This window comes from Streptomyces lothianensis (assembly GCF_047779955.1).
In the GTDB taxonomy this organism is placed as follows: domain Bacteria; phylum Actinomycetota; class Actinomycetes; order Streptomycetales; family Streptomycetaceae; genus Streptomyces.
This window is the reverse complement of sequence record NZ_JBLMKT010000018.1, coordinates 1-89,165: the sequence shown is the minus strand read 5'-3', so window position 1 is coordinate 89,165 and position 89,165 is coordinate 1. Positions and strand designations below refer to the sequence as shown.

The 89,165-nt window shown below is 72.0% G+C and carries 84 protein-coding genes and 2 pseudogenes; 39 read left to right on the top strand and 47 right to left on the bottom strand.

Going from position 1 to position 89,165, the window contains the following annotated elements:
• The 4 genes and pseudogenes from ACLF6P_RS03750 to ACLF6P_RS03735 form a co-directional block, all read left to right on the top strand.
• Positions 1-403: pseudogene (locus tag ACLF6P_RS03750) on the top strand (hypothetical protein); the annotation flags it as partial.
• Positions 404-428: 25 nt separating this feature from the next.
• Positions 429-509: a hypothetical protein gene (locus ACLF6P_RS03745; RefSeq protein ID WP_415948051.1), complete on the top strand. Its 81-nt coding sequence runs from the start codon at positions 429-431 to the stop codon at positions 507-509.
• Complete coding sequence (locus ACLF6P_RS03740; protein WP_415948043.1) at positions 506-2,185, top strand: carbohydrate-binding protein; 1,680 nt, start codon at positions 506-508, stop codon at positions 2,183-2,185. Before ACLF6P_RS03745 ends, ACLF6P_RS03740 begins: the two co-directional genes overlap by 4 nt.
• Before the next feature lie 128 nt (positions 2,186-2,313).
• A complete protein-coding gene (locus ACLF6P_RS03735) occupies positions 2,314-2,589 on the top strand; it encodes a chaplin (RefSeq protein ID WP_415948042.1) in 276 nt (91 codons plus the stop codon).
• Positions 2,590-2,685: 96 nt separating this feature from the next.
• Here the strand turns inward: ACLF6P_RS03735 and ACLF6P_RS03730 are convergent, their stop codons facing one another.
• The 5 genes from ACLF6P_RS03730 to ACLF6P_RS03710 all read right to left on the bottom strand — a co-directional run bounded on the left by ACLF6P_RS03730 (position 2,686) and on the right by ACLF6P_RS03710 (position 5,610).
• Entirely contained in the window at positions 2,686-3,537 is an 852-nt protein-coding gene (locus ACLF6P_RS03730; RefSeq protein WP_415948041.1) for a tyrosinase family protein, read from the bottom strand.
• 61 nt (positions 3,538-3,598) lie between these two features.
• Positions 3,599-4,147 carry a tyrosinase family oxidase copper chaperone gene (locus ACLF6P_RS03725; RefSeq protein ID WP_415948040.1) on the bottom strand — a complete coding sequence of 183 codons (549 nt, stop codon included), beginning with the start codon at positions 4,145-4,147 and terminating at the stop codon, positions 3,599-3,601.
• Positions 4,148-4,278: 131 nt separating this feature from the next.
• Positions 4,279-4,782 (bottom strand): hypothetical protein, encoded by a 504-nt coding sequence (locus ACLF6P_RS03720; protein ID WP_415948038.1) that lies wholly within the window; start codon positions 4,780-4,782, stop codon positions 4,279-4,281.
• Between the two features lie 62 nt (positions 4,783-4,844).
• Positions 4,845-5,330 (bottom strand): DUF5949 family protein, encoded by a 486-nt coding sequence (locus ACLF6P_RS03715; protein WP_415948036.1) that lies wholly within the window; start codon positions 5,328-5,330, stop codon positions 4,845-4,847.
• 124 nt (positions 5,331-5,454) lie between these two features.
• Positions 5,455-5,610 carry a hypothetical protein gene (locus tag ACLF6P_RS03710; protein ID WP_415948034.1) on the bottom strand — a complete coding sequence of 52 codons (156 nt, stop codon included), beginning with the start codon at positions 5,608-5,610 and terminating at the stop codon, positions 5,455-5,457.
• Between the two features lie 363 nt (positions 5,611-5,973).
• Here ACLF6P_RS03710 and ACLF6P_RS03705 point away from each other — a divergent pair, with 363 nt between their 5' ends.
• The gene (locus ACLF6P_RS03705) at positions 5,974-7,566 is read left to right on the top strand and encodes a glycoside hydrolase family 26 protein (protein ID WP_415948033.1); all 1,593 of its coding nucleotides are present in this window, start codon (positions 5,974-5,976) and stop codon (positions 7,564-7,566) included.
• 67 nt (positions 7,567-7,633) lie between these two features.
• Here the strand turns inward: ACLF6P_RS03705 and ACLF6P_RS03700 are convergent, their stop codons facing one another.
• The 8 genes from ACLF6P_RS03700 to ACLF6P_RS03665 all read right to left on the bottom strand — a co-directional run bounded on the left by ACLF6P_RS03700 (position 7,634) and on the right by ACLF6P_RS03665 (position 17,563).
• Positions 7,634-8,842, bottom strand: a complete 1,209-nt coding sequence (locus ACLF6P_RS03700) for a GNAT family N-acetyltransferase (RefSeq protein ID WP_415948032.1) — start codon at positions 8,840-8,842, stop codon at positions 7,634-7,636.
• Positions 8,839-9,546 (bottom strand): YveK family protein, encoded by a 708-nt coding sequence (locus ACLF6P_RS03695; protein WP_415948031.1) that lies wholly within the window; start codon positions 9,544-9,546, stop codon positions 8,839-8,841. Before ACLF6P_RS03695 ends, ACLF6P_RS03700 begins: the two co-directional genes overlap by 4 nt.
• Before the next feature lie 68 nt (positions 9,547-9,614).
• The gene (locus tag ACLF6P_RS03690) at positions 9,615-10,880 is read right to left on the bottom strand and encodes a glycosyltransferase (protein ID WP_415948030.1); all 1,266 of its coding nucleotides are present in this window, start codon (positions 10,878-10,880) and stop codon (positions 9,615-9,617) included.
• Entirely contained in the window at positions 10,877-11,683 is an 807-nt protein-coding gene (locus ACLF6P_RS03685; protein ID WP_415948028.1) for a polysaccharide deacetylase family protein, read from the bottom strand. The genes ACLF6P_RS03690 and ACLF6P_RS03685 overlap by 4 nt, the downstream gene beginning before the upstream one ends.
• The gene (gene murJ, locus ACLF6P_RS03680) at positions 11,673-13,433 is read right to left on the bottom strand and encodes a murein biosynthesis integral membrane protein MurJ (protein ID WP_415948026.1); all 1,761 of its coding nucleotides are present in this window, start codon (positions 13,431-13,433) and stop codon (positions 11,673-11,675) included. Before murJ ends, ACLF6P_RS03685 begins: the two co-directional genes overlap by 11 nt.
• A complete protein-coding gene (locus ACLF6P_RS03675) occupies positions 13,426-14,778 on the bottom strand; it encodes an O-antigen ligase family protein (RefSeq protein WP_415948025.1) in 1,353 nt (450 codons plus the stop codon). The genes murJ and ACLF6P_RS03675 overlap by 8 nt, the downstream gene beginning before the upstream one ends.
• A gap of 2 nt (positions 14,779-14,780) precedes the next feature.
• Positions 14,781-16,274, bottom strand: coding sequence for a sugar transferase (locus tag ACLF6P_RS03670; RefSeq protein ID WP_415948024.1), 1,494 nt, complete (start codon positions 16,272-16,274; stop codon positions 14,781-14,783).
• Positions 16,271-17,563 (bottom strand): glycosyltransferase family 4 protein, encoded by a 1,293-nt coding sequence (locus ACLF6P_RS03665; protein ID WP_415948023.1) that lies wholly within the window; start codon positions 17,561-17,563, stop codon positions 16,271-16,273. The genes ACLF6P_RS03670 and ACLF6P_RS03665 overlap by 4 nt, the downstream gene beginning before the upstream one ends.
• A gap of 323 nt (positions 17,564-17,886) precedes the next feature.
• Here ACLF6P_RS03665 and ACLF6P_RS03660 point away from each other — a divergent pair, with 323 nt between their 5' ends.
• The 4 genes from ACLF6P_RS03660 (at position 17,887) to ACLF6P_RS03645 (ending at position 20,055) form a co-directional block, all read left to right on the top strand.
• Positions 17,887-18,282, top strand: coding sequence for a rodlin (locus tag ACLF6P_RS03660; RefSeq protein ID WP_415948022.1), 396 nt, complete (start codon positions 17,887-17,889; stop codon positions 18,280-18,282).
• A 249-nt stretch (positions 18,283-18,531) separates the two neighbouring features.
• Positions 18,532-18,765: a chaplin gene (locus ACLF6P_RS03655; protein WP_415948020.1), complete on the top strand. Its 234-nt coding sequence runs from the start codon at positions 18,532-18,534 to the stop codon at positions 18,763-18,765.
• 124 nt (positions 18,766-18,889) lie between these two features.
• Positions 18,890-19,645 (top strand): chaplin, encoded by a 756-nt coding sequence (locus ACLF6P_RS03650; RefSeq protein ID WP_415948018.1) that lies wholly within the window; start codon positions 18,890-18,892, stop codon positions 19,643-19,645.
• A gap of 131 nt (positions 19,646-19,776) precedes the next feature.
• A complete protein-coding gene (locus ACLF6P_RS03645; RefSeq protein ID WP_415948016.1) occupies positions 19,777-20,055 on the top strand; it encodes a hypothetical protein in 279 nt (92 codons plus the stop codon).
• Positions 20,056-20,313: 258 nt separating this feature from the next.
• Here ACLF6P_RS03645 and ACLF6P_RS03640 read toward each other — a convergent pair whose 3' ends face one another.
• Positions 20,314-20,553, bottom strand: coding sequence for a chaplin (locus tag ACLF6P_RS03640; protein WP_415948015.1), 240 nt, complete (start codon positions 20,551-20,553; stop codon positions 20,314-20,316).
• A gap of 256 nt (positions 20,554-20,809) precedes the next feature.
• On the opposite strand from ACLF6P_RS03640, the gene ACLF6P_RS03635 reads away from it, so the two are divergent.
• Positions 20,810-21,208, top strand: coding sequence for a rodlin (locus ACLF6P_RS03635; RefSeq protein ID WP_415948013.1), 399 nt, complete (start codon positions 20,810-20,812; stop codon positions 21,206-21,208).
• Positions 21,209-21,432: 224 nt separating this feature from the next.
• On the opposite strand, the gene ACLF6P_RS03630 is transcribed toward ACLF6P_RS03635, so the two are convergent.
• The 3 genes from ACLF6P_RS03630 to ACLF6P_RS03620 form a co-directional block, all read right to left on the bottom strand.
• Positions 21,433-21,690, bottom strand: a complete 258-nt coding sequence (locus ACLF6P_RS03630) for a hypothetical protein (protein ID WP_415948011.1) — start codon at positions 21,688-21,690, stop codon at positions 21,433-21,435.
• A gap of 83 nt (positions 21,691-21,773) precedes the next feature.
• A complete protein-coding gene (gene msrA / locus ACLF6P_RS03625) occupies positions 21,774-22,436 on the bottom strand; it encodes a peptide-methionine (S)-S-oxide reductase MsrA (RefSeq protein WP_415948009.1) in 663 nt (220 codons plus the stop codon).
• A gap of 230 nt (positions 22,437-22,666) precedes the next feature.
• The gene (locus ACLF6P_RS03620; protein ID WP_415948007.1) at positions 22,667-23,785 is read right to left on the bottom strand and encodes a hypothetical protein; all 1,119 of its coding nucleotides are present in this window, start codon (positions 23,783-23,785) and stop codon (positions 22,667-22,669) included.
• A 131-nt stretch (positions 23,786-23,916) separates the two neighbouring features.
• On the opposite strand from ACLF6P_RS03620, the gene ACLF6P_RS03615 reads away from it, so the two are divergent.
• Positions 23,917-25,086, top strand: a complete 1,170-nt coding sequence (locus tag ACLF6P_RS03615) for a cystathionine gamma-synthase (RefSeq protein ID WP_415948006.1) — start codon at positions 23,917-23,919, stop codon at positions 25,084-25,086.
• A 33-nt stretch (positions 25,087-25,119) separates the two neighbouring features.
• Here the strand turns inward: ACLF6P_RS03615 and ACLF6P_RS03610 are convergent, their stop codons facing one another.
• The 3 genes from ACLF6P_RS03610 to ACLF6P_RS03600 all read right to left on the bottom strand — a co-directional run bounded on the left by ACLF6P_RS03610 (position 25,120) and on the right by ACLF6P_RS03600 (position 26,590).
• Positions 25,120-25,368, bottom strand: coding sequence for a hypothetical protein (locus ACLF6P_RS03610; RefSeq protein ID WP_415948005.1), 249 nt, complete (start codon positions 25,366-25,368; stop codon positions 25,120-25,122).
• Positions 25,355-25,852: a sigma factor-like helix-turn-helix DNA-binding protein gene (locus ACLF6P_RS03605; RefSeq protein ID WP_415948004.1), complete on the bottom strand. Its 498-nt coding sequence runs from the start codon at positions 25,850-25,852 to the stop codon at positions 25,355-25,357. Before ACLF6P_RS03605 ends, ACLF6P_RS03610 begins: the two co-directional genes overlap by 14 nt.
• A 147-nt stretch (positions 25,853-25,999) precedes the next feature.
• Complete coding sequence (locus ACLF6P_RS03600; RefSeq protein WP_415948003.1) at positions 26,000-26,590, bottom strand: MarR family winged helix-turn-helix transcriptional regulator; 591 nt, start codon at positions 26,588-26,590, stop codon at positions 26,000-26,002.
• A gap of 145 nt (positions 26,591-26,735) precedes the next feature.
• On the opposite strand from ACLF6P_RS03600, the gene ilvA reads away from it, so the two are divergent.
• The 3 genes from ilvA to ACLF6P_RS03585 all read left to right on the top strand — a co-directional run bounded on the left by ilvA (position 26,736) and on the right by ACLF6P_RS03585 (position 29,992).
• Complete coding sequence (gene ilvA / locus ACLF6P_RS03595) at positions 26,736-27,980, top strand: threonine ammonia-lyase (RefSeq protein ID WP_415948002.1); 1,245 nt, start codon at positions 26,736-26,738, stop codon at positions 27,978-27,980.
• Between the two features lie 135 nt (positions 27,981-28,115).
• Positions 28,116-29,138, top strand: coding sequence for an ATP-binding cassette domain-containing protein (locus tag ACLF6P_RS03590; protein ID WP_415948001.1), 1,023 nt, complete (start codon positions 28,116-28,118; stop codon positions 29,136-29,138).
• Positions 29,135-29,992, top strand: coding sequence for an ABC transporter permease (locus ACLF6P_RS03585; RefSeq protein WP_415947999.1), 858 nt, complete (start codon positions 29,135-29,137; stop codon positions 29,990-29,992). The genes ACLF6P_RS03590 and ACLF6P_RS03585 overlap by 4 nt, the downstream gene beginning before the upstream one ends.
• Before the next feature lie 89 nt (positions 29,993-30,081).
• Here ACLF6P_RS03585 and ACLF6P_RS03580 read toward each other — a convergent pair whose 3' ends face one another.
• Both ACLF6P_RS03580 and mca read right to left on the bottom strand, forming a co-directional pair.
• Entirely contained in the window at positions 30,082-30,318 is a 237-nt protein-coding gene (locus tag ACLF6P_RS03580) for a hypothetical protein (RefSeq protein ID WP_415947998.1), read from the bottom strand.
• Positions 30,311-31,192 carry a mycothiol conjugate amidase Mca gene (mca, locus tag ACLF6P_RS03575; protein WP_415947997.1) on the bottom strand — a complete coding sequence of 294 codons (882 nt, stop codon included), beginning with the start codon at positions 31,190-31,192 and terminating at the stop codon, positions 30,311-30,313. The genes ACLF6P_RS03580 and mca overlap by 8 nt, the downstream gene beginning before the upstream one ends.
• A gap of 162 nt (positions 31,193-31,354) precedes the next feature.
• On the opposite strand from mca, the gene ACLF6P_RS03570 reads away from it, so the two are divergent.
• Together ACLF6P_RS03570 and greA are read left to right on the top strand one after the other, a co-directional pair.
• Positions 31,355-31,759 (top strand): DUF4307 domain-containing protein, encoded by a 405-nt coding sequence (locus ACLF6P_RS03570; RefSeq protein ID WP_415947995.1) that lies wholly within the window; start codon positions 31,355-31,357, stop codon positions 31,757-31,759.
• A 219-nt stretch (positions 31,760-31,978) separates the two neighbouring features.
• A complete protein-coding gene (gene greA / locus ACLF6P_RS03565) occupies positions 31,979-32,476 on the top strand; it encodes a transcription elongation factor GreA (protein ID WP_415947994.1) in 498 nt (165 codons plus the stop codon).
• A 93-nt stretch (positions 32,477-32,569) separates the two neighbouring features.
• On the opposite strand, the gene ACLF6P_RS03560 is transcribed toward greA, so the two are convergent.
• The 3 genes from ACLF6P_RS03560 to ACLF6P_RS03550 all read right to left on the bottom strand — a co-directional run bounded on the left by ACLF6P_RS03560 (position 32,570) and on the right by ACLF6P_RS03550 (position 38,583).
• Positions 32,570-35,809 carry a tetratricopeptide repeat protein gene (locus tag ACLF6P_RS03560; protein ID WP_415947992.1) on the bottom strand — a complete coding sequence of 1,080 codons (3,240 nt, stop codon included), beginning with the start codon at positions 35,807-35,809 and terminating at the stop codon, positions 32,570-32,572.
• 200 nt (positions 35,810-36,009) lie between these two features.
• Positions 36,010-37,059 (bottom strand): L,D-transpeptidase family protein, encoded by a 1,050-nt coding sequence (locus ACLF6P_RS03555; RefSeq protein ID WP_415947991.1) that lies wholly within the window; start codon positions 37,057-37,059, stop codon positions 36,010-36,012.
• 294 nt (positions 37,060-37,353) lie between these two features.
• On the bottom strand, positions 37,354-38,583 hold the full coding sequence (locus ACLF6P_RS03550; RefSeq protein ID WP_415947989.1) for an NAD(P)/FAD-dependent oxidoreductase: 1,230 nt from the start codon (positions 38,581-38,583) through the stop codon (positions 37,354-37,356).
• Between the two features lie 338 nt (positions 38,584-38,921).
• Between ACLF6P_RS03550 and ACLF6P_RS03545 the strand changes: the two genes are divergently transcribed.
• From ACLF6P_RS03545 to ACLF6P_RS03535, 3 genes are all read left to right on the top strand, one after another.
• Positions 38,922-40,262, top strand: a complete 1,341-nt coding sequence (locus ACLF6P_RS03545; RefSeq protein WP_415947988.1) for a TrkH family potassium uptake protein — start codon at positions 38,922-38,924, stop codon at positions 40,260-40,262.
• Positions 40,255-40,944: a potassium channel family protein gene (locus ACLF6P_RS03540; RefSeq protein WP_415947986.1), complete on the top strand. Its 690-nt coding sequence runs from the start codon at positions 40,255-40,257 to the stop codon at positions 40,942-40,944. Before ACLF6P_RS03545 ends, ACLF6P_RS03540 begins: the two co-directional genes overlap by 8 nt.
• Positions 40,945-41,353: 409 nt before the next feature.
• Positions 41,354-41,818, top strand: a complete 465-nt coding sequence (locus ACLF6P_RS03535) for a hypothetical protein (RefSeq protein ID WP_415947985.1) — start codon at positions 41,354-41,356, stop codon at positions 41,816-41,818.
• A 135-nt stretch (positions 41,819-41,953) separates the two neighbouring features.
• On the opposite strand, the gene ACLF6P_RS03530 is transcribed toward ACLF6P_RS03535, so the two are convergent.
• Positions 41,954-42,400 (bottom strand): Lrp/AsnC family transcriptional regulator, encoded by a 447-nt coding sequence (locus ACLF6P_RS03530; RefSeq protein ID WP_415947983.1) that lies wholly within the window; start codon positions 42,398-42,400, stop codon positions 41,954-41,956.
• 94 nt (positions 42,401-42,494) lie between these two features.
• Here ACLF6P_RS03530 and ACLF6P_RS03525 point away from each other — a divergent pair, with 94 nt between their 5' ends.
• A complete protein-coding gene (locus ACLF6P_RS03525) occupies positions 42,495-43,451 on the top strand; it encodes an SMP-30/gluconolactonase/LRE family protein (RefSeq protein WP_415947982.1) in 957 nt (318 codons plus the stop codon).
• 22 nt (positions 43,452-43,473) lie between these two features.
• On the opposite strand, the gene ACLF6P_RS03520 is transcribed toward ACLF6P_RS03525, so the two are convergent.
• The gene (locus ACLF6P_RS03520) at positions 43,474-44,169 is read right to left on the bottom strand and encodes a hypothetical protein (RefSeq protein ID WP_415947980.1); all 696 of its coding nucleotides are present in this window, start codon (positions 44,167-44,169) and stop codon (positions 43,474-43,476) included.
• Between the two features lie 233 nt (positions 44,170-44,402).
• On the opposite strand from ACLF6P_RS03520, the gene ACLF6P_RS03515 reads away from it, so the two are divergent.
• Together ACLF6P_RS03515 and ACLF6P_RS03510 are read left to right on the top strand one after the other, a co-directional pair.
• Positions 44,403-44,537 (top strand): hypothetical protein, encoded by a 135-nt coding sequence (locus ACLF6P_RS03515; protein WP_415947979.1) that lies wholly within the window; start codon positions 44,403-44,405, stop codon positions 44,535-44,537.
• A gap of 43 nt (positions 44,538-44,580) precedes the next feature.
• Entirely contained in the window at positions 44,581-44,835 is a 255-nt protein-coding gene (locus ACLF6P_RS03510; RefSeq protein WP_415947977.1) for an NAD(P)-binding domain-containing protein, read from the top strand.
• Between the two features lie 217 nt (positions 44,836-45,052).
• Here the strand turns inward: ACLF6P_RS03510 and ACLF6P_RS03505 are convergent, their stop codons facing one another.
• A complete protein-coding gene (locus ACLF6P_RS03505) occupies positions 45,053-45,379 on the bottom strand; it encodes a rhodanese-like domain-containing protein (protein WP_415947975.1) in 327 nt (108 codons plus the stop codon).
• A 37-nt stretch (positions 45,380-45,416) separates the two neighbouring features.
• Here ACLF6P_RS03505 and ACLF6P_RS03500 point away from each other — a divergent pair, with 37 nt between their 5' ends.
• Positions 45,417-46,043 carry a TetR/AcrR family transcriptional regulator gene (locus ACLF6P_RS03500; protein WP_415947973.1) on the top strand — a complete coding sequence of 209 codons (627 nt, stop codon included), beginning with the start codon at positions 45,417-45,419 and terminating at the stop codon, positions 46,041-46,043.
• Positions 46,044-46,092: 49 nt separating this feature from the next.
• Here the strand turns inward: ACLF6P_RS03500 and ACLF6P_RS03495 are convergent, their stop codons facing one another.
• Complete coding sequence (locus tag ACLF6P_RS03495; RefSeq protein WP_415947972.1) at positions 46,093-46,989, bottom strand: LysR family transcriptional regulator; 897 nt, start codon at positions 46,987-46,989, stop codon at positions 46,093-46,095.
• A gap of 106 nt (positions 46,990-47,095) precedes the next feature.
• Here ACLF6P_RS03495 and ACLF6P_RS03490 point away from each other — a divergent pair, with 106 nt between their 5' ends.
• The 3 genes and pseudogenes from ACLF6P_RS03490 to ACLF6P_RS03480 all read left to right on the top strand — a co-directional run bounded on the left by ACLF6P_RS03490 (position 47,096) and on the right by ACLF6P_RS03480 (position 48,969).
• Complete coding sequence (locus ACLF6P_RS03490) at positions 47,096-47,965, top strand: alpha/beta fold hydrolase (protein WP_415947971.1); 870 nt, start codon at positions 47,096-47,098, stop codon at positions 47,963-47,965.
• Position 47,966: 1 nt separating this feature from the next.
• Positions 47,967-48,188 (top strand): annotated as a pseudogene (locus ACLF6P_RS03485) (LLM class flavin-dependent oxidoreductase); the annotation flags it as partial.
• 184 nt (positions 48,189-48,372) lie between these two features.
• Positions 48,373-48,969 (top strand): LLM class flavin-dependent oxidoreductase, encoded by a 597-nt coding sequence (locus ACLF6P_RS03480; protein ID WP_415948049.1) that lies wholly within the window; start codon positions 48,373-48,375, stop codon positions 48,967-48,969.
• 28 nt (positions 48,970-48,997) lie between these two features.
• Here ACLF6P_RS03480 and ACLF6P_RS03475 read toward each other — a convergent pair whose 3' ends face one another.
• The gene (locus ACLF6P_RS03475; protein ID WP_415947970.1) at positions 48,998-50,485 is read right to left on the bottom strand and encodes a GNAT family N-acetyltransferase; all 1,488 of its coding nucleotides are present in this window, start codon (positions 50,483-50,485) and stop codon (positions 48,998-49,000) included.
• A 194-nt stretch (positions 50,486-50,679) separates the two neighbouring features.
• Here ACLF6P_RS03475 and ACLF6P_RS03470 point away from each other — a divergent pair, with 194 nt between their 5' ends.
• Entirely contained in the window at positions 50,680-53,595 is a 2,916-nt protein-coding gene (locus ACLF6P_RS03470) for a helix-turn-helix transcriptional regulator (protein ID WP_415947968.1), read from the top strand.
• 135 nt (positions 53,596-53,730) lie between these two features.
• On the opposite strand, the gene ACLF6P_RS03465 is transcribed toward ACLF6P_RS03470, so the two are convergent.
• Positions 53,731-54,849: an Lrp/AsnC family transcriptional regulator gene (locus tag ACLF6P_RS03465; RefSeq protein ID WP_415947966.1), complete on the bottom strand. Its 1,119-nt coding sequence runs from the start codon at positions 54,847-54,849 to the stop codon at positions 53,731-53,733.
• 64 nt (positions 54,850-54,913) lie between these two features.
• On the opposite strand from ACLF6P_RS03465, the gene ACLF6P_RS03460 reads away from it, so the two are divergent.
• Together ACLF6P_RS03460 and ACLF6P_RS03455 are read left to right on the top strand one after the other, a co-directional pair.
• Positions 54,914-56,212: an MFS transporter gene (locus ACLF6P_RS03460; RefSeq protein WP_415947964.1), complete on the top strand. Its 1,299-nt coding sequence runs from the start codon at positions 54,914-54,916 to the stop codon at positions 56,210-56,212.
• A complete protein-coding gene (locus ACLF6P_RS03455) occupies positions 56,209-57,480 on the top strand; it encodes an amidohydrolase (protein WP_415947963.1) in 1,272 nt (423 codons plus the stop codon). Before ACLF6P_RS03460 ends, ACLF6P_RS03455 begins: the two co-directional genes overlap by 4 nt.
• Positions 57,481-57,577: 97 nt before the next feature.
• Here ACLF6P_RS03455 and ACLF6P_RS03450 read toward each other — a convergent pair whose 3' ends face one another.
• Positions 57,578-59,353, bottom strand: a complete 1,776-nt coding sequence (locus ACLF6P_RS03450) for a M14 family zinc carboxypeptidase (RefSeq protein ID WP_415947961.1) — start codon at positions 59,351-59,353, stop codon at positions 57,578-57,580.
• 533 nt (positions 59,354-59,886) lie between these two features.
• Here ACLF6P_RS03450 and ACLF6P_RS03445 point away from each other — a divergent pair.
• Together ACLF6P_RS03445 and ACLF6P_RS03440 are read left to right on the top strand one after the other, a co-directional pair.
• Positions 59,887-60,471, top strand: a complete 585-nt coding sequence (locus tag ACLF6P_RS03445) for a sigma-70 family RNA polymerase sigma factor (protein WP_415947959.1) — start codon at positions 59,887-59,889, stop codon at positions 60,469-60,471.
• Positions 60,468-61,223 carry an anti-sigma factor gene (locus ACLF6P_RS03440; RefSeq protein WP_415947958.1) on the top strand — a complete coding sequence of 252 codons (756 nt, stop codon included), beginning with the start codon at positions 60,468-60,470 and terminating at the stop codon, positions 61,221-61,223. Before ACLF6P_RS03445 ends, ACLF6P_RS03440 begins: the two co-directional genes overlap by 4 nt.
• 281 nt (positions 61,224-61,504) lie before the next feature.
• On the opposite strand, the gene ACLF6P_RS03435 is transcribed toward ACLF6P_RS03440, so the two are convergent.
• The 6 genes from ACLF6P_RS03435 to ACLF6P_RS03410 all read right to left on the bottom strand — a co-directional run bounded on the left by ACLF6P_RS03435 (position 61,505) and on the right by ACLF6P_RS03410 (position 67,044).
• Positions 61,505-62,317, bottom strand: a complete 813-nt coding sequence (locus ACLF6P_RS03435; protein WP_415947957.1) for a DUF1295 domain-containing protein — start codon at positions 62,315-62,317, stop codon at positions 61,505-61,507.
• A 23-nt stretch (positions 62,318-62,340) separates the two neighbouring features.
• A complete protein-coding gene (locus ACLF6P_RS03430; protein ID WP_415947956.1) occupies positions 62,341-62,556 on the bottom strand; it encodes a hypothetical protein in 216 nt (71 codons plus the stop codon).
• Positions 62,553-64,004 (bottom strand): class I SAM-dependent methyltransferase, encoded by a 1,452-nt coding sequence (locus ACLF6P_RS03425; protein ID WP_415947954.1) that lies wholly within the window; start codon positions 64,002-64,004, stop codon positions 62,553-62,555. The genes ACLF6P_RS03430 and ACLF6P_RS03425 overlap by 4 nt, the downstream gene beginning before the upstream one ends.
• On the bottom strand, positions 64,001-64,735 hold the full coding sequence (locus ACLF6P_RS03420; RefSeq protein ID WP_415948047.1) for a DUF1365 domain-containing protein: 735 nt from the start codon (positions 64,733-64,735) through the stop codon (positions 64,001-64,003). The genes ACLF6P_RS03425 and ACLF6P_RS03420 overlap by 4 nt, the downstream gene beginning before the upstream one ends.
• Before the next feature lie 62 nt (positions 64,736-64,797).
• Complete coding sequence (locus tag ACLF6P_RS03415) at positions 64,798-66,114, bottom strand: NAD(P)/FAD-dependent oxidoreductase (protein ID WP_415948045.1); 1,317 nt, start codon at positions 66,112-66,114, stop codon at positions 64,798-64,800.
• A gap of 279 nt (positions 66,115-66,393) precedes the next feature.
• A complete protein-coding gene (locus ACLF6P_RS03410; protein WP_415947952.1) occupies positions 66,394-67,044 on the bottom strand; it encodes a fasciclin domain-containing protein in 651 nt (216 codons plus the stop codon).
• Positions 67,045-67,206: 162 nt separating this feature from the next.
• Between ACLF6P_RS03410 and ACLF6P_RS03405 the strand changes: the two genes are divergently transcribed.
• The gene (locus ACLF6P_RS03405) at positions 67,207-68,928 is read left to right on the top strand and encodes a sulfite oxidase (protein ID WP_415947950.1); all 1,722 of its coding nucleotides are present in this window, start codon (positions 67,207-67,209) and stop codon (positions 68,926-68,928) included.
• A 164-nt stretch (positions 68,929-69,092) separates the two neighbouring features.
• Here the strand turns inward: ACLF6P_RS03405 and ACLF6P_RS03400 are convergent, their stop codons facing one another.
• Complete coding sequence (locus ACLF6P_RS03400) at positions 69,093-70,130, bottom strand: MerR family transcriptional regulator (RefSeq protein WP_415947949.1); 1,038 nt, start codon at positions 70,128-70,130, stop codon at positions 69,093-69,095.
• A 325-nt stretch (positions 70,131-70,455) separates the two neighbouring features.
• On the opposite strand from ACLF6P_RS03400, the gene ACLF6P_RS03395 reads away from it, so the two are divergent.
• Complete coding sequence (locus ACLF6P_RS03395; protein ID WP_415947948.1) at positions 70,456-71,100, top strand: RNA polymerase sigma factor; 645 nt, start codon at positions 70,456-70,458, stop codon at positions 71,098-71,100.
• 40 nt (positions 71,101-71,140) lie between these two features.
• On the opposite strand, the gene ACLF6P_RS03390 is transcribed toward ACLF6P_RS03395, so the two are convergent.
• The 3 genes from ACLF6P_RS03390 to ACLF6P_RS03380 form a co-directional block, all read right to left on the bottom strand.
• Entirely contained in the window at positions 71,141-72,529 is a 1,389-nt protein-coding gene (locus tag ACLF6P_RS03390) for a cryptochrome/photolyase family protein (RefSeq protein ID WP_415947947.1), read from the bottom strand.
• A 90-nt stretch (positions 72,530-72,619) separates the two neighbouring features.
• Positions 72,620-74,305 (bottom strand): SDR family oxidoreductase, encoded by a 1,686-nt coding sequence (locus ACLF6P_RS03385; RefSeq protein WP_415947945.1) that lies wholly within the window; start codon positions 74,303-74,305, stop codon positions 72,620-72,622.
• Between the two features lie 228 nt (positions 74,306-74,533).
• Entirely contained in the window at positions 74,534-76,618 is a 2,085-nt protein-coding gene (locus ACLF6P_RS03380; protein WP_415947944.1) for an MMPL family transporter, read from the bottom strand.
• A 104-nt stretch (positions 76,619-76,722) separates the two neighbouring features.
• On the opposite strand from ACLF6P_RS03380, the gene ACLF6P_RS03375 reads away from it, so the two are divergent.
• From ACLF6P_RS03375 to ACLF6P_RS03360, 4 genes are all read left to right on the top strand, one after another.
• Positions 76,723-77,214 carry a MarR family winged helix-turn-helix transcriptional regulator gene (locus ACLF6P_RS03375; RefSeq protein ID WP_415947943.1) on the top strand — a complete coding sequence of 164 codons (492 nt, stop codon included), beginning with the start codon at positions 76,723-76,725 and terminating at the stop codon, positions 77,212-77,214.
• Between the two features lie 99 nt (positions 77,215-77,313).
• Positions 77,314-77,613: a hypothetical protein gene (locus ACLF6P_RS03370; RefSeq protein ID WP_415947942.1), complete on the top strand. Its 300-nt coding sequence runs from the start codon at positions 77,314-77,316 to the stop codon at positions 77,611-77,613.
• Positions 77,614-78,037: 424 nt separating this feature from the next.
• Positions 78,038-78,265 (top strand): DUF7848 domain-containing protein, encoded by a 228-nt coding sequence (locus ACLF6P_RS03365; RefSeq protein WP_415947941.1) that lies wholly within the window; start codon positions 78,038-78,040, stop codon positions 78,263-78,265.
• A 116-nt stretch (positions 78,266-78,381) separates the two neighbouring features.
• Positions 78,382-80,409: a thioredoxin domain-containing protein gene (locus ACLF6P_RS03360; protein ID WP_415947940.1), complete on the top strand. Its 2,028-nt coding sequence runs from the start codon at positions 78,382-78,384 to the stop codon at positions 80,407-80,409.
• Positions 80,410-80,524: 115 nt separating this feature from the next.
• On the opposite strand, the gene ACLF6P_RS03355 is transcribed toward ACLF6P_RS03360, so the two are convergent.
• Together ACLF6P_RS03355 and trhA are read right to left on the bottom strand one after the other, a co-directional pair.
• Positions 80,525-81,253: a Mut7-C RNAse domain-containing protein gene (locus ACLF6P_RS03355; protein ID WP_415947939.1), complete on the bottom strand. Its 729-nt coding sequence runs from the start codon at positions 81,251-81,253 to the stop codon at positions 80,525-80,527.
• Between the two features lie 169 nt (positions 81,254-81,422).
• Entirely contained in the window at positions 81,423-82,082 is a 660-nt protein-coding gene (gene trhA / locus ACLF6P_RS03350) for a PAQR family membrane homeostasis protein TrhA (RefSeq protein WP_415947938.1), read from the bottom strand.
• Between the two features lie 268 nt (positions 82,083-82,350).
• On the opposite strand from trhA, the gene ACLF6P_RS03345 reads away from it, so the two are divergent.
• Together ACLF6P_RS03345 and ACLF6P_RS03340 are read left to right on the top strand one after the other, a co-directional pair.
• Entirely contained in the window at positions 82,351-84,168 is a 1,818-nt protein-coding gene (locus tag ACLF6P_RS03345) for a phosphoenolpyruvate carboxykinase (GTP) (RefSeq protein WP_415948044.1), read from the top strand.
• Positions 84,169-84,377: 209 nt separating this feature from the next.
• Positions 84,378-84,785: an SCO4983 family protein gene (locus tag ACLF6P_RS03340; RefSeq protein ID WP_415947937.1), complete on the top strand. Its 408-nt coding sequence runs from the start codon at positions 84,378-84,380 to the stop codon at positions 84,783-84,785.
• A gap of 19 nt (positions 84,786-84,804) precedes the next feature.
• Here the strand turns inward: ACLF6P_RS03340 and ACLF6P_RS03335 are convergent, their stop codons facing one another.
• The 3 genes from ACLF6P_RS03335 to ACLF6P_RS03325 form a co-directional block, all read right to left on the bottom strand.
• Complete coding sequence (locus ACLF6P_RS03335) at positions 84,805-86,016, bottom strand: pyridoxal phosphate-dependent aminotransferase (RefSeq protein ID WP_415947935.1); 1,212 nt, start codon at positions 86,014-86,016, stop codon at positions 84,805-84,807.
• A gap of 201 nt (positions 86,017-86,217) precedes the next feature.
• Positions 86,218-87,861: an N-acyl-D-amino-acid deacylase family protein gene (locus ACLF6P_RS03330; RefSeq protein ID WP_415947934.1), complete on the bottom strand. Its 1,644-nt coding sequence runs from the start codon at positions 87,859-87,861 to the stop codon at positions 86,218-86,220.
• Between the two features lie 10 nt (positions 87,862-87,871).
• Positions 87,872-89,165: alanine racemase (locus ACLF6P_RS03325; RefSeq protein WP_415947933.1), on the bottom strand; the 1,294-nt coding region annotated here is incomplete at its 5' end.

Sequence of the window (89,165 nt, the reverse complement as noted above, 5' to 3'; positions counted from 1 at the left end):
CGGCGACGACTCCGCCGCACACGACGCCTCCGCACACGACCCCGCCGGCGACGACTCCGCCGCACACGACGCCTCCGCACACGACCCCGCCGGCGACGACGCCTCCGCACACGACTCCGCCGCACACCACTCCGCCGCACACGACCCCGCCGGCGACGACGCCGCCCCACACCACCCCTCCGCACACGACTCCGCCGCACACCACCCCTCCGCACACGACGCCGCCCCACACCACTCCGCCGGCAACCACCCCGCCCCACACCACCCCGCCGGCCACGACGCCTCCGGCCACCACCCCGCCCCACACCACTCCGCCGCACACCACACCCCCGCACACCACCCCGCCCTCGAGCACCCACCCGCCCCACACGCCCCCGTCGAGCACCCCGCCCCAGCTCCCTGAGACGGGCCCCGGCTCGACGCCTCTCCTGGCCCTGGGGCTCGGTGCCGCCGCCGTAGCGGCCGGTGCGGGCACGGTGTTCGTCGTACGACGGAGCAGGCGCGCATGAGATCGGTCCTGAGCCGCCTCGGTCGCCCGTCACGGCGGGCCACCGTCCTGGTCGCGGCGATCGCGGGGCTCTACGCCCTGCCGGCGGGCGTCCATGTCACGGACGCCCGCCCGGCGGGGGCGGTGCCCCTGCTGCCGCCGTCCGCGGTCGCTCACCCCGACGACGCGAAGCCGGGGGAGGGGCCGAAGCCCGCCGACACCCGTGACGGCCGCAGGCCGCCGAGCCCGCGCATCACCCTGGACAAGCGCCGCCACCAGCTGGTGCTCCGCCCGGGCGGTACGGGAGCCGTGGCCGCCTACCGCTACCGCATCGGCGAGCAGGGCCGGACCCACCAGGTCGGCAGCGACCCGGCGATGCAGCTCCATGTCGCCGTGCCCGCGGGCCTCGACGACACGGTCGAGCACCCGGTCACCGTCGAGGCGCAGAGCGAGGACGGCCGCTGGTCGGCCCCGGTCACGCGCAAGTTCACCTTCCTGCACCGCAATCCCGCGGGCGGCGACTACCGGGTCATGCGGCTCGCGGCCGAGGACATGGCCGCGGGCAAGGACGCCGCGCCCGGCACCTTCGAGTTCACGGTGCCCACGGCGGCCACGTACCGGCTCGTCGTGAAGCAACTGACCGACGCCGGGCACGGCCGGGTGAGCTACACCCTCGACGGCCGCCGCATCGGCCCGGTCGTCGACGGTTACGCGCCGAAGCCGGGCGCCCGTGCCGTGACTCTCGGGACGCAGGTCCTGAAGGCGGGCCGCCACCGGCTCGTGGCGAAGACCGAGGGTAAGAACCCGGCTGCCGAAGGCAAGGCCGCCGGGCTCGACTACCTCGAACTCACCCCGCTCCTGATGCACGAGGCCGAGGACCTCATCGCCGCCGACCGCTCGAAGGGCCCGGCCGCCCGCCGCGAGGCGGATTCCGGCGGTGTCCGCTGGTCGGGCGGCGCGCAGGCGGCGCTGGCCGCCACCCGGCCCGGCGAGCGGTTCACGCTCGCCTTCGAGGTCGCGCGCCCGGCCTGGTACGCCCTCGGCACCCAGCAGACGGTCGGACCGGACTACGGCGCGGTCACGTTCGCCCTCGACGGCATCGCCCTCGACCAGCGCTACGACGCGGGACGCCCGAAGGCGGCGACCGAGGCCGTCGGCCTCGGCATCCACCATCTGCGCAAGGGCCGCCACATCCTCACCTTCACGGCGGCACCCGGCGCGGGCTCGAAGGAGGCGCTGCGCATCGGCGTGGACCTCCTGAAGGTCGTTCCGCTGAGCGGCAGTTACGAGGCCGAGCTGACCACGAGCCGTGCGAAGGGCCGTACGAGCGTGCAGCACAACTGCTGCAGCGCGGCCTACTCCGGGGGCCACCAGCGCCTCCTGGGCCGTGGCGGACCGGGCGACACCGTCGAGTTCACCTTCGCGGCCGACCTGGACGGCGCGTACTCCCTGAACGCGACGATGAGCCGTCAGCCGGGCTTCGGCACCGTCCGCTTCGCCGTGGACGGCAAGCCCGTGGAACAGCCCTTCAACGGCCACAGCCCCCGGTCCACCACACAGGCGGTCCATCTCGGCACGTACGAGTTCACCGAGGGGCTGCACACCCTCACGGTCATGGTCGAGGACTCACCGATGGGAGAGCGTTCCGGGGCGGGCGTCGACCGGATCGACATCTATCCCGAGGGCGAAGGTCTCTGACTCTGCGGATATGCGGGCAAATTGCCATAAATTGGGATGTTGTCCGTGACCTGGCGCCGCTTTGGGCGTTGAAACAACCGAGGTCGCACGGCGTGTGACCGAATGATCCATCCAAGGAAGGAAATCGCATGTCGCGAATCCTCAAGGCCGGTGCCGTCGTCGCCGGTGCCGGTGCCGTCGTCGCCGGTGTGTCCGGTGTCGCCGCCGCCGACGCCGGTGCCCAGGGCCACGCCTCCCACTCGCCCGGCGTGCTCTCCGGCAACGTGGTCCAGGTCCCGATCCACATCCCGGTCAACGCCTGCGGCAACACGGTCAACCTGGTCGGCCTGCTGAACCCGGCCTTCGGCAACACCTGCATCAACGCCGACGGTGACGGCGGCATGGGCGGCGGCTACGGCGGCTGAAGCCCCACAGCCTTCAAGGCCCTCACAGACGGGGCGTCCGACGCGGAAGCGTCCGGGCGCCCCGTCCGCGTGAACGGACCTGGCCCGCCCGCCCGTTCACGCGTACCGGTAGACATCCTGCGTGATCACCTCGGACGGCCGGACGCCGAACGGCGGCATCGGCTCGTCCAGGCCGAGCACCCGCTTGTACTGCGCGTCCCCCCGCCCCGGCGGACGCAGCGGCAGATACGGCTCGGACTTCGGATGCCGCTTCATCCACCGCTCCCACAGCAGGTCCATGAACGAGTGATGCAGCCAGAACACCGGATCGTTCGGCGAGCCCCCGCTGTTCATCAGACCGCCGACCCACCGGTGCACCTGGTTGTGGTTGCGCCAGTCCCGGGTGGTGCCGTCGGTCCACCCCTCGACCTTGTTGCGGAAGCCCGAGGTCGCCGTCGAGTCCCACGGGGCGGTGTCGTACACGGGATCGCCCATCGCCCAGTCGAGCTCCCGCGCGCTCGGCAGGTTCCCGCGCCTGCCCAGCGCGCGGGTGAGGTCGCGGCGGGTGGAGACCGACTCGGTGATGGTCCAGTTCCCCGTTTCGTACGCGAAGGGCCCGGTCGTGACCTGCTGGTCGCCGAGCCGTCCGTCCCCGCCGAGGAAGTCCTCCGCCCACAGGGAGCCGGCCGGGCTGGTGTCCACGGTCCAGTCCCAGTAGGGGACGGTGACCCCGGGCGCGATCCGCCGCAGCTCCCGCTCGAACTCGAGCAGGAACTGGCGGTGCCACGGGAAGAACGTGGGCGTCATGTGCCCGGTCCGCAGCCCCGGTTCGCCGTCCGCCACATAGTGGTCGATGTGCAGCCGTACGAACTCGTCATAGCGGCCGCTTGCCTTCAGCCCGAGCAGGGCGTGGACGAACCGCTTCTTCTCCGCACTCGTCAGATTCCGCTGGTTCTTGCGTGTGTACATCCGACCTGACCTCCCCTCACCCGGCCCGGGCTCAGACCGTGTTGGTAAACCCGCGCCCGGATCAGACCGGTTGCGCCGACGCGCCCAGCGAGTCCACCGCCGAGCGGGCGGCTTCCTGGAGCGTGCCGAAGGACTCGAAGTGATGCAGCGCCGTCATGTACGTGCCGTCCGCGCGCCGCATGACGTGCAGCGAACGGCCGTCGATCAGGACCGTGGCCTGACCGGGCTCCGTTCCGCCCCGGCCCCCGCCCCCGCCGAGGTTCCCGTCCTGGCCGCTGGCCTGGTCACCGTCTCGGTCCCCGGCCGGCAGGATCCCGCCCCGGATGTGCCGCCCCCGGTAGATCTCGCTGAACCCGTTCTCGTAGAGCGCCGGTCCGCCCGCCCGCAGGCCCCCGGACCGTACGCCGTCCTCCTTGGCCCGCAGCAGCGGACTCAGCGCGGCCGCCGTCCCGCCGAGCGAGACCAGCGCCGTCAGACCGCGTACCACCAGCCGCCGGGGCAGGGACCTCCCTGCCCCGGCGGCTGCTGGTACGGTCACCGGCTGCGGCTGCGGCTGTCGCTGCGGCCGGGTCTTCCCGGGTGCGGGCGGATCCAGAAGCCGCTCGCTCACCAATCGCCCACTCTCCTGTACGCCGGATCGATCGGATCGATCGGATCGATCGGATCCGGCAGATCCGGCAGATCCGGCAGTTCCGCCAGATCGACCAGATCCGTCAGCTCACCACGACGCGCTAGGACGCGCTACGACAGCAGCGCGTCCGCAGCGGGTTCGGCCTGGGCCGCGAGCGGCAGGACGGCCAGCTCGGGCGCCTTCAGGCCGGGCAGGTCGAGTCGGCCGGGCTCGGGCGGCACCAGCGGCGACTCCAGGCCGAGCCCGGGGCTCAGGATCTCCACCGGGGCCTCCGCTGCTTCCAGCGCGGCCCCGGTCATCCGCTCGCCGCTCAGCGGGTTCTTCAGCGGCGCGTCGACGGCCGCCGCGGGCAGTGCGCTGCTCAGCGGGATCTGCGGCAGCGTCGCCTGCGGCATGAGCCTGCCCTCGGTGTACTGCGGCGGCGCGGGGCGGCCCGCGGCCGGGAGCGGCATGGCACCCTGGATCGTGGGCGCCTCGATGGGCAGCCCGTTCTCGAGCGCTTCGAGCGGCACGATCAGGGGTACGGAATCGGCCGCCGCGGCGGAGGAGACCCCGGCGACCGAGGCCACGCCCGCCAACACACCCGCCAGACCGATACGGCTGGTCAACTTCATGGAACCCACCTCATGGGGGAGAGCTGTACGTGCAGAGCGGAGCGGGCCGCGCGGCCCGCCGGTCAGTTGCCGAAACGGGCGACGGGCACCACGCAGTGGGCCGCGGCCGCGAATACCTTCTCGTCGCCGATGTAACCCGCCAGCATCTCCGCGGAGACGGGCTGCCCGGGCACGGCCTGCGGCCAGGCCGTCGTGCTCACCATGAGATGCACCGAGGCACCGGCATCGACCGCCGCCAGCCACTCCTCGGGCACCTGGCACTGCGCGGTGACGGTCTGCAGGTTGAGTGTGGCCTGCCGGTCCACCATGAACAGCTTCACCGGGAACCCGGCCCGCGCGCCGTTCGTCATGGTGCCGTCCACCGGCAGCGAGAGCTGCTCGGCGAGCACGGCCATCGCCTGCTCGCTGCCCGCCGCCCCTGCCGCGCCGTCGCCGAGGGTGTACGCGAGGAGGTACGGGGTGTCGTGCCCGTCGTCCGGATCGCCGATCCAGGCCAGTACGGACACGGTGCCGAGGTTGCCGCGTGCGGCGGTGAGGGTGTCGACCATGGTCGGGCACCTTAATCCCGCCGCGGCGGGCCCACTTGCCCCGTTCACCCGTATGGGTCAGCGTCGGGAAAGCTGCACCCGTTCGGGTGTACGGAGAGGCCCCGTTCGGCCGATCGGGCCGGTGTCAGAACATCCAGCCCTCGATCACACACGGCCCGCGGTTGTCGTCGCAGGCCGCGCCCAGGCTCGTCACCCCGGTCGCGGCGGACGGCTGAAGGCTGGCGGCTGTGCCCAGAACGAAGGCCGCGGCGATGAACAGCGCGGCGAGACGGGACGGCATTGCTCTCTCCTGAAGCATCTTCCCCGAGCCGACTCCAACGGCCTCATCGTTGCACTGCCCGGCCCGGGTTGCCCACCGGAGAGCTGATCGCCTGTCACTTCACGTAGTCGTCGCTGCTCGGGGACGTGCACCTGCCGAGCGCCCGGCCCCGTACTCCCGCGCCCTCCGGAGGCATCCCGGAACCGCCCCTCTCACCCGTCCGGCGCAGTCCGCCCGGCGCGTCTCTCACGAATAGCGCACTGGAGGATGCCGTCGTCTTCCACTAATAGGACCGTCCTCTTACCGGAAGTAATCATTCCTGAATGACCAGTGGGAGGAACAGTGCACCCTCGCCGCCGCAAGACGGGGACGTGTCTGGCAACGGTGACGGCGAGTCTGCTGACCTCGGCCGTCGTCCTCGGAGCACCGGCCGCCGAAGCCGAGAACGGCTCACGACCGGCACCAAAGGGCCCGGATCCGGTCCCGGAAGGACCCGTTGGGGCCATCGGCGCCTATCTGGATTACGGACCGGAGGGCGTGGAACGCATCGAGCACCTCTCGCGCTGGCTCGGCGGCACCGAGCTGCGCGTCGGCCACACCTACCTCCCCGGTGACGTTTGGTCCAACATCGAGGGCCGGCCCGACTTCCTGCGGAGCTGGTCGCGCTGGAGGCGCAGCGACCCGGACCGCATGTTCGTGCTCAACGTCCCCATGCTCGAACGCAACGAGGACCATCTCCCCGACGCCGAGGTCCGCACCCTGCTGCGCGCCGGGGCGGAGGGCGAGTTCGACGAGCACTACCGCAAACTCGCCCGCCGTCTGGTACGGCTCGGCGTCCCGGACACGGTGATCGTGCTCGGCTGGGAGATGAACGGCATCACCTACACCCACCGCTGCGCCCCCGATCCCGAGGCGTGGAAGACGTACTGGCGGCGCATCGTCGAGGCGATGCGCTCCGTGCCCGGGCAGGAGTTCCGCTTCGACTTCGCGCCCAACCGCGGTCCGGACGCCATCCCGTGGACGCAGTGCTATCCGGGCGACGACTTCGTGGACATCATCGGCATGGACTCCTACGACCAGCCTCCCGGCCGCAGCTTCAAGGAGCAGGTCGAGGGCCCGTACGGGCTGCAGCACCACGTGGACTTCGCCGCCGCCCACGGCAAGCCCGTCTCGTACCCGGAATGGGGGCTGTGGCGCAACGGCGACAACCCCGAGTACATGCGGGGGATGCTCGACTGGTTCGCCCGGCACAAACCGCTCTACCAGACCATCACCGACTACTGCCCGCACGGTGTCTGGCAGTGCAAGGACAATCCGGTCTCCTCGAAGGTCTTCCGCTCCGAGCTGTTCTCGCAGCCGGTGCCGAGGCCGGACGGGACGGCGGCCCCGGCTCCCACGCCGACCCCGGTCCCCACACCACCGCCGGTTCCCACGCCCACGCCGGTCCCCACGCTCACCCCCGTTCCCACACCACCCCCCGTTCCCACGCCAACCCCCGTTCCCACGTCTCCGCCCACGCTGGTGATTCCCTCGCCGAGCCTGGAGCCCAGCGCTCCCGCGTCGCCCGCGGTGACACCGTCTCCCGCGGTGCCCACGCCCACGCCGCCGCCCTCGCCGAAGCCGTCCGCGGTGACGCCCACGCCGACGCCCACCGCGACGCCCACGCCGACCCCGTCCCGTACACCGGAGCCGGCCGCCACCCCGACCCCGGAGCCGGCCGCCACCCCGAAACCCACGTCCACGCCCGCCCAGACCGCCGCCCCGACGCCCACGCCCACCGCGCCGCCCGTCCCCGTCGAGGACAACCCGGACGAGTGGTGCCTGGACCTCGACTTCTCCGATTTCATCAACCGGTACGCCGATGACGAGAAGGTGTGCGTCGACCAGGACTGGAAGTCGGCGTGGAAGGAGGAGTGGACGGGCGCCTGGGACTGGAAGCTGCCCGAGGTTCCGAAGATTCCCGGCTGGCCTTTCTGAGCCTCGGCCCCGACGAACCCCGACCGCCGCCAACCCCGACCGCCGCGAACCCGGTCCCCGACGACCCTCAGCCCTCCCGATCCTCACCCTCCGCGGGCCGGCCGCCCTTCGTGCCGGCCCGCGCGAGCATCGCCCCCGCCCTGCGCCGCCACGCGGCGAGCGCGGGCGCCTGCGCGCGCACGGTCCGCACCGCCCTGCGCCGCCCTTCCACCTGCGCCCGGTACACGCCGAGCAGTGCACCCGCACCCGCCCCCGCACCCGCGAGCAGCAGCCGCTGGTTGGCGACCGGATCGGGCTTCCAGTGCTGCTTGTACGGCTCGTCCCCCCGCAGCAGGCTGATCACCGAGCAGCCCGCCCGTACCGCGCCCTCCGCATCCTCCCGGAGCAGCAGACAGGCGGCGTCGAGCTTCCGCGCCCGCACCCGGGGGTCCACCCCGTACAGATAGCCGCCCGACAACTGCCCCGAGCGCAGGCTCAGGTTCGCGGCGACCGTCTCGCCGTCGAGGTCGTAGAGCGTCACCACGGCATGCCCGCCGGCCACCATGCTCGCCGCGGCCCGGCCCAGATGCTCGGCGAAGCGCGCGCTGAGATGCTCCTGCGTCACGCCCCGCCCCTGCCACTGCAGCGCGTGCAGTGCGAGCAGCGTGCCGATCGCCCGCCGGACCTCGTCCGCACCGGTGACCGTGCGGGCCGTGATGCCCGCCGCGTCGAGCTTGCGCAGCTTGGCCCGCGCGCGCTGGGCCCGGCTGGTGGCGAGCCGGCCGATCAGCCCGTCCATGTCCAGGGCGGGCAGCTCCAGACAGAGCGAGTCGGCCGTACGGTGCCGGGGGCCCCGCCATGCCTCGAAGACCCGCTGGGCGGCAGCGCCGGGCCGTACCTCCCGCAGGTCCACGACATGGCGGCGCGCGGCCCGTTCGAGCCCCTCGACCAGGGCCGGGAGGGCCGTGGCGGCCTGTGTGTCGTCGACGATCACGTCCGCGAAATCGGAGATCCCCGTGCCGATGGGCAGCAGTACCGGCAGAGGCCGGTGGGCGAGCATCAGCGGGGCCGCACCCACCAGTTCACCACCGCACCGCACCAGGACGACCCGCAGCCGCCCCGGCCGCCCGTACGCCTGCCACCAGGAACTCAGCCAGGCGTGCGTCTGGAACGGCGTCGCGGCGCCGCACCGGGCGTGCAGCCGGTCCCAGGCGTCCGCCAGTGCGTGGAACTCCTCCGGATCCCGGCATACGGAGACGGTGAGCCCGCTGGTCACCGGCGCTTCGAGAAGGCTCATGACAGCTGCTTCTCCTTCTCCTTCTCCGTCACCTTCTCCTTCGCCTGCGCGGGACCGCCCGCACCCTGCACGGGCTCGCCCACGACAGCCTCGCCCACCCCGGCGGCCTCGCCCTGCGCGGGCACCGACGCACCGCCCGCCCGGACCTGCCGCGGCCGGACGAGCAGCGCGAGTCCGCCCACGAGACCGCCCCCGCACAGCCCCACCCCGGCGCTCAGCGGCAGGGAGGGCGAGACGGGTTCGAGCGGCTTGACGGCCTTGGAGTAGTTCACCAGCCGTACGCCGGTGTTGGTGCGCTGCCGGTTCGCGTTCCGGCTCAGCGAGTCCGCGACCGCGTTGGCGATCTCGGTGGCCTTCCCCGGCCGGGTGGCGGTCCCGGTGACCCCCACCATCGGGGACTCCGGCGAGGTCTCCGTCTGTACGTGCGAGGCGAGTTCGCGCGCGGGGACACCGGCGTCCTTCTGCGCCTGCGCGAGCGTGCTCGCACTGGTGGCGAGGCGCCCGTACGACTGCGCGAAGCCGACCGCGGCCGAGGGGTCGAAGCCCTTCTCGGACACGACGATCAGATACGCCGTCGAGGCGTACTGCGGCGGTGCGAGCACCCCGTACCCGGCCCCGGCGAGCAGCCCGAGCGCCGCGCAGGCGGGCAGCGGCCACCACCGGGGCACCTGACGCAGCCGTCTCAGGGCGGCGGTGAGTCTCACGGGAGTACGCGGTGTCCGGCGGGTACGGGAAGTGCTTGGCGTACGTCGAGATCGTTGTCCCACAACGGTCAACTCCTGGAGGTCGTGGAGGTCGTGGAGGTCGTGGAGGTCGTGGAGGTTGCGGAGGTTGCGGAGATGGCAGAGGTGGCAGAGGTGGCAGAGGCCGTGGAGTGCGCGGAGTTTGTTGGAGCCGCGCGGCCGGGCACGGACCCGTGGCGGCCGCGTGCGGATCCGTGCTGGCCGAGCACCGACTCGTAGATGCCCATCAGGCGCTCCGCGCTGCCGCCGATGTCGTACGTGGTGACCGCGCCCGGCGGTGGCAGGCGCCGGGGCCCGGCGGAGTGCAGTTCCCGCAGCCGGGCGGCGAGTTCGGCGGGTTCGGCGCCGACGAGCCGGGCGCCGCCGGTGGCCTCGGCGGGCAGGTCCTCGAGCGCGGGGCAGGCCGTGTGCAGCACGGGCAGCCCGGCCGCGAGCGCCTCGACGACCGCGAGCCCGAAGGCCTCCTCGCGCGAGGTGGACACGAAGACGTCCACGGCCGCGAGCACCCCGGGCACCGTCACCCCGGGTCCGTCGATCCCGCACTCGCCGGTCAGCTGCACCCGCTCGCGGATGCCGAGCGAGGCGGCAAGGTGTTCCAGGGCCGCACGCTCGGGGCCGTCCCCCACGAGGATCAGGTGCACCCCGGGCGCTTCGGCCAGGGCCCGCAGCAGCAGATCGAAGCGTTTGCCGGGCACGAGCCGCCCCACCGCCCCCACCACGTATGCACCGGGTGCGATGCCCAGCGCGGACCGGGTGCGTTCCCGCCGCAGGGGATCGAAGCGGAAGGCGGCCGAGTCGATGCCGTTCGGCACCACATGGATGCGCTGCCCGGGCACCCCCCAGTCGCCCAGCCGCCGCGCCACCGTCTCGGAGACCGCGACGGTGGCCTGCCCGAGGCGTTCGCTCGCCAGGTACAGGGCCCGGTTGCCGCGGCTCAGCGGGCGGCCCTCCATCTGGTGCTCGCCCAGCGAATGCTCGGTAGCCACCGACGGCACCCGGGCGAGTCGCGCGGCCGGCCGTCCGTAGACGCAGGCGCGGTAGAGGTGGGTGTGCACCAGGTCGTAGCCGCCGCGCGAGATGAACCGGGTCAGGCGCGGCAGCGCGCGCAGATCGCGGTTGCCGCGCATGCCCAGGTGCTCCACCCGTACGCCGTCGGCGCGCAGCCGGTCGGCCACCGGGCCGGGGTTGGTGAGGGTCATGACCTCGCAGTCGGCGGGCAGCCGCCGCAGCAGCAGCCTGAGCTGCTGCTCGGCGCCGCCGATGCCGAGTCCGGTGATGATGTGCAGGACTCTCATCGGCCGGCCTGCCCTTCGCAGGAGGGGGACGGGGTACGGGCGGGCCCGAGCCGCAGCGGCACCCGGTGCAGGAACCGTTTGACCTGCAGCCGCCACGGCCGGTCGGCCTGGCTGATGTGCACGCGCGGCAGCGCCATCGCGCCCGCGAGAGGCCCGGGGGTGATCGCGCAGGCATAGCGGTAGCCGGCGGCCGATACGGCCCGCAGCGTGCCGGCGTTCATATAGCCGTACGGGTAGCAGAACCCGGCCACCGCCTGGCCGGTCACCGACTCCAGGAGCGTGCGGCTCTCGGCGACCTCGCGGCGCAGTTCGCCGGGGGAGAGGTCGGTGAGGTCGCGGTGTTCGAGGCCGTGCGAGCCGATCTCGATGCCCGCGGCCGCGATCGTACGGATGTCGGGCGGTCCGAGCAGTCGTTTGCGCGGGCCGAGCGGATCCCAGGCGTTGACGCCGTCGAAGTGCCCGGCGAGCACGAACACCGTGGCGGAGAAGCCGAATTCGCGCAGCACCGGCAGCGCGTGCTCGGCGAAGTCGGCATAGCCGTCGTCGAAGCTCAGGCCGATCAGCCGCCCGCCCTGACCGGCCCGCTGCGCGGCGAGCAGCTCCCGGATGCTCACGCCCTTGAGGCCGCGCCGCCGCAGCCAGCCCAACTGCACGGCCAGCCGCCGCGGTTCGACGGTGATGCCGTACGGATCCCAGGAGGCGTCCGCGACCGAGTGGTACATCCAGATCCATGGCTCGCGCTTGCCGGCCAGCACTTCCGCCCGGCCGGCCGACGCCTGCGGAGTCGTCTTCTCAGCGCGCATCGCGCCCCTTTCGCCGTAGTGCGTTCAGCAGGACAGACAGCGCATCGGCGGGCTCCGGCGCGCGCAGCGCGACGCCCGTCGCGGCGAACAGGAGCGGCACGAGGACGCAGCCGAGGGCGAGGCTGAGCAGGGCGTCCGGCAGCCGTCCGCCGAGCATCCAGCCCGCGCCCGCGGCCACCGCGCACGCGGCCGTCAGGCGGGCCAGAGAGAGAAGCAGGCGGCGCATCCGCACGGGCACGACCCGGCGGCCCAGCCCGCACAGCAGCAGCCCCGCGGTGATGCTGATGCCGAGCGCGTTCGCCCCCGCGATGCCGTACGAGCCCCACACCGTCACGGTCCAGGCCCCGGCCACCGTTGTCGCGGTCAGGCCCGCCGCCATGGCGGCCAGCGGGTACCAGGTGGGCCGGTGGGCCGAGAAGTACGAGCGGCACAGGTTGCCGACCAGGCACTGACCGAGCAGCCCCAGCGCGTACACCCGCATGACACCGGCGGTGGTCGCGGTGTCCCCGGCGTCGAACGCGCCGCGCTGGAACAGGACTTCGACGATCTGTGGCGCGTACCCGATCACCAGCGCCGTGCCGACGAGCACCACGAGCGCGGCACTTCCCAGATCGCGCTGCACCCGCTGCCGCACCCGCTCGGCATCCCCCTCGGCCATCGCCTTGGCCACCACCGGGAAGGTGACGGTGCAGACCATCAGCGAGAGGATCATCGGGATCTGGGCGACCTTCTGCGCGTAGTTCAGATGGGAGATCGCCCCGGCCTCAAGTCCCGCGGCCAGATACCGCTCCACGAGCACCTGCAACTGCCGTGTCGTCGTGAACAGCACCACCGGGGCGATGACCGCCCAGCTCAGCAGCGCGGCGGACGCCCGTCCGGCACGCGCCTTGCGGGATGTACGCGGCGGACGGTGCCGCAGCGCCGCGGGCAACTGCACGAGCACCATCAGAAGACTCCCCGCGGCCACCCCCGCGGCGGCGGCCCGCACCCCCCACAGCTCGTGGAGGGCGAGGAGCATGCCGATGATGCCGATGTTGTACGCCACGTAGATCGTGGCCGGCGCGGTGAAGCTGCGGTGCGCGCGCAGTCCGGCGCTCAGGTAGCCGGCCAGGGCGAAGCCGAGCAGCGTGAGCGCCGTCCAGCGCATGCAGGCCACCGCCAGATCGGGGCGGGCGAGCCCTGGCGCGAGAGCGGCCACCACCCACGGCGCGGCCAGCATCAGCAGCACCGTCGCACACCCGGCCAACAGCACGAGCCGCGGCAGCGTGTACGCGACGAGCGCCCGCACCGGATCCGGCTCGCGCGGCCGCAGCGCCGCCCGCCGGGCCAGCGCGTGACTGAACGCCGGTACGAGGAGCAGCGCCAGCCCGTCCTCGATCAGCAGCGTGGAGGCCATCTCGGGCACGGTCCACGCCACGAGGAAGGCGTCACTCGCGGCGCCCGCGCCGAACAGCCGCGCCACCGCCTGGTCCCGTACGAGCCCGAGCACCGCACCCGCGACGGTCAGCGCGGCGGTGAAGGCGGCGGCCCGCGCGAGAAACCGCCCGAGCCGCTCACCGCCGGCCGCGGGCTGCGCGCGGGACGGCTGAACACGAGGCGGTTGCGGACCGGATGACTGTGGACCGGACGGCTGTGAGGCCTCCCCACGTACGGGCGGGGCCGGGTGCGGGTCCGGGGGCGGAGCCGCCGTGTACGGCCGGGGTGCCGCGCCCGGCGGCGGCACCTCGCGCCCCTCGACCGTCTCAGTCACGCGCGCCTGCCTCCTCGGGCCCTGCCCGGAAGGCAGGCCCCAAGGCCCAGCACGCCCCCAGCCCGAACACAAGCCCGGTCAGCGCCGTCGACGGCCCGCCGATGTCCGCGTACAGGAAGTCGACGAGCTGCCACACGAGCAGGCCCACGGCGACAAGGCCGCACTCCGCTCCCGCCGCCCCCCGCCGGACCGCCCGCGCGGTGCGGGCCAGCGCCAGGGCGAGCAGCGCCAGCCAGCAGCCCACCAGGCCGACGATGCCGATGAGGCCCTGTTCGCTGAGGACCAGGAGGTACATGTTGTGCGGCGAGAGCAGCGGCTGGCGGTGGAAGGCGCGGCCCGCGCCGCCGGTGTCGCTGCCGGAGGACAGCGCGAGGCTCGCGTGGGCGTCCCGGTGCGCGGGGAAGCCCTTGAGCCCCACCCCGGTGGCCGGGCGCTCGCGCCACATGTCCGCCGCCGCGGCCCACATCGTGTACCGGTCCAGGACCGACTGGTCCGGCGTCTCGGTCACCTGCGTGATGCTGTTGAGGCGCTGGTCGAGCATGTCCGAGCCCACCCCGAACCCGCCGACCACGACCACCGCCGCCGCGGTCACGGTCGCCAGGACCTGCACGAGCGGCCGCCACCCGGCGAACACCAGGACCGCCGCCAGGGTGATCGCCGTGGCGATCCAGGCGCCACGGCTGAACGACAGTCCCAGCGGCACCGTGAGCAGCCCCGCCGCGATCAGCAGCCCCGGCCGCCACCAGCGCCCACGGCCCGCCACCGGCCGTACGCCCATCGCCACCGCCGCCACCATGCCGAGCGCCACCACGGTCGCCATGCCCATCACATCGGTGGCCCCGAAGGTGCCGACCGCGCGGATGTTCTGCCCCATGTACGAGGCCCCGGTCCCCGTCGCGTACTGCCAGACCCCGAGCGCCCCCTCGAAGAGCGCGAGCGCCACCAGACAGCAGGCAACGGCACGGAAGTCGGCGGCCGTACGCACCAGCAGGAGCACCGCGACCGGCACCAGCACGAAGACCTCGGCGTACCGCACGAGCCCCGGCAGCGCCGTGGCCGGATCCCCCGCCGTCACCGTGGCCGCCGCGAGCGCCACCACCGGCGCCGCGAAGACCACGACCGCCCGCCGCGACAGCGGACGCGTACGCCCGCGCAGCACCTGCACGGCACAGAACCCCACGAGCACGGCACAGGCCACATCGGCCGGGGTGATGTTGTGGCTGGTCACCTCGCCACCGGTGTACGGCAGACACAGGAGCAGCGCCGGGGCGGCCAGCACGAGAAGCGTCACGATCCGCTCCACGCGGACATCCGCGGGGGACGGCAGCAGGGTCACGGCAGCCATGATCAGCCCCCGCCCGGCCGCACCAGCGACACCGCGGTGCGCAGCAGGATGCACGCGTCCTGCCAGAGCGACCAGGTGGCGATGTAGCGGTTGTCGAAGCGCGCCCGGTCGGCGATCGAGGTGTCCCCGCGCAAGCCGTTGACCTGCGCGAGCCCGGTGATCCCGACGGGCATACGGTGGCGGCCGGCGTAACCGGGGAACTCCGCCCGGAACTTCTCCACGAAGTACGGCCGTTCGGGCCGCGGCCCGACCAGGCTCATGTCCCCGCGGAGCACGTTCCACAGCTGCGGCAGCTCGTCGAGGGAGCTGCGGCGCAGGAAGTTGCCGACCGGGCTGAGCCGGTCGTCGCCGGCCACGTTCCACCGCGTGTCCGACTCGGTGCTGTCGGCCGGGCGCAGCGTGCGGAACTTCAGCAGGGTGAAGACGCGTTCGTCCTGCCCGACGCGCGCCTGCCGGAACAGCACACCGGGCCCGTCGCTCAGACGCACCGCCAGTGCGCAGCCGAGAATCACCGGGGCGGCCGCGAGGAGCGCGAGCCCGGAGAGCACCACGTCCGCGGCCCGCTTCACGGACAGCGCGGGCGAGCGGCGCGGGGGCGGGCACAGCTCCTGCGCCGGATAGCCGTACAGGTGGTCGGGGAGGCCCCCCGCCGGGGCGAGGACCTCACCCTCAAGGGTGTTGACCGCCCACACCCGCAGCCCCTGCGCCGCGAACAGCCGCAGCAGCTCGGGCCCGATCTCCGCGCCGGAGCCGCCCGCATGGGCCACGACCGCGCGGCGTACGCCGTTCTGGATGACCGCCCGCAGCACGTCACCGCGGTCCCGCAGCAGGGGCACGTTCATGGCGCCGCTCTCGCCGCTCTCGCCGGGCGTCGGCGGCGGGATACGCCCGGCCGCGACGATACCGACCGGATGCAGCCCCAACTCCGGGCGCTGCTGCAGGAGATGCAGCAGCCTGCGGGCCTCCGCGCCCTGCCCGACCACCAGCGTCGCATGCCTGCGGCGCGCCGGCCGCACCCGCCGCACCAGAGCCCGCGCCACGGCCAGCGCCGGAAGCTGCACGGCCACCGCGTACACCAGCGCCGACCACGGCAGCACGGGAAGGCGACTCCAGGCCGCGAACAGCATCGCGGCCACACTCCAGACGAACAGGGTGCAGCCGGCGAGGGCGGGGACCTCCGCGAGCACCGAGTACGTGAGGCGCGCGCGGTACAGCCCTCTTCGCCCGTGCAGCAGACACTGCGCGAGCGCCAGCGGCGCCGCGAGGACGAGCGCCCCGGGCAGGGCGGCGGCGGGCGCGACGGCCGCGCAGGCCAGCGCCACGGACACGACGTCGGCGCCGCACACCGCCATCGCGCGGCGGCTGAACCTCCGCGGTCCGGGCGCGGACCGCGGGCGGATCCGCTGCGGCCGGTGGGCGGGAGCGGCCCCGTGGGCGGGCGCGACGGCGGTGTCTCCCAGGCCCACGACCGGGGAAACGGAACTGTCCGCCGTCATACGGACTGCCGTTCACGCGAGCCGCCGGACTCGGAAGCGGGCTGCCGGTCCTGAACGGCGAGCTGTCCGGGGGCGGGCCGTTCGTTCTGCGCGGCGAGCTGCCCGGGAGCGGCCTGCGGGTCGCGTGCGGCGACCGGCTCAGTGCTCGGCTTCCGGTCCCGTACGCCGGCCGTCTCCGAAGTCACCTGCCGGTACACCTCCAGGACCGCCTCGGCCGTACGGCGTACGTCGAAGGAGGCACGGGCGTGCTCGTACGCCTGCCGCCCCAGGGTCGAGCGCAGCGAAACGCTGCGAAGCAGCGGCACCAGCGCCCCGGCCAGCGCCTCCGGGTCCTCCGGAGGGACCAGACAGCGGTCCTCGTGCCCCGGCGGCAGACTCTCCCGGGCGCCGTCCACATCGGTCACCACCACGGGCAGGCCGCAGGCCATCGCCTCCAGCGGAGCCAGCGCCATCCCCTCCCAACGGGAAGGCAGCACCAGCAGATCGGCCCGGTGCAGCACGGGCAGGACGTCGGCGACATCCCCCGCGAACTCCACACCCGCGAGCCCCGCGCCCGCGAGCCCCGCGCCGCCCTGCCCTTCGCCGCCGCCCACCAGGACCAGACGGGCCCCCGGCACTTCGCGGAGCACCCGCGGCCAGGCGGCGAGGAGCACGTCCTGCCCCTTCTGGCGGCACAGCCGTCCCACGCACACCACCGTCGGCCGGGCGGCGTGCCGCGCCTGCCGGGTGGTCGGCGGATGGAACCGCCGCAGATCCACGCCGTTGGGGATGACTTCCCACCGGCCCGCGATCCCCGCCTCCTGCCCCCGAAGCCGCTCCGCCTCGCTCACGCACACGATGCGCTCGCACCAGCGCGCCGCGAGCCGCTCCCAGGCCACGGTCGCCGTGGCCAAGGGGCCCTCCACGGCTGCGAACGACCAGGCGTGCGGCTGGAACACGGTGGGCACCCGGCCGCGCAGCGCGAGCCGCGCCGCGAGACCGGCCTTCGCGCTGTGCGCGTGCACCACGTCGGGGCGGGCCAGCCGCACCAGGTGGGCCACCTCCCGTGTCTCGCGCACCGATGCCGGTCCGGGATTGCGGGAGGCCCGCCAGTCGAGCACGGTCGCCCCCGCCGCCCGCAGCACCCGGGCCTGGGGGAGATCGGGATCGCAGGCCACAACCGCTGCCGTTCCGCACCGGAGTTGCTCGTCCACGAGATCCGTGACCACGCGCGGAACGCCTCCGCCCACGGGCTGGAGAAGATGAAATGCCTTGAGGCTGCGGTCTGTCGCAGGAATGTCGCGCTGCACGTTACGGCTTTCTCTGGGCGGGGCCGCGAAAATGCCCAAGTGGAAGGAACCCAAGTGGCAGGTGAGAAACCTTAATGGATGCCACAGATGGACAGGTGCCACGCCGTGCGAACCGTCCGCGATTTTCTGGTCGAGGCTCCGGTGTAATTAACTGACAGGATGTAGAAAGCGATGCTGACTACGGGTGTTGACGGAGCCTCCGCGTCCAACTGCTGCCGTTCGTAATGCATTCGGGTGAACGGCGAGAACCAAACCGGGTCGGTGCCAGTTGATCCGGACAGCTCGATCCACGGGCGCACCCCATGAAAGAGGAACAAAAAGCGATGAAGAAGTTTCTCGCGACCGCGGCCATGACCACCGCCGTCATCGGCGCCGGCTCCGCCATGGCCCCGATGGCCATCGCTGACAGCGGTGACAACACCGTCTCGGAGAGCGGCAACGAGGCCGTCCAGAACTACGGCAACTCCAAGACCATGGGCGACATGAGCCCGCAGATGGCCCTGGTCCAGGGCTCGCTCAACAAGCCCTGTGTCGCGCTGCCGGCCAAGGCGAACGTCGGCTCCCTCGTGGGCGTCGTGCCGGTCTCGGTCCAGGACATCCCGATCCTGTCCAACCCGCAGATCCAGCAGTGCACCGAGAACTCCACGCAGGCCAAGGGCGACGAGCCGCTGTCGAACCTGCTGCAGGACCTCAGCATCCTCTCCGCCGTCAACGACTGAGTCGTCGACGACCGAGTCGACCCACGGCTCCGCTTCCGCCCGGGTGTCCGTACGTCTCCGTACGTGGCGCCCGGGCGGTCGCATACCCGGCGTCCGCACCACGGAATCCACGCATTCGAGTGATATGCGCGGAAGAAGCCGATTCGTGGTTTCCTTTCCGCCTCCGCAGTCGTTAACCGGCTGCAGCGATGCACGAACCCAAACGTGCTCACGATCGTCGTGACACGGCACCGCTGCGGGAAGGGAACCATGAACAAGAAGGTCTTGACCGTCGTCGCCGGCACCATGATCGCTGTCGGTGGCGCCGCCACCCCCGCTCTGGCCGACGCCGGTGCTCAGGGTGCCGCCACCCACTCCCCGGGTGTCCTCTCGGGCAACGTTCTCCAGGCTCCGATCCACATCCCTGTGAACGTCTGCGGCAACACGGTCAACGTGATCGGCCTGCTGAACCCGGCCTTCGGCAACACCTGCATCAACGACTGACGTCACGTCAGCCGGACATCGCAGGCGCAGCGGCCTCGGGACCCCGGTCCCGGGGCCCCTGCGCCCCGCCACGCGGTGGCGTCGGCCGCCGCTGTCAGAACACAGCCACGAAGGCAGCCAACCCATGCGAAACACCCTCACCCGCGGGGCGATCACCCTGGCGGCGGCAGCATCGAGCATCGTCTTCACCGGTATGCAGGCCCAGGCCGAGCCGGTCGAACACCTCGCCAGTCAGCCGGACGAGGCCTCCGCCGCGCAGCAGGAGGACGCCTCCGCCGCCGAGCCGGCCCCCGCGCCCGCGCCCGCCCCGGAGGCCGCCGACACCACCTCGGACCGCAGCCGCACGGAGCGGACGAGCGCCGAGCAGGGCAGCTCCGCACAGTCGGGCGCCGAGCAGTCGAGCGCCCAGCAGTCGGGCGCCGAGCAGTCGGGTGCCCAGCAGACCACCACGGACCGCACCACCACGACCACCACCGAGCAGACCTCGTCCGGCTCGGGCTCCGGCGGCGCATACGCCGAATCGGATGCCTACGGTTCTCCCGGCATCCTCTCCGGGAACTCGGTCCAGGCCCCGGTGGACGCCCCGGTGAACGTCTGCGGCAACAGCGCCGACGTCGTCGGCGTCGGCAACCCGGCCTTCGGCAACGAGTGCGCCAACGGCAGCACCACCCCCGCCGAGCCGACCCCCACGCCCGGCGTGACGCCCCCGGAGACCACCCCGGCCCCGCCCGAGCCGCAGACGCACCACGAGGAGCTCGCGGTCACCGGCTCCGAAGCCCCGGCCGGAGCGCTTGCCGCAGCCGGCGCGGGCCTGCTCGCGGGCGGTGCCCTCCTGTACCGCCGCGGCCGCCGCACGCCCGGGCAGCACCACTCCGCCTGAAGCACCGAGTACCGCCGTTCCTCTTCCCCGCCTTTCGAGTGGGATCGACACATGGCTCACGGCCGGGGTTTCCCCGGCGCTGAGAACTCGTTGGGCAGAGCGAAGAAACGCCCCCTGAGAAAGGAATCCCCGTGAAGTACGCGAAGGCCGCCGCCGTCGTTGCCGGATCCGTGATGGCCCTGGGTGCGACCGCACCGGCGATCGCCGCCGAAGGCCCGGCCGAGCTGCCGCCCATGAGCCTCGACGGAGCCGTGACCGACGCGATCTCCAACGGAGCCCTCGACGCCGGGCCGCTGCAGGCCGTACAGGGCCTGAGCAAGGACGGCGACCCCATCAAGCCGGTCACGGACGCCGTCGGCCCGGTCCTCCCGCTCCTCGGCGGCCTGCAGACGGGCGGCGCCGGTCTCTGAGAGCTCGGTCCTCGGGGCGGTACGGAACGACTCCGTACCGCCCCGAAAGCATGTGAACACGGGCGCACTGCACATACTTCGCACATGCACCGCACGCACATGGCACGCGCGCACAACCACACTCACTCGGCCGCACATACACAGAACAGCGGCACCAGAAATCCGGATGACGCATCACCGGAAAACCCGGATGACGCGTCCCGGACCCTGATGCCGCTGCTCAGCAACGCATGGAGCCGACCGAGCCGTAAGGGGAACTCAGTCGTTAACGCAGGTGTTGCCGAACGCCGGGTTCAGCGCACCGATGACGTCCACGGTGTTGCCGCAGACGTTGACCGGAACGTGGATCGGCAGCTGGAGGACGTTGCCCGAGCCGACGCCCGGCGAGCCGTGCGCAGCGCCCTCGGCACCCGCGTCGGCGACAGCGGAACCGGCGCCGACGCCGGCGGCGATCCCGGCGGCGGCCATGACGACGGCGGCCTTCTTGGCATTCTTCATGGAAGTGCACTTTCTCGTTCGACTTGAAGTCCCAGATCCCGGACTCCCACAGATCGAAACGCACGTCTCCCCCGTACGGCACGGCCCCACGCCGCAATATCCCTGTTCGGAGTATTAGTAACGGTGGCTGCTTATCGGCGCGCGTACGGCGGAAGTGATGCAGCCGTACGAGTGAACGGGGATAACCAAACCGCAATCCGCCGAGTTGGTCAGCATGCTCGGAACGCGGGCATTACAGGCGACACAAGGACGGAACATGTTCAAGAAGGCCATGGCCACCGCGGCCGTCACCCTTTCCGTTGCGGGCCTCGGTGCCGGCATGGCGCCGCAGGCGCTCGCCGACGACGGCGACAACACGGCTTCGCAGAGCGGCAACGGCGCGCAGGCGAACTACGGCAACTCCAAGACCATGGGCGACATGTCCCCGCAGCTCGGCGCCATCCAGGGCACGCTCAACAAGCCCTGCATCGGCCTGCCGGTCAAGGGCAACATCGGCTCAATCGTCGGCCTCGTCCCGGTCGCCGTCCAGGACATCCCGATCGCGTCCAACCCGCAGATCCAGCAGTGCGCCGAGAACTCCACGCAGGCCAAGGGCGACGAGCCGCTGTCGAACCTGCTGCAGGAAACGTCGGTCCTGTCGTTCGTCAACGACTGACACACGACGCAACAGGCGGCGCCGAGCGCCCGCCGCACCTGAGAACGCCCCGGCCACGGACATGGGCCGGGGCGTTCCGCTGCCTGCGGCAAGTTCCGCTGAACGCGACACAGAGAGCAACAGAGAGCAACAGAGAGCAAAGGGAAGAGCGCAGGGAAGAGCGCAGGGAGCAAAGGGAAGAGGGGCGCATCCATCCGGATACGCCCCTCGAATGCGGCTCCTGATCAGGAATTGAGCAGATTCGTCACCGGAGCCGCCTGGTCGGTCAGCTGCCGCAGCTCGTTCAGCTTGCCGAGCTGCCCGGAGACCGCGGGAACCTCGTCCTTGTGCTCGGCGGGAATCGAGCTCGTGGCGAGCTGGTCGATCTCGTCCGACACCGACAGGGCAACCGGCCCGTCCGCAGCAGCCGCAACGGGCACACCGAACGCCCCGGCACCGGCGGCGAGAGCGACAACGGCAAGAACCTTCTTCGTACGCTTCATGCCCATCCCAACGCCCCGGAGTCCCCACGGACACGTTCGGGCCAGTGAACGGGTGAATCCGCGTGGTGGCGGGGCTCGGGCTGTCAGCCGTCGGCCGACGCGACGCCGATCGGGCAGGAGATGCCGGTTCCGCCGATTCCGCAGTAGCCGGCGGGGTTCTTGTCCAGGTACTGCTGGTGGTATGCCTCCGCCGGATAGAACGGGCGGTCGTTCGCGGGGAGGATTTCGGTGGTGATGGAGCCGTAGCCCCGGTCCGTGAGGACCTTCTGGTAGGCCTCGCGGGAGGATTCGGCGGCCTCGGCCTGGGCGGCCGAGTGGGTGTGGAGGGCGGAGCGGTACTGGGTGCCCACGTCGTTGCCCTGACGGAAGCCCTGGGTGGGGTTGTGGCTTTCCCAGAAGAGCTTCAGGAGGTCCGTGTAGGAGACGACCGAGGGGTCGAAGACGACGCGGACCGCTTCCGTGTGGCCCGTGCGACCCGAACAGACCTCGTCGTAGGTGGGGTTGGGCGTGTAGCCGCCCTGGTAGCCGACGAGGGTCGTCCAGACGCCGGGGGTCTGCCAGAACTTGCGCTCCGCGCCCCAGAAGCAGCCGAGGGCGAAGTCGGCGACTTCCAGGCCGTCCGGGTACGGGCCGAGCAGCGGGTTGCCCAGGACCGTGTGCTTCTCCGGGACCGTGTGGGCGGGGTCCGGGCGGCCGCGGAGGGCTTCCTCCGGGGTGGGGAGCTGGGGGATGCGGCCGAAGATCATGGGTTCGGGCTCCTTCAGGCGGAGGGGGCAGGGAAGGCAGGTGCGTACGGCAGGTACGGCGGGGAAGGCAGGTACGGCGGGGCTCGACTGCTGGGTGGGTGACCTGTGGCGGCTACTCAGGGGAACGTTCGGGGCGGGCCGGGGATTCCGGGGGAGGCCCGGGGGCCCATGCCCGGGATGGGGCGGGGCGCCCCAAGCCCGGGGTGGGCCCGGGCGCCCCGGGCCCCCGGTCAGTGCGGCAGGGTCGCCGGGCTGCCGCCGTTGGCCTCGTAGCCGGCGACCGCGAGGGCGCGGTACACGGCGTACGCGGCGGCCGGGTCCGCGGAGTCCGTCCACGGGCGTGCACCCACGTGGCCGTCCACGGCGACGAGCTCCTGCATCGCCTCGCCCCAGCGCTCGGCCCGTACGAGGAAGCCGAGCAGCAGATGCCGTACGTGCGCCGTCACCGGGTCCTCGGGGTGCGCGGACCGCACCGCGAACTGGGCGCCCTCGATTGCGTGCCGCACGACCTCGGACTGCCAGAACGTCGTGACCGCGATCACCTCGGGCAGATGGTCGTCGACGGCGAAGAGCGGGAGTGCGGGCAGCAGTGAGCCCTGCGGGGCGCGGGCGGCCGCGGCCTCGGCGAACTCGTAGGACTGCTCCCTCGAGCCGTGCCATTTCTCGGACCAGTAGGGCAGTGCCGCGAGGTGCGCGCCCATGTGCTGCGGGGCACGGTCGAGGATCTTCAGCCACAGCTGCTCGAAGTCCGCGCGGGGGTAGCCCAGGGCGCGAGCGACGGCCAGTTCGGTGATGTACGGGACGGGGTCGCCGGGCGCGAGGAGCGCCGCTTCGGCGCAGGCCTTGCGCGCCTCTTCCAGGATGATCCGGTGCTCGTCGGTGCCGGGGGCGGCGGTGCGGAAGGCCTGCTGGACGAGGAACTCGGCGTGTACGGCCGCACCGCCCGCGTCCTTCGGCGCCTCGGCCCGCCAGACCCTGAGCCACTGGCCGCCCGGCGCGTCGCTCACGCCGCCCGGCCGCTGTGCGAGCTCCAGGGCCGCGGCCCCGGCGAAGGCCTGGACGCGCTGCCAGCGCCGCTCACCCTCGGAGGGGGTGCCGGCGAGGAGCTGTGCGGCGGCCTTCCAGTTCTGGGTGCTCTGGACGAGGTCGAGGACGTCGAGCAGGTCCTGGTCCGGGCCCGGCATGCGGATGTCGAGCTCTTCCTGCCGGATGAAGCCGTAGCTCGCCGGGTCCGCGGCGTCGGGCGCGCCGGGCGTGGACAGGCGGACGCCGCCGCGGCGGTGGCGCAGGAACGGGGTGAGGGCTGCGCCGAGCATGAGCAGAGCCATGAGGACCAGGAGGATTTCCATACCTCAAGGGTTCCAGATCGGGTGCGGAAACGGGGACGGCGGGTGGCCGCGGCCGGGTTCCGCCGCCGGGCGCGGCACCGCAGGGGGCGGTCACCGCCCGGTAACCCCGCTCACGGGACTACGCTCGCCCCATGAGCGACGAGCACAACACTCCCGATGCGGTCCGGGGTTTCGAGACCGTGGCCATTCATGCGGGCAACACCGCCGACCCGATGACGGGCGCGGTCGTCCCCCCGATCTACCAGGTCTCCACGTACAAGCAGGACGGCGTGGGCGGTCTGCGCGGCGGCTACGAGTACAGCCGCAGCGCGAATCCGACCCGCAGCGCCCTGGAGGAGAACCTCGCGGCCCTGGAAGGCGGCACCCGCGGGCTCGCCTTCGCCTCCGGCCTTGCCGCCGAGGACTGCCTCCTGCGCACCCTGCTCGCCCCCGGCGACCACGTGGTGATCCCCGACGACGCCTACGGCGGTACGTTCCGGCTGTTCGCGAAGGTCGTCTCGCGCTGGGGCGTCGAGTTCTCCGTCGCCGATACGAGTGATATCGCCTCGGTGCGGGCGGCCCTCACCGACCGTACGAAGGTGATCTGGGTCGAGACGCCCTCGAACCCGCTGCTCGGCATCACGGACATCGCCGCCCTCGCGGGGGTCGCCCGTGCCGCGGGCGCGAAGCTCGTCGTCGACAACACCTTCGCGAGCCCGTACCTCCAGCAGCCCCTCGCGCTCGGCGCGGATGTCGTCGTGCACTCGACGACGAAGTACATGGGCGGGCACTCGGACGTCGTCGGCGGCGCGCTGGTCACCGGCGACGCGGCGCTCGGCGAGGAGCTCGCGTACCACCAGAACGCGATGGGTGCGGTGGCCGGGCCGTTCGACGCCTGGCTGGTGCTGCGCGGCATCAAGACCCTGGCCGTCCGCATGGACCGGCACAGCGAGAACGCCACCCGTATCGCCGAGATGCTCACCCGCCACCCGCGCGTGAGCCAGGTCCTCTACCCGGGGCTGCCCGAGCACCCCGGGCACGAGATCGCGGCCAAGCAGATGAGGGCCTTCGGCGGGATGGTCTCCTTCCGCGTCGAGGGCGGCGAGCAGGCGGCCGTCGACGTGTGCGACAAGGCGAAGCTGTTCACGCTCGGGGAGTCCCTCGGCGGCGTCGAATCGCTGATCGAGCACCCGGGCCGGATGACGCACGCCTCGGCGGCGGGCTCGGCACTCGAGGTGCCCGCGGACCTCGTCCGGCTCTCGGTGGGCATCGAGGCGGCGGACGATCTGCTTGCGGACCTGCGGCAGGCACTCGGGGACTGAGCGCGAAGGCGCGTACGGGACTGACTCCGCTGCTCACCACCCCGTGAGCGGCGGAGTCACCTCCGCAGGCGGCGGTACGAACGGGTCCGCCACCGAGACCCACACCACGAACGCCAGGAACCCCGACAACGCCCCCCACCACACCAGCCGCCGCACCAGCCGCCGCCGTCGCAGCAGGCGCGTGCCGCGGCGCACCGTGTCCTCGTACAGATCGGCCGGCACCGGCGGCGAGGCGGCGGCGTCGAGCAGCCGCTGGACCTCCTGCTCCCTACGGTCGGGCATGACCGGCCTCCCGTGACCTCGCGCCCTTGGCGGGCCGCAGCCCCTGGGACGTCCCGGTCGACACGAGCGACATCGCACGGAAGCACAGCGCCCGCACCCGCTCCGCCGGCAGCCCGAGCAGCGCCGCGGTCTGCTCCTCGGCGACCCCCTCGTGGATCCGCAGCACGAGCACCAGCCGCTCCTGCGGCGTGAGCGCCCCGAGGACCCCGCCCCGGTCGGCGCGCAGCCGCCAGCTCATCATCAGGAAGCGGTACGCGAGTTGCTGGCGTGCGTAGATGTACGGGTCCTCGCCGTGCAGCCGGTCCCAGGCCGCGTACGTACGCGAGAGCGCGGAGCCCAGCAGCTCCTGGGCGCGTGGGCTGTCCTCGGCGCGTTCGGCGGTCAGGAGTGTGGCGGCATGCAGAAGGCGCCCGGCCGCGCCCGCGACAAAGGACTCGAACTCACGGGCGCGGCGGACGAGTCGACCCGTCTGCCGCTCGCTCACCCTGCCTCCCGGGACCGTTCCACGAGGGTCCCGTTCTCATCCCAGGCCAGTGCGGGCCGCAGGTCAAGAGGCCGGACAGCGGCCGAAGGTCACGATCCGTGCGGCCCGGCTCGGGTCCGGGTCCTGGCGCGGCTCGGGTCAGGGTTCCTAGCGCGGCTCCGGTCCGGGTTCCGGTTCGAGCTCCGGCCCGGCCGCCTGGGCCATGCGCGCCGACAGCGCGTCGTTGAACCGGGTGAGCAGTTCGCAGAAGTCCTCGCGTTCCTTCGGCGCCCAGTCCTCCGTCAGCTGTGCCATCAGCGCCCGTCGTGAGGCCCGTACCTCGTCGAGTCGGGACAGGCCGCGCGGCGAGAGCGCGAGGACCACAGCCCGCCCGTCGTCGGGGTGCGAGGTGCGCTTGACCATCCCGGACTCCACGAGCGGCGCGACCTGCCGCGTCACCGTGGAGGAGTCGATGCCCATCGCCGCGGCGAGCGCCTTGACGCCCATCGGACCCTCGTTGTCCAGGCGGTTGAGCAGCAGATACGCGGCGCGGTCCATGGTGTTGCGCAGCTGTCCTACCCCGCCGAGCCGGGTCTGCTCGGCACGGCGGGCGAACACCGCCACCTCGTGCTGCAGCTGGTCGAGCAGGGGGTCCTTCGTGGGGGCCGCGGACTCTCCCGCGGGGGTGGCGGACTCTCCCGAGGGGACGGCGGACGCTCCCCTGGCGCTGTCGCTCGTCATGTCCGGATGTGTCGGCATGGCCGGTGCTCACTTCATCCTTGGTCGGTGGATTGGGGGACAGGGTACGCGGCCCCGGGCGCCGCCGTGCCGCCGCTGTCCAAACCGATGAACGTACGTTCCCCTTCCCGGGCCGCCCCCGCCGCGAGCTGGAAGACTCGGTGTCATGAACTACCGCACGGCCGGCTCCTTGCACCCCGCCCACCGGCATCCGGTGACGCTCGACGACGTACGGGGAGCGCAGAAGATGCTCATCGGCGTCTCGCGGGTCACCGCCATGGAGGGCAGCCGCCACCTCACGGAACTCGTCGGCTCCCCGGTCCACTTCAAATGCGAGAACCTGCAGCGCACCGGCTCCTTCAAGCTCCGCGGCGCCTATGTACGGATCGCCGGCCTGATCGCCGAGGAACGCGCCGCCGGAGTGGTCGCCGCGAGCGCCGGCAACCACGCGCAGGGCGTGGCCCTTGCCTCCTCGCTGCTCGGGGTGCGCTCGACCGTGTTCATGCCGAAGGGCGCGCCGCTGCCGAAGGTCGCCGCGACCCGCGACTACGGGGCCGAAGTGCGCCTGCACGGGCAGGTCGTGGACGAGACGCTGGCCGCCGCGCAGGACTACGCGCGGTCGACGGGCGCCGTGTTCATCCACCCCTTCGACCACGCCGACATCATCGCCGGGCAGGGCACGGTCGGTCTGGAGATCCTCGAACAGTGCCCCGAGGTGCGCACGATCCTGGTCGGGATCGGCGGCGGCGGACTCGCCGCGGGCATCGCGGTCGCCGTCAAGGCGCTGCGCCCCGACGTGCGGGTGATCGGCGTGCAGGCGGCGGGCGCGGCCGCGTACCCGCCCTCGCTCGCGCTCGGCCACCCCGTGGCCCTCGAACATCCCTCGACGATGGCCGACGGCATCAAGGTGGGGCGGCCCGGCGACGTCCCCTTCAAAATCGTTGGCGATCTGGTCGACGAAGTCCGTACGGTCTCCGAGGACGCGCTCTCCAGCGCGCTGCTGCTGTGCCTCGAACGAGCGAAGCTCGTCGTCGAACCGGCGGGTGCCGCCCCCGTCGCGGCCCTGCTGACCGCACCCGAGGAGTTCACGGGCCCGGTCGTCGCGGTCCTCTCGGGCGGCAACGTCGACCCGCTGCTGCTGCAGCGGATCCTGCGGCACGGCATGGCCGCGGGCGGCCGCTATCTGTCGCTGCGGCTGCGCCTGGCGGACCGGCCCGGGGCGCTGGCCTCGCTGCTCGCCGCGTTGTCAGTGCTGGATGCGAATGTGGTCGACGTGAGTCACGTACGGACCGATCCGCGGCTCGGGCTCACGGAGGTGGAGGTCGAACTCCATCTGGAGACGAAGGGGCCGCAGCACTGCGTGGAGGTGAGCACGGCGCTGCGCGAGGCGGGGTACACGGTGATGGCCTGAAAGACACAGGAAATGATGAGACGCGATGTATCGCGTTATACTGTGTGACCGCTCGCGCATCCGCGCGACCGAACCTACGCTTTCCGTGCAACAGCCATATATCCGCATAGCTCACCCACCCCTGGGAGAACTCATATGCCAGGCGCCATCTACGCCGAAGGCCTGGTGAAGCACTTCGGCGACGTAAAGGCTCTGGACGGCGTCGACCTCGATGTCCCCGAGGGCACCGTCCTCGGGCTCCTCGGCCCCAATGGCGCGGGCAAGACCACCGCGGTCCGCTGCCTGACCACGCTGCTCACCCCCGACAGCGGCACGGCCCGGGTCGCCGGCATCGATGTCGTCAAGCACCCCAACGAGGTGCGCCGCTCCATCGGCCTCTCCGGCCAGTTCGCCGCGGTCGACGAATACCTGACAGGCCGCGAGAACCTGCAGATGGTCGGCCAGCTCTACCAGATGAGCAAGCGCGCGGCGAAGGCCCGCGCGGCCGAGCTCCTCGACCGGTTCAACCTCGCGGACGCCGCCGACCGACCCTCCAAGACCTACTCCGGCGGCATGCGCCGCCGCCTCGACCTCGCCGCGGCCCTCGTCGTCTCACCGCCCGTGATGTTCATGGACGAGCCGACCACCGGCCTCGACCCCACCAACCGCCAGGCGCTGTGGGAGGTCATCAAGGAACTCGTCGACGGCGGTACGACCCTCCTCCTGACCACGCAGTACCTGGAGGAGGCCGACCACCTCGCCCACGACATCTGCGTCATCGACCACGGCCACGTCATCGCCCGCGGCACCTCCGACCAGCTCAAGGCCCAGACCGGCGGCGAGCGCGTCGAGGTAGTCGTCCACGAACCCGAGCACATCGCCCCCGCCGGGGACGTGCTGCGCGCCTTCGCCAAGACGGAGTCCGGCCACACGGTCGACGAACACACCCGCAAGCTCACCGTCCCGGTCACGGGCGGCGCGAAACTTCTCGCGGAGGTCATCCGCGAGCTCGACGCGCGGGGCATCGAAATCGACGACATCGGCCTGAGGCGCCCGACGCTCGACGACGTCTTCATCTCCCTGACCGGCCACAAGGCCGAGGAGGAAGAGGCGAACGGTGAGGGCGAGGACGCGGACGCCGGTAAGGGACGCAAGGCCCAGAAGGAGGCCGTGAAGTGAGTGCGGTGACCGAGACGGTCAAGCTGCCCGCGGGAGGCAGCATCGGGCAGTCGATCAGGGACTCCCTGGTGGTTGCCCGAAGGAACCTGATCCGCATGGCGCGGATTCCCGAGATGATCCTGTTCGGCGTCATCCAGCCGGTCATGTTCGTCGTGCTGTTCACGTATGTCTTCGGCGGCTCGATCGCCATCCCGGGCGCCGGTGTGAGCGCGAGCGCGTACAAGGAATTCCTGATGGCGGGCATCTTCGCCCAGACCGTCACCTTCGCCACGGCCGGTGCGGGAGCGGGTATCGCCGATGACATGCACAAGGGCCTGATCGACCGCTTCCGGTCGCTGCCCATGGCGCGCGGCGCCGTGCTGACCGGCCGCACCCTGGCCGACCTCGTGCAGACGGCCATCACGCTGACCGTGCTCGCGGTCGTCGCGCTCCTGGTCGGCTGGCGCACCCACGAGAACATCGGCAAGGTGCTCGCGGGCTTCGCCCTGCTCCTGCTGCTCGGCTACGCCTTCACCTGGATCGGCGCGCTGATCGGCCTCTCGGTCCGCACCCCGGAGGCCGCGACCTCCGGCGGCCTGATCTGGCTGTTCCCGCTGACCTTCATCTCGAACGCCTTCGTGCCGGTCAACGGGATGCCGGCCTTCCTGCAGCACGTCGCCGAGTGGAATCCGTTCAGCGCGACGGTGGCGGCGGCCCGTGAGCTGTTCGGCAACACGATCGCCGGGGTGCCGAAGTCGGTCACGGGTGCGTGGCCGATGGAGCACCCGATCCTGGCGTCCCTGATCTGGTCGATCGTGATCATCGTCGTATTCCGCACCCTCGCCGTCCGGAAGTACCGCAACGCGGCGAAGTAGGTCCGCGTCCGATGCCCGGACAGAAGCCCCCGGCCGTCGGCCGGGGGCTTCGTCACGTCACGGGCTGACGGCCGGGCCTCGGACGCCGCCTAGGCCTGCGGTGCCTCGCCCTTCGGCGACGTCGGCGACGCGGGCGCCTCGGGGTCGGGGGACTCCTTGAAGTCGACGCGGCCCATGTGGCGGTTCATCGACTTCATCAGGAACCACACCCCCACCGCGAGGGCCGCGAAGACGAGGAACCCCAGGACGCCCGGGGTCACCTTGTCCTCGTCGAGCTCCTTCGCGAGCAGGACCGCCTGTGCCAGATTCACGCTCATGTCAGGCATTGTCCCGTACGCCCGCGAAGAGGTCGGACTCGGGGAGGGACACGTCGACGAGTGACTTCGCCAGCTCGTACTCCTCCGTCGGCCAGACCTCCTTCTGGATCTCCATCGGCACCCGGAACCAGCCGCCGTCGGGGTCGATCTGCGTGGCGTGCGCGATCAGCGCCTTGTCGCGGGTCTCGAAGAAGTCCGCGCACGGCACATGCGTGGTCAGGGTGCGCTCGGCGCGCTCGAACTGCTTCCAGCGCTCCAGCCACTCCCCGTACGGGGATTCCATGCCGCGCGCGAGCAGCGCCTCGTGCAGGGCGATGGTGCGCGGCTTGTTGAAGCCCTGGTTGTAGTAGACCTTCAGCGGCTGGTACGCGGTCCCGTACTCGGACTCCGGGTACTTCTCGGTGTCCGCCGCGCCCTCGAAGGCCACCATCGTGATCTTGTGGGTCATGATGTGGTCGGGGTGCGGGTACCCGCCGTTCTCGTCGTACGTGGTGATCACCTGCGGGCGGAAGGAGCGGATCTGCCGCACCAGCTCACCGGCGGCCTTGTCCACGTCCTCCAGGGCGAAGCAGCCGTCCGGCAGCGGCGGCAGCGGGTCGCCCTCGGGCAGGCCCGAGTCGACGAAGCCGAGCCACTCCTGCTTCACGCCGAGGATCTCGCGCGCCTCGTCCATCTCCTTGCGGCGCACCTCGTGGATGTTCTCCTCGATGTACTTGTCGCCCTGGAGCTTCGGGTTGAGTACGGAGCCGCGCTCGCCGCCCGTGCAGGTCACGACAAGGACGTCCACCCCCTCGGACACGTACTTGGCCATGGTGGCCGCGCCCTTGCTCGACTCGTCGTCGGGGTGGGCGTGCACGGCCATCAGTCGCAGCTGCTCAGTCAAGGCGGGTCCTCGGTCCTCGGTCGCTTCAATCGCCTCCTATAGTGACGGAAGGCGGGGCGGGATAATTCCCCGGTCCGCACAAAGCTCCCGCAGCGGGCTCCCGCACCGAGGCGCCCATCGGGCCCGCAGGAGCCGTTTCAAGCCATTGCCGAAAGGACGATCATGAGCGCGGCACCGCAGACGCTCCCCGAGTCCCGTTACGGGGCCTCCTCGGACGAGCGCGCCGACCGCAACCTCAAGATCGTCGGCGCGGTGCTCGGGGTGCTGATGCTCGCGCTCATCGGCTGGTTCGGCTACGACTACATTTCGGCCAAACAGAACTTCAGCGGGGAGCTGACCAAGTCCAAGGTGGTCTCCGACACCGAGGTCGAAGTGCTTCTGGAGGTCCGCAAGGCGGCCGAGGCCTCGGGGGTCTGCACGGTGCGGGCGCTCGCCGAGTCGGGGCGCGAGGTCAGCCGCGTGGACGTGGTCTTCGACCAGGCGGAGACCTCCGTGGTCGAGGTGATCACGCTGGAGACCATCGAGCGGGCCACCGCAGCGGAGCTTGTCGGCTGCTCGCAGCACTGATGCTTGGCGGTTGCTCACGGCACTGACGCTCGTCGGCTGCTCGCAGCACCGACGCCTGTCGGTTGCTCGCGGCACTGACCTGCGGCGACGCGGTCGGGCGCGTTACGTCCTCCCTCTTTCCCGCCTGAATTGTTAGGCTCGTGGTTTCGCCCACCCAGGAAGGAACATCCTTCGGGGTAGGGCGATGCTTTGTATTCCCAGTACCTACGAGGAGCACCTGTGACCCAGACCAGCGACAACGTCACCTGGCTGACCCAGGAGGCGTACAACAAGCTCAAGGACGAGCTTGAGTATCTGTCTGGTCCCGCACGCACCGAGATCGCCGCGAAGATCGCCGCCGCGCGCGAGGAGGGTGACCTGCGGGAGAACGGCGGGTACCACGCGGCCAAGGAGGAGCAGGGCAAGCAGGAGCTCCGGGTGCGCCAGCTGACCCAGCTCCTCGAACACGCCAAGGTCGGCGAGGCGCCGGCGGACGACGGCGTCGTCGAGCCGGGCATGGTCGTCACGATCGCCTTCGACGGCGACGAGGACGACACGATGACGTTCCTGCTCGCCTCCCGCGAGTACGCCTCCGCCGACATCGACACCTACTCGCCGCAGTCCCCGCTCGGCGCGGGGGTCAACGGCAAGAAGAAGGGCGAGGACGCGGAGTACGAGCTGCCGAACGGCAAGATGGCCTCGGTCCGCGTCCTGGACGCGAAGCCGTACAGCGGCTGAGCCCCGCGCACGCACGCAGGAGCCCCCGGCCGGCAGGCCGGGGGCTCTCGTGTGTGCGGACTCGCGAAGGACCGCCCCGGTCGGCGGGCCCGGTCAGGGGGCGGCGGCCACTCCCATGATCTCCCGGGCGTGGCGGCCCGGGACCATGCCCAGGCGCCAGGCCTGCCAGCCTGCCTCCAGGTCGATTCCGCGTTCCAGCATCAGCGCGTAGGCCGGAAGGTATTCGGCGAGTTTGCCGTCGCGGCTCGGGTGGTCGGCGGTGGTGAGCTGGAGGAGTTCCTCGTGGGCGACCGCCGCGCCGACCTCCGAGCCGCCGGGGGAGGCGTAGGGGAGGAGCGTGCAGCGAAGGAAGCGGGCCCAGTCCTCGCCGCGCCGGTCGCCGTACGAGGCGAAGAGCGCGGCGGCCGTGTCGCACAGGTCGAGGGCCTGGGCACAGCGGTTGTTGCCGGCGTCGACGACGGCGAGTTCCAGGCAGGTCCAGGCCTCGCCGTGGGCGACTCCGATGCGGTGGAAGTCGGCGCGGGAGTCGGCGAGGAGCTGGCGGGCGAAGCCGGAGTTGCGCAGGGAGCCGGTGCGGGCCGCGCCCTGGTCGCGGGTGGCGCGGCCGGAGTGGTGGCGGGCGCAGGCGAGCCCGTAGACGTCGCGCATCCGGGAGAACATCGTGCGGGCGCGTTCGAGTTCGCGTACGGCCTGGTCGAGGTCGCCGCGTTCCTCCAGGGCCTGGCCCAGGTAGTACAGGGTCCAGGCCTGGCCGCGGGCGTCCTCGTTGTCCCGGTGCCGCGAGAGGGCCTGGCGCAGCCCGTCCACGGCGGGGGAGATGTCGCCGGCGACGAGCCGGGCGCGGGCGAGCTGGGTGATCGCCCAGGCTTCGCCGCGTGGGTCGCGGGTCTGTCCGTACAGGTCGAGGGCCGTCTGCAGTTCGCTTTCGGCGCGCGCCACCTCGCCCATGCGCAGCCGGACCTGGCCGAGCTGGAAGTGCGCCCAGGCCTGGCCGTGGACGGATTCGCCGGCCTGGTGGAGGGCGAGGGACTGGCGGAGCAGGCGCAGGGCCTCGGCGATCTGTGCGCGGTCGCGTTCGACGGCGGCGAGCGCGTGCAGGGTCCAGGCGCGGTCGGCGTCGAGGGCGGGTGAGGCCTGCAGGTCGAGGGCTTCGCGGAGTTTCGCGGCGGCCTCGGTGAGCTGGCCCTGGTGGTGCAGGGTGATGCCGAGGGAGCCCAGGGCGCGGGCGGCGCCGGGTTCGTGGTGGGCCTCGAAGTAGAGGTCGACGACGGAGGACAGGGTGCTGCGGGCCTTGTCGAGTTCGCCGAGCTGGCGTGCCGCGATGCCGGTGCGCCACTGCACGGAGCGGCCGAGGAGGCCCTGGTCGACGGCGGTGGTGAGTTCGCTGATCTCGCCGAGGCGGTAGAGGTCGCCGCGCAGCAGACAGTAGTCGCACAGCGCGCCGAGCAGGTTCAGTACGGCCTGCTGGTCGACGCCTTCGGCGTGCCGCAGGGCCGCGGTGATGAAGGAGGATTCGTCGTCCAGCCAGCGCAGGGCGGCTTCCAGCGAGGTGAATCCGTGCGGGCCGAACTGGTCGGCGCGGGTGGAGGTCTTGCCGTCGACGAGGCGGATCACGGAGTCGGCGAGTTCGGCGTAGTTGGTGATGAGCCGTTCCTGGGCGGCGCCGCGTTCGGCGGGGTCCTCCTCGTCGAGGAGACGGGCCTGGGCGAAGGCGCGTACGACGTCGTGCAGCCGGTAGCGGCTGCCGCGTACGTGGTCGAGGAGGCCGGCCTCGACGAGGGCCGTGAGGTGGGTGGTGGCGGCCTGTTCGTCGGTGGCGAGGAGGGCGGCGGCCGCGGCGGCGCCCAGTGAGGCGCGGCCCGCGAGGGCGAGGCGGCGCAGGAGGCGGCGGCCGGTCTCGTTCTGGTCGGTGTAGCGCAGCCACAGGGCGCGTTCGATGACGTCGACGGGCCCGTAGGCCTCCAGGTCCTCGGCGAGGCGGCGCGGGGAGCGCGGGCCGAGCGCGGAACCGGCCATGCGCAGGGCAAGGGGCAGTGCTCCGCACAGCCGGGTGATCCGGTCGGCCGCCTCGGCGTCGTAGGGGCCGCTCGTGTCCTGCGCCATGGCGGTCAGGAGTTCCTCCGCGCCGGCCGCGTCGAGTGCCTCGACCGGCAGGTGGTGCACCCAGGCGGGGGTGTCGGCGCCGAGGTCGAGCGGGGTGCGGCTGGTGACGAGGACGAGGGAGTCGGAGCGCTCGGGGATCAGGGTGCGGACCTGCCGGGCGTCGCCCGCGTCGTCGAGGACGATGACGACGGGCAGCCCGGTGAGGTGCTGGTGGTAGAGCTCGGTGAGGCGGCGCAGCTGCTGCTCGTGCGAGGAGCTTCCCTCCGCTCCCGGCTCCGCGCGGGCGGTGGAGGCCCCGCCGCGGAACAGGAGCTGTTCGCGGGGTGCGCCGAGCCGGTTCAGGAGGTGCAGCAGCGCGTCGCGGGTGGTGCGCGGCTGGTCGGTGGTGCTGTCGCCGCGCAGGTCGACGAGGCAGGCGCCGCGGAACTGGTCGCGCAGGTCGTGTGCGGCGCGTACGGCGAGGGCGGAGCGGCCGGAGCCGGGGGTGCCGTGGAGTACGACGACGGTGGGTTTGGTCTCGGTCGAGGCGCGGGCCGCGTGCACCCACTGGCCGATACGGCCGAGCTCCTGCCGTCGCCCGGTGAACGGGCCTTCCAGGGAGGGAAGTTGGGCGAAGGAGCTCTCCAGTACGCTGCGCCGCCGCGCCGCCTGGCTCTTGTCCCGCGTGAGCAGTGTGGAGGCCTTCGCCTGCTTCGAGGCGGTGCCGGGGCGCCCGGCCACGACGCGCTGCTGGTCGATGTACGGCCGGATACCCCGTACCTCCAGGGCCGTGAGCCACTGCAGCCGCAGTTGTTCGGGGCCGCCGGGCTGGTTGCGGGCCCCGGCCGCGTGGTGGGCGGCCGGCCAGTGGGTCGCCGTGATCTTCCCGAAGGTGGCCGCCGCGCCCGCCACGGCCACGGCTGCCCCGGCGCCCAGCGCCGTGTCCGTGCCCGTACCGAGAGCGAGGTCGGCCACGGCGGCGGCGACGGCGGCCACCGCGGTCACCAGCAGGGGAGTGGTTCCCTCCTTGCCGAGCCGGTCGCCGAAGGAGCGCGCCCCGGCCTCCGACTCGTCGAGGGCCTGCAGATAGGCCGTGTACTCCTCGGAGGCGCTCGCCGCCATGGTGTCGAGCGCGCCGCGTGCCCGGCTCAGCAGTACGTTCCCGTCGGTGCGCCCGCCGGAGCGGCGCACCTCCTCCTCGACCGCGCGCGCCAGCAGCCGCTCGGCCTCGGCCCGATGGCCGTCCCGCATATCGCGTCCCCCTCGCTACCCGGTTACGCCTACCGGTACGTGCTCTCGCGTACCCAAGTGTCGTACGGATGAAGCCGGTTCCGGAGGGGCACAGGGGGTGGGAAGGGCAGGCGGCACGTGCCCCGTCGCGGAACGCAAACGGCCCGGCCCCCGCCTGCCCGAGTGCTGGCGGGCGGGGGCCGGGCCGTGGTGTCACGGTGTCACCAGTGGATGACGACCTTGGTGCCGGTCTTCACCTGCGTGTCGAAGAGCCACTTGAGGCCCTCGTAGTCACGCACGTTGACGCAGCCGTAAGAGCCGCCGACGTACCCGTTCTGCGCGAAGTTCTCGGAGTAGTGGACGGCCTGGCCGCCGTCGAAGAACATCGCGAACGGCATCGGGGAGTCGTAGATCGTCGAGACGTGGTCGCGGCTCTTCCAGTAGACGTCGAAGACGCCCTCACGGGTCTCGTAGCCCTTGGCGCCGAAGCGGACGTCGAACAGTTTGTTGACCTTGCCGTCGATCACCCAGGCCATCTTCTTGGAGGTCTTGGAGATGCAGAGCACACGGCCGGTCATGCACCGCTCGTCGAGGTCGGCGGCGGAGTCGTCGACGTCCGGCAGCTTCACCGGGGGCTTCAGCTCGTCGGCGGTGGGCTTGCGGGTCTGGCCCGTCAGCTTCTCCCAGGTGTCCTCGTAGACCGTGCCGGTGACCTCCAGGCCCGCGGCCTTCTGGTACGACTTCACGGAGCTCTGGGTGACCGTGCCGTAGTAGCCGGTCGGGTTCTGCTTGAAGTGATCGAGCTGCTTGAGGCGCGCCTGCAGATCACGCACCTTGTCGCTGTTGTCGCCGATGCCGAAGATCTGCTTCTTCGGGAACATCTCGTCCCGGGTCGGCGCCTTGGTCAGCGAGGTCAGCTTCTCCCAGGTCGACTCGTAGACGATGCCGGTGACATCGAGCTTCTGCGCGCTCTGGAACTCGGTGACCGCGCCCTCGGTGGCCGGGCCGTAGTTGCCGTTCGGCACGGCCTTCAGCTGCTTCACCTGGACGAGGCGGGCCTGCAGGTCGCGGACCTTCTCGGAGTTGTCGCCGCGTTTGAAGAGGACCTTCTCCTCTTCCTTCTTCTCCTCTTCCTTTTCCTTCTCCTCCGGCTCCGTCTCGGCCGGGCTCGACTCCTCGGTCGGCTCGGCCGTGGCGGTCGGTGCCGCGGTGTCCGCTGCGGAAGTGTCTTCGTCACCACCCTCGCAGCCGGTCAGGGTGAGGACGGCCACGGCAAGCGTGGCGGCAAGGGTGGTACGTATGCGACTGCGGTGCAGCACTCGGGGCCCCCGGGCAAAAGGCGTCGATGGAGTCGACGGATTGTTGACGACGTGAAGTTTGATTCGCCGGGGACGACAAAGGTTGCGCCCGATCTGATTACGTCCTGATCACAACTGCCGATCCACGCGTCAGAGGCCACCCGCGTTACCTCGCGTCGCGCTCGCGATACCCCGCGTCACGCCCGCGAGGTCCCCGCCTCACCCCCTCCGCGAGGTCCCGCCTCACCCCCTCCGCGACGCCCCGCCTCACGCCCGCCGATGCCGCAGATTCACCGCCGCCGCCCGCGCCAGCACCGCCGGGTTGAGGAATCGGACCGGGCTCATCAGCCGGGAGGCGAACAGGTGCATGTGGCGGGCGACCGCCGGATCGCGCGTGGCCGCCGAGAAGACCAGCCGTTCCAGGCCGTTGAACGGGCGGGACCTTGCGAAGTCGACGCCGAGGGCCTGGTGCCCGCGCAGCCGCCGCCCGTGCCGGCGCGCGTACCCGGCGAGCGCCTTGCCGAGATCACCCTGCCCGGCCACCGCGGGCGCCACCGCCTCGGCCAGCCACTGCGCGGACTGCAGCGCCCAGCCGCAGCCCACGCCCCACAGCGGATCGCCGGTCAGGGCCGCGTCCCCGACGAAGGCGACGCCCTCGGCGACGGGCGCACGGGTCTGCAGCGGATAGTCGCGCATGCCGACGATCTTCGAGACGCGCTGCGCGGCATCGACGTCCGGCGCCTGCGGCAGGGCGCGTATCGCCGCGAGGAAGCCTGCCTCCAGGTCGACGCGGAACTCCGGCAGCCGCTTCTTGTCGGGCAGTACCGCGAGGACCGTGACGCCGTCGTCGTTGGGGAAGGCGTACGCCATGTCCGGCTCCATGAACCAGACCTGCGATTTGCCCCCGGGCAGCGGCAGCCCGCGGAAGTGCGCGAAATAGCCGAAGCGGCCGTTCGCGTGCTCCTTCGCCGGCACCCCGGCGTGCCGGGCCACCGCGGAGTCCTTCCCGTCGGCGCCGACGACGAGCCGCGCCCGCAGCTCCCGCTCGCCGCCGTCCGACCTCGCTCGCAGACCCGCGACGCGCCCGCCGTCCCTGATCACCCCGGTCACCTGGTGCCCGGTCAGCAGCTCCACCCCGGGCGTGTCGGCCGCGGCGGCCCGCACCAGCGGGTCGAGGGTGCTGCGCCGCACGTTGTACCCGTACGGCAGATCTGAGCCCTCGGGCTCCACCCACCCCCAGCGCGTGTACCAGCGGGCGTGGTTGCGTACGGCCCCGGCCTGCTCGAGTGCGTCGAGGAGCCCGAGGTCGCGGAGTACGGGGTGGGCGTTGGCGGTGATCGAGTGGGTGCACAGCACCTTGTACGCCTCGGGGTCCGAGCGCCGCTCCAGGAGCCCGACCCGCAGGCCGCGCCGGGCGAGCAGGATCGCCGCCGCGCATCCGGCGAGCCCGGCTCCGCTGATGAGGACGTCGTGATCGGCACGTGCTGGCGTGGTCATCCGCGGCCTCCGAAGCGCTTACTGATCAGTAACTGGTCCAGGATCAGGTCTGGTTGACGCGCTGGCAAGACGTGCGAGAGGCGTATTCCGCGGCGTGCGGGAGTCGGACTCCGCGACGTGCGAGAGGCGGGTACCGCTCGGACACGCAGTATTCCGGCCGGATACCGCCCGTATCCGCTCGGACGCGGGCGGTATCCGGCCGGACGCGCCGGGTTTGCGCCCGGATGCGACCGCGCGCAAACCGGGGGCCGCCGCCGGAAAGCGGAAGAGGTTGTCTATCGTCCTTTGGTGCGAAAAATCATGGTGCCGGTCCGAGGACCGGCCAAGGCCTCGCTGTGGTGACGCGCCTCCGGCCCCGCCTGCGGCATCCGGCGCAGGCGGTCGTGGCCGGATTCGGTACGGCGATCGCGGCCGGGACCGGCCTGCTGATGCTCCCCGCCGCCAAGGCGGGAGCGGGCGGCGCGGGTCTCGTCGAGGCCCTGTTCACCTCCACCTCCGCCGTGTGCGTGACCGGTCTCATCGTGGTCGACACACCCGTCTACTGGAGCGGCTTCGGGCAGGCCGTGATCCTGGGGCTCATCCAGGTGGGCGGCCTGGGCATCATGACCTTCGCCTCCGTGCTCGTGCTGCTCGTATCGCACCGCATGGGCCTGAAGGCACGCCTCACGGCCGCCGCGGAGACCAAGGCCCTGGGCCTCGGTGACATCCGCTCGGTCGTGACCGGCGTGGTCAAGGTCAGCCTGCTGCTCGAAGCGCTCACGGCCCTGGTGCTGATGCTGCGCTTCGCCACCGCGTACGACGAATCCTGGCCACGGGCGCTGTGGCTCGGCGTCTTCCACGCCGTGTCGGCGTTCAACAACGCCGGATTCGCCCTGTACTCCGACAGCCTCATGGGCTTCGTCGCCGATCCGTGGATCAGCCTGCCCATCGCGCTCGCGGTCATCGCCGGCGGGCTGGGCTTCCCGGTCCTCTTCGAACTGCGCCGCCGCTGGCACCGGCCGCGGGACTGGTCCCTGCACACCAAGATCGTGGTGTGGGCCTCCGGCATCTTCCTGGTCGGCGGCAGCGCCTTCATCACCGCGATCGAATGGTCCAATCCGGCCACTCTGGGCGCGCTGGACACCCCGGGGAAGCTGCTCGCCGGCTTCTTCCAGGGCGTCATGCCGCGCACCGCCGGCTTCAACAGCCTCGACACCTCGCAGATGAACCCGGCGAGCTGGCTGGGCACGGATGTCCTGATGTACGTCGGCGGCGCCAGCGCCGGCACCGCGGGCGGCATCAAGGTCACCACGTTCGCCGTGCTGTTCTTCGTCATATACGCGGAGATCCGCGGCGAGGGCGCGGTCAACATCTTCCACCGCCGCCTGCACGGCGACCTCCAGCGGCAGGCCCTCACGATCGTGCTGCTCTCGGTGGCTGCGGTCGCCATCTCCACCCTGGCCTTCGTGGTCTTCAGCGAGCACAATCTCGACCACTCGCTGTTCGAGACCGTCTCGGCCTTCGCCACCGTCGGCCTGTCCACCGGGATCACCGCCGACCTGCCGACCGGACTGCACCTGATGCTGGTCGCGCTGATGTTCATCGGCCGTCTCGGCCCCATCACAGTGGCCTCCGCGCTCGCGCTGCGCAGCCGCGTCCGCCTGTACGACCTGCCCGAGGAGCGACCCGTCATTGGCTAGGAAACCAAGCCCCAAGAAGCGCCGCGGACGCCCGGAGAGCTCCGTCGTCGTGATCGGCCTCGGCCGCTTCGGCCGCGCGCTGGCCCTGGAGCTCGTCGACGAGGACACCGAGGTGCTCGGCATCGACGAGAACGCCGAGACCGTCCAGGCACTCAGCGGCTCCCTCACCCATGTGGTGCGCGCGGACTCCACGAAGGAGGACGCCCTGCGCCAGCTCGGCGTCCACGAGTTCGAGCGCGCCGTCGTCGCCATCGGCACCGACCTGGAGGCGAGCATCCTCACCGCCTCGCTGCTGATCTCCTTCGGCATCCAGAACGTCTGGGCCAAGGCCATCAGCGAGGCGCACGGCCGCATCCTCACCCAGCTCGGTGTCCACCACGTCGTCTACCCCGAGCACGACATGGGGCAGCGGGTCGCCCACCTCGTACGCGGGGGGATGCTCGACTACATCGAGTTCGAGGACGGCTTCGCCATGGTCAAGACCAGCCCGCCGGCCGACGTCATCGGCATTCCGCTGTCCCACAGCGCCGTCCGCACCCGGCACGGCGTCACCGTCGTCGCCATCAAACGGCCCGGCGAGGGCTTCACGTACGCCACCGCCGAGACCGTTGTGGAGGCGGACGACACGATCATCGTCGCCGGACGCACCCGGGCCACGGAGCGTTTCAGCGAGCTGCGCTGAGCGGGGCGGCGTTCAGCTCCGGTGCCGGTCATGGGGCCGCAGCTCGCGCGCGTCCAGGACCTGCCACGGCGGCTCGGCGGCGTCGGTGAGGACGCCCACTTGAAGAGCGGCTTGTACGGGGCGGGCCCGGCGGACCGCAGAACATGGGCCACCGGCGAACCTCTCCCCTCGGCATCGCGTTGACAGGCATCTGCACCACGTATATGAGCCAACTACCCGCTCTTGCCGCGCAGATTCTGATTCCGGCCTTGGATTGCTGGACGCTGGGCAGGCGTGAGACTTCTGGACTACTGAAGGTCAACTGTTGGGGGAGAGGCCCGTGGTGGGGCAGTCGGGACGGACCGGGCGGACGGGACCGGGAGGGGCCGGAAGGCGCGGACCGGGCGCACCTCCGGAGCCGAAGACGGCGGTGCAGGAGTTCAAGGAGGATCTGGGCTGCGCGGGCCTGTTCTCGCTGCTCGCCGGGGCGCCGGTGGCACTCGCCATGATGGACTGGCGTCCGCTGCTCGTCTTCCCCGCCATGCTCGTTCTCCAGCCGCTGGCCAGGGTGGCCGGCCCGCTCCTGCGCGGCAAGCGGAAGCTGGGGCAGGCCGCGATGGTCCTCGCCTTTTCGGCGGGCCTGGCCCTGTCGGCCGTGATGATCTGGTCCGGGGTGAACCTGATGACCGACACCGACCCGGCCTGCGATCCCTCGACTTCGCAGTGCAACCTCGTGATCGACGGCCGGGTGGTGGGCGAGGCCGACGCCTCCGACGCGACGAGCGAGCGCCTCGGGAACGCCTGGATCGCGCTCTCGGTGACCGTTCTCGGCGTCATCCTGCTGTGCGCGGTGCTCTGGAACGGCTACCGCGCCGTGCGCCGCCGCCGTACCTGACGCGCGCCGTGCGCCGCCGTACCTGACCTGCGTCGCGCCTGACCCGCGCCGTGCGCCGCCCCGCCCGAGCCGGCCGGTTGATCGGCCGGTTGATCGGCCGGTTGATCGGCCGGTTGGGCGGCCCACTGCCGTCCGCTACCCGGCGGCCTCCGTCGGGACCGGGCGCTCGAAGAAGGTCTCCAGGGCGACCGTCGCCTGTGTCCCGCTCACTCCGTCGATCGCGTAGATCCGCCGCAGTACGTCCTGCAGTTGCCCGGTGGTCGCGGTCCTGACCTTGACCAGGACCGAGGCGCTTCCGGCGATGACGTGCGCCTCCAGGATCTCGGGGATCGCGGCGAAGTCCCGCGCCGAATCCCCCATCCACGCCGTCGAGTCCACCATGACGTAGGCGAGGACGCCGCTGCCCACCGCCTCGGGGTCCACCTCGACGGTCGTGCGCCGGATGACGCCGCTCGCGCGCAGTTTGCGCACCCGCTCATGGGCGGCCCCCGCGGAGAGGCCCACGCTCTCGCCCAACGCGGCATAGGACCGCGTGGCGTCCTCCTGGAGTTGAGCCAGCAGGCTCCGGTCCACGTGATCCACAACTCCCCAATCAGTAAAGGCTTGCGCAGACAGTATGACGTCTTGCAGGATCCGTGCCAAGCAGAAGGATATTCGGCAATGGGAGGAGTGGGTCATGTCCAGTGAGCGCCCTGCGCTGTACGAGATGTTCGATGAACGGTTCCGCACCGGACGGTGCATGAACGGCGACCGCGATCCGGAAGTCCTGCACACCGGCAGCCGCTGGGCCGAAGGTCCCCTCTACCTGCCGGCCTGGCGCCAGCTGATCTGGAGCGACATCCCCAACGACCGGATGCTGCGCTGGGACGAGGAGACCGGGAACATCGCCGTCTTCCGCCACCCGGCGGGCCACACCAACGGCAACACCCTCGACCGCGAGGGCCGGCTGATCAGCTGCGAGCAGGGAAACCGCCGCGTGACCCGCACCGAACACGACGGCACGATCACGGTCCTCGCCGACCGGCGGCAGGGCAAGCGGCTCAACAGCCCCAACGACGCGGCCGTGAAGTCCGACGGCTCGATCTGGTTCTCCGACCCCGACTTCGGCATCACCAGCGACTACGAGGGGTACCGCGCCGAGAGCGAGACCGGCTCCAACAGCGTCTACCGCCTCGACCCCGCCACCGGCGAGGTGCGCCTTGTCGCGGACTGCTTCGGAGCCCCGAACGGTCTGGTCTTCTCCGCCGACGAGAAGCGCCTGTACGTCTCCGACACCCGGGCCGGCTGCATCCGGGTCTTCGACGTACGCGAGGACGGCACGCTGTCGGACGGCGCGGTCTTCGCCGATGCCTCGGCCCGCCCGCACGCACGCTTCGACAACCTGCGCTTCGACGCGGAGGGCCGCCTGTGGGCGGCCGCGATGCGCGACGGCGTGCACTGCTACGACCCCGACGGAACGCTGATCGGGCGGCTGAACATCCCCGAAGCGGTGTCCAACATCGCCTGGGGCGGAGCCAAGCGCAACCGGCTCTTCATCACCGCCGAGACCAGCCTCTACTCGGTCGTCATGGCCGTCACCGGCACCCACCCGACCGGCCCGGGCCGCAGGCCATGGCTCGACGCGCGGGCCTGACGGGCGCACCTGTGGTGGGTGGTCAGATCTCCACGGGATACGAGATCAGCAGCCCGAGCGCGACCAGCAGCGCGACCACGGTGAGCCCGTACAGCACCCACCGGTTGACGCCCTTGCGTGCCTTGCCGGTGAACGCGGCGAAGAAGAGGACGAGGGCGAGGAGCACCGCGGTGAGCACATAGTTGTCGGAGCGCTGGTTCGCCTGCCGCGCGTTGGCCGAATTGCGTTCCGCCTCCGCGAGCAGTCTGGCCGCTTCCTCCTCGGTGGCGAGGGTGTACTCCGGCATCGCGAAGGGCACCGGTGGCGCCGTTTTGCTGTTGGCCAGCGGCTTGGTGTCCAGCCAGGCCCGTACGGCTGGCTTGAACTCGCTGCGGAACCTCTCGAAGAGCTGCCCTGACAGGGACTCTGGATCGGGTTCGTAGGACCCCTCCGGCCTCTTCGAGGGATCCTCCAGGATCTCCTGCTGCAGCGCCTCCAGCCAGCTGGTGAAGCTGATCACGTCGATCGTCACCTGCTGCCCGGCCTCGGTGGACTGCCGGGTCGACTCGGTGCGTGCGGCGTTCGCCGAAGCATAGGAATTCGCCTGCACGCCACCCCACTTGGCGCTCTGGAACCCGGCCCAGGCCGTACTGACCGCGGCCAGCGCGATGATCGCCGTGAGCAGCAGCTCCGGCCAGCCCTCCAGCGGCTTGCCCGTCGCCTTGCCGGGGTCGCTCATCGGGCACTCCAGTCTGCCGGGGGCGGGCGGGCCCATGCCGTACGAAGAGGGCCCGGCGATCCGCGGTGGCCCCGGGTCTCAGCCTCCAGTCCGGGCGCGGGGGTGGCCATCGATGCGGGCCGATCGGGTGAAGGGCTCGTGCCCGGGGCGGCGGGCGTGGCGTCCGTCTGCCCGGGGCTGGTCGGCCGCGGCATCGCGGTGCACGGCGTCTACCCGGCGGTATCGACACCGACATGTTCCCCGGCTTCGACGGAGTGCCGAAGGCGGAGCCGCGCACGGTCGCGGAAACCGTCGCGGACTCGATCGCCGCCGGGCACACCGATATCTTCCCCGGCCCCACCTCTGAGAGCGTGTCGGCACTGTGGTGAACCGACCCAGGGGCTTCGAGCGGGTGTTCTCAGGGGAAGGCCGGTGAACGCGGAAGGGTCCACGGTCGCGGTGATCGGGTTCGGCGCCATGACCGCCGGTGACTTCGCACCCGGCTTCCCGGTCCGGCCGGCCGCGAAGGATCTGCGCTACCTCACCCCGCTCGCCGGTGAACTTGCCGCGGACGTCCCGATGGCCCGTGCCGCACCGGCCCGTGCCGCACTGGCCGGATTCCGGCAGGCCGCCGAAGCCGGTCACGCGGACGACGACCTCGCCGCCGTCGCGACCAACCAGCGGTGAACACCCCGCGTGGGGGCCGCGAAGCAGCGGCCCCCACGCGGGCTCGCGGCCCCGGAAGGCGAGTGGCGCACGGAAGGCGAGTGGCGCCCGGCTCGGGACGCGGCGAAGGCGGCGTGCACGGGTGCGTGGCGTGCCGCGCGGCTTACCGAGGCGCGCCCGGGAGCGGTCTCACCCCCGGCGGCCGCGGCCGGGCACGCCGCCTTCGTGGAGTTGCCGGTCAGGCGGACTCGGTGGGGAGGCCGTTCTCCACCCAGTCCTGGATGCCCTCGCGGTACTTGCGGACGTTCGTGTATCCGAGCGCGGTGAGCCGGTCGGCGACCTGGCCGCTGTTGGGGCACGCCGGGTTGGAGCAGTACGTGACGATCGCGGCGTCGCGGTCGGGCAGCAGCGTGGACGCCTGGGCGTTCACGTCGGCGGCGAGCAGTTCGATCGCGCCGGGCAGGTGCTGCTTGGCGTAGTACTCGCCGCCCAGTGCGTCGATCACGGTCACCGTGCCCGCGTCGATGGCCGCCTTGAGTTCGTCCCGTGTGATGAGTGCGGTCATATCCCTACCCCTTCAGAATTCGGACTATAGTCCGCTTGTGGCTCAAGACGATAACGGACCGCAGTCCGATTCCGCAATGCTGGTGGAGCTGATGCGCACCCCGCCGCCGAAGGAGCAGGCGCGCTCCGCGCGCAACCGCGCCGCCGTGCTGGACGCGGCCGCGCGGCTCTTCGCCGAACACGGCGTGGAGGAGGTCTCCATGGACCAGATCGCCGAAGCCGCCGGCGTCGGCAAGGGCACCCTGTACCGACGCTTCGGCGACAAGTCCGGCCTCGCCGCGGCCCTCCTCGACGCGCGCGAGCGCGTACTGCAGGAGGCGATCCTGTACGGACCGCCGCCGCTGGGACCCGGGACCACCGACGAGGAACGCCTCGCCGCGTTCGTCGAGGCCTACCTCGACTACCTCCTGGAGAACCTGGCCCTCGTCCGCACCTCGGAGACCGCCGCCGTCGGCGCGCGCTACCGCATCGGCTCCTACCGCTTCTGGCACCGCCACACGGCGATCCTGCTGCGCACCGCACCCGACCCCGAACACTCCGCTCACGCCCTGCTCGCCGCGACGGGGGCCGAGCATGTGGCCGCGCTCCTGCCGGAACTCGGCGAACAGCGCATCCGCGCGGGCCTCGTGCGCCTCGCGCGCGCGGCACTTCGGGGGCTGGGGTAGCGGGTGTCCGGCGGATCAGGCCGGTTTCGGAATGCCGCGCCCCAAGCTGTCAGGCGGAGTGGGCGAGCCCCTCCGCGATCTCTGTCGCGAGAGCGATCGCCCGTGTGGCGAGAGGGGAGTGGCTGCGGCCTGCCTGCCACAGCAGGAAGATCTCGCGCGGCGGGAGGGGCGGCCACAGCTCGTGGACGCTCAGCGAGTCGTCGGAGCCGATGCCGGCGGTGCGCAGGGCGAGCTGCGGCAGGAGCGCCGAGCCCAGACCGGCGCGCACCATCGACAGCACGGTCTCGTTGCCCGCGGTGCGGAACGTGATCAGCGGCCGCACGCCACGGCGTGCCAGCTCCTGCTCCACGCGGGCCTGGTCGCAGACCGGCGGATGCGCCACCGTCGGTGCGCCGTCGAGCGAGGACGGATCCACCGGGCCGTCGGGGAAGGTTCCGCGGCGGGCCACCAGGCGGTAGGGGTCGTCGAGCAGCTTGAGGTGTTCGACGTCGGCGTCGCCGCGGCCGTCGAAGAACAAGAGGTCGAGTTCGCCGACCCGGGGGAGGGCGGCCTCCTCCTCGTACAGCCTGATGTCGCAGCCGGGATGTTCCTCGCGGAGCCTGTGTACCAGCGGCGGCAGGATCACGTTGGACATACTCTGGAAGGTGCCGATGTCGATCCGGCCGTCACCGGCCCTGAACCGGTCCACCGCTTCCGTCAACGCCCCGGCTCGCTGCAGCAGTTCACGTCCGTGAGCCAGCACCAGCGAGCCGAGCGGGGTGATCCGCACGGGCCTCGGGCCGCCCGGCCGGTCGAAGACGGCGCCGCCGACGGCCCGCTCCAGGCCCGCGATCTGCTGGCTCACCGTCGACTGGGTGTACCCGAGCCGTGCGGCCGCCCGCCCGAACGAGCCCTCGTCGGCAACGGCGGCCAGCGCGGCGAGGTGTCGCAGTTCCATGTCGGGCATGCGGCTCAGCGTAGGGGAGCGTAAGGGAGAGAGATCGGCGATCGCGATGGAATCCATCGGAAAGTATCGCTTTTCCCGATGAACTTGCGCCCCTAGCGTGGCGGTCATGACCAATCAAAGTCTGTCCAACGGTGAACAGTTCGTCGCGCTCGGCGATGCCGGGTCCAAGGACGTCCGAGTCTGCGTGGAGACCTACGGAGACCCCGCCGACCCGGCGGTCCTGCTCGTCGACGGCGCGGCCGCCTCGATGCTGTGGTGGGAGACCGGGCTCTGCGAACGGATCGCGCGCGAGGGCCGGTTCGTAATCCGCTACGACAACCGGGACACCGGCCGCTCCACCAGCTACCCGCCCGGTGAGCCGGGCTACGCCTACACGGACCTCGCCCGGGACGCGCTCGGCATCCTGGACGCCCTGGACATCGAACGGGCGCACCTCGTATGCCGCTCGATGGGAGGCGGAGTCGGGCTCATCCTCGGCGTGGACCACCCCGACCGGGTCGTCTCGCTGACCTTCGTCTCCACCTCCACCGGCGAGGACGGCCTCCCACCCGCCTCGGCCGACCTCTTCGGCGGCATCCCCGCCGCCCCGGACCCCGCCGACCCCGCCGCGGTGGTGGAGTACGTGCTCGCCTCGGCGAAGGCGTACGCGGGCGGCTCGCCCCTCTTCGACGAAGCCGCCACACGTTCCCTGGTCGAACGGGACGTGGCCCGCACCCGCGACATCGCCGCCATGCTCGTCAACCACTCCGCGATGAACTTCGACGGTCCGTCCCACGGCTTCGGCGACATCGAGGCACCGGCCCTCGTCGTGCACGGCGACCACGACCCACTCTTTCCGCTCCCGCACGGCAAGGCGCTGTGCGACGCGATTCCCGGCGCCCGGCTGCTCGTCCTGGAAGGCGCGGGGCACGACCTGCCGAGGCCGCTGTGGGACGTGTTCGTACGGGCCCTGAGCCGGCACACCGCGGGCGGCTGACGTGACCGGGCTGCGTTCGGCGCTCTGGCTTCCGCTCTTCGGCGAACTCGCCGAACCGGCGGTGGCCGTACGCCTGGCCGCCGAGGCGGAGGAGGCGGGCTGGCACGGCGTGTTCGTCTGGGACCACCTGCGCTGGCGGGCGCCGGTCCGGCAGGTGGCCGACCCGTGGATCACACTGGCCGCGATCGCCGCCGCCACCGAACGCCTCCGGCTGGGCCCCATGGTCACACCGCCAGGTCCTGTCTTCAAACCCCCCTCGTCGCCCGAAGGGCGGCCCTGCGGCGTCCGGTGCGTGCTCTCGGTGTGCCGGCCGGAATCCCTCGTACTGGACGTACTTGGGGTTTCGGCCGGTGCAGCGAGAGTGCGTGCCGGGCGTCGTGGGGCAGAGGGGGGTTTGAAGACAGGGCCTGGCCCGCCGCAGACCGGCAAAGGCGGCGAGGGAGACCGCGACGCTCGACCGGCTCAGTGGCGGCCGCCTCACGCTCGGGATCGGTCTCGGCAGCGACCGTTTCGCCGGCGAACTCAGCGTGACCGGCGAGGAATGCGACGACCGGCGGCGGGCGGAGATGCTCGACGAGTCCCTGGGGATCCTCGCCGGTGCATGGTCAGGCGGGCCGGTGCACCACCACGGCCGGCACTACACGGTGGACGGCATTTCCTTCCTCCCCAGACCCGTTCAGCGCCCCGGCGTGCCGGTGTGGTCGGCGGGACTGCCCGGCCGCGTCCGGCCGCTGCACCGCGCCGCCCGGTGCGACGGCTACTTCCCGGTCAACCTCGAACACCCGGACCAGCTCGCCGAAGCCGTCACCACCCTCACCGCCCTCACCGGTCTGCGCCCGCCCGGGAGGACCCCGTACGACATCGCCGTAGCCCTCCCGCCCGGCACCGATCCGACCCCCTACGCCCGGGCGGGCGCCACCTGGTGGCTGGCGGAGTTCCCGCCCGAAGCGGTGTCGGCGGACCGGGTGCGGGGCGTGCTCCGCGAGGGCCCGGTCGAGGCGTGAGGTGACGGGGCCGTGACCCTCGCAGGGGTCAGGCGGCGTCCAGCGCTTCGGTGATCCGCCGCAGCATGTCCGTCAGCGGCGGGCTCGGCTCGCCCTTACGGGCCTGGACGCCCGCCTCCAGGGCGACCATGACGATGCCGCGGAAGTCCTCGGCCCGTGCCGGATCCTGCTTCCCGAGCAGGCCCATCGCCGAGGTCAGGGCGGGCAGTACGGTGTCGGCGAGTTCCGCCACGGACTTGCCGCTCGGAGTCCCGCCCTTGACCTTCTCCGCGAGTACATGTCCGACCGGGCCGGTCCCCGAGGCCAGCGCGACGGAGGCGTGCGTGGAGATCCGGTGGGGCGAGCCGGCGGCGTCCGCGGCGGCGAGCAGGGCCACCGCGCCGTGGGCGGCGGAGTGCAGGGTGCGCTTGTCCTGGTCGGTCAGCGTGAGGGACATTCTGGTGTGCTCCTTCGGTGTGTTCGGTGTGTCCGACGCGTTCTGCGTATCCGGCATGTCCGATGTATCCGGTGTGAGGGACGCGGGCCGCAGCTCCAGCTGGTATTCGTGCGTACGGCGTCCGGGGCCGAAGCCCAGCTGCCGGTTGACGGCGAGCATGTGGACGTTGTCCTCGGCGTTGTCGGTCGTGACCGTGGTGACCTCGGGGTGTTCGGCGCGAAGCCGGAGCAGCATGGCGGCCTTGACCCACAGGCCCAGGCCGTGACCGCGGTGGGCGGGGACGACCGCGGTGTCGTACTGCTGGGCCAGGGGGCCGCCGCCCCGGGGCAGCACGATCTCGGTGTACCCGGCCATGGCGCCGTCGCTGTGCAGCGCCGCCACGGTCAGCAGGGTGTCACCGCGCCCGGCCACCACCTTCGCCATGTCGCGAACCCGGTCGGCGTCCCACCGCACGGTGCCGAAGTCCAGTTCGCCGACGGGCATGTCGTTCATCGCGTTCTTGGCCGCGGCGAAGGCCTCGGCGAGTTCGTCGGGGACGGTGCCCGTCCAACCGGCCAGCCGGTAGCCGGGGTGTTCTGCGCCGCCGAGCTCGTCGATCCTTGCCGTGTCCAGGGTGTCGAGGTCGAGGCGCAGGTAGTCGAGGGTGAGGGCCCGCTGGAAGCCCCACCGGGCGCAGAACGCCTCGCCCGGACCGCCGTCCGTGGTCTCGGCGATGAGGGTGCGCCGGTTCTCCGTGCGGCAGGCGGCCGTGACCGTCGACAGCAGGAGAGAACCGGTTCCCCGCCGCCGGTGTCCGGGGTCGACGTGGAGCTGCAGTTCGGCCAGATGCTCCTGGCCGGGCGAGGTGAACAGGCGCAGCGCGGCGACGCCGGTCACGGTGCCGTCCTCCGCGGTGGCCAGCCAGGTGAGCTGATGGCTGCCCAGGGCGGGTTTGGTGAGCTGGGCGTGCACCTGCCCGGCCGTCGGCGGCGGCTCCTCGGGCACGTCATGGGCCATCGAGGCGGTGACGACGCGATGCCAGGCGGCGGTGTCGGTCACGGAGAGGCGGTGCAGCGGGGTGATGTGGGCATGCTCGGGCACGGCGGGCGGCTCCTGGGATGGTTTGGTCGGCGGCTGGATTCCGGCAGCCGGCGGCTGCCGCCCGGCCGCCGGAATCGAACTGGGTGAACGAATCGAACTGCCGTGAACGCTACGGAGCCCGGCCGCCCGGCACATCGGTAGGCATGACCCAATGGGACGACCGAACGACCGGGGGTGTTGGGTAGGTTGAGGTCATGTTGTACGGGAGGGTGTACGGGCGGGCGGGGGAGCAGGAGCGGATCGACCGCCTGCTCGCTCGGGCCCGTGCGGGAACCAGCGGCGCACTTGTGATCCACGGCGAGGCCGGCATCGGCAAGACCACGCTCCTTGAGCATGCCGCCCGCGCCGCGCACCCCGGACGGGTGCTGCGCACCGTGGGCATCGAGGCGGAGATGGAACTGGCCTTCGGCGGCCTGCACCAGCTGCTGCGTCCCGTCGCCGACTGCCTGGACGCACTGCCCGCGCCGCAGGCGGCCGCGCTGCAGGCGGTGTTCGGACTGACCGGCGGCGAAGCCGTACGGGACCGGTTCACGGTCGGACTCGCCGTACTCACCGCCCTGTCCCGGGCCGCGGCCGACGGCCCGCTCCTGTGCCTGGTCGACGATGCGCAATGGCTCGACCACGCCTCCCTGGACGTACTGACCTTCGTCGCCCGCCGCCTGCACACCGAGGGGGTGATGATGCTGTTCGCGGTACGCGACGGCGCCCGAGGCGCCCGGATCGCGGGGCTGCCCCGGCTGCGCCTCGACGGCCTCGACCCCACGTCCGCCGACGCCCTCCTCGCCGATCGCACACCGGACCTGTCCCCGTACGTACGGGATCAGATCGCCGAGCAGGCGGCCGGCAATCCGCTGGCCCTCCTGGAGGTTCCGGCGGCGCTGACCGCGGAGCAGCGCGCCGGACAGCTGAATCCGGTCACCCTTCCCGTGGGCCTGTCCTCACCCGCGGGCCGGGTCCAGGAGGCCTTTCAGGAGCAGATACGCCGCCTGCCCGCCGCCACCCGGTCGATGCTGCTCGTGGCGGCCGCCGACGACACGGGCGATCTCGGTCTGATCCTGCGCGCCTCGGCCCGCTTCGACGCGGATCTCGGCGACCTCGAACCCGCCGAACGCGCCACCCTCGTCCAACTCACCGAGAACACCCTCTCCTTCCGCCACCCACTCATCAGATCGGCCGCCTACCAGGACGCCGCCCTCGCCCGGCGTTTCGCCGCCCATCGGGCGCTCGCCGACCAGCTGCACGGCGGGCACTCCACCGGGCACACCACCGGCCACCAGGCCGACCGGCGGGCCTGGCACCTCGCCGCCGCCACGGCCGGTATCGACGAAGCGGTCTCCGAGGAGCTGGCGGACGTCGCACGCCGGGCCGGAGGGCGGCAGGGGGCGGCCTCCGCCTCGGCCGCGTACGAACGTGCCGCGCAGCTGACCGGCGACCCGGTCGGACGCGCCCGGCTTCTGGCCGCCGCGGCCATCACCTCCGCCGAAGCAGGGCAGTTCGACCGCACCGCGGCGCTGGCCGACCGTATCGACGCACTCGACCTCGACCCGGCGACGCTCGCCGACTTCGCCCGGGTGCGGGCGATCGTCGAACTCGACCACGGTTCGGTACGCGTGGCCACCCGCATCCTGATCGAATGCGCGGACCGGATCGGCTCGGGTCCCGGCCTGCTCCCGGTCCTCAACGAGGCCGTGCAGACCGCGAATTCCTCCGGCGACCGCGCACTGATCGCCGAGGTCGGCGCCCGCCTGCCGGCCACACCGGAGTACGCGACGATGCGTGCCCTGACCGGCCCCCTCGGCGCAGGAACGCCCCCGCAGGCGTCGCAGGTTCCGCAGCCTTCGCAGCGCCCCCAGCGCCCCCAGCGCCCCCAGCCCCCACAGCACCCGCGGCTCTCGCACCCCCGGCAACTCCCGGGCCCGGAAGCCGGCTTCGCCGAACGACTCCTGGCCGCCACCCACGCCCAGCTGCTCACCGACCACCACACCGCCCTCGATATCGCCACGGCCTGCGTACGGGACTGCCGCGACCAGGACGTGGTCGGCTGGCTGCAGACCGCGCTGCACGTCCTCGCCCAGGTACAGCTGTCCCTGGGGCGGCACGCCGAAGCGGCGAGCGCCGCCGCCGAAGGGCTCGCCGTGGCCGAGCAGTACGGCCGCCACCACCGGGCGACCCACCTGCGGGCCGCACTGGCAGTACTGGCCGCCCTGAACGGCGAGGAGGAGCGCTGCCGATCCCTCGCCGAAGCGACCCTGCGCCACGCCGACGCCCACGACATCGACCTGGCAGCCGCCCACGCCCACAGCGCTCTCGGCCTGCTCGACCTGGGCTCCGGCCGGGCGGACAGCGCACTGCACCACCTCCGGGCGGCGCGCGGCCGCGTCACCCACCCGCTGCTGTCCGTCTTCCTCCTGCCCGACCTCGTCGAGGCCGCCGTACGAGCCGGGCAACAGGACCAGGCCGAGGAACCGTTGGCCTGCCTGGAGCAGTGGGTGAAGGCGGCGGACACCCCGGCCGCCGCCGCCCTGCTCCACCGCTGCCGGGCCCTGACCGCTCCGGACGACTCGGCCGAAACCCACTTCGCCACCGCCCTGGACCTGCACCCGGACCCGCGCGCGTACCCGCCCCCGTACCCGCACGCGGACCCGCCCCCGTACCCGCACCCGGACCTGCACCCTGACGCGGCCCCGCACTCGCACGGCGAGACTGACACCCGCGCCCGCGCCCGCCCCTTCGCCCGAGCCCGGACCGAGCTCCTCTACGGCGAATGGCTGCGCCGAGCCCGCCGCCGCTCCGACGCCCGCCGCCGTCTCCGCGCCGCACTGGAGGTGTTCGAGCAGCTGGGCGCGGAACCGTGGGCCCATCGCGCCCGCACCGAACTGCAGGCCTGCGGCGAGTCCGTCGACCAGGCGGCCGGCCCCGAGGACGTACTCCTCGCCCGCCTCAGCCCGCGGGAACGTGATGTCGTCCGCCTGGCCGCCGCCGGTGCCACCAACCGCGAGATCGCCGCCCGGCTCTTCCTGAGCCCACGCACCGTGGGCCACCACCTCTACCGCGCCTACCCCAAGCTCGGCATCACATCCCGCACGGAACTTCCCCAGGTCATCGGCTGACGGCACCTCGTATACGGCTGCCACGAGCCCAAGTGCAGCCCCCCCAGGCCTCATGGGCAGCCGCGCCCAAGTGCAGCCCGGGGAGCCGCCTGGACGTACCACCAGGCGGTCGGCAGGCTCGGCTGATCCAGGGGCTCAGGGCCGGGACGGCGGGGCCAGCGGGACGCGGTCGACGGCCCGGCCCTGTTCGTCGAGCAGCCAGCCCATCCGCTTGACCGCACGCAGCGTCACCGTCCGGTCCCGGATCTCCAGGTCGGGGAACCGGGCGGCGAGCTGCGCCTGGAACGGATCCATGCCGGCCAGTCCGTGCAGCAGCACCTGGATGTGGAGGTTGTCCGGGCCGCTGATGCTCCCGCACAGCCGGACCTGTTCCATGCGGGCGAGCGCGCCGCCGGTCGCGTCGAGCCGGCTGTACGGGGCGTGGGCGCGGTAGACGGCCATCGTGGGCAGTCCGGCGAGTGGGTGCGCGAAGTCGCAGCGCAGGGTGATGTCACCGTCCTTGAGCATGCGCCGCACCCTGCGCCGTGCCGTGTGCTCGCTGACGCCCGCAGCCGCCCCGAGCGCCGTGTAGCCCAGGCGCCCGTCGGCGCTGAGCGCGTCGAGGAGGGCCAGGTCCTCGGGGGTGGCGCCGCGCCGCCCGTCGCCGACGCCGTAGGCGGTGCGGGTCGTGGTCGCCGACGGCGGCAGCTCGGCGCGGCCCGCGGGTTCCATGGCGCGGATCCGCCAGTCGCCGCCCTCGCCGTACAGGGTGACGCCGAGTCTGAGACGCAGTGAGTGCACTCCTGGCAGCCGCCCGACGCGGCGGTCCACGGCGCGTCCGATATCGGCCGGATCGGAGGCGGCGACGTTGAGCAGCAGATCGTAGTCACCGGCCGTCTCGCTGACGCTGAACACCCAGGGCAGCGCGGACACGGCGGCGCTGACCTCCGCCAGGCAGCCGGGCCGGCAGCGCACCTCGGCGAAGCCGACGTAGGTGGCCCTCGCGGAGTCGTAGGCCGTCACCCACGCCAGCCCGGCCGCCCGCAGCCGCTCCCAGCGCCGGGCGGCCGTCGTCGCGTCGATCCCGAGTGCCCGCCCGATCCGCGCCCAGGGCGCCCGTGGCGCCGACTGCAGTGCGTCGATGAGCGCCAGGTCCTCCTCACCGAAGCCGAGTCCGGCGGGTCGGGGGGCCTGCGGCGGTGCATCCGTGCGGGAATCCGGCGCCCTCAAGGCTTCCGTGAAGTTTTCCTGCGATTTCCCGGGAGTTTCGTGCACGGATCGGATCTTAGGTGCACCTCGCGGTCGGCGCACGGTTCCGGCCACGGGTGAGAGGAGTCTCATGCCTGCTCCATCCCGGCCCACCCCATCCGCCGGCCCGGACGGTTCCGAGGACCGGACCGCACGCACGGTCCGGACGACCGTCATGGTGCTGTTCGCCGTCTGGCTGATCGACTACAGCGACCGGCTCGCGATCAACCTCGTGCTGCCCGACATCGGTGACGAGTTCGGTCTGAACAAGGGGCAGCAGGGCCTGATCGTCTCCGCGTTCTTCCTCGCGTACGCCCTGTGCCAGATCCCCGGCGGACTGCTCGCCGACCGCTTCGGCGCCCGCCGGGTGGCGATCTGGGCGCTGCTCGCCTGGTCCCTGTTCACCGCGCTGACCGGCTTCGCATGGTCGTTCGTGCTGCTGCTGGTCGTGCGGTTCGCGTTCGGCGTGGCCGAAGGGATCTTTCCGCCCGCCTCGGCGAAACTCGTCGTCGAACGGACCACGCCCGAGCGCCGCATGGGCGCCAACGGCCTGATCCTGAGCTCGAACGCGCTCGCCTCCGTGCTCACCCCGCTCGCCCTCCCGCCGCTGATCGCCGCCTTCGGATGGCGCTCGGCCTTCTACTCGATGGCCGCGCTCGGCGTGTTCGCGCTGCTCGCACTGCGCCTGTGGCTGCCCGCCCCGCTGCCCCGCACCGAGCCCGAGGCATCCGCGGCGCCCGACGAGCGCCGCGGCCTCAGGTCCGTGCTGAGCAAGGGCGTGCTGTGGCGCTTCGCAGGGATCATGTTCGGCTACAACGTCATCGTCTGGGGCCTGACCACCTGGGCGCCCTCCTACCTCAGCGAGGAGCGCGGTCTCTCGCTCGGCGAGGCCGGGCCGCTCCTGGCGATCCCCGCCCTCGGCGCGGCCGTCGCGACCGTCGTCGGCGGCCGGATCGCCGACCGGCTCGGCGGCCACCACCGCAAGGTGATCGTGCCCGTCATGACGGTGTCCGCCCTGAGCCTGCCGGCCATGGCGTATTCGGACTCGCTCGTCGGCTTCGGCGTCTTCGCCACGCTCGCCGTCGTCGCCGCCTCCCTGGCGTACATGCCGATCTACGCCGTTCCGATGCGGGGCCTGCCGCCCGAGTACGTCGGCGTCGGCACCGCCGTGATCATCGTCGGCGGACAGCTCGCCGGCATGGTCGCCCCGCCCGTCATGGGCGTCCTCGCCGACGCCTTCTCCTTCGAGGCCGCCTTCGCCTTTCTCGTCCTCGGCGCCCTCGTCGCCGCCGTCCTGGCCGTGTTCACCCCGCAGGACGCCGACGGCTTCCGCACCGCCTTCGGTCCCACCCGGCCGAACCGTCCCGCCCTCACCACGGAGCAGCCATGAGCAACGCCCGCGTCCACCCCCTCCTCTCCGGCCTCGACGAGCGCCTGCCGAAGCTCCGCGCCCTCTACGAGGACCTGCACCTCCACCCCGAGCTGTCCTTCCAGGAGGTGCGCACCGCGAAGGTCGTCGCGGACCTGCTGGGCGAGCAGGGCTGGCAGGTCACCGAGGGCGTCGGCCGCACCGGCGTCGTCGGCGTCCTGGCCAACGGTGACGGTCCGGTCGTCCTGCTGCGCGCCGACATGGACGCCCTGCCCGTGAAGGAGGAGACGGGGCTTCCCTACGCCTCCGTGCAGACCGCCGTGGGCGAGGACGGCGCCGAGGTCCCGGTCATGCACGCCTGCGGCCACGACATGCACGTGACCTGCCTGCTCGGCGCCACCGCCCAGCTCGCCGCCACCCGGGAGCACTGGAACGGCACGGTCGTGGCCGTGTTCCAGCCCGCCGAGGAGATCGGCGGGGCGCCCGCCATGATCGAGGACGGCTTCACGGACCGCTTCCCGCGCGCCGACGTCTGTCTCGCCCAGCACGTGGTCCCGGCCCCCGCCGGCCTCGTCGGCACCCGACCCGGACTGGTCATGTCCGCCTCGGACAACCTGAAGGTGACGCTCTTCGGCCGGGGCGGGCACGGTTCGACTCCCGAGATGACCGTCGACCCGGTGGTGATGGCCGCCGCGGCCGTCATGCGGCTCCAGACGGTCGTCGCACGCGAGGTGGGTGCGTTCCAGCCCGCCGTGGTGACCGTCGGGTCGCTGCGCAGCGGCACGAAGGAGAACGTCATCCCCGACACCGCCGAACTGCTGATCAACATCCGCTCCACGACCCCGGAGATCCGCGAACAGGTCCTGGCCGCAGTCGAGCGGATCATCCGCGCTGAGTCCGCCGCGTCCGGTGCCCCGCGCGAACCGGAGATCACCCCGATCGGCTCACTTCCCCCCACGGTCAACGACGCGGCCGTCCGGGAGACCGTGCACACGGCGTTCACCGAGACCTTCGGCCCGCAGCGGGTCTTCGGCATCCCGCAGCCGTTCACCGGCAGCGAGGACTTCGCCGTCTTCGCCAACGCCCTCCAGGTCCCGTCCCTCTACTGGCACTTCGGCGGCAGCGACCCGGCCCTGTTCAAGGACCTCGGCCTCGAGGACCTGCTGAAGACCGGTCTCCCGGACTCCATCCCCGCCAACCACTCCGCCCACTACGCCCCCGTCCCCGACCCGACCATCGCGACCGGCGTGACCGCGCTGCTCGCGGCCGCGGCGGTGTGGCTGCGGTAGCCCGGCCGAACCGGTCCGCGAACTGCCGTCGTGCAGCGCCCGGGTCCGGCATGGCGTGCCGGACCCGGGCGGCGGGGCGGGGCAGGGGAGCGGCTGGTCAGAGCGAGAGCGTCCAGGTGTCGAGGGTGCCCGTGTCGTACCGGGCGGTGTCCTGGATACGGAGCGACCACGTGCCGTTGGCCGCCTCGCCGGACAGGTCGACCGCGTAGGTCTCGTGGATGTCGTCGGCGCTGTCCCCGCCGCTGGCGTTCTTCAGCGGGTACACCGAGCCGTCGGGGGCGACCAGGTCGACGGTGAGATCACCGCGCCAGGTGTGCTCGACGTGGACCTCGACGGTACTGGTCGCCGACGCGTTGTCCGCGCAGCCCGTGATCTCGATGCTGCTGGTGACGGCCGGGCCGTTGTCGGGGATGGCGACGTCGGTCCCGTTGGTGGCGCTGCACTCCGAGGGCGGGGGCGTGGTGCCGCCTCCGTAGGGGTCCTCCGCGTGCTCCGCCGCGTAGACCAGCATCGGCCGGACCTGGTTCCAGAACGTGTCCTGGCAGGAGTAGCTGGGATGGAAGCCGCCGCAGGAGCCGCCGGAGGGGCCGATCTCCCAGGTGAAGCTGGGCACGCCGAGGTCGTCATAGGCCCAGTCGTCGTGGGTGCCGCTGGCGTTGTACAGGATCTCGCCGGGCTGTCCGTACTGCCAGCCGCCCGCCAGGGCTGCCATGTCCTGGGCCATCGTGCGCAGCGCGGCATCGTTGCCGGCGTCGACGGAGGAGTTGAATCCCCAGGGGAACAGCACCATGTTGGAGTAGCTGTGCAGGGTGACGAACATGCCCTGGGTGCCGGGGTCGGCGGGTGCGTTGTCCCCGGTGGAGCGGGTGTCGGGGAACAGGTCGCGGTAGAGGGCGTGGAGCACCTGGGTCTCGGTCTCGGAGTCCGCGGAGGGGCCCTTGTAGACCTTGGAACACGGGTTGGAGCTGGTGCTGGCGCCGCCCCAGTGGCTGCCGTTGTTGCGGTTGAGGTCGATGCCCTCACCGCCGTAGGAACCCTCCGAACAGCCGTTGCTGTGGCTGTGGTCGGCGTTCTTGCGGTGCCACTGCTGCCCGCTGGGCCCGCCCATGAAGCCCTGCTGGACCATGTCGACGCCGTCGGGGTTTCCGATCGGGACGACCCATATCTCCCGGGTGTCGAGGATCTCGGTGGCCGTCGGGTCGGTGCCGTAGCCGTCGGTGAGGTAGTCGATCCAGCGGTAGGCCATCTCGCCGGTGCTCAGCTCCCGGGCGTGCACCTGGGCCTGGACGAGGAACCGCGGCTTGGCCGAGTCCGGGTTCAACTGGCAGTCGCCGGACTGCTTCTTGGTGAGGCAGATGGCTTTGATGTCGTAGCCGTTCGACCGGCCGTTGGCCTTGCGCCATGAGTCGCCGACATCGAAGACGGTGGCGAGACCGGAGTGGTCGGAGGCGACCTGGTCCAGGTGGGCGTACTGGGCGTTCACGGTGCGGTAGCCGCCGTAGTAGGTCTCCTCCGCGACCTTCGGGGTCAGCCGCGGGGCCTGGCCGCTGCGCTTGGGTGACTCCCCGGGAGCCGGTCTCAGTCTCTGCTCGACGGTGGCACGCAGCCCGGCGGCTCTGAGGTCCGCGGCCGTGCCGGCATCACCGAGGACGAACAGGTCGTCCCCTTCGCGGTCCTCGATCAGATCGAAGCCGGCGAGTTTGCTGTCCGCCGCGTGCGCGCCGTCGTGGACGCGGTAGACGTAGGCGCGCTGGTCATCCTGTGCCGAGGCGGGTGTTTCGGGTGGCGGGGCGGCGGCACCGTAACCGGTGCTGACCGCGAGTGCGGCCGTCGTCGCGGCCGCGACCAGACATAAGGTCGTTTTTCTGCGCACGTGAACCTCATTCAGTGGGGGTGGCGGCTGTTTGCCGCCGTTTGACGAGGTGGTGCCTTGTGGCGAGGTGGTGCCGTGTGGCGAGGTGGTGCCGGGTGAGGCGGTGGTGCCTGGTGACCGAGGTCATGCACATGATGAGTCAGGGGTGCCGTATCTGTGAATGCGCCTGCGCCTCCGATTGCGGACGTTGGCCGATTCCGATGCCGGACCGTCGGCGTGGAAGGCGTGAAACACACTCACGGCGGTTGCCTGCGGGCCGACGTGGAGCTGCCTGTCCGCCCGTACCCGGGCCGAGCCGTAGCGGCAAGGAGCCGCAGCGGCGAAGAGCCGCAGCGGCAGAGACGCGTGCTCCTGCGCGCTGCGCCGTTCGCGGTACTCCGGCGCACGAATCCGGCGGCGTGGTCATCGGGCACGTGGACACTCGTACCGGTGATGCGCGTGCGTGGGCATCGTGGATTGCCCCGCTCGACCAATCCGAGGACCGGACGAGTCCGGATCACTTCCGACACCCATGACCTACCCCGGAGCAGCCAGTGAAGGAAGTCGTGTCCATCGGCGGACCCCCCGCCGCCGAGCCGGATCTGCAGGAGCTGATGGGCCTGGTCGCCCTGGGTGACCAGGACGCCTTCGCAGCGGTGTACGACCGGACGATGGGACCCGTGCTCGGCACCGTGCGCGCCGTTCTGCGCGATCACGCCCAGTCGGAGGAGGTGGCACAGGAGGTCATGGTCGAGCTCTGGCGGACCGCCGCACGCTACCGGCCGGACCGGGGAACGGCGATCAACTGGATCCTGACCCTGGCGCACCGCCGGGCGGTCGACCGGGTACGCTCCGCCGCGGCTGCCGCGGCCCGCGATCACAAGGCGGCGCTCCTGGACCGGACGCCCGCGTACGACACCGTGGCCGAGCAGGTCGAGACCCGGCTCGAACGGGAGCAGGTCCGGCGCTGCATGCGCACGCTGACCGAGATCCAGCGCCAGGCCGTCTCCCTCGCCTACTACCGCGGCCTCACCTACCGTGAGGTCGCCGAAATCCTCACGCTGCCTCTGGGCACCGTGAAAACCCGTATGCGCGACGGCCTGATCCGGCTGCGTGACTGCCTGGGGGTGACCGCGTGAACACCACTGACCTGCACACACTGACCGGCGCGTACGCGATGGACGCGCTGCCCGAGGCCGAACGGGCGGCCTTCGAGCGTCACCTGTCCGGGTGCGAGGCCTGCACGCGGGAGACCGCCGAACTGACGGCGACCTCCGCCCGGCTCGGTCTCGCGGTCAGCGTCACGCCGCGGCCCGAACTGCGGGACGAGGTGCTGCGGCGGATCACCACGGTCCGTCAGGAGACGCCGCGTGAGGCCGGTGCGGCCACGTCCGTCCCGTGGTCCGCCGCACGCCGGACGATTCTGTCGCGCTGGGCACTCGCCGCCTGTGTCGCGGCGGCCGTCGCCTTCGGCGGCACGGCGGTGTGGCAGTACGAGCGTGCCGAGGACGCCCTCGACCAGGCCAGGCAGGCTTCGCGGACCGCCGAGCGCGTCTCCGCCGTGCTCGCGGCGCCGGACGCCCGCAGCGGATCGGCGAAGCTGGGCGAGGGCGCGACCGGCACGGTCGTCGTCTCAAGGAGCCAGGACAAGGCCGTGTTCGTGGTCTCCGGGATGGCACCGCCGCCCGAAGGAAAGACCTACCAGCTGTGGTTCGACGACGACGGCAGCATGCGCTCCGCCGGGCTGATGGAGCCAGGCCGCAGCGAGCAGACCGTGCTGATGAGCGGCGCTGTGTCCGGGGCGTCCGGCATGGGCATCACCGTCGAGCCTGCCGGGGGCTCTGAACAGCCCACGTCCGCCCCGGTGGCCCTGATGCCACTGCCGGTCTGAGGAGCCGGGCCAGGCCACTGCCTGCCTGCCTGATTGACTGACGGGCCGGGCGCTGCTGCCACTGCCTGCCTGACGGGCCGTGAGGCCTGTGCGTGAGGCCTGTGCGTGGGGTCGGTGCGTGAGGCCGGGGCGCGTGAGACCGGGGGCGTGGGGTCTGTGCGTGAGACCGGGGGCGTGGGAAGCGGGACGCTCGCGACCTTTGCCACGGAGCGGGCAGCCCGGCCGTTGACGCACAGCTCGCGGCCGGACGGCGGCGTCGACACAGCCGGCAGGTGTCCGCCTCAACTCCGAGGCGGCCGCGGGAAGAAGCCGCTCGTCCGGGTCACGTACGCGGCGTAACCCGGGCGGCCCGACATGTGCTGTTCGAGCAGGCGCTGGCCGCTGCCACGGGTCAGCAGCAGGCTCATCACGAGCGGGGCGACGACGACGGCGGCGGCCACGGCGAGCGAGCCCGCGGCGAGCAGGAACAGGCCCCACCACACGCAGAAGTCGCCGAAGTAGTTCGGGTGGCGGGTGTAGCGCCACAGGCCTTGGTCCATGATCCGCCCACGGTTCGCCGGGGCGGCCTTGAACCGGGACAGCTGCGCGTCGCCGACCGCCTCGAAGAACATCCCCACCCCCCACAGCACGACGCCCAGCCAGGCCAGCAGACCCATCGGTTGCGGTACGTACTGGGCGGCCTGAACCGGCAGGGACACCAGCCAGACCAGTGCGCCCTGGAGCAGGTAGACCATGCGCAGGGCGTACAGGTCCGGGTCGCCCGGGGCTCTGGCCAGCATGCGCGCGTAGCGCGGGTCCTCCCCCTGACCGCGGCCGCGCCGGCTGATGTGCCAGGCGAGCCGAAGACCCCACACGGCTGTCAGCACGGTGACGAGGACGCGTCGGACCGGGTCACCGCCCGCCCCGGAGGATACGAGGAGACCGGTGACGGCGACCGCGGTGAATCCGATGCCCCAGGCGACGTCGACGATCCGGTGCATGCCCTTGCGCACGGCGACCGAGAAGGTGACCAGCATGACGGCGAGGGCGGCCAGCGCGCACCAGGGCAGGCCTGCCGTGAAGTCGCCCCAGGGAAACCCGTCCGTCGCACTCACACTACTCGCCCGGCCCATGCCACTCATGCCGCCGTCCGCTCAAGGCCCGCGTACCAGTGCCGCGGAGTCCTCGGGCTGCCGCCCGGCCGCCCGGAGTCCGGGCGCCCGGAGTCCGGCCGCCCGGAGTCCGGGCGCACGGCGAGGATCTGGTCCACGCTCATCGGGCCGAGCGCGGATTCGGTGAGTGCGGCGAGGCGGTGGGTGGCGGTCCCGTGCCGCGCGGGACGGTTGGCGGTCATCGGGCGGCGGCCTCCTTGGTGAACAAGTACTGCTGGACGTCGAGGTAGCCGGCGCGGAACCCGGCCTCGGAATAGGCGAGGTAGAGGGTCCACATACGGCGGAAGGTCTCGTCGAAGCCCAGGGCCTCGACCTCGCCGGCCCGCTCGGTGAACCGTTCGCGCCACAGCCGGAGCGTCTCGGCGTAGTGCGGGCCGTAGGCGTCGCGGCGGGTGAGGGCGAGCCCGGTGTGCTGACGCACCGTCTCGGCGACGGCCTCGACCGAGGGAAGGAGCCCGCCGGGGAAGATGTACTTGCCGATCCAGGTGTGTGTGGAGCGGGAGGCGAGCATCCGGTCGTGCGGCATGGTGATGGCCTGCAGCGCCGCCCGGCCGCCCGGGACGAGCCGCTCGTCGAGCGTGCGGAAGTAGACCGGCCAGAACTCGGCTCCGACGGCTTCGATCATCTCGACGCTGACCACCGCGTCGTACCGGCCGCGCGCTTCGCGGTAGTCGCACAGCTCGACCCTGGCCCGCTCGGAAAGGCCGGCCGCGGCGATCCGGTCACGGGCCAGGTCGCGTTGTTCGGCGGAGAGCGTGAGCGAGGTGACGTGGGCTCCGCGGGCAGCGGCGCGGACGGCCAGTTCGCCCCAGCCGGTGCCGATCTCCAGGACGCGGGTTCCCGCCCGGACATCGGCGAGGTCGAGCAGCCGGTCGATCTTGCGGCGCTGGGCGTCGGCGAGCTGGCGCGGTTCGGCCGGCAGGGTAAGGAAGAGCGCCGAGGAATAGCTGAGGGTCTCGTCGAGGAACAGCGAGAACAGGTCGTTGGACAGGTCGTAGTGGTGGCTGATGTTGCCGCGGGAGCCGCCGGGGGTGTTGCGCTGCTCCTCTGGACGGCGCGGGGCCCACAGCGCACGCAGCCTTTGCAGGGGCGCGGGGACCAGTTCGGCGGCGTGTGCGGCGAGGACGGTGAGCGCGGCGACCAGGTCGGGCGCGTCCCACTCGCCGGCCATGTAGGACTCGCCGAAACCGATCAGGCCCTGGGCGCCGATACGGCCGTGAAAGGCCCGCGGGTCGTGGACATCCAGGACCGCGCCGCCCTTGCCGAGTTCCGCTCCGCCGGCGAACCGCACCCGCAACGGCAACTGTCCCAGGGCCCGCCGGACCACGGCGGCGGCGATCGCGGTACGGGGGCCGTGGCGGGGCGCGGGGGCGGCGATGTCGGGCCACCGGGCCGGGTCCGGTCCGGTGGGAAGGGCTGCCGTCCCGGCCTCGGCTGCCGTCCCGGCCTCGGCTGCCGTCCCGGCCTCGGCCGGCTTCCCGGCCTGGGCTGGTGTTCCGGCCTGGTCCGTCCTTCCCGGCACGGCGGGAGACCCGGCGGTGGGTGCCGGCGCCCAGGGCTCCGGGGCAGGCGTGGAATCGGCGGACTTCGAGGCCGGGTCCGCGGCGGCTCGGGGCTCGGCTGTGGTCATGACGCGTCCTTGGGGGTCCTCGGTTCGGATTCGACTGGGCGTGGTCCGGGTCTCGGCTGTACGGGCAGTCCCCGCAGGTAGAGGCGGACGCCGTGCCACCGGATCGCGGCGGACACGGCGAGCGTGGACCACGGACGGCGCAGGGCCTGCCGGAGCAGGGTGCTCGTACGTGCTTCGCGGCGAAGGCCCCGGACGGTTGCGGTGAAGGGCCTGCCACCGTCGCGCTCCAGGTGCACGGTGAGGTCGAGACGGTCGCCGGGGGCGGGCAGCCGCATGCGGTAGCGGCCGTCGACGGGGAAGAACGGCGAGACGTGGAACTCCTTGCCGGTCACCGCCCGGCCCGCGGCGTCCGGGCGCAGCAGGTAGCAGTGGCGTCCGCCGTAGGTGTTGTGCACCTCGGCGACGACGCAGCGCAGGGCGCCGTCGGAGCCGTGGCACCAGTAGACCGTCAGCGGGTTGAACACGTACCCGAGGACGCGGGCGTGGGTGAGCATCAGGACCGGCCCGCCGTGCAGGTCCACGCCATGCCCGGCCAGGAACGCTTCGAGTCCGCCGCGGATCGTGGGGCGGTCGCCGTCGAAGTGGTCGCGTGCGTCGAAGCGCGCCAAGGGCCGCAGGGCGGCGGGCAGTTCGGGAGGACGGTCCGGGTCGATCAGCCACATGTACGTGCGGTGCCGCAGCGCGTACCGCCGCGGGGAGGTACGGATGTGTGCGATCGCCACGCTGTACAGGGCCGGAGCAAGGGGTGCGGCCGGGGGTGCGGCCGGTTCCGGAGCCGGTGCCGGGGCGGCGTTCACCAGTGCACTCCGAGTGCCGCGGCGGCCGATACGCCGGAGCGGCAGCCGTCCTCGTGGAACCCCCAGCCGTGGTACGCCCCGGCGAACGCGGCGACAGGGGTGCTCAGTTCGGGCAGCCGCTGCTGGGCGGCGACGGACTCCGGGGTGTAGACGGGGTGTTCGTACACCATGCGGGCCCGGACCCGGTCCGGGGCGACGCGGTCCTCGCCGCCGAGCGTGACCACGTAGGTATCGGCTGCGTCCAGGCGCTGGAGCCGGTTCATGTCGTAGCTGACGCGCACCCGCTCGGCGCCCGCCGTGCAGGAGGGCATCAGGTAGTTCCAGGATGCGCGGGCGCCCCGGGCGCGTGGCAGCAGGCTGGTGTCGGTGTGCAGGAGCGTGGAGTTGCGGGAGTACCGGAACGCGCCGAGTACCTCCTTCTCCTGCGCGGTGGCGTCGGCGAGGAGCCGGAGCGCCTGGTCCGGGTGGGTGGCGACGACCACCGAGTCGTACGGCCGGGTGGAGCCGTCGTCGGCGGTGATGCGAACGCCGTCCGGGTGCCGCTGGACGGCCCGGACGGGAGTGGCGGGGTACACCGCGTGCAGGGCGCGGGCCACCCGGTCGACGTAGGTGCGCGAGCCGCCGCTGACCGTGCGCCAGGTCGGCGATCCGCCGACCGAGAGCAGTCCGTGGTGGCTCAGGAACCGGAACAGGTAGGCGGCCGGGTAGTGCTGCGCGGTGGCGGCGTCGCAGGACCAGACCGACGAGATCAGCGGGGTCATGAAATGCGTACGGAAGTAAGGGGAGAAGCCCTCGCGGTCCAGGAACTCGCCCAGCGTGAGACCTGTTCCGGCGTCCTGCGCGAGCATCCGGCGCGCGGCCCGGTGGAAGGCGGGCACCTGGGCGAGAAGCCGCAGATACCGCGTGCTCAGGGCGTTGCGGGGCCTGGCGAACAGCCCTGCCGGGCCGCGCGCACCGGCGTACTCCAGGCCGCAGCCCTCACAGCGCACCGACAGGCTCATCTCCGATTCCTGTGTGGCGACGCCGAGTTCGGCGAACAGCCGCAGAAGGTTCGGATAGGTGCGGCGGTTGTGGACGATGAAGCCGGAGTCGACCCGGTGTGCCGAGCCGTCGGGCGAGGTCAGGTCGTGGGTGTGGGCGTGTCCGCCGAGCCGGTCATCGGCCTCGTACAGCGTGACGTGATGCGCACGGGCGAGCACATACGCGGCGGTGAGACCTGACACGCCGCTTCCGATCACCGCCGTGCGCGGACGGCCCCGGTATCCGGGATCCGGGAACTCCCCGGTCCCGCCCGCCGTGCTCCTCGACCCCATGGACATGTCTCTCTCCTCTCCGGCCGCGAGCGCGGTCCCAGAGTGATTCGGAGGCCGGGAGGTGACGGATTGGGAAGGTGATCTGCTTTCCGGTGGACCGCGGCGGTGCGGTCGTTCGGTGTCGGCCCGGGCGGCGTGACCCGGGCGGCGTGGCCCGGTTCCGAAGAGGCGTGCGGCCGCGGGGGTGGGCCCCGCGGCCGCACGCCTCTTTCGCCCGGCCCGGCGCCCGGACTCCCGTGGGCTCTCGGACGCCGGCTCCCGTGCGTCAGCTCCCGCGGGTCACTCGGGCATGAGGACCGAGTCGATGATGTAGACGGTGGCGTTGGCCGTCTGCACATTGCCGCAGACCACGTTGGCCGAGTCGGCGACCTCGAAGGACTCGCCGGAGCCGGAGGTGGTCACCTCGGTCTGCGCCAGGGTCTCGAACGTGCCGTTCTCCAGGTCCTGCGGGGCAAGGTTCTCGCCGACCACGTGATGGGTGAGGATCTTGGTCAGCTGCTCCTTGTCGTTGAGGACCTTGTCCAGGTCCTCCTTCGGGATCTCGCCGAAGGCGTCGTTGGTGGGCGCGAAGACGGTGATGTCCTTCGCGTTGTTCAGGGTGTCGACGAGACCGGCCTTCTGCACGGCCGTGACCAGGGTCGACAGGGCCGGGTTGTTGGACGCGGCGGTGGCGACCGGGTCCTTGGCCATCCCGTCGAACGAGCCCGCGCCGTCCTCCGGCACGGACGCACAGGCCGGACCGAACGGACCGGCCATCGCCTCGGCATCCGCGGAGCCGGGGGTCCCGGACTCCTTCTCCTTCGCCGCGGATGCCGGGGTGCTGTCGGAAGCCTTGTCCTGGGAATCGCTGTCGGAGCAGGCGGTCAGGGCAAGCGGCAGCATGGCGGCAGCAGCAACGGCGACAGCTGCACGACGGAGACGATTCTGCATGGCAATCCCTCATCGATCGGATTCGTAAGAGCCCTCTGCTCTCTTCACGTGGGAATTCGGGGCGGGCGCGGAGGCGGATTGGTCCGTCTCGAAATGTGTTCCGCCATCACCCGTTCGGCCCCAACCGGCAAGCCGGAACCGGCGCGAGTACGGATTCCCCGTATGGAGGACGACATGGACGACTGCATGGACGACGGCATGGAAGCCCAACGGCCGGGCACCGCACCTCTCGGCAGCGGCAGCGGCAGCGGCAGCGGCAGTGGCAGTGGCAGTGGCAGCGGTGGTAGCGGTAGCGGCGGCCGCAGGCGGAGCCTGGGACGGCTCTCCCTGGGAGCTCTGAGCGGCCTGCTCGCCGGGTACACGGCGCTCGCGGTCGCCGAACTCGTCGCCGCCGCGGTGCGGCCGGAGTCGGGGCCGGTCGTCGCGGTGGGCGGCGCGGCGATCGACCGGACGCCGTCCGCCGTGAAGGACTGGGCGATCCGCGAGTTCGGCACGAACGACAAGCTGGTGCTGCGACTCGGCATCCTCGCCGTGCTCTGTGCCCTGGCCCTGTTCCTCGGCGTGCTCGCGACCCGTCGGCGTCGGACCGGCTCGCTCGGCGTCCTCGTCATCGGTGCCGTCGGCGCGCTGGCCGCCACCAGCCGGCCCGACTCGACGGGCGTGGCCGACGCACTGCCGTCCGTGGTGGGCGCCCTGGCCGGCGCCGCGCTGCTGTACGGGCTGACCGGACGGCTGGAACCCCGCACCGCAGCCGCCACGGACGGGACGGAGCCGGGGGCCCGGACGGACTCCGGCTGGGACCGTCGCGGCTTCGTCATCGCCGCGACCGCTGCCGCAGCGGCGTCGACCGGCGCCGGGGCGGCGGGCCGGGCCCTGAGCGGATCGCGGGCCCGGAGCGCCGCCTCCTCGCGCGAGGACGTGATCATCCCTCCGCCGTCGTCCCGAGCCACCCCCACACCTCGGGGAGCCGCGCTGCGCGTCAAGGGCATCAGCCCGTACGTGACGCCCAACGACGACTTCTACCGCGTCGACACCGCCCTGGTCGTGCCCAGAGTCGACGCCACCACCTGGAAGCTCCGCATCCACGGCAGCGGAGTGACCCGCGAACGGACCCTGACCTTCGACGACTTGCTCAGGATGCCGCTCGTCGAACGCACCATCACCCTGACCTGCGTCTCGAACGAGGTCGGCGGCCCGTACATCGGCAACGCCCGCTGGATCGGCGTCCCCCTGGCCGAACTGCTGCGCCAGTGCGGCGTCAGGCCGCCCTCCGAAGGCGGGCCCGCCGACCAGCTCGTGGCGCGCTCCGTGGACGGCATGACGCTCGGCACGCCCGTCGAGGACGTCATGGACGGACGCGACGCGATGCTGGCCGTCGGCATGAACGGCGAGCCGCTGCCGTTCGTCCACGGCTTTCCCGTACGCATGCTCGTGCCCGGCCTGTACGGCTACGTCTCGGCGTGCAAATGGATCCAGGACATCGAGCTGACCACCTTCGACGCCTACGACACCTACTGGGTGAAACGGGACTGGGCACAGCGCGCTCCGGTCAAGACCCAGTCCCGGATCGACACCCCCAAGCCGTTCGCCCGCCCCGCCGCGGGCACCGTCATGGTCGCCGGGGTCGCCTGGGCACAGCACCGCGGCATCGACAAGGTCGAGGTCAGGGTCGACGACGGCCCGTGGCAGGAGGCCCGGCTCGCCGCCGAGGACACGAAGGACACCTGGCGTCAGTGGTCGTACGAGTGGCAGGCCGCCAAGGGCGGCCACACCCTCACCGTCCGGGCCACGGACCGCACGGGCGAGACCCAGACCGAACGCCGCACCCGCACCATCCCGGACGGCGCGTCGGGCCGGCACTCCGTCGTGGTCACCGTCGACTGAGCGAGACCTCGGGGCCCGTTGTGCGGGCGAGACCTCGGGGCCCGTTGTGCGGGCGGGATCTTCGTTCCGTTGTGCGGGCGGGACCTCCGCGTCGCCGTACGGGCGGGACCCCGTGCACCGATGCGGGCGGGAACTCCGCGCCGTCGTTCCGTGCGGGCCGGCGGCTACCTGCCCGTACGGAAGAGCGATTCCAGGAGCGCCAGGCCGGAGGCGAGTCCCGTGAGGCGGCCCGCCCCGGGCTCCGGGGGAGTACCGGCCCAGCCCGGCCCCGCCAGCAGGGCCGGCGGATGGCTCCGGGCGCCTCGTACGCCCCATTCGAGAGTGAGGAGCGCACGCACCACGCTCGGATCGGCGGTCGTCCTGGACTGGGACCAGAGGACGACGGCAGCGGGGCCGACGCGCCGGGCCGCCGACTCCAGGGCCTTCGCCGGCACGGCGGCCCCGAGGATGCGGGTGGGCAGCCCCCGCTCGGTCAGCGCCGCCCACAGAGCTTCGATCGGCAGGCTGTGCTGCTCCTGCGGCATGCAGGCCAGCAGGACCGGGGGGCGACGGTCCGCGGCCGGGGCGGTCGTCGCGCGGAGCATGGACGACACATGCCAGGACAGCAGGTGTTCCACCTCTACGTACGACTCGTCCGACGCCGACCACTTACGGCCGACGGCGTGCAGGGTCGGCGCGATGATCTGTTCCCAGGCCACCACGATCCCGTACGTGTCGATCGCGGAGCGGAGCTGGGTCTGTACCGCCGGGGCGTCGAGCCGCACGGCGGCGCGCGCCAGGCCCCGGCTCTCCGGCCAGACCTGGCCCAGCGGCAGCTCGCGGAAACCGCCCGGCGTGCGCTGCGGAGTTCCGGGCACGGGCACGGGCGCCGGTGCCGGGGGCCGGTCCGTTGCCCGGCCGCCGTCCGCCATCGCCAGCCGGGCCGCTTCCGCGGGCGCGACGCCCTGCGCGGTCAGCCGGCACATGTGCTCCATCCTGTCCACGTCGTCGGGGGACCAGCGGCGGTGGCGTCCTCGTTCACGGCGGCTCGGGCCGATTCCGTAGCGGCGCTCCCAGGTGCGCAGTGTCGTCTGCGCGACACCGAGCCTTCGGGCGAGCGCCCCGGTGGTCAGGGCTGCCCCGGCGGGTTCGTCCGTCTCGGATGACGGTGCCCCGGACCGGCGAACCGCTTGTCGGCGCGCGTCCGCGTCTCCGTGTGTCACGCCCGCCTCCGTCATCACGGCCGGCCGGAGGACTCTCCCGCGGCTCGGCGCACTCTTCCTTCTCCGCGCCCTCGTCCGGCTGTTCGGCCGCAGTCGGCGGCTTGGACGCACCGGGAGGAAAGCGAAACACAAGCAAGGAAAGCGACGCACAAACGACGCATCTTGCGCACCGGATTTCCTCGAGATCACTGTGGTGGAAGCCGCGCGACGAGGCGTCGCCTGGCACGTCAGCACAGCCGACGTGAGCACAGCTGACGTCAGCACAGCGACATGAGCAAGGCCGACGTGAGCAAAGCCCGGTGGAGCTGTCCGAGGAGTGTTCGAGATGACCGCGACACAGATGGTGCGCTCCGAGCCCGCCACGTCAGCAGCGACGGAAGGCGGCCCGGCCCCCGAGCCCGGTCCGGCCACCGGCCCGGGCCTTCGGAGCGATCAGCTGATCGCCGAGGCGTTCCTGCGAGGTGACGAGGACGGCTACCGGCTGGTGTACGAGCGGTGGGCAGCCTTCGTGCACGCCATCGCGCGCCGGGCGCTCGGCGACTCCTTCGAGGCCGACGATGTCACGCAGCAGGTCTTCATCGCCGCCTGGCGCACCCGCCGCGGGTTCCGCCCGGAGCGGGGCAGCGCCGTGTCCTGGCTGGCCGGCATCGCCCGGCACAAGATCGCGGATGCGCGCGCGGCACGGGCCCGGCAGGCGAGGCTGGCGGCCGCGGTGCAGTCGGACCGGGACACCGAGCTACGGATTCCGCAGCGGCGCCTGGCACAGCAGGCGGTGGACCGCGTCGTGATCCAGTACGAACTGAGCCGTCTTCCTCCCGCGCAGCGGGAGGTCCTGTGGCTGGCGTTCTACGAGGATCTTCCCCAGTCACAGATCGCCGCCCGCACCGGGCTCCCGCTCGGCACGGTCAAGAGTCACGCCCGGCGCGGGATGCGCACGCTGCGGCTGCGCCTGGAGCAGAGCGGGCGCTGACCTTGCCGGTGGCCCCGGAATCCGCGCACGGGGTGGCCCTTCAGCCGCGGCCGCGTGCCCGCTTGAAGCGGGCAAGCCCGTCGGCGAGGTCGATCAGCGGTTCCGGGTAGCCGAGCTGGGCCCTCGCCTCGCCGGAGAGCCGCCAGGGCTCGTGCACCAGGCGGTCATCGGCACCGGCGAGCTCCGGTACCCATCGGCGGACGTAGGTTCCACGCGGGTCGAAGCGCTTGCCCTGGACCACCGGGTTGAGGACGCGGTGGGGGCGGGTGTCCGTGCCGGTGCCGGCCACCCACTGCCAGTTGAGCTGGTTGTTGACGACGTCCCCGTCGACGAGCAGGTCCAGGAAGTGCCGGGCTCCGATGCGCCAGTCCACGTACAGGGTCTTCGTGAGGAAACTGGCCGTCAGCAGGCGGGCGCGGTTGTGCATCCAGCCCTCGTGGCGCAGTTGGCGCATGCCCGCGTCGATGACCGGATAGCCGGTGCGGCCGTCCCGCCATGCGGCGATCTCCTCGGCCGCGTCGTCCTCGCCACGCCAGCGATCGTGCCGGGTGCGGTAGTCCGCGGCGGCCGCGTCGGGGCGGGCGGCGAGAACCTGGTGGTGGAAGTCGCGCCAGCACAGCTGCCGTACGAACGCCTCCGCTCCCGGGCCGCCGTGCGCGCGGGCGCGCCGGACGAGTTCGACCGGTGAGAGAGCCCCGAAGTGGAGGTAGGGCGAAAGGCGCGAGGTGGCGTCGCCCGCCAGGTCGTCGTGCTGGTCCTCGTACCGGGCGAGGCCGCCGGACCACCACTGGGCGCAACGGGTGCGGCCGGCCGTCTCGCCGCCTTCGGGGAGTCCCGGTGAGGTGGCGCCGACGTCCTTGGCGTCCTTGGCCGACGGCGGGGACTCGCCGCGCGCCGTCTCGGGGACGCGCACGGCGCGCGGCGGCGGCAGCGGGTCGCGCAGCGGCGTCTGCGACCAGCGGCGGAAGTACGGGGTGAACACGGCGTAGTGGTCGGTGCCGGTCCCGGCGGGTGTCACGGCGCCGGGGGCGACGGCGGTGGTCACGCAGTCGTGGACGTGCAGCGTCACCCCCTGTGCGGCCAGCGCCTCGCGCAGCCGCTGCTCGCGCCGGTGGGCATACCCGGTGACGGCGGCGGCCAGGTGCACCTCGGTGGCCCCGCACTCGGCGGTGACGGCGGCGACCTCCCGGGCGACGGGGCCGGTCCGCACCACGAGGCGGCCCCCTCGCTGCCGGAGCCCCTCGTCGAGGTCGGTCAGGCAGCCGGCGAGGAACGCCCGGCGATTGGGCGCGTCGAAGCCGGCCGCGTGCACCGCCGGATCCCGTACGAACAGGGGGACGACCTCGTCCGCGCTGTGCACGGCGGCATGCAGCGGCGGGTGGTCGTGCAGACGCAGGTCCGCGGTGAACAGGACGACCGCGACGGTCATGTGGCCACTCCTGGAGGGGGGTAGGGGTACAGGCCCCTGCGGATCCCGGCTGTGACGCGCGGTTCGCAGGCGGGCCCGGATCACGGGCGGCTATGGGGCGCTTCCGGACTCTTCGCCCGGCGGTCGCGCTTCGGATGCGCTCGACCGGCGACCGGGACGACGACCGAAACCGCGACCCAGGTGACGACCGGAACCGCGACCCAGGCGACGGCCGGAACCGCGACCGGGACGACGACGGCGACGCGCGGGCGCACCCTGGCCGTCCGCCGCGGCTTGGGCGATGTTGCGTGCCATGCCCCCGAACACGGCGGCGTGGAAGGGCGAGACCGACCACCAGTAGGCGTGGCCGAGGAGCCCGCGGGGATGGAACAGGGCGCGTTGCCGGTACCGGGTGCGCCCCTGCTCGTCCGTGTCGACGCGCATTTCCAGCCAGGCCAGGCCCGGCAGCCGCATCTCGGCGCGGAGCCGCAGCAGGCGGACCGGTTCGATCTCCTCGACCCGCCAGAAGTCCAGCGAGTCACCGGCCCGCAGCCGTTCGGCGTCGCGCCGTCCGCGGCGCAGCCCGACGCCGCCGAACGACCGGTCCAGCCAGCCGCGTACGGCCCAGGCGAGCGGGAAGGAGTACCAGCCGTTGTGGCCGCCGATTCCCTCGATCACCTTCCACAGGGCCTCGGGTGGCGCGGCGACGGGACGTTCGCGTGCGTCCTCGTACAGGCTTCCGCCCGCCCAGTCCGGGTCGGTGGGCAGCGGGTCGCTCGGCGCGCCCGGTACCGCGGCGGAGGACCAGCGGGTGCTGACCTGGGCCTCGCGGACCCGCCGGATGGCGAGGGCCAGTGCCTCGTCGAACGGCAGCGGGCAGCCGGGCGGGTCGGGTACGTAGCGGGCGATGTCGTGTTCGCCGCAGACCACCTCGTGCCGCAGCGATTCGGTGAGCGGGCGGGCGATGGAGGCGGGAACGGGGGTGACGAGCCCGACCCAGTGGCTGGAGAGCCGGGGTGTGAGGACCGGGACGGGGACGATGACACGCCGCCGCAGCCCGGCGACGGCGGCGTAGCGGCGCATCATGTCCCGGTACGTGAGCACATCGGGCCCGCCGATGTCGAAGGCCCGGTCGACGTCGGCGGGCAGGCGGGCCGAGCCGACGAGGTAGCGCAGCACGTCACGGACGCCGATGGGCTGCGTACGGGTGTGCACCCAGCTGGGGGTGACCATCACCGGCAGGCGCTCGGTCAGGTAGCGCAGCATCTCGAACGACGCCGATCCCGAGCCGATCACCACGGCCGCGCGCAGCACGGCGGCGGGCACCGGGGCGTCGAGGAAGATCCGGCCGACTTCCGCACGGGAGCGCAGGTGGGGCGAGAGGGAGCGTTCGGGGACCCCGTACGGGGTGAGCCCGCCGAGGTAGACGATCCGGCGGACCCCGGCGGCGTGCGCCTGCTCGGCGAAGATGAGGGCGGCGCGCCGGTCGGTCTCCTCGAAGTCCGGACCCGTGCCGAGGGCGTGCACCAGGTAGTAGGCGACGTCGATGCCCCGCAGCGCGGCGGCGACGGACCCGGCGTCCGTGACGTCGCCGCGTACGGCCTCGATCCGCGGGCTCCAGGGGTGGTCGCGGAGCTTGCCGGGGGTGCGGACCAGGCAGCGGACGCGGTGGCCCGCGCCGAGCAGCTCGGGTACGAGCCGCCCGCCGATGTATCCGGAGGCCCCGGTGACGAGGCAGTGCAGCGATTCCCGCCGCCCGGGCACTCCGTTCGTCCTGCCGTTCGTGCTCGCGCTCATGGCTGACTCCTCGGGCCGTCCGGGCTCTTCTCGGGACCGGCCGGTCATCACCGGACTCGTACGGTCCCTGCGCTCCTCCCGCCGGAAGGAGGCGGCCGCGGGCGCCAGTCGCCGGCAGCCGGCAGCCGGTCGCCCACAGCCCTACCTGACTACTTCGGAGCGACCGGCGCACCCGGACGCACCCGTCAGGCCCCGGATCCGTCCGCCGTCAGGCCCCGGACCCGTCCGTCATGCCTCGCCCCGACGCGCGAGCGCACTCGGCCACCAGGCGCGCGGGCCGATGTCGAGCACCAGCGCGGGCACCAGGAGCGAGCGGACGACCAGGGTGTCGAGGAGGACGCCGAACGCCACGATGAAGGCGATCTGTACGAGGAAGGCCAGCGGGATGACCATCAGCGCGGCGAACGTCGCGGCGAGCACGACACCCGCCGAGGTGATCACTCCGCCGGTCGTGGTCAGCCCGCGCAGGACTCCCTGCCGGGTGCCGTGGAGCAGTGCCTCCTCCCGTACCCGGGACATCAGGAAGATGTTGTAGTCGACGCCCAGCGCCACCAGGAAGACGAATCCGTAGAGCGGCACCGAGGCGTCCGTGCCGCTGAATCCCCACAGGTGCTCGAAGACGAGCGTCGACACCCCGAGCGTCGCGAGGAAGTTGAGCGCGACGGTGGCGACCAGCAGGACGGGGACGAGGAGCGAGCGCAGCAGGAGGACGAGGATCAGCAGGATGATGCCGAGGACGATCGGGATGATCAGGGCCCGGTCCTCCGCGGCCGTCCGCTGGGTGTCGTACCGCTGGGCCGTGTACCCGCCGACCAGCGCGTCCGCGCCGTCGACCTGGCGCAGCCCTGCCCGCAGCCGCTCGACCGTCTCCTTGGCGGCATCGCTGTCCGCCGCGTCCGTCAGAGTGGCGTCGATGCGTACGCGCCCGTCCACGACCAGGGGCTCACCGGCCCCCGGCCGCCCCGTGCCGGACAGCGGCACGGCCGAGGCCACGCCCTCGGTCTGCTCCGCGGTGGCCCGCACCTCTTCGGTCCGGTCGGCGGCGGCGATGATGACAGCCGGGTTGCCGGAGCCGCCGGGGAAGTGTTCGCCGAGTGTCTGCTGGGCGGCAACCGAAGGAGCGTCGTTGACGAAGATCTCGTCGAGCGGGACGCCCTTGGCGGACAGCGAGGGGGCGAAGGCCGCGAACACGCCCAGGGCCAGCGCGGTCACCAGCCACACGCGCCGCGGGCGGCGGTCCACGGTCGAGGCAACGCGCTGCCACACACCGTGCCCCTCGGCAGCGGCATCCGTCTCCTTCGGCTTCGACGGCCAGTAGGCGGCCCGTCCCAGCAGGGCGAGGGCCGCCGGCAGGAACGTCACGGTGGCGAGCACGGCGCAGGTGACACCGATGGCGCCGACCGGTCCGAGGGCGCGGTTGTTGGTGAGGTCGCTCGCGAGCAGGGCCAGCAGGCCGAGGGCCACCGTGGCCGCACTCGCCGTGATCGCGCCGAGGGACCTGCGCAGGGCGGCCGGCGCGGCCGCGAACCGGTCGCCGCGCAGGGCGAGTTCCTCCCGGAAGCGGGCGGCGAGGAGCAGCGCGTAGTCGGTCGCCGCCCCGATCACGAGAATCGACAGGATGCCCTGCACCTGGCCGTCGACCCGCACCACGCCCCGGTCCGCGAGCGCGTAGACCACGGCACAGGCGAGCCCCAGGGCGAACACCGCGCTGAGGATGATCACCAAGGGCAGCAGCACGCTGCGGTAGACGAGCAGCAGGATCAGCAGTACGGCACCCAGGGCGACGCCGAGCAGCAGCCCGTCGATCCCGGCGAACGCGTCGGACAGATCGGCCTGGCTTGCCGCCGGGCCCGCGATCTGCGCCGTGACACCCGGTACGCGCTCCGCCGCCGCGCGTACGTCGTCGAGGACCTCGGGCAGTTCCTCGCCGAGGTCGGGCTTCAGCGGCACCACGGCCTGCAGGGCCGCTCCGTCGTCGGAGACCAGGGCCGGCGAGGGGCGTTCGGCGATCCCGGTCCGCCCGGCGAGCCCGGCGACGGCTTCGGTGGCCGCTCGTCGCTGCTCGCCGGTGACCGGTCCGCCGTCCGTGCTCCAGACGACGACGGCGGGCAGGGTCTCGGACCGGTCGAACGCCTCGTCGGCCTTCAGCACCTGGGTCGACTCGGCGCTCTGCGGCAGGAAGGCGGCCTGGTCGTTGGTCGCGACCTCGCCCAGCTTGCCCGCGTAGGGGCCGAGCGTGCCGCCGATCCCCAACCAGACGATCAGCAGGACGAGAGGTACGAGCCACCTGGCCCAGCGCGGTGCGGTTCTCATGACTTATCCCCAGCGGACAGCGGACAGCGGACGGAGAAGAGACTCGCTGCCCATTAAGTCGACAGTCAAGTATCTCAATGATTGAGTGATCGTACCCTGGACGCATGAGCGGCCTCGGCGCACCCACACCCCCCCTTCCCGACGACAGCCCCCTCGGGTTGCAGTCCTTCGCGGTCCTGCTGCGCCGGATGAACGGCGAGTTCAACCGGATCGCCCACGAATTCGCCCATGCACAGGGCCTGCACCTCACCGACGTACAGGCTCTGATCGCGATCCTCGACGCCGAGGCGGAAGCCCCGGGCGAGCCCATGACGCCCAGCCGCCTCCGGCGGCAGCTCAACCTGACCTCAGGAGCGGTGACCGCCTGCCTCGACCGTCTGGAGAAGGCCGGACACGTCCGCCGGGTCCGGGCGGCCGACGACCGCCGAGTGGTGCACCTGCACTACGAGGAGGCGGCCAGGGCGCTGGCGAGGGAATCCTTCCGGCCCCTGGCTCGCGCGGCCGATGCCGCCAGGCGCCACTTCAGCGCGGAAGAACTCCGCGCCGTCGCCAGGTTCCTGGCCGAGATGAACCAGGAGCTGGCCCTTTCGCGGTGAGGCGCGATGCGCGATGCGCGATACGCGATGCGCGACATGCATGCGCGACATGCCGACGGCGGATGGCATCGCCGGTGCCCCGTTCCCCCGCAACGCCCGATGGACGAGGAGCGCTTCGAGGAGCTGAGCGAAGGACAGCGCGCTGTCATCGAGAGCATCACCGCGACCCTTGAGGCGCTGGACGCGGAGGCAGACCTCTCGCCCCTCACACAGGTCGACACCCTGCGTGAGGCGTGGGAAGCGGCGGATATGGCGGACAAGCGGATGCTCCTGAAGTGCGCCCTTGGGAAGCAGGGCATCGCGGTCAAGCCCGCCGCGCGGCAGGGGGACCACACCCCGATCCTGGAACGGCTTGAGTTCGACTGGCTGTCGAAGAAGGGCACAACCACCGAGAAGTGAGTTCGAAAAACAAGGCTGGGCCTTCGGGCCCGGCCTCGTTCTGTTCTCCGGTAGGCGATCTGCTCACCCGTCTCCGAGTGAGGGCGTCTACGCCCTGTGTGAGGGTACTGGGACAGCACGGATGGGCCCGCCGCCTCTCCACGTGGTGACGAAGTGACGGAATGACGGTTTGGTTCGATTCCATGCAAAGAACCCAAACGCCATCTGTCTATGAGGGGTAACCGGGATTCAGGGTCACTTCATCACTTCGTCACCGCCCGCGCTTCCCGCCGCTCACGTGCTGCCCCGGCTGTCTGTCCGGGGGCTTCTTCGCGACCCCACTGCGAGCCCCGCCGTGTACTACCCCTTCACCGGTTCCTTGGAAGACGAGATAGCCGCACTCCGACTGTAACGTCTACCTTCGCCGGCATCCGGAGGGACACTGATGACCCGTACAGTCATGCGCTACGTGGACCACACCATCAGGCACGTGCCAGACGGCGGGATCACCGCACAGCTCTTCTGCCTGACCGTGGGTTGCGGTGAGGACTCCGGCCCCCAGGGCGACCTGAACGACGCTCAGGACTGGGCGCTGAGACATACCGGCCGGACCGGTCACGACATGTTCCGCCGGGAGTACACCGACCATGCACGCGTGACCCGCGCCGAGTAGAGCCCGGCCCGCTGGGCGACGGCGAGCAGGACAGTTCAGCGGTTCGGCCCGGCCCCGTTCGTGCGCTGCCCCGTGGCGCATGGGCGGGGCGGCGTCGCGTCCGCAAGGATGGGGGTATGCCGAACCGACTTGCGCAGGCCACGTCTCCGTACCTCCTCCAGCACACCGACAACCCCGTCGACTGGTGGCCATGGGAGGCCGACGCGTTCGAAGAAGCGAGGCGGCGCGATGTCCCGGTGTTCCTGAGCGTCGGGTACAGCGCCTGCCACTGGTGTCACGTCATGGCGCACGAGTCCTTTGAGGACGAGGTCACCGCCGCGTACATGAACGAGCACTTCGTGAACGTGAAGGTGGACCGCGAGGAGCGGCCCGATGTGGATGCCGTGTACATGGAGGCCGTGCAGGCGGCGACCGGGCAGGGCGGTTGGCCCATGACGGTGTTCCTGACGGCGGACAAGGAGCCGTTCTACTTCGGTACGTACTTCCCGCCCGAGCCCCGCCACGGCATGCCCTCCTTCCGGCAGGTACTCGAAGGCGTGCACCAGGCGTGGGCCGACCGGCGCGGCGAGGTGGCCGAGGTCGCGCAGAAGATCTCGCGGGATCTGGCTTCCCGCGAGTTCACCCAGGCGGAGACCGAGCCGCCCGGCGAGGCGCAGCTCGCGCAGGCGCTGCTCGGGCTGACGCGGGAGTACGACGCCACGTATGGCGGGTTCGGGGGTGCGCCGAAGTTCCCGCCGTCCATGGTGGTGGAGTTCCTGCTGCGGCACCATGCGCGCACCAGGTCCGAGGGCGCGCTGGAGATGGCCACGGACACGCTGGAGCGGATGGCGCGCGGCGGGATCTACGACCAGCTCGGCGGCGGCTTCGCGCGCTACAGCGTGGACCGGAAGTGGGTGGTCCCGCACTTCGAGAAGATGCTTTACGACAACGCGCTGCTCTGCCGCACCTACGCCCACCACTGGCGCACCACCGGCAGTGAGCTGTCCCGGCGGATCGCCCTGGAGACCGCCGAGTTCATGGTGCGGGAACTGCGCACCAACGAGGGCGGATTCGCCTCCGCGCTCGATGCGGACAGTGAGGATCCCGTCTCGGGGGAGCAGGTCGAGGGCGCGTACTACGTGTGGACCCCGGAGCAGCTGCGGGAGGTGCTCGGGGAGGTCGACGGCGCGCTCGCGGCCTTGCACTTCGGCGTGACCGAGGAGGGGACCTTCGAGGAGGGCGCCTCCGTGCTCCAGCTCCCGCAGGGTGATGGGATGGCGGACTCGGAGCGGATCACGGAGATCCGGCGGAAGCTGCTCGCGGCGCGCGAGGAGCGTCCCGCGCCGGGGCGGGACGACAAGGTGGTGACCGCCTGGAACGGGCTCGCGATCGCCGCGCTCGCCGAGACCGGCGCGTATTTCGGCCGGCCGGATCTCGTCGATGCCGCGATCGCCGCCGGGGATCTGCTCGTACGGCTGCACATGGGCCCCGACGCACGGCTCGCCCGCACCTCGAAGGACGGGCGGCGCGGCGACAGCAGTGGGGTGCTCGAGGACTACGCGTGTGCCGCGGAGGGTTTTCTCACGCTCGCGGGGGTGACCGGGGAGGGCGTCTGGCTGGAGTTCGCCGGGTTCCTGCTCGACCTCGTGCTCGACCAGTTCACCGCCGAGGACGGTTCGCTCTACGACACGGCGCACGACGCCGAGCAGTTGATCCGCCGCCCGCAGGACCCGACCGACAACGCGACCCCGAGCGGCTGGTCGGCGGCCGCGGGCGCGCTGCTCACGTATGCCGCGCACACCGGCGCCGAACCCCACCGTACGGCCGCCGAGCGGGCGCTCGGGATCGTACGGGCGCTGGGGCCGCGGGCGCCGCGGTTCACCGGGAACGGGCTCGCGGTCGCGGAGGCGCTGCTCGACGGACCGCGGGAGGTCGCCGTGGTCGGGGACCCGGCGCAGGAGAGCACGCGTGAACTGGTGCGCGCGGCGCTGCTCTCGACGGCTCCGGGCGCGGTCGTCGCCTTCGGACAGGGCCGGGAGCTGCCGCTGCTCGTGGACCGTCGGCTGGTGGACGGCGCGCCCGCCGCGTACGTGTGCCGCAATTTCGCCTGCAAGGCCCCCGTCACCACCGTCCAGGAACTGAGCGAGATGCTCGCGCGGCCCTGAGCGGCTGCGGTGGACCGGCCCGTCGCTCAGGCGGAGCCGATCCGGACGGCGGGTGTGACGCGCTCCTCGGATTCCGACCAGCGGTCCGTGGACCTGCCGCTCACGGCCGACGGGCTCACGCCCCCGCCCGCACCCGCATCGCCTCCGCCACGATCGCCTCCAGCTTGTCGTGGTGGGCGCCGCGCCAGTACACCCGCTCGCATGCCCCGCACTGGGCGAAAACGTCCTGGGTGCGCCGCGTTCCCGCCTCCACGAGGTGCGCGACCTCGCCCTTCGCCACCGGCGTGAGCAGCCCGTTGCACGCCGTGCAGCGCGTCCACGGTGCGAGGGCGGGCTCGAAGCGTTCCAGTACGTCCCGCAGCTGCTCGTCGGGCCGGTCGCTGTACATGTACGCCCCGGCCCACAGCTCCCGCCGCCGCAGCAGCCCCCGGTCCCGGCTCAGCAGCACCCGCTGCTCCCGCGCCGACTGCGCTGCCAGCGCCGGGTCACCGATGTCCGTGGATTCGTATGCCGTGTCCACGCCGAGCAGCCGCAACCGTCGCGCGAGCGTCCCGAGATGCACGTCGAGCAGGAAACGCAGCGGCGCTCCGGGTACGGTCTGCGGTCGTTCCACGGCGCTCACCGTCACCCGCTCGCCCGCGCGCGGAATGTGCCCGGCCGCCACCTCCGCGCCGTCCACGAGCAGCCGCCCCACCTCGGTGAGCGGTACGCCGAGGGATTCGACGGCGTGGCCGAGCGTCGAGGAGCCGTCGGTGGTCAGCCGGCTGGGGGCGCCACGGCGCTCGTGCGGAAGGAAGAGCGCGAGTCCGGGCGCGAAGTCCACGATGATCTCAGGTCCGTTCACCGGACAAGAATGCCACCGCGAGTACGTCGGTGGCCTGGCGTTTTCCGGTCCGTTTCCCGGGAGTTCGCCGGCGGACACGTGCCGGGCGTTCGCCGGCAGATACGTCCCGGGAGTTCGCCGACGGACACGTCCCGGGAGTTCGCCCCCGAGCCCACCGCGACGGGTCCGCTCAGGCGTGCTGGTACGCCACCAGCGAGATTCCCACGTAGTGCGTCACGAAAGCCGCCAGCGTGAACGAGTGGAAGACCTCGTGGAAGCCGAACCAGCGCGGGGACGGGTTCGGCTTCTTCAGCCCGTAGATCACACCGCCGGCCGTGTAGAGCAGCCCGCCGACGATCACCAGGACCAGGACCGCGATGCCGCCCGCACGCATGAACTCCGGCAGGAAGAAGACTGCGGCCCAGCCCATCGCGATGTAGCACGGCGTGTAGAGCCAGCGCGGGGCGCCGACCCAGAACACCCGGAAGGCGATGCCGGCGAGCGCCGCCGCCCAGATCGCCCACAGCAGCGGCCGCGCGGTGGAGCCGGGCAGGAGCAGCAGCGCGAGCGGCGTGTAGGTGCCGGCGATGATCAGGAAGATGTTGGCGTGGTCGAGCCGGCGGAGTACCGCCTCGCCGCGCGGCCCCCAGGTGCCGCGGTGGTAGAGCGCGCTGACGCCGAAGAGCAGGCAGGCCGTGAGGACGAAGACGGCGGTGGCGACGCGTGCGCGGGTCGAGTCGGTGAAGACGATCAGCGCGAGCCCGGCGATCAGCACCGCGGGGAACATTCCCGCGTGTAGCCAGCCCCTCATTTTGGGCTTCACGAAGTGCGTCAGGTCCCGAGTTGTCATGGACTGAATGCTACCTACGGGCCCGTAGGTGGAATGCCCTCGTGTGCGCACTCTCACGGATGCCCGGGTACCTGCGGGCTCGTGGGTCACTGTGAGCCCGTAGGTCAAATGTCCGGCTGTGCCCATGCTCACGTGTGAAGCCCCCTGGACAGATGGGCGAAATCGGCAGATGATCAAATGAGTGCGGGCGGCACCGGATGAGCGGCAGGCGGTATTCGGGTCGCAGCCCCCAAGGGGCAACCAACAAAAACATCCTCATCAAGGAGCGATCGTGGCGCACACCGCCCCCACCAAGCACGCCGAACTCGTCGCCTGGGTCGACGAGATCGCCGCCCTCACCCAGCCTGACCGGGTGGTCTGGTGCGATGGATCCGAGGCGGAGTACGAGCGCCTCGCGGAAGAACTCGTCGCCAAGGGCACCTTCAGGAAGCTCGACCCGGTGAAGCGCCCGAACTCCTACTACGCGGCCTCCGACCCCAGCGACGTCGCCCGCGTCGAGGACCGTACGTTCATCTGCTCCGAGAAGGAGGAGGACGCCGGCCCCACCAACCACTGGAAGGCCCCCGCCGAGATGCGGGAGATCTTCGAGGGCAAGGAGGGCAACGGAGGCGTCTTCCGCGGCTCGATGCGCGGCCGCACGATGTACGTCGTCCCCTTCTGCATGGGCCCGCTCGGCTCGCCGCTGTCCGCGATCGGCGTCGAGATCACCGACTCGGCGTACGTCGCCGTCTCGATGCGCACCATGACCCGCATGGGCCAGGCGGTCCTGGACGAGCTCGGTGAGGACGGCTTCTTCGTCAAAGCCGTGCACACCCTCGGCGCCCCGCTCCAGGAGGGCGAGGCGGACGTGCCGTGGCCGTGCAACACCACCAAGTACATCTCGCACTTTCCGGAGTCCCGCGAGATCTGGTCGTACGGCTCCGGCTACGGCGGCAACGCGCTGCTCGGCAAGAAGTGCTACGCGCTGCGTATCGCCTCCGTCATGGCCCGTGACGAGGGCTGGCTCGCCGAGCACATGCTGATCCTGAAGCTCACTCCGCCGCAGGGTGAGGCCAAGTACGTGGCCGCCGCCTTCCCCTCGGCCTGCGGCAAGACCAACCTCGCCATGCTGGAGCCGACCGTCCCCGGCTGGACGGTCGAGACCATCGGCGACGACATCGCCTGGATGCGCTTCGGCGAGGACGGCCGCCTCTACGCGATCAACCCCGAGGCCGGCTTCTTCGGCGTCGCCCCCGGCACCGGCGAGCACACCAACGCCAACGCGATGAAGACGCTCTGGGGCAACTCGGTCTTCACGAACGTGGCGCTCACCGACGACGGCGACGTCTGGTGGGAGGGTATGACGGAGCAGACCCCGGCCCACCTCACCGACTGGAAGGGCAACGACTGGACGCCCGAGTCGGAGACGCCCGCCGCGCACCCGAACGCCCGCTTCACCACGCCCGCCGCGCAGTGTCCGATCATCGCGCCCGAGTGGGAGGACCCCAAGGGCGTGCCGATCTCGGCGATCCTCTTCGGCGGCCGCCGTGCCTCGGCGGTGCCGCTGGTCACCGAGTCCTTCGACTGGAACCACGGCGTCTTCCTCGGCGCCAACGTGGCCAGCGAGAAGACGGCCGCCGCCGAGGGCAAGGTCGGTGAGCTGCGCCGCGACCCCTTCGCCATGCTGCCGTTCTGCGGCTACAACATGGGCGACTACATGGCCCACTGGGTCAAGGTCGGCGCCGACGCGGACGCCTCGAAGCTGCCGAAGATCTACTACGTGAACTGGTTCCGCAAGAACGAGGCGGGCAAGTTCGTCTGGCCGGGCTTCGGTGAGAACTCGCGCGTCCTGAAGTGGATCGTGGGCCGCCTCGAAGGCAAGGCGGAGGGCGTGGAGACCCCCATCGGCATCCTGCCGACGGCGGACTCCCTGGACACGGACGGCCTGGAGCTGCCCGCCGAGGACCTCGACTTCCTCCTCACGGTCGACAAGGAGGTCTGGCGCGAGGAGGCCGCCCTGGTCCCCGAGCACCTCAACACCTTCGGTGACCACACGCCCAAGGAGCTGTGGGACGAGTACCGGGCGCTGGTGCAGCGCCTCGGCTGAGGTTTGCAGTTCCCTCCCCGTGCCCCCGAAGCCTCGTCCGGCTTCGGGGGCACGGGTGTGTCCGCAAGGGGGTGCGGGTGTGTCCGCAAGGGGGTGCGGCAGCCGGGAGGGGTGTCGTCTTGAGTCTGCGAGGGATGCCGTCTTGAGTCGGCTCAACTTTAGACTGAATCCAAGCTAGGATGTCTTCATCCCTGCTTGGAGGTCCTGAGATGTACGAGCCGATCCGTGCCAAGTCGGTGCACACGCCGGGCCGCGCCGAAGACTTCCCGCACCGCAGCCGCGAGGAGGAGCTCGAGCTCCAGCTGGCGGGCCACTTCGCCGCACTGCTCGCCGTGACGGACGAGCTGCGGGTGCTGAGCCCGTCCGCCGACCTCGACGAGGCCGCGGCCGAGTTGACGGCGGCGGTCACCCGCCTGCGCGGCGGCCACGCACCGGTACGCGCGGCCGTCGCCACCGCCATCCACGAACCGCACACCCCCGCCCTCCACCAGCGCGCCCACGCCCTGGCGGGCCGGGCCCTGGTGGTGGCGGCATCGCGCGCGGACACGGCGGCTGCGATCCTGGCGGCACGCCGCATGGACGCGCACGCGGAGGCTTCGAGTCTCGTGGTTGCGTGAGGGCTGGGCCCTCCGGGGCTCACACCTGGCTGTAGCCGTCCAGGAAGCGTCCGATCCGTGTCACCGCGTCCGCGAGATCCGTCGCCTGCGGGAGCGTCACGATGCGGAAGTGGTCCGGGTCGGGCCAGTTGAACCCCGTCCCCTGGACGACCATGATCTTCTCGGCGCGCAGCAGGTCGAGCACCAGCTGCCGGTCGTCCTTGATCTTGAACACCTTGGGATCGAGCCGCGGGAACAGGTACAGGGCTCCCTTGGGCTTCACACAGCTCACGCCCGGAATCTGCGTCAGCAGCTCGTACGCCGTGTCCCTTTGTTCGAGGAGCCGCCCGCCCGGCAGCACCAGATCGTTGATCGACTGCCGCCCGGTGAGCGCCGCGACCACCCCGTGCTGCCCGGGCATGTTGGCGCACAGCCGCATGTTCGCGAGGACCGTCAGCCCTTCGATGTACGAGGAGGCATGGGCGCGCGGCCCGGAGATGGCCATCCACCCGGTCCGGTATCCGGCCACCCGGTACGCCTTCGACATCCCGTTGAACGTCAGCGTCAGCAGATCCGGCGCGAGCGCGGCGGTCGGCGTGTGCGTGGCACCGTCGTAGAGGATCTTGTCGTAGATCTCGTCGCTGCAGACGAGCAGGTTGTGCCGCCGCGCGATGTCCGCGAGCCCGCGCACGACGTCATCGCTGTACACGGCCCCCGTCGGATTGTTCGGGTTGATGATCACGAGCGCCTTGGTGCGGTCGGTGACCTTCCGTTCCACATCCGCGAGATCCGGCATCCAGTCCGACTGCTCGTCGCACCGGTAGTGCACCGCCGTACCGCCGGACAGCGAGACCGCCGCCGTCCACAGCGGATAGTCGGGCGCGGGCACGAGCACCTCGTCGCCGTCGTCGAGCAGCGCCTGCATGGCCATGACGATCAGCTCGGAGACCCCGTTGCCGATGTACACATGCTCGACATCGGTCTCCACGCCGAGCGTCTGGTAGTGCATCATCACCGCGCGCCGGGCGGAGAGCAGCCCCTTCGCATCGCCGTATCCGTGCGCGGATCCGACGTTGCGCAGCACGTCCTCCAGGATCTCCGGCGGGCAGTCGAAGCCGAACGCCGCCGGGTTGCCGGTGTTCAGCTTGAGAATCCGGTGCCCTGCCGCCTCCAGCCGCATGGCCTCTTCGAGAACCGGGCCCCGGATCTCGTAGCAGACGTTGGCAAGCTTCGTGGACTGGATCAGCTGCATACGGCAACTTTACGAGCGTCTCCCGCCCCGGCGCGGGGACTTTCCCGCGGTCCGGCCCGCCCGCCCGCGGGCTCGCCCCGGTCCGCCTTCCATCGCAATGCGAGGGACGTCGGGCGCGTACGGAATGCCGGATTACGGGAGGGGCGGGGCTTGGATGTGCCGGGGCGGAACGGGGGAGTGACGTCCGCCACCCGCGGTCCGTCAGCTGGACCGTACGGACCCCGCGGACCCCGCGGACCGGGTGTACGAAGCGGACCGCACCGACCGCCCGGCGAGCACATCCGTCCGCTTCCCGTCCTCGATCACGAAGCGGCCGTCGATCAGGACGTGCGGAATGCCGACCGGCAGGGTGCGGGGCGCGTCGAAGGTGGAGCCGGCGGCGACCGTGGCCGGGTCGAAGAGGACGAGGTCCGCGCGGTGGCCCTCGCGGACCAGGCCGCGGTCCGCGAGGCGCAGCCGGGCCGCGGGCCGGGAGGTGAGATGCGCGACCGCCTCCTCCAGGGACAGCACGCCCAGCTCGCGCGCGTACCGCCCGAGGTAGTGCGGGAACGTGCCGTACGCGCGCGGATGCGGCTTGTCGCCCTGCAGGATGCCGTCGCTGCCGCCCGTGTGCACCCGGTGCCGCATGATCCGCCGGACGTTCTCCTCGTGCCCGACGTGCTGCAGGATCGTCGAGCCGAGACGGTCCTCGACGAGCAGCCGCCGGGCGATGGCCCAGGGTTCCTCACCGCGCAGCCGGGCGGACTCCTCGACCGTCCTGCCGACATACGCGGCGAGCGCGGGCTCGGCGACACCGCTGATCTCGACCGTGGCCCAGTCGACCGGCACGCCGTGACAGCCGTCCGCGCCGATGACCTCCAGATGCCGCCGGATCCTCGCCGCCGTCCCCTCGTCCCTCAGCCGCGCGAGGACCGCCTCGGGCCCGCCCTCGCCCGCCCAGCTCGGCAGCAGGGCGACCAGGGTCGTACAGCCCGGGGTGTACGGGTACGAGTCGAGGCTGATGTCGGCACCCGCGTCGAGGGCGGAGTCGAGCAGCGCCAGCAGCTGTGGGGCGCGGCCCTTGTTGACGCCGAAGTTCAAGGTGGCGTGCGCGAGATGCAGCGCGCAGCCCGCCTCACGCGTCAACGCCACCATCTCCTCGTACGCCCGCAGCGCGCCCGCCCCGTACGAGCGGTGGTGCGGGCAGTAGTAGCCGCCGTGGCGGGCGACGACCTTGCACAGCTCGGTGAGTTCGGCGTCCGGGGCGTACATCCCGGGTGTGTACGTGAGTCCTGACGACATGCCGACCGCGCCCTGCTCCATGCCCTCGGCGACGAGCTGCCGCATCCGGTCGAGCTCGCGCGGTGTGGCCTCCCGGTCCTCCCAGCCCATGACGTACATCCGGACCGTGCCCTGGGGAACGAGGTACGCGGCGTTGACGGCGATGCCCTGCCGGTCCAGGCGGTCCAGGTACCCGCCGACGGTCCGCCAGTCGAAGTCGATGTCGGCGCCGTCGCCGTTCCAGCCGGTGATGGCCCGGCGGACCTCGGCGAGCGTGCGGTCGTCGACCGGGGCGTAGGAGAGGCCGTCCTGGCCCAGGACCTCCAGGGTGACGCCCTGGGCGGCCTTCGCGCTGTGGTCGGGGTCGCTCAGGAGGGCGAGGTCGCTGTGGGCGTGCATGTCGATGAAGCCGGGGGCAAGGGCGAGGCCGTCGGCCTCGACGCTCCGGCGCGCGTGCGGGCGCGGCCGGCCGTCGCCCTCCGGCCGGATCTCGGCGATCCGGCCGCCGCGCACGGCGACGTCCGCCCGGTACGAGGGGGCTCCCGAGCCGTCGACGAGGCGGGCACCGCGGATGACGAGGTCCACGGCGCGCGGCTCAGAAGTAAGTGCGGATGAAATCGACGACCGTTCCGTCCGCCTCGACCAGAGGGATCAGCTGCCACTTGTCGAACGACGTGCACGGGTGGGACAGACCGAAGCCCACCCAGTCGCCGACCTCGACCGCGTCAGCGCTCTCGGTCGCCAGCCACGCGTGCTGGTCGGAGAGCCCGGTGACCGTGATCCCGTTCGCGGGCCGCACCACCCCGTCCTCCGCCGAGCGGACGACCTGCGCGACCGGCAGGTCGAGATCGTGCGCAGCGTCCCGCTTCCCCGCGTTCACGAAGGCCTGCGCGGGCGTCGGACGGGACACCACCTGCGCCCACAGCCGGAACGCCGGCTCCAGCGCACCCTCCTCCGGGACCCGGTTGAACGGTGTCAGCCGCCGGTAGTGCGCGTCGTCGTGGGAGACGTACGCGCCCGAGCGCAGCAGCTTCAGGACGGGCGCCGAGAGCGCCGGAATCTCCGCGAACACCTCCGCCACCGCGTCGAACCACGCCGATCCGCCCGCGCTCACCACGATCTCGTCGAGCCCGGCGAAGTACCCGGCCTTGTCGAACTCCGCCGCGAGCGCGACGAGCCTGCGCAGCCACGCCGTGACGGACTCCAGGCTCGCCTGAGGCACCTCGCCCTCGTAGCCGGCGACGCCGACGAGCCGCAGCGTGTCCGCCGCGGCCACGGCGAGCGCGATCTCCGCGCACTCGGACTCGGTACGGGCCCCGGTCCGCGCGCCGTCACCGGCGCCCAGTTCCACCACGACGTCGACCGGCCGGGTCGCGCCCGCCGCGGCCAGGGCGGTGTGCATGAGCCGCACACCGCGTACGGAATCCACGTAGCAGACGAGCCGGAAGTCCTCGTCGGCGGCGAGTTCCGCCGCGATCCAGGCGAGGCCCGCCGCGTCCACGACCTCGTTGGCCAGGAAGACCCGCCGCACCCCGAAGGCGCGTGCGACCCGTGCCTGGTGCGGGTTGGCGAGGGTGATGCCCCATGCGCCGTACTGCTCCTGGCGGGCGAAGAGCTGCGGGGCCATGGAGGTCTTGCCGTGCGGGGCGAAGGCGAGGCCGTGCTGCTGTGCGTAACGCTCCATCAGCCGCAGGTTGTGCTCGACGCGTTCGGCGGAGAGGGCGAGGACCGGGGTGGTGAAGCCGCCGGTGAAGAGGTTGCGGCGTTCGGCGGCGAGCTCGCCGAGGGGGAGGCCCTCGGCGTCGGGCGGCAGGCCCTTGAAGCGGAAGTCGGCTCTCTCGGATGCGAGGGCGGCGAGCGGGGTGACGGAGGTGGTGGGGGTGGTGGGG

Excerpts from the sequence above, each read along its gene's own strand:
- ACLF6P_RS03740 (WP_415948043.1), top strand. The coding sequence starts at position 506 with ATGAGATCGGTCCTGAGCCGCCTCGGTCGCCCGTCACGGCGGGCCACC.
- ACLF6P_RS03735 (WP_415948042.1), top strand. The coding sequence starts at position 2,314 with ATGTCGCGAATCCTCAAGGCCGGTGCCGTCGTCGCCGGTGCCGGTGCC.
- ACLF6P_RS03730 (WP_415948041.1), bottom strand. The coding sequence starts at position 3,537 with ATGTACACACGCAAGAACCAGCGGAATCTGACGAGTGCGGAGAAGAAG.
- ACLF6P_RS03720 (WP_415948038.1), bottom strand. The coding sequence starts at position 4,782 with ATGAAGTTGACCAGCCGTATCGGTCTGGCGGGTGTGTTGGCGGGCGTG.
- ACLF6P_RS03715 (WP_415948036.1), bottom strand. The coding sequence starts at position 5,330 with ATGGTCGACACCCTCACCGCCGCACGCGGCAACCTCGGCACCGTGTCC.
- ACLF6P_RS03710 (WP_415948034.1), bottom strand. The coding sequence starts at position 5,610 with ATGCCGTCCCGTCTCGCCGCGCTGTTCATCGCCGCGGCCTTCGTTCTG.
- ACLF6P_RS03700 (WP_415948032.1), bottom strand. The coding sequence starts at position 8,842 with ATGAGCCTTCTCGAAGCGCCGGTGACCAGCGGGCTCACCGTCTCCGTA.
- ACLF6P_RS03690 (WP_415948030.1), bottom strand. The coding sequence starts at position 10,880 with ATGAGAGTCCTGCACATCATCACCGGACTCGGCATCGGCGGCGCCGAG.
- ACLF6P_RS03685 (WP_415948028.1), bottom strand. The coding sequence starts at position 11,683 with ATGCGCGCTGAGAAGACGACTCCGCAGGCGTCGGCCGGCCGGGCGGAA.
- ACLF6P_RS03675 (WP_415948025.1), bottom strand. The coding sequence starts at position 14,778 with ATGGCTGCCGTGACCCTGCTGCCGTCCCCCGCGGATGTCCGCGTGGAG.
- ACLF6P_RS03670 (WP_415948024.1), bottom strand. The coding sequence starts at position 16,274 with ATGACGGCGGACAGTTCCGTTTCCCCGGTCGTGGGCCTGGGAGACACC.
- ACLF6P_RS03660 (WP_415948022.1), top strand. The coding sequence starts at position 17,887 with ATGAAGAAGTTTCTCGCGACCGCGGCCATGACCACCGCCGTCATCGGC.
- ACLF6P_RS03655 (WP_415948020.1), top strand. The coding sequence starts at position 18,532 with ATGAACAAGAAGGTCTTGACCGTCGTCGCCGGCACCATGATCGCTGTC.
- ACLF6P_RS03650 (WP_415948018.1), top strand. The coding sequence starts at position 18,890 with ATGCGAAACACCCTCACCCGCGGGGCGATCACCCTGGCGGCGGCAGCA.
- ACLF6P_RS03640 (WP_415948015.1), bottom strand. The coding sequence starts at position 20,553 with ATGAAGAATGCCAAGAAGGCCGCCGTCGTCATGGCCGCCGCCGGGATC.
- ACLF6P_RS03635 (WP_415948013.1), top strand. The coding sequence starts at position 20,810 with ATGTTCAAGAAGGCCATGGCCACCGCGGCCGTCACCCTTTCCGTTGCG.
- ACLF6P_RS03630 (WP_415948011.1), bottom strand. The coding sequence starts at position 21,690 with ATGAAGCGTACGAAGAAGGTTCTTGCCGTTGTCGCTCTCGCCGCCGGT.
- msrA (WP_415948009.1), bottom strand. The coding sequence starts at position 22,436 with ATGATCTTCGGCCGCATCCCCCAGCTCCCCACCCCGGAGGAAGCCCTC.
- ACLF6P_RS03620 (WP_415948007.1), bottom strand. The coding sequence starts at position 23,785 with ATGGAAATCCTCCTGGTCCTCATGGCTCTGCTCATGCTCGGCGCAGCC.
- ACLF6P_RS03615 (WP_415948006.1), top strand. The coding sequence starts at position 23,917 with ATGAGCGACGAGCACAACACTCCCGATGCGGTCCGGGGTTTCGAGACC.
- ACLF6P_RS03610 (WP_415948005.1), bottom strand. The coding sequence starts at position 25,368 with ATGCCCGACCGTAGGGAGCAGGAGGTCCAGCGGCTGCTCGACGCCGCC.
- ACLF6P_RS03600 (WP_415948003.1), bottom strand. The coding sequence starts at position 26,590 with ATGCCGACACATCCGGACATGACGAGCGACAGCGCCAGGGGAGCGTCC.
- ilvA (WP_415948002.1), top strand. The coding sequence starts at position 26,736 with ATGAACTACCGCACGGCCGGCTCCTTGCACCCCGCCCACCGGCATCCG.
- ACLF6P_RS03590 (WP_415948001.1), top strand. The coding sequence starts at position 28,116 with ATGCCAGGCGCCATCTACGCCGAAGGCCTGGTGAAGCACTTCGGCGAC.
- ACLF6P_RS03580 (WP_415947998.1), bottom strand. The coding sequence starts at position 30,318 with ATGCCTGACATGAGCGTGAATCTGGCACAGGCGGTCCTGCTCGCGAAG.
- ACLF6P_RS03570 (WP_415947995.1), top strand. The coding sequence starts at position 31,355 with ATGAGCGCGGCACCGCAGACGCTCCCCGAGTCCCGTTACGGGGCCTCC.
- ACLF6P_RS03560 (WP_415947992.1), bottom strand. The coding sequence starts at position 35,809 with ATGCGGGACGGCCATCGGGCCGAGGCCGAGCGGCTGCTGGCGCGCGCG.
- ACLF6P_RS03550 (WP_415947989.1), bottom strand. The coding sequence starts at position 38,583 with ATGACCACGCCAGCACGTGCCGATCACGACGTCCTCATCAGCGGAGCC.
- ACLF6P_RS03525 (WP_415947982.1), top strand. The coding sequence starts at position 42,495 with ATGTCCAGTGAGCGCCCTGCGCTGTACGAGATGTTCGATGAACGGTTC.
- ACLF6P_RS03520 (WP_415947980.1), bottom strand. The coding sequence starts at position 44,169 with ATGAGCGACCCCGGCAAGGCGACGGGCAAGCCGCTGGAGGGCTGGCCG.
- ACLF6P_RS03515 (WP_415947979.1), top strand. The coding sequence starts at position 44,403 with ATGTTCCCCGGCTTCGACGGAGTGCCGAAGGCGGAGCCGCGCACGGTC.
- ACLF6P_RS03505 (WP_415947975.1), bottom strand. The coding sequence starts at position 45,379 with ATGACCGCACTCATCACACGGGACGAACTCAAGGCGGCCATCGACGCG.
- ACLF6P_RS03495 (WP_415947972.1), bottom strand. The coding sequence starts at position 46,989 with ATGCCCGACATGGAACTGCGACACCTCGCCGCGCTGGCCGCCGTTGCC.
- ACLF6P_RS03490 (WP_415947971.1), top strand. The coding sequence starts at position 47,096 with ATGACCAATCAAAGTCTGTCCAACGGTGAACAGTTCGTCGCGCTCGGC.
- ACLF6P_RS03470 (WP_415947968.1), top strand. The coding sequence starts at position 50,680 with ATGTTGTACGGGAGGGTGTACGGGCGGGCGGGGGAGCAGGAGCGGATC.
- ACLF6P_RS03460 (WP_415947964.1), top strand. The coding sequence starts at position 54,914 with ATGCCTGCTCCATCCCGGCCCACCCCATCCGCCGGCCCGGACGGTTCC.
- ACLF6P_RS03455 (WP_415947963.1), top strand. The coding sequence starts at position 56,209 with ATGAGCAACGCCCGCGTCCACCCCCTCCTCTCCGGCCTCGACGAGCGC.
- ACLF6P_RS03430 (WP_415947956.1), bottom strand. The coding sequence starts at position 62,556 with ATGACCGCCAACCGTCCCGCGCGGCACGGGACCGCCACCCACCGCCTC.
- ACLF6P_RS03425 (WP_415947954.1), bottom strand. The coding sequence starts at position 64,004 with ATGACCACAGCCGAGCCCCGAGCCGCCGCGGACCCGGCCTCGAAGTCC.
- ACLF6P_RS03415 (WP_415948045.1), bottom strand. The coding sequence starts at position 66,114 with ATGGGGTCGAGGAGCACGGCGGGCGGGACCGGGGAGTTCCCGGATCCC.
- ACLF6P_RS03410 (WP_415947952.1), bottom strand. The coding sequence starts at position 67,044 with ATGCAGAATCGTCTCCGTCGTGCAGCTGTCGCCGTTGCTGCTGCCGCC.
- ACLF6P_RS03405 (WP_415947950.1), top strand. The coding sequence starts at position 67,207 with ATGGAGGACGACATGGACGACTGCATGGACGACGGCATGGAAGCCCAA.
- ACLF6P_RS03395 (WP_415947948.1), top strand. The coding sequence starts at position 70,456 with ATGACCGCGACACAGATGGTGCGCTCCGAGCCCGCCACGTCAGCAGCG.
- ACLF6P_RS03390 (WP_415947947.1), bottom strand. The coding sequence starts at position 72,529 with ATGACCGTCGCGGTCGTCCTGTTCACCGCGGACCTGCGTCTGCACGAC.
- ACLF6P_RS03385 (WP_415947945.1), bottom strand. The coding sequence starts at position 74,305 with ATGAGCGCGAGCACGAACGGCAGGACGAACGGAGTGCCCGGGCGGCGG.
- ACLF6P_RS03380 (WP_415947944.1), bottom strand. The coding sequence starts at position 76,618 with ATGAGAACCGCACCGCGCTGGGCCAGGTGGCTCGTACCTCTCGTCCTG.
- ACLF6P_RS03375 (WP_415947943.1), top strand. The coding sequence starts at position 76,723 with ATGAGCGGCCTCGGCGCACCCACACCCCCCCTTCCCGACGACAGCCCC.
- ACLF6P_RS03370 (WP_415947942.1), top strand. The coding sequence starts at position 77,314 with ATGGACGAGGAGCGCTTCGAGGAGCTGAGCGAAGGACAGCGCGCTGTC.
- ACLF6P_RS03365 (WP_415947941.1), top strand. The coding sequence starts at position 78,038 with ATGACCCGTACAGTCATGCGCTACGTGGACCACACCATCAGGCACGTG.
- ACLF6P_RS03360 (WP_415947940.1), top strand. The coding sequence starts at position 78,382 with ATGCCGAACCGACTTGCGCAGGCCACGTCTCCGTACCTCCTCCAGCAC.
- trhA (WP_415947938.1), bottom strand. The coding sequence starts at position 82,082 with ATGACAACTCGGGACCTGACGCACTTCGTGAAGCCCAAAATGAGGGGC.
- ACLF6P_RS03340 (WP_415947937.1), top strand. The coding sequence starts at position 84,378 with ATGTACGAGCCGATCCGTGCCAAGTCGGTGCACACGCCGGGCCGCGCC.
- ACLF6P_RS03335 (WP_415947935.1), bottom strand. The coding sequence starts at position 86,016 with ATGCAGCTGATCCAGTCCACGAAGCTTGCCAACGTCTGCTACGAGATC.